Consider the following 115343-nt stretch of genomic DNA (forward strand, 5'->3'; position numbering starts at 1 on the left):
AACCCTGCATGTAGACCCCTATGTTCTTTATATCCTTGTATTTAACCGTAAACAGCAACAGATGAATTAACGAAAAACGCTAATTGACTCGGTTAAGCGATATAATTTGGCTTCATCAAAAATTTGATTATCACTATACCGGAAAAAAACATCGTTGCATGTTATTGAGATCATTGGGCTGCACTCACTACACTAAGTCGCTACGTTGATCACTAAAATACATCTTGAACACCGCCATCTCGAATGCGGATGTTTTGTATTTTTGAACACTATAAATAGCGAGAGCCGCCTGAATCTTGTCGCTAACAATATGATAGGTATGTGTAATGATATTAGACCACAAACCTTATAACATGTTCATGGCTTAATCTGAATTTTGTCGTTTTATTTGACGATTATAACCTTTCGCCAATAACCCTATCTCATCATCTTGATGATATTGAGAAACCTCTAGGTGATCGACCTGTTGATTTGCTTGCAATTCGCCCGCAATTTTGCGTAGTGGGCGTACAATCATGCGGCTCACACACCATGTCATCGCAATAGCAATGATCAGCGCTAACAGTAAATAAGTTGTTATTAACAGTGCAAATGTGTTGAGAGCAAAACGGTATACCCGATTAGAATCCACTTGTAGCGTCAAATAACCTTGAGGTTTCGCTTGTGGGGCCATGGTGCCATAGGCATACAAAGGTACCGTCATTTCCACAGGGATACCGATAAGAGGCAAAGACCATTCAGGGATCGGCTTTGGCGTGGCGAAGCTGAGATTCATCACCGTCGCATTATCTACCGTCACAATCGCCTTCCCCATAATTCCTGAGGTTTTCAGGCTGACAAGAAGCCTTTTGACTTCATTTAAATCAGAACTGAGTAGCGAGTCCGTTAATGGTTTTTGGACTTGAACTACAGCATTACTTAATTGATTTAAATAGTCTTGTTTGCGCTGTTCTAACAGGTAAGTAAATTGAATGGACAAAAAAAGTGCAAGAAAAAGCAACGTAATCACAAAGAATACGATCATGCTCTTAAACGTGAGTGAACGTTGGACACGAGTGTTCATTTCCCACAACCTTCCTAATCAAGCTGCTTTTTAAAGAAAAAAATCGGACGAACAGTATACTTGATTTTCCGTATAAAAGAGCATCTTTAAAAAAGAAAGATCACATATTTAGGATAAGCTCCAAATTAACCGCTAAAGTGAGTATAAACAGGATGAGGAAACGGCAGAAAGTCTGTTTTCTGCCGTCTAAAGTCGTTAATTCACGACCACTGCTTGTTTTTCGTCGTCTTCGACAGCAAAACACGCCACTAATTGCTCTCGATAATTTTTCAACGCAGGCTGAGATTGGGTACATGGACCGAACGCTCGTCGACAACGCGCTGCAAATGCACACCCTGGAGGTGGATTAAGCGGGCTGGGTAGTTCCCCCGTTAATTTGATTCGCTCACGGCGTTGGTCTGGATTCAAACGTGGTGTCGCAGATAACAGCGCTTGAGTATAAGGATGTTGAGGATTATTAAAAATCTGCTCTTTCGTCCCTTTTTCTACACAACGCCCCAAATACATCACCATCACTTCGTCCGCAATGTGTTCTACGACTGACAGATCATGGGAGATGAAAACGTAGGAAAGCCCCAATTCTTGCTGCAAATCCATCATGAGGTTCAAAACTTGAGCACGCACAGAAACGTCCAATGCCGAAACGGGTTCATCCGCCACAACCACATCAGGATCTAACATCAAGCCACGAGCAATTGCGATACGCTGACGTTGCCCGCCCGAAAACATATGTGGATAGCGACTATAATGTTCGGTTTTTAGACCAACTTTAGCCATCATCGATAACACTTTTTCTTTACGCTGTTCTTTAGACAAGGAAGTGTTAATCAATAAGGGCTCTTCCAAAATTTGCCCCACTTTTTTACGTGGATTCAATGAGCCATAGGGGTTTTGAAAGACGATTTGAATTTTTTGACGACGTAACTTCTCCGCCGATTTATCTTTGATCAGCAAGTTTTGGTCGCGATAATACAGCTCACCCTCGGAAGGCTGCTCAATCATCGTGAGTAAGCGACCAAGTGTGGATTTACCACAGCCTGACTCCCCAACCACCGCCAATGTTTTTCCCTTTTCTAACTCAAAAGAGACACCATCAAGTGCTTTCAGGGTTTTCTCCTTTGAGAAAACGCCCCCTTTCACTGAATAGTATTTTTTCAAATCTACCGCTTTTAATAACGGCATTCCTTTGGAATGTTGTTCACTCATAGCGTTGGTCTCCCCATATCATCCAGTGGCATATGACATTTCACCTGACGGTCGCCAATGGTCTGCAATGCAGGCTCTTCTTGGCGGCAACGATCCGTCGCGTACGGGCAACGAGGATTGAGCAGACACCCTTCAGGGCGATCATATTTACCAGGTACGACACCCGGCAATGACGCCAAGCGAGATTTATTACTGGCAAACTCAGGCAACGCACGCAATAGCGCTTGTGTGTAGGGGTGTCTTGGATGTTTAAAAATATCCTTCGCTTTTGCCGACTCCACCACTTGCCCTGCATACATCACGATAATGTGATGTGCTGCTTCTGAGACTAAAGCTAAGTCATGGGTGATCAACACTAACGCCATATTTTCTTGTTGTTGTAATTCCAATAATAGCTCGATGATCTGAGCTTGAATCGTCACGTCTAGGGCCGTGGTTGGTTCATCTGCAATCAACAACTTAGGACGACAAGCAATTGCCATCGCAATCATAATTCGTTGGCTCATCCCTCCAGATAATTGATGAGGATAAACGTCAAGACGAGAATGCGGATCGGGAATTCCCACCATATTTAAGAGGTCAACGGCGCGCTGTTTACGCGTGCTTCTACTGCCACCTTGATGGACTTTCAGCGCTTCCATAATCTGGTAGCCAACGGTAAAGCAAGGGTTCAGACTGGTCATCGGATCTTGGAAAATCATGGCCACATCTGCACCGACAATTTGACGACGTTCTTTTTCTGGTATGGACAGGAGATCACGCCCATCAAACTGCAGTGATTGCGCCATCACTTTTCCGGGGTAATCAATTAACCCCATAATCGCAAGAGAACTAACCGATTTACCGGAACCAGACTCACCCACAATTCCTACCACTTGTCCTTTCTCAACTTGATAGCTGATGCGGTCAACGGCGCGAAATGGGGTCTCTTCGTCACCAAAGTGAACAGAGAGTTGTTCTACATTTAACAATGCCATTAGATTACCTCATCACTGCTTGAGTTTTGGATCAAAGGCGTCACGCAAACCATCACCCATCAGGTTAAACGCTAATACCGTTAATAAAATTGCTAATCCAGGGAACGTAACAACCCACCATGCGCTTTGTGCAAACTGCAACACGTCAGACAACATCGTTCCCCATTCTGGTGTTGGCGGCTGAGCCCCCATTCCCAGAAAACCCAGTGCAGCCATATCTAGAATGGCATTTGAAAATCCTAACGACGCCTGCACAATCAGCGGTGCTAAACAGTTAGGTAAAATATTGACGAACATTTGACGGAATGCACCTGCTCCAGCAACTCTAGAAGCAGTCACATAGTCTCGGTTAACCTCTACTAACACCGCGGCTCGCGTCAAACGAATGTAGTGCGGTAATGCGACAAAGGTTAACGCTATCGAGGCATTGACAATGGAAGGACCAAAAATTGCGACTAGAACTAATGCTAATAATAAACTTGGCAGCGCTAACATGATGTCGACCACACGCATAATCAGCGCATCAACCACACCACCAAAATAACCCGCAATCACCCCAATCGTTACGCCCATTATCAGGGATAACACAACGACTAAACAGCCGACTAACAAAGAAAGTCTTGCGCCATACATCAGTCGGGATAAGAGATCACGCCCCACATCATCCGTCCCAAGGATAAACTCCCATGAACCTCCGTCTTCCCATACTGGCGGAGTCAACAACGCCTGACGGAACTGCTCATCTGGAGCATGAGGTGCTAATACGCCAGCAAAAATAGCGATTAATACCATCAAAATAATGTAGAACATGCCTACGACAGCGCCTTTATTGCGCTTAAAGTAATGCCAAAATTCTTGTAAGGGTGTCATCGGCTTCGGGGCGCTGACAGCTTTAGACTCAGTTGTTTGAGACATTCTTGCGCTCCTTATTTTTTATGACGAATACGAGGGTTAACAATGCCATACAGCACATCAACCACTAAGTTAACGAAGATAATCAAGGTGGCGACGAGTAATACCCCCCCTTGAACGACAGGGTAATCTCGACGTTGTAATCCTTCAATTAACCAACGACCTAATCCTGGCCATGAGAATATCGTTTCGGTCAAAATAGCCCCTGCAAGCATTACCCCCACCTGCAAACCGATCACCGTCACTACCGGCAGCAACGCATTACGCAGCGCGTGAATTAAAATCACACGTGCACGGCTGACACCTTTTGCGCGCGCAGTACGAATATAATCTTCCCCTAATACTTCCAACATGGCAGAACGCGTCATGCGCACAATCACGGCTAGCGGGATAGTTCCAAGGACAATAGAAGGTAAAATCAAATGTTCAACCGCATCTTTGAAGTCACCAGCTTCCCCCCAAATGAGGGTATCAATTAACATGAATCCAGTGAGTGGATTAGAGTCATCAAGGAAGACCGTGTCGCTAACCCTTCCGGCGACAGGCGTCAGATCCCACTGGACCGAAACCAGCATGATCAACATGATCCCCCACCAGAAAATTGGCATTGAGTAGCCTGTTAATGAAACACCGATCGCTGTGTGATCGAAAATAGAACCACGCTTAACCGCAGCTAACACCCCAACAGGGATCCCCACAGAAACCGCGAAAATCATTGCACACGTCGCCAATTCGACCGTGGCTAGGAAGCGAGGTAAAAATTCCTCCCAAACGCCAATGCGGCTTTTTAAGGAGATCCCTAAATCACCGTGCAGTACACCGTTCAGATAATGGAGATATTGTTTCCAAAGTGGCTGATCGAGTCCTAATTCAGCCATTAAATAGGCGTGTCTTTCTGGGGATAATCCTCGTTCGCCCGCCATAATCATGACTGGGTCACCTGGGATCATATGAACGAAAGCAAATGTAAGTAGCGTGATACCGATAAAGGTGGGGATCACGAGCCCGAATCGTCGGAGGATAAATTGCAGCATATCCTGAGTCTCTTTAATAATGCCGTCGACGGCTCTTAGTCCGCTTGGCTGGTCAGAAAAAACAACGTTTTCATCTGCTCACAAATAACTAAATTTATCTGTTTCTTCTGAATGTCAGAGGAGAAAACGCCCTCCGCTGCAAAGAGGCAACGAAGGGCATTTACAGATTAAAAACAATTACTTATCAATGTCTACGTTTTCGAAGTGGTGTTTACCTAATGGATCAACCACGTAACCTTTCACTTCTTTACGCACAGGCTCAAATACCGTGGAGTGAGCGATGATCAGCGCTGGTGCTTGCTCGTTCATCACCACTTGAGCTTGTTTGTATAGCTCAACACGTTTGTTGTGATCGGATGTCATACGTGCAGGTTGAATCACGTCTTCAAAGCTTTGATCACACCATTTAGAGTAGTTTGAACCCTGTTTTTTCGCTGCGCAGCTGAACAATGTCGCGAAGAAGTTATCAGGGTCACCATTGTCCCCAGTCCAACCCATCATTACAGTTTGTGGCTCGCCGCTCTTAGCTCGTTTCAGGTATTCACCCCACTCGTAGCTAACAACTTTCGATTTAACGCCAATTTTCGCCCAGTCAGCTTGGATCATTTCTGCCATTCTGCGCGCATTTGGGTTATATGGACGTTGTACTGGCATCGCCCACAGATCGATTTCAAACCCTTCAGGGAAGCCCGCTTCCGCCAGCAGTTTTTTCGCTTTTTCTGGGTTGTATTCGGTATCTTTAATCGCGTCGTTATAACCCCACATTGTTGGTGGAATTAAGTTTTTCGCTTTTTGACCCGCGCCCTGATAAACCGCTTGGATGATGGCGTCTTTATTTACGGCCATCGATAGCGCTTGGCGAACTTTTTGGTTATCCAGTGGTTTTTTCTCAACGTTATAAGAAAGGTAACCTACGTTCAGACCTGGCTGCTCCATTAACGTAATTTCTTTATCTGCTTTCATGCGTTCTAAGTCTGCCGGATTTGGATACGGCATAACTTGGCACTCATTTTTTTGCAGTTTTGCATAACGCACTGATGCATCAGGAGTGATAGAGAATACTAAGCGATCAATCTTCGGTACATTGCCCCAGTAGTCTTTGTTCGCTTTGTACAGAATACGAGAATCTTTCTGGTACTGTTGCAGCTCAAAAGGACCTGTTCCGATTGGGTTTAAATCAACTTTCTCAGGCGTTTTCGCTTTCAACATTTGATCAGCATATTCCGCAGATAAAATGGAAGCGAAGTCCATTGCCATATCAGCTAAGAATGGTGCTTCAGGACGAGTTAGTGTGATGCGAACGGTGTTGTCATCGACTTTCTCAACTTTGTCGATGATCTTATCCATGTCCATCCCCATGAAGTACTCATAGCTACCGCCAGAAACTTTGTGATATGGGTGATTTGGATCTTTCTGGCGCATGAATGTGTAAATAACATCATCCGCATTCAAGTCACGGCTTGGCTTGAAATCTTTATTTGAATGCCACTTCACGCCTTTGCGCAGATGGAAGGTGTACACTTTGCCATCGTCACTCACTTCCCAACTCTCTGCTAAACCAGGCTCAATTTCAGTGGTGCCCAATTTAAATTCAACTAAGCGGTTATACAGAGGAATAGAACTCGCATCATAAGTTGTCCCAGAGGTAAACAACTGCGGGTTAAACCCTTCAGGTGAACCTTCAGAACAATAAACCAGTGTTTTAGCCTGTACTGAGGCAGACACAGCCAAAGCAGCTAATGTTAAGCCTACAGTTAATAAACCTGTCTTTTTCATCGAGAGCGTCATTGGTAATGCTCCTGTGGTGTATGTTGTTTTATCGAATACTGAAATCCGCCTTGAACAAGACAGATGTCGTATCTGTATTTTTTTGTTATTCACTGTGCAATTAATCAACTGGAATACATTTCGTCAATAGCATTATTCTCTGTAACAATTTGGCTTAAATGACACATTTCGGATTATTTTGGTGTAAATATAGCCTGATATGTTACGAAAATGTTTATTAACCAGCGGTTATAACCACAGAAACATTACTGAATAGATTTTTATAGGGACGTTAATTATTTGTATATTTGTGATTAAGTGCTGAATTACTGAGCGGAAATGGTGGGCAATACAAAAAACTGCAACATAAAACGCTAAATAGAATTTGTATAAAACTATTTGATAGCTGATTGTTTTGCATGTTTTTTATACTAAAAATAATTATTAGCGAATTTATATATCATATTCCTATTTTCACGGGATCGCGGGTGAAAATACCAATCGCATAATGAAAGTGTGCTTTGAAGTGAATTTGAATTGAAGATATGGACTGAAAAAACATCGTCTTATTTGTGTGCAAAGAACAACAGAAGAAAGAAAAGAAAAATGAAGGGAACTATAAACGAAAAAACCCACCTCTATGAGGTGGGTTTTGGAATTTGGTCGGCGAGAGAGGATTCGAACCTCCGACCCACTGGTCCCAAACCAGTTGCGCTACCAAGCTGCGCTACTCGCCGAAAACGGTGTGAATAATACTGCCAAGAATGGGGATCGTCAACCCTATTTTTAGTGAAAACCGTTCGTATGCTGATAAAACCATCAAAATGGTATGGTTTCTTAATTTTAAGCCTATTTTAGGACAAAAAATAAGCGCTAAAAATATTTAGCGCTTATTTATCCCAATCACTGGGAAGGCAATATTTATTCAATCATTTTTTTAATCAAAAATAACTGACTAAAAATCAACCTATTGCAACAGAGAGATATCTGCTACTTTTAAGAATAACTCGCGAAGCTGGCTTAACAGGGTTAAACGGTTAATACGTACCGCAGGATCTTCATCCATTACCATGACGTTCGCAAAGAATTCATCAACCACTTCACGTAAAGAGGCTAACTCAACCAATGCTTCTTGGTAGTTACGTTCAGCAAACATTGGCGCTAACTTGTCTTGCAGTACCACAACGTGAGTTGCTAACTTCACTTCTTCTGGGGTTTTCAGTACAGAAGCTAACACGCTATCGGCGAGTTTTTCTTCTGACTTGCTCAGAATATTAGAAACACGTTTATTGGCGGCTGCCAGCGTTTGTGCTTCTTCTAAAGAGCGGAAGTGAGTCACTGCTTTAACACGAGCATCAAAGTCAGCAGGCTGAGTTGGGCGACGAGCTAATACCGCTTGGATGGTATCGATGCTGTAGCCTAGTTCTTGGTACCAAGAACGGAAGCGACCCAGCATGAACTCAACCACATCTTCCACGACATTTTTGTTAGTTAGTTTATCGCCATACAGACGCACAGCTTCTTGGGTCATTTCCACAAGATCAAGCTGATAGCCTTTTTCAACGATAATACGTAACACACCTAATGCCGCACGGCGCAGAGCGAATGGGTCTTTATCCCCTTTCGGATGCTGGCCGATACCGAAAATACCTGCGAGGGTATCCATTTTTTCTGCTAATGCTAATGCCGCAGAAACATCGGTAGATGGCAGTTCATCCCCCGCAAAACGCGGTTGATATTGTTCTTTCAGTGCAAGAGCAACATCTTCTGACTCACCGTCATGGCGAGCATAGTGCATTCCCATGACACCTTGAGTGTCTGTGAATTCAAAGACCATGTTGGTCATTAAGTCACATTTTGCCAGTAAACCAGCACGAGTTGCATGATTAACATCTGCACCGATTTTACTTGCAATCCAACCCGCTAACGCTTCTAAACGGTCAGTTTTATCACGCAGGGTTCCCAGCTGTTGCTGGAACAGTACAGTTTCTAAACGTGGTAAATTATCTTCTAGACGCTGTTTACGGTCGGTTTTGAAGAAAAACTCCGCATCCGCTAAACGCGGGCGAACAACTTTTTCGTTACCGGAAATAATTTGCTGAGGATCTGATGACTCAATATTTGCCACAAAGATAAAGTTTGGCATTAACTTGCCAGCATCATCATAGACAGGGAAATATTTTTGGTCGCCCTTCATGGTGTACACCAATGCTTCAGCAGGAACTTCTAAGAATTTATCTTCGAATTTTGCTGTTAGTACCACTGGCCATTCAACCAAAGAGGTGACTTCTTCAACTAAGCTGTCTGTGAGATCTGCTTTACCGCCTAACGCTTTAGCTGCTTTTTCTGCGTTCGCAATAATTATCGCTTTACGCTCAGCGTAATCCGCAATCACTTTACCACGTGTGCGTAAAATTTCTGGGTATTGCTCCGCGTTATCAATGGTGAATTCAGCTTCACCCATAAAGCGGTGACCACGAATAATACGGTCGCTCTTAATACCAAGAATCTCACCGTTAACGATATCACTACCCAACAGTAACGTGACCGTATGAACAGGACGCACAAACTGAGTGTCTTTATCTGCCCAACGCATTAATTTAGGGATAGGTAATTTCGCCAGAGATCGGCTTACCATATCAATCAGTAATTCACTGACAGGCTGCCCTTTCATTTGAGCACGATAAAGTAACCATTCACCCTTATCGGTTGTTAAGCGTTCCGCTTGGTCGACTGTAATACCGCAACCACGTGCCCAACCTTCAGCTGCTTTTGTTGGTTTACCTTCCGCATCAAACGCTTGCGAAATCGCTGGACCACGTTTTTCAACTTCACGATCTGGCTGAGCTGCGGCTAAGCTTTCTACTTTCAACGCTAAACGGCGAGGTGCAGCGAACCAATTCACCGCACCGTGAGTAATATCTGCACTATCTAATTCAGCCGTAAAGTTGGCTGCGAATGATTCTGCAAGAGAACGAAGAGCCTTCGGCGGTAACTCTTCTGTACCGATTTCCACAAGGAAAGTCTGTTGAGTCATGACAGCCTCTTAGTTCTTATGACACATAGGGAAACCCAGCGCTTCACGAGAAGCATAATAAGCTTCTGCGACCCCTTTAGTCAGGGTGCGAATGCGTAAAATATAACGCTGGCGTTCGGTTACTGAAATTGCTTTACGGGCATCCAGTAAGTTAAAGGTGTGAGCCGCTTTCAAAATACGCTCGTAGGCCGGCAGTGGCAGTGGCGTTTCTAAAGCGAGCAGGTATTGGGCTTCTTTCTCATACTCTTCAAAGCATTTGAATAAAAACTCAACATTTGCATGCTCAAAGTTATAAGTAGACTGTTCAACTTCGTTTTGATGATAAATATCACCATAAGTGGTCTTGCCTAGAGGGCCATCACACCAAACCAAATCGTACACGCTATCAACGCCTTGAATATACATCGCAAGACGCTCAAGACCGTAAGTGATCTCACCGGTAACCGGTTTACACTCCAAGCCACCTACTTGTTGGAAATAAGTGAACTGAGTCACCTCCATTCCATTTAACCACACTTCCCAGCCCAAGCCCCAAGCACCTAATGTTGGGTTTTCCCAGTTATCTTCAACGAAGCGGATATCATGGACTGTAGGGTCAATACCCAGCTCTTTTAATGAGCCTAGGTACAACTCTTGGATATTGTCAGGTGAAGGTTTGATAATCACCTGAAACTGGTAATAGTGTTGTAAACGGTTTGGGTTCTCACCGTAGCGACCATCGGTTGGTCGACGAGATGGCTGAACATAAGCTGCTGCGATAGGTTCTGGACCTAAAGCGCGCAAACACGTCATTGGGTGTGAAGTACCAGCGCCGACTTCCATGTCCAGTGGTTGAACAATGGTACAGCCTTGGCGCGCCCAGTAGTCCTGTAATGTCAGGATAAGACCTTGGAAGGTTTTGGTATCAAACTTTTGCATGTTAGATCCGCACGCGATACGTGAAATTTAAGAAAGTGACCAGTATACCCTTTGACCGCCAGATATACAGCAATGAATACATATGTAATCATTCTAAAAAGAAAAAAATTAATTTCACCCCTTTAAAACTGTATTTTTATACAGTATAAAGATTCTATTCTTGCTCACAAGCTGAACATAATTAGAAAAAGGATGAAAAATGGAAACATTGCCCACTCGCTGCCATTGGGTTAACCAAGACCCTGAATATATTGCCTACCACGATAATGAATGGGGGAAACCTACCAAAGATAATCACCAACTATTTGAAATGATCTGCCTTGAAGGGCAACAAGCGGGGCTGTCTTGGTATACCATTTTGAAAAAACGCCAAGGTTATCGAGAACTATTCCATCAATTTGATCCCGAAAAAATTGCCTTAATGAATGAAACCGATGTAGAACGATTGATGCAAGACGCTCGCATTATCCGTAACCGATTAAAAATCAATGCGATTATTTCCAATGCTAAAGCTTATCTATCCATGAAAAACCACGGTGAGGATTTTTCGACGTTTATTTGGGCGTTTGTTAATCATCAACCTAAAGTCAATAACTGGACTGAATCATCCCAAGTTCCTGCGGAAACAGAACTGTCTAAAACACTCTCTAAAGCCCTAAAAAAACAAGGTTTTAAATTTGTTGGTTCAGTGACTTGCTACGCCTTTATGCAAGCTACTGGTATGGTTAATGATCATTTAGTAAGTTGTTGCCAATATAAATAAATCAGAGTTTATCCATAATAACCGAATAAATTGCAATTCAAATAAACTACATTTAACACACAAGTTAATTCAAAAAACCAATTTATTATTAATATTTGATATTTTATATGAAAAATAACTGTAACTATGCTATTGAACTCCAGATGGTAGCGCGGTATGTTTGAAATTCCATTAACAAACTCATCAATAGACGTGAAAAAACACAATGAATTTCTCTAAATTTGGTAATAAATTTGCTAAGAATTCAGGTATTTCAGAATTAATGAAAGACTTGAATGAAGGCATTCGAACCCCCGGCGCTATTATGCTGGGTGGTGGGAATCCTGCTCATATCCCCGAAATGGACAAATACTTTCAGGATCTCCTTGCAGAGATGTGTGCAAATGGTCAATTAACCGACACATTATGCAATTATGATGGTCCTCAAGGCAAAGATGCCATGTTGAAAGCGCTAGCAGCAACTCTAAAAGCGAAACTAGGCTGGGATATCAGTGCACGAAATATTGCGCTAACAAACGGTAGCCAAAGTGCGTTTTTCTATCTATTTAACTTACTTGCTGGTCGCTTTGAAGATGGTATCTCCCGTAAAGTTCTATTCCCTATCGCACCAGAGTATGTCGGGTATGCAGATTCAGGACTGGATGAAGATCTTTTTGTTGCTAACAAGCCACAAATTGAGTTCTTACCGGATGGACAATTTAAGTATCATGTTGATTTCAATACACTAGAGATCACGAAAGACATTGGGGTTATTTGTGTATCACGTCCAACCAACCCAACAGGAAACGTGATTACAGATGAAGAAGTTCTGCACCTCGATCAATTGGCGAAGCAGCACAACATTCCATTACTGATTGATAATGCCTATGGCGTTCCTTTCCCCGGTATTATTTTTAGTGAAGCCACTCCATTTTGGAATGAAAACATTATTCTGTGCATGAGCCTGTCAAAACTGGGTCTACCGGGCACACGTTGCGGCATCATCATTGGTAGTGAGGATTTAATTGATGCTATCAGCAATATGAATGGCATCATTAGCCTTGCCCCTGGAGGTATTGGTCCAAGCATCGCACTTGAAATGCTACAGCGTGATGATTTATTTAAACTATCTCAAAATATTGTTGGTCCATTTTATAAACAGCGTGTTGAAGAAGTTATTAAAATCATTCGCCGCTACATTCCTGAAGATAGATGCCTCATCCATAAGCCTGAAGGCGCTATTTTCTTATGGCTCTGGTTTAAAGATATGCCAATTAGCGGTTTGGAACTTTACCGTCGTTTAAAAAAACGTGGTGTGTTGATGGTTCCTGGGCACTATTTCTTCCCAGGGCTTGAAGAGGATTGGCAACATGCACATGAATGTATGCGAATGAATTATGTACCTGAGCCAGAAAAAATTGAGCAAGGCATTCAAATCCTCGCTCAAGAGTTAGAAAAAGCCTATCAAGAATCTGAACGCTAGGTCTAATTAATAGATTAAAAAAAGCCCTTTCCATCAAGGAAAGGGCCAAAATTAGCGAGAACTCCATAATTGAAATCGAATATATTTGTTTATGACAAATGTTATTCGCGGTTATTAAACCACTTTTCTGATATCAGTTATGGCGAGAACAAGCCCCAATTACACCCTTATATAGACGGATACTTTTTCTCCACATCTCATTTTCCCATTCAAGCATCGTCATAACGCCCAAAATAAAATGGCTAATAACTGCGGTGAAATAATGCGTAAAAACATTGCTAATGGGTAAACCGTTGCATAGGAAAGTGCCGCAGCTCCACTCGTTGGGTGAATATTATTGGCAAAGGCTAATGCAGGAGGATCCGTCATTGAACCTGCGAGTACTCCACATAAACTTAAATAATTCATTTTACCGAAGATACGAGCAACTAGACCCGTGATGAACAACGGGATAAATGTAATTAATATCCCATAACCAATCCACCTGAGCCCATCACCTTGAATAAGAGTTTCGATAAAACTGCCACCTGAATTTAATCCTACCACGGCAAGGAACATCACGATCCCCAGTTCTCGTAATGCTAAGTTTGCACTTGGTGGCATAAACCAATACAACCGCCCAATAGTACCTATTCGACCAAGAATCAAAGCCACAACCAATGGTCCTCCTGCCAAACCTAATTTCAATGCAGCAGGAAAGCCCGGAACAAAAATTGGTAACGAGCCTAAAACAACACCTAAGCCAATCCCAATAAACACAGGTAACATTTGAACTTGTTGTAATTTTTGTTTCGCATTACCCAGTAAAGCCGTTACCGCTTCAATCGACTCTGGGCGCCCAACAATATTCAGAATATCACCGAATTGCAGCACTGAATTATTGTTCGCCATCAGGTCAATACCCGTTCGATTCAAACGCGTCACGACCACATCGTACTTTTGCTTCAGATTCAACTCTTTTAGTCGCTTACTTAGCACTGCATCATTAGTGACCACGACTCGGACTGAGTGTAATACGGAGCTAGATGTTGATAATGATGCGTCTACCTCTTCCCCTAAAATTAAACGAACTTTATTTAAGTCCTCTTTCTGCCCAACCACATGCAGTAAGTCACCAAGATGGATTTCCGTTGTTGGTTGAGGCACAACAAGCATTTCACCACGCTTGAGCCGCGAGCAAACAATTTCTTCATTACCTAGCATAGGAATATCTTGAATCATCAAACCATCAAGATTGCTATTACGTACCGCAATGTTCATGGTTTGCAATAAGTCTCTATGCTGAACATTTGTGCTATTAAACTCTGATGCTTCTTTTTCTACTGAAATGCGGAAAATAATTCGCACTAGCCACATCACTAAAAGAATACCGCAAATACCCATAGGGTAAGCCATGGCATATCCCATTCCCATCTGACCGATCAAACTAGGATCAGAACCTAAATCAGAAAGGATTTGCTGCCCCGCACCTAGGGAAGGTGTATTCGTTACAGCACCAGAAAAGATACCTAAAATAATCGGTAAAGGAATATCGGCAATTTTATAGATAATAGCGGTAACGACCGCACCTAAAATAACCACCATCAACGCAAAGCCGTTAAGTTTTAAGCCTGAAACGCGCAAAGAGGAGAAGAAGCCGGGTCCCACTTGTATCCCGATGGTATAAACAAACAGGATAAGACCAAACTCTTGAATAAAATGCAGCATATCATTATTGAGAGACAAGCCATAACTGCGTGCAAAATGCCCAACGATGATCCCACCGAAGAGAACGCCACCTATCCCTAAACCGACATTGCGAATTTTCCAATTACCTATCCATAAGCCTAATGCGGCAGCTAAGGCTAATAAACTGACTGTAAGCGCTAATTCACTCATAGACCGCTATCCTTTTGACGACAGTAACCAAAATATGGGACATACGGAGTATTACATTTATAACTGAATCGATTGTGCCAAATAAATACAAGGGAAGTTGTGTGATAGAGCACAGTTCACAGCAATTCAATCGCGCAGCTTAATTCCACAAATAAAACAATTCCATTGCTAATTATTAACATGACCGACATAAAATAATACAAAAAAGAACTATTATTCAGAGTGTATCTTAAATAATAATAGGTTCCCGAGATTGTGAATTTTTTGTTTTTAGTTATCATGATCTCAAGTTAGACAAAGCCCCTCTCAATGTAGGTCAACATTATATGCCAAGCTTGATTTTTTTTAGGTCGTTAGCATTTTCCACATCATTGATTTTTACATTGAGCGGTTGCTCAAGTATTATGACTCATGCAGGTCCTACCGATAGTTATTATCCTGGCACTAAAAATAGTATTGATATGTTGCAACATGAAGATACTGGCTGGGTTGTTAAACCGTTACTTATTATTGATTTACCGTTCACAGCTGTTGTAGATACATTATTAATCCCTATTGATTATATGCATTCCAGCGATTCTCAAACCGCTGAATCACCAAAAAAGCGCGTAGAACAACTTGATAAGCAACAAGAATCAAAAAAACATAATGAAAAGCCCATTATTGAATAGTATTTATTCGACACTCCAATTAGGAATATAATATTTCTGTTTCATTAATAATGTTGTTTTAATTTGGCTTAATATTTTATTCTTTCATTGAACGATTTATCATCTCCTTTAATCTATTCTATTTAATACCGCGATGATTAGTTTTAACCAATACTTTTCATTTCATATCGCACATTTCATTTAATGAAAGTTTTTGCCTTTTATTTTGCTGAAGAATAAAAAGATGAATCATTATCTCTTTATTCTTCATGAGTGTTAATTCAGAGTAAAATTAATTCGCCAACCCAGTCTCAACAATATAAATCTGTCTAAACCCATCAACATCACGCATAAATGCTACAAATTTATCATTTGGAGAAAACACAACCGCATCTGCAACTGGTGCGGCGTCTGTTCTTTGCGTCAACCTTTCGATGCTGCCCGTCGCCACATGGCAACGCACAATGCTGTTATCATGAACAAAACAGAGATACTCACCTGTATTATTCCAACTAAACGCAGACTGAATTGGGGAGTTTTCAAAGGTCACTTGAGTCAATACTCCGGTTGCGGTTCCCACGGTCCATAATTGTACAATGCCTTGATTATCATGCATTAAGCAGGCAATTAACTCTCCATTTGGTGATGAGCGTAGCCAATGTCTTGGCTGTTTCGCTAAACCCGGAAATTTTCTCTGATGTGTATAGGTTAAGCGCTTTTGTTGGACACCTTTAGGTGGTGCAGGCATGGAATTTCTAGTGCCTTGCAGGGGCTCATGACTTGGGATTTTGAATTTCTCTGGGTCTTCAGGTAAATCAACCAGATAGATTTCTGGAACAACCTCACCATTATGATGATGCGTATCCCCAATAAATGCTAAGGCTCGCCGTTGCCATTGACCTTCTTGATTCCTATACCCACATTGACCAATCCACCCTTCCTCATAGGCCCGACCAATTTCGTCACTATTTGGAGTGGGAGTCAGAGTCGTTTTTGTTACAACACAGCAAAAGAAATCACCACCGTACTCTCTCGTGTGCCCAATAGGCTCGACAGTCACTGCACCAATTGGTATAGCCACCGCCACATTACGTTGATCTAATTTAGGATCGAGTTCATGCATAACATGGTCGTTGTAGGTAAAACTGAGCCACTTTCCGTCTGGACTAAAAACATGTACATGAGTCCCTCCCCTTAACGCTCCTGCAATATAGGGTGGAGTAATACACATCGCATCGATGGGATGTGCATTTCCAAGCTGATTATCGTAGACATAGACACCTCGGCGGTGATGAAAATCATACTGCCAAGACTCATCTGGATGTTCAGGTCCTTGAATAAACGCATAACGAGGAGGATTTTCAGCACTCACTGTCACCACTCCGACGTGGGATCCGTGCTGGCTACGATAGATTTCGACTTTTTGCTGCGTCGTGACATGAATTTTTTCTATAGTTTGCCCAGTAAATGAACTGCCGCTTGGTCGGACATCATAAGCAAGCCATTCGCTATCTGGTGTCCAAACATTAATATTTGTAAGCTGATGACTACGCGCTTCATCGGTAATACGCTTTTCTTTATAAGGCATTTTACTGTTCAATCTGTTATCCTTTGACATCATTTAATACAGGCTATCGGATTACTTTAACTAATCAATTCTTAATGAGAGCAAAAAATCTCAGTCGAGAAGTTACACAAGTAATATTACCCTTAAACAATCACTATAGTATTGAATAAAACCATCATGTTATTAAGTGTTCTTTATATTATTGGTATTACTGCCGAAGCCATGACTGGCGCTTTAGCTGCTGGACGTCGTAAAATGGACGTCTTTGGCGTGATCATTATCGCATCTGCGACCGCTATCGGTGGCGGATCTGTTCGTGATATTTTGCTCGGACATTACCCTCTCGGTTGGGTTGCTCATCCGGAGTACATTATGACCGTGGCTGGTGCCGCCGTTGTTACGATCTGGATAGCCCCAATGATGAAACACCTTCGTCGACTCTTTTTAATACTCGATGCAATTGGCTTAATTGTTTTCTCAATTTTAGGTGCCCAAATTGCTCTCGATATGAATTATAGCCCTATCATTGCCGCTATTGCTGCGGTGGTAACTGGCGTATTCGGCGGCGTTCTTCGCGATATGCTATGCAATACCATCCCCCTAGTTTTCCAAAAAGAAGTTTATGCGGGTGTTTCTTTTGCCGCTGCATGGCTATACATTGGTTTGCTGTATACCCCGCTACCTAAAGATATCGTGGTGATTATCACCTTAGTCGCTGGTTTAAGCGCTCGGTTACTTGCCATTCGCTATCGCTTGGGGTTACCAATTTTCAATTACGAAAGCCAAGATTAATGCCCTCATTTTCTATCAGCCATTAGCGTTAACAACTAATGGCTGATGCCTAAATTCTGCAAAGTTTGTAATGCCTGTTTAATTTCGGGCGCTGCCAGCCACTGTTGAAGTGCTTGCTTCCTCGTCTCAGATACCGCCATCTTTTCTATCTGTTCTGGTTCACTCAATGTCGTAATTGCCGCTATTTTTTCTAATTGTTCAGACTTTAGCGGAATACCCAATCCTTTCAACCAATTTGCCGTTAGTTGATGTTGTGCTTGTTGAAGTTGTTCAAGAGCATTAGCGGTTTGTTGAGTTTTAGGTAATCTATTTTGCCAATCAGGAGATAACCATCCGAGTAACTCCGACAGCCCATATTTTTCTACCCACACCATCCATGTTTTTTCACCGACACCACGAATATTAAGTTGCTTACCCAACCAAGTGAGCCGAGCAACAAACTGAGAGGCACAATCTGTCGAATAAGATAAACAACTCAATGCATGAAAGTTTTCCAATGGTAATGTATTAAGGTATTGTCGCGGTTTCTGTCTCCATATGACTTTTTCCATTAATGGAGCACCGTGCCCAGATAGCGTCAGCTGAATTTTATCTCCCACTAACACATCTTTTTGTTTCCACGAATTGAGTGAACCTAAGCGTATTTTACTGACTTTTTTATCATCTATCCTGACTGGTTCAATGTTTGCAATGACATTCACTACTCCCGACCTTCCTACCCGAAAAGTTAAATCAACAACATCTGAAACAATGCTTTTTAGTGGGTATTTCCAGGCAATACTCCAACTGTTTTGGTTTGCTCGCCAAGCTGATGATGACGGTGTCGGAAAACTTTTTAGAACAACACCGTCCGTCGCGAATGGCATTGAGATTGAATAGTAGTGATCACGCCACTGCGCGATAGATTGGCTCTCTACTATGGGGTGGCTATACCGTTGCGCCAAATCGAATCCTAGCATTGCCAGCTCACTAAGTTGCTGACTCATAGGCGTCGAGTTATCAGGCCAAGACCAAATAAACACACCAATATCATCCGTTACTTGTGCAGGCATATCTTTACGCATCAACCAACCCGCAACTTTACTCCTCGCATTTTGTCCCCCATCTATTTTTTGCACATGTTCATTAAGCTTCCAGAATAACTCTCCTTGTAAAACAATAGATTGCTTTATTGAAATTGTTTTTGGGATCCCCTGAATAAAATCCGCTTTTTCTCGCCAATTAAGTCCTTTGCTACCGTCACCTCGACTGATCATTGACACTAAATGCCCATTCTCATAGTGCAAAGTCACCGCCACACCATCTACTTTGGGTTGCAACCATACTTCATGACGTGACTCTAGCCAGGGTGCTATTTCCTTAAATTCCAATTTTTTCAACCCAGTATGAGGAATGGGGTGCTTCACTAATCGTTCCGTATTAGGCTGTACTGGTTGTGGCAATCTATCAGGCAAATTTAGACAGCGCTGTCCACGTCGCCACTGAGCCAGAATCTGGTCATAAACTTCATCACTAACCTCACTTACTCCCTCTATTTGATATTGCCGATCCCACTCTTGTAGCTGCTCCCCTAGCCGTAATTGTTCCGCTCCCATTAATTTATCATCTAATGTGTGACATATTTTCTGGGAATCAACGAACTCTGTACCATAAGCTATTGATACTGCGTATTGAAGTAATAGGCAAAACCAACCAAATTTCCAGAACTTCCTGACTGAAAAATAGTACATAATATCCCTATCATATTTGTGTTAAATAAATTGCACTAAACTGCATAGCGCTGCGTTGCTATCGTATTCTGAGTGATTAAATCAAGGGACACAGTAAGTCATGCCGTTAAATGCATAACGTTTCGCAAAACAAATGGTATTTTCATTAAGTTAAATTTATTTTCTGGAAGGCGTTCACAGTTTTTCAATTACCAAAATTTTTTTATTCATAATTCATGGTTAATTGATATCGCTGCATGTTGTCTTAAGTACGTGTATACTATGTAGGGTTTATCGCTATCTTTTATGTCTAACCCTCAAATATTCAAGAAATCATCATGATACAAGGCACGTTATATATTCTCTCTGCGCCTAGCGGTGCAGGTAAGTCCAGTCTTATCCAAGCATTATTGAAGACACAACCGTTGTATGACACGCAAGTTTCTGTTTCTCATACAACTCGAGCTGCACGTCCAGGTGAAGTTCATGGGGAGCATTACTTCTTTGTTTCTGAAACCGAGTTTCTCCAGATGGTTGATAATAATGACTTTTTAGAGCATGCCTGTGTTTTCGGTAACTATTATGGCACCTCAAAACCTATTATTGAGGAAGTCCTAAATAGCGGAGTGGATGTATTTCTTGATATCGACTGGCAAGGTGCTCAGCAAATTCGTACGAAAATGCCTGAAGCACGGAGTATTTTTATACTACCTCCTTCAAAAGATGAGCTCTATCGTCGTCTTCGTGGTCGTGGGCAAGATAGTGATGAAGTCATTGAAAAGCGCATGTCGCAAGCTGTTGGTGAAATCGAGCACTACAATGAATACGATTACGTTATCGTAAACGACGATTTCAACACTGCACTGAGCGATTTACAGTCAATCATGCGTGCGGAGCGTTTGAAATTAAGCCGCCAAGTCCAGCGACATGGTGCTTTAATCAGCAAATTACTAGCAGACTGAGAATAGTTTCAGTATCATATCAGGTCATTTTTTTATTTCTTTGGAGTAGCACACTTATGGCACGCGTAACTGTTCAAGACGCAGTAGAAAAAATTGGTAACCGTTTTGACCTCGTACTGGTCGCAGCACGTAGAGCTCGTCAGTTACAAACTGGTGGTAAAGATCCTTTAGTTCCAGAAGAAAACGATAAGCATACTGTTATCGCGCTACGTGAAGTAGAAGAAGGTTTAATTAACGGTCACATTTTGGATGTGCGTGAACGCCAGGAACAGCAAGAGCAAGAAGCCGCTGAAATGCAGGCAGTTTCTGCGATCGCTGAAGGTCGTCGCTAATTACTAAGGTGGGTCTGCCTTGTATCTGTTTGAAAGCCTAAATCTCATAATTCAGCAATATCTCCCTAAGGAGCAAGTTGAGTTACTGAAAAAAGCCTATGTTGTCGCACGGGATGCCCATGAAGGACAAACCCGTTCCAGTGGTGAGCCTTATATTACTCACCCTGTTGCCGTTGCTTGCATTCTGGCTGAAATGCGTTTGGATCATGAAACACTGATGGCTGCGCTACTTCATGATGTGATTGAAGACACTCCAGCGACATTTCAAGACATCGAGCAATTGTTTGGAACCACCGTTGCAGGGCTTGTTGAAGGCGTTTCCAAACTGGATAAGCTGAATTTCCGCGACAAGAAAGAAGCTCAAGCAGAAAACTTCCGCAAAATGATCATGGCAATGGTTAAAGATATCCGTGTCATTTTGATCAAACTGGCAGACCGCACTCACAATATGCGCACGCTTGGGTCACTTAGACCCGATAAGCGTCGCCGCATAGCGCGTGAAACACTGGAAATATACAGTCCCCTCGCGCACCGTTTAGGTATCCACCATATTAAAACTGAGCTTGAAGAGCTAGGTTTTGAAGCGCTTTATCCAAACCGTTATCGAGTTATCAAGGAAGTGGTGAAATCCGCCCGAGGTAACCGCAAAGAAATGATCCAAAAAATCCTTTCGGAAATTGACGGTCGATTAACTGAAGCAGGTATACCTTGTACCGTCAGCGGTCGAGAAAAACATCTGTATTCTATTTATCGAAAAATGCATCAAAAAGAGCAGCGATTCCATTCGATTATGGATATCTATGCCTTTCGCGTCATCGTTGAAGACGTTGATACCTGTTACCGTGTTTTAGGTCAAATGCACAGTCTCTATAAACCTCGTCCGGGGCGTATTAAAGACTATATTGCCATTCCTAAAGCTAACGGTTACCAATCCCTACATACATCCTTAATCGGGCCTCACGGGGTTCCTGTTGAAGTACAAATTCGTACTGAAGACATGGATCAAATGGCAGAAATGGGTGTTGCTGCTCATTGGGCATACAAAGCACAAGGGGAGCAGGGAACCACAGCACAGGTAAAAGCACAGCGCTGGATGCAAAGCTTACTCGAACTCCAACAGAGTGCGGGGAGCTCATTTGAATTTATTGAAAGTGTAAAATCAGACCTGTTTCCTGACGAAATTTACGTTTTCACTCCTGAAGGTCGTATTGTCGAATTACCGACAGGCGCAACCCCTGTGGACTTTGCTTACGCTGTTCACACTGACATCGGTCATGCCTGCGTCGGTGCACGTGTTGATCGCCAACCTTACCCGCTTTCCCAACCACTCTCGAGTGGTCAAACAGTTGAAATTATTACTGCTCCGGGAGCTCGACCAAACGCTGCATGGTTAAACTTTGTCGTGAGCTCCAAAGCTCGTGCGAAAATCCGCCAACTGCTGAAAAATTTAAAACGCGAAGACTCTGTCAATTTAGGTCGTCGTCTACTCAATCATGCGTTAGGTGCAGGAACAAAAATTACCGATATTCCACGTGAAAGCATCGATGCTGAATTAGCACGCATGAAGCTGCACTCTGTTGATGACTTGCTCGCTGAGATTGGTTTAGGTAATGCCATGAGTGTTGTGGTTGCACGCAACTTACAAAATAACCCTCAAAGTACTCAACCAAATGCAGTTGAAGAGCCTGTTATTACAGAAAACCGTCATAAACTGTCTATCAAAGGTGCTGATGGTGTCTTGATCACCTTCGCAAAATGCTGTCGCCCGATCCCTGGGGACCCTATTATTGCGCATATTAGCCCAGGTAAAGGTTTGGTTATTCACCATGAGTCTTGCCGTAATATTCGCGGTTACCAAAAAGAACCCGATAAATTTATGGCTGTCGAGTGGGATACCGAGACAGATACTGATTTTATCGCTGAAATTAAAGTCGATATGATAAACCATCAAGGTGCATTGGCTAACTTGACCGCAGCTATCAATGACGCGAATTCAAGTATTCAAAGCATGAATACCGAAGAAAAAGATGGTCGTGTTTACTGTGCCTTTATTCGCTTATCAATTAAAAACCGAATTCAATTGGCAAACGTCATGCGTAAAATTCGTATTATGCCTGATGTACTTCGTGTCAGTCGAAATCGTAATTAATTGATATAATTAAAAAAATACTAAAACATACTATGAATGAACGCCGCTATCGCCGCATTTGCCAAATGATGGCGATGCGGCAGCCCGACCTAACTCTCTGCCTCGAAGAGATCCATAAACCCCATAATGTTTCTGCCATTGTGCGCAGTGCTGATGCCGTGGGGATCCACAATATTCATGCTGTTTGGCCAGACCAACACGTTAAACTTTCCGTGTCTTCCGCTGCGGGAAGCAATAGCTGGGTAAAGGTCATCCCCCATCAATCCACTGAAAACGCAATTTCTCAAATAAAATCCCAAGGAATGCAGATTCTAGTCACTAACCTATCGGATAGTGCCGTTGATTTTCGCGAAATTGATTATACCCAACCAACCTGTATTATGGTGGGACAGGAAAAAACGGGGATCTCCGACAAAGCATTAGCCCTTGCAGATCAGCATATTATCATTCCTATGGTTGGAATGGTTCAGTCACTCAATGTCTCCGTCGCCTCTGCACTTATTTTGTATGAAGCCCAGCGCCAGCGCCAATTGGCAGGCATGTATGATCGCGAAAATAGTCTATTATCTGAGCAGGAACAACAAGAGTGGCTGTTTGAGGGGGGATATCCCGTACTCGCCGAAGTCGCAAAACGCAAAGGTCTTCCTCGCCCATATATTAACCAACAGGGTCAAATAGAAGCCGATGATATTTGGTGGGCACACATGCAGCTTTCTGAAAAAATGAAGAGAAAACAACTCAGCTAAGGAATCGACATGAACCGTGGTCTACTTAATACCATTTCACTGACTTCACTGCATGGCATTGGTGCCAGCCAGTCAGAAAAAATGCGTAAAATAGGTTTGAACACCGTTCAGGACCTGCTTCTACATTTTCCACTTCGTTATGAAGATCATACGCGTTTATACCACATTAAAGACCTCATGCCCGGCACCACCGCCACTATCACTGGCGAAGTTCTGCAAACCAAAGTGGTATTTGGTCGCAAACGTATGATGACCTGCCTGATAAGCGACGGTACAGGCAATTTAACTCTGCGTTTTTTCAACTTTTCTGCTGCGATGAAAAATAGCTTAGCAGAAGGTCGCCAAGTTACCGCTTATGGCGAAGTACGGCGCGGTAATACTGGACCTGAAATTATTCACCCTGAATATAAAGTGTCCCAAGAAGCGGAGAATGTCCCCCTTCAAGAAAACTTAACACCGGTTTACCCGACAACTGAAGGCGTTCGCCAAGCCACACTGCGCAAAGTGATGGATCAAGCGATCGCCATGTTAGACAGCAGTAACATTCAGGAACTACTTCCTGAAGAATTTAGCCGTAGCTTAATTAGTTTACCTGACGCAATTCGGCTACTGCACAACCCGCCGCCCGATGTCTCATTAGACGAGTTGGAAAAAGGTCATCATCCCGCTCAAAAGCGCTTGATCCTAGAAGAACTACTTGCTCACCATTTAAGCATGCTTGCGATTCGAGCAGGTAATGAACGACTCTATGCCGAGCCATTGATTTCCACTGGAAAATTGAAAGCACCGCTACTGGCAAATTTACCCTTTTCTCCAACCAATGCTCAAAAACGCGTTGTCGCGGAAATCGAAGCTGATTTACACAAAAATGCGCCGATGATGCGTTTGATCCAAGGCGATGTCGGTTCAGGAAAAACCTTGGTCGCTGCCTTAGCCGCAATTTGCGCCATTGAAAATGGCAAACAAGTGGCATTAATGGCACCGACTGAAATCCTCGCAGAGCAGCATGCGAGCACATTTAAACAATGGTTCGAGCCTTTAGGGATTAAAGTTGGCTGGTTGGCTGGAAAACAGAAAGGTAAAGCCCGCCAGCAGCAGCAAGATGCTATTGCTAATGGCGAAGTTTCTATGGTGATTGGTACCCATGCAATCTTTCAAGAACACGTTAGCTTTCATTCATTAGGGTTAGTCATCATCGATGAGCAACATCGCTTTGGCGTTCACCAGCGGCTCGCGTTGCGTGAGAAAGGTGAACAACAAGGTTTCCATCCTCATCAATTAATTATGACCGCCACGCCAATCCCACGCACGCTAGCGATGACCGCCTATGCTGACCTAGATACATCAGTGATTGACGAACTTCCTCCGGGAAGAACACCAGTCACCACCGTCGCAATTGCTGATTCGCGACGTAGCGACATTGTCGAACGTGTTCGCCAAGCTTGTTTAGAGGAAGGACGACAAGCTTACTGGGTATGTACATTAATTGATGATTCTGAGGTACTTGAAGCCCAAGCAGCTCAAGCCACAAGTGAAGAACTCGCACTTGCATTACCTGAACTCAAAGTAGGTCTGGTACACGGTAGAATGAAGCCTACCGAAAAGCAGAGCATCATGGCGGCTTTTAAAAATAACGAAATTCAGTTGTTAGTTGCTACCACCGTAATCGAAGTCGGTGTCGATGTTCCTAATGCGAGTTTAATGATTATTGATAACCCAGAACGACTTGGGCTAGCGCAGTTGCACCAGTTACGAGGGCGAGTTGGTCGTGGTTCCGTTGCATCGCACTGTGTACTGCTTTATAAAACGCCACTCACCCATACTGCTAAGCAGCGCTTGCAGGTTTTACGTGACAGCAACGATGGCTTTGTGATTGCTCAAAAAGATTTGGAGATCCGCGGACCAGGAGAGCTATTAGGCACAAGACAGACGGGAAATGCTGACTTTAAAGTCGCTGATTTATTGCGCGATCAGTATATGTTGCCGGAAGTGCAACGTCTCGCACGCCACATACAACAAAACTACCCTGAACATGCTCAGAAGATTATTGAGCGCTGGCTTCCCGAACGCGAGCAATACAGTCACGCTTAAGCTCTTTTTATCTCACCGATTTTTTCGTCCACCTAAAATGAAAATTGCCGTGAACACATCCATGTCCACGGCAATACCTGCTTTATTTATACATTTAGTTATATATGTTTGTATTTACTTAAACACTTATTGCGTGTTAACCGCCAATTGTTGGAAAAACGGGTAACCACAAGTAGAACTTGATGACTAACGCATTCACAATATCGATAAAGAATGCACCAACCATTGGTACGACTAAGAATGCTAAGTGAGATGGACCAAATTTATCCGTCACGGCTTGCATGTTAGCGATAGCCGTTGGTGTTGCTCCTAAACCGAAGCCACAATGACCTGCTGCCAAAATCGCAGCATCATAGTTTTTGCCCATGACTCGGAAGGTAACAAAAATCGCATAACACGCCATTACACAAGCTTGAACGCCGAGAATAACTAACATTGGGATCGCCAAAGATGCCAGTTCCCACAGTTTTAAACTCATGAGAGCCATCGCTAAGAATAAGGATAGGCTAACGTTACCCATGACAGACACTGCGCGGTCAAATACTCGATAAAAACCAAGTAAAGACAAGCTGTTACTTAAAATAACCCCGACAAACAAGACACATACAAATTTCGGCAGTGCAAATGCCGTACCTGCTAGTAACCCTGCAATCCAGCTTCCGGCTAATAAACAGATAGCAATCAACGCAATAGTTTCAATCAGCACCATTGAGTTAATCATACGGTTGGATTGTGGTTTTTCAAATGCGGTAGGAACATCTTTGTCCTCATCCGCAGTACCCGGTGTTGGGATATTACGAATTAAGAAACGTGCAACAGGACCACCAATGAGTCCACCAAGTACTAAACCAAAAGTTGCACAGGCCATCGCAACTTCAGTTGCACTCTTGAAGCCGTAATCTTCCGTAAAGATTTTACCCCATGCAGCACCAGTACCATGACCACCCGATAAAGTGATTGAACCGGCTAATAGTCCCATCAGAGGGTCTAGACCTAATAATTTCGCGAGTGCGATACCGACTGTATTTTGAACCAGTAATAAACCGACGACGACAAAAATAAAGATTAACAATGCCTTACCACCAGCTTTTAAGCTAGCTAAGTTGGCATTCAAACCAATGGTTGCAAAGAATGCAAGCATCATCGGTTCTTGCAGTGATAAGTCGAAAGAAAGGCTCCAGTCAAAAACTTGCTTAACCACTAACAGGCTAAAAGCAACTAATAATCCCCCAGCTACGGGTTCAGGGATGGTGTACTTTTCAAGAAATGAAACCGATTTTACCAGTTTACGTCCGAGTAATAGCACTAGCGTGGCTGCGACCAGTGTGCCGTAGACATCGAGATGATACATTTACGTACCTCGTCTGTTGTTAATATTATTTAAAACTAATTAGACGTTATTTTTTTCCTTAAAACGCCAAAAGCAGGTGCAGGGATTAGAAAAAAAAATCGCGATAAATACAAGTTAAAACATATAAAAATGTGACGCTCTTAATTTAAAACCCAACTTAATTTTTTTGCGCAAACGATTGCTTTTTGTATTATTCTCTTTAAAATGCGCTTTTTGCTAGTGGAACTGGAACAATGAACGCAACGGCATCTGAAGAACAAAATGTTGAAAAAACAGTACAAAATCAAAGTGAACTGATCTACCGCCTTGAAGATAGACCTCCGCTTCCTCAGGCTCTATTTGCTGCAGGGCAACATCTATTAGCGATGTTTGTCGCCGTTATCACCCCTGCAATGTTGATTTGCCAAGCACTTGGGCTACCCGCTCACGATACCCAGCGCATTATTAGCATGTCATTGTTTGCTTCAGGAATTGCTTCATTAATTCAAATCCGTGCTTGGGGTCCTATCGGCTCTGGGTTACTGTCAATTCAAGGCACCAGTTTCAACTTTGTTGCACCATTGATTATGGGTGGTGTTGCACTTAAGCAAGGCGGAGCCGATATTCCGTCAATGATGGCAGCATTATTCGGCACTTTAATGGTCGCAGCGCTGACTGAAGTCATCTTATCTCGCTTTTTACATTTGGCTCGCCGAGTTATCACGCCGCTGGTTTCCGGTGTTGTCGTGATGATCATTGGTTTATCGTTAATTCAAGTCGGTTTAACCTCTATCGGTGGTGGTTACAGCGCACTGAGTAATAATACTTTCGGCTCCCCTGATAACCTGATTCTAGCCGGTATTGTTTTAGCCGTGATTATTTTGCTAACTCGTCAGAAAAATCCGTACCTACGTGTTGCTTCTTTAGTGATTGCGATGGCGGTAGGCTATCTTGCTGCATGGTGGATGGATATGCTGCCAACAGCACAAGCCAGTGATGCCAAGCAATCCCTGATAACGATTCCTGAACCTTTCTATTATGGTCTCTCTTTTGATTGGAACTTGCTGATCCCATTGATCTTGATTTTTATGGTGACTTCTTTAGAAACCATTGGTGATATCACGGCGACCTCTGATGTCTCAGAACAACCAGTGCGTGGTCCGCTGTATATGAAACGCATTAAAGGTGGAGTTTTGGCAAATGGTCTAAACTCCATGGTTTCTGCGGTGTTCAATACCTTTCCTAACTCCTGCTTTGGGCAAAATAATGGTGTGATCCAATTAACTGGGGTGGCTAGCCGTTATGTTGGTTACTTAGTCGCGCTAATGTTAGTGCTGCTGGGTCTATTTCCAGCAGTGGCAGGTTTTGTGCAACAAATTCCTGAGCCTGTTCTAGGTGGGGCTACAATTGTTATGTTCGGTACCATTGCGGCATCGGGTGTACGCATTGTTTCACGTGAGCCGCTTAATCGTCGCGCCATTATGATCATTGCGTTGTCGCTTGCCGTCGGCATGGGTGTTTCCCAGCAACCTTTAATTCTACAATTCGCACCTGATTGGCTGAAAACCCTGTTCTCATCCGGTATTGCTGCCGGTGGCTTAACTGCGATTGTACTGAACCTGATTTTCCCTCACGAAAAATAATCTCCCATACTGCCGCAAATGTTGAACACGTCGGCGGTTCTTCTGTATGCTATCCTTCAGTTGCCGATATATTAAACATATCGGCGATTTCTATTTCTATCTGATTGATAAGGGAGCAGACAAACGTGAAAGGGTTATTGAAGTTTATCGGTTATATTTTTCTGCTTCTTTTCATTGTGTTGCTCGCTGGCTATATTGCCTTACAAACCCGCTGGGGTGCCAGTTATGCAAGCCAGTTCCTGAGTAAATTTACACCTTATAATATTAAGGTCGGCATCATGGGGCACCAGTTCTCTGAGCCGGGTAAATTTATTTTCCAAGACATTACCATTGCATCTAACAATAAAGACCTTGATCTTGATGCTCGGCAGATTGTTGTAGATATTAATTGGCGTCATCTTTTTAGTGGTGAAGCCATCCAACGTTTAACGATTACTCAAGGCAACTTATCTGTAAATTTTACCGATAAAACAACGCCACTACCGCTTTCAGCAAAAGTCCTGCAATTTGAAAATAGCCAAATCCAATTAACCCAAGGGACCAATACATTACAAGTCGCGGGTTTTACAGGTGGAATCACGCCATGGAAACCAACCGTTAAAAACCCGTTTGGTTACGGTGATTTTCGTTTTACTACCAACCAAATGATGGTTAATTCACTCCCCTTTAGAAATGTGGCAATAACTGGGAAATTACAGGAAAAAGTGACAGACTTTAGCCAAGTCAGTGGCTATCTCAATAATGGCTCGATAGCGGGCAAAGGCAAATGGTTTTCCGACGGTTCAATCACGATAGATAACCTTTCGATGAATAAAGTTGGCTGGCAAAATGACCTCACATTTGATGCTTTATTTGATGCCATAAATAGCCATCGAACAGTACAAATTAACCAGCTACAGCTCACCAATGTGGATATTCAGGGACGTGACTGGGCGCTTTCTGGATTGAGCAGCGAAATTGATCAAATTAGCCTTGTCAGAGGCAGTTGGAGCAGCCCCAAAAGCCATATTAATTTCAATGTCGAGCAATTGGTTATTCAGGACCAACAGGTTGATACGCTCATCGGTGAGCTGAGCATTGACGGTGATAACCTCAATATTGATAAGCTCTCAGGCTACTACAATAAAGGCATTTTTAATCTAAGTGCGATTTGGCAACGTAATGATAAATCACTGACCATCACTGAGGGAACACTCGCTGGGGTTCTGTATACTTTGCCAGATAATTGGCTCTCGTTCTTTGCTCAACCCGCGCCAGCGTGGTTATCCACATTCGCCATTGATAACTTCACCATCACGCAATCTTTGCTAATGAATATTCAACCCGAGTTTCCTTTTGAGTTTACGGCGCTCAGTGGCAATATTCGTTATGTTGACCTCATCAAGCAAAAACAGTGGGGAATTTGGCGGGGGCAAGCGACATTCAATGCTGATGCAGGTACCATCAATCAAGTGATGATCCGCCGTCCACTACTCGAAATTGCGAGCAGCAAGAACAGCGCAGCTGCCAGCCTCAGTGGAAGCATTGACCGTGGTATCGCAAAAATCGGTTTACTGGCACAGCAAGAGCCGAATAAAGTACCTTTTGAATTACGTGCATCAGGCACCAACATTGATTTAGGTAATTTGAATCAATGGGGCTGGTCAGGCTTTTCACCGCAGATGTGGGGGGATTTTGAGGCCTCATTACAAGGGGATTTACTCGCATCGCCCCTTGCATCGAGCTTAAATGGAAAATTAACCGCGGTCCCCCTTCAGGGAAGCCGTATTGTCCGTACTGTCGTTGATGGGTATGTCACCTCTAGCATGGCTTCCCAAGAGCCATCCACAGAGTCTCAAGCTACCCCAGCGGCTAACACCTATCCTGTTGATGGACACGTGCCGACTATTGTGACTCAGTAATCTCAATGAATAGATAATAAAAAAGCAGGTATATCCTATCAGATATCCTGCTTTTTATTTTTACATGGTTAAGTTAGGCGTTTTTATCTGTCTTCGATTCAGGTAATACCATGTATACACCACTAAACACTGCACCCACTTGGTTTTCTGCATTAGTAACATGCACTTCCAATTTGACTCGAGCTTTGCTACCTCGAGCTAAACGGTCAAGGTCGCCACTGAGATGAGAAAGATCCGCGACTGCCGTTGGGCGTCCGCTAACCGGTTTTGCATAGCGAATATTGGCATCCACCAGCACGATTTCTCCGCCTAGCTTATTTTCTTGTAATAATAACCAAATCATTCCCCAACCAGTTAATGTGGCAAGAGAAAACTGGCTACCTGCAAAAATGGTGTTATGAGGGTTTTGATTTCCGGCTTCCGGCATGGTCGTTACAAATCGCTTACCTGTATATTGCTCAATGCGCACGCCCATCTTTTCACTCAAGGGAATGTATTTGTGCCAAGCTTGCTGAAGTTCACCGCACCAATCAGGGCGATGAAGAATTTGATCTAAGGTCTCAATTGGCTTAATCATTAAATAATGGCGAACTGGCGTTTTGAGCTCACCTATCGCTTCTCCGCGACTTTCAAAACCCATTTTTGCAAAGAACGGTACCGCCTCTTCTCGCACACTGGAAACAATGCGTTTGACGCCTTCACGCCTTGCAATGGTTTCAAGTGCCATGATAATGAGCTTGCCAAGACCTTTACCTTGCATAACGGGATTCACAGCAAGAAATCGGATAGCACCTTCGTTATCTGCATTAATATACAAGCGACCAATCGCTAAGATACGATTCTTTTCATCGACCACCATTTGGTGGTGAGCGGTTAGGTCATAACCGTCTTTTTCCGAGCCAAGGGGTTGTTTGAACGGCTCTCGCAGCATTGACCAACGAAATTGATAATATGCAGCGAATTCAAGTTCATCTTTCGGTGTCCGTAAATGGTACATCTCTCCCCCTCCCTTAAACGATTTTTCTACACTTGTAACCAGAAGGTGACTGGACCATCATTGGTCAAGTTCACTTGCATATCCGCAGCAAATTCACCGGTTTCAGTCGTGATACCTTGCGTACGACTTTGCTCAACAAAGTATTGATATAATTGGTCAGCTTTTGTGGGTTCCGCTCCACCAGAGAAACTCGGGCGCATTCCTTTCTTCGTATCTGCTGCTAATGTAAATTGTGAAACTACGAGTAGACTTCCACCAGCTTGCTGAACATTGAGATTCATTTTGCCTTGTTCGTCGCTAAAAATACGATATCCAAGAACTTTCTCGCAAAGGCGTTTTGCTTTCTGCTCGTCATCGTCTTTTTCAACACCCAGCAGAACTAAAAGACCGGGGCCAATTTGTCCCACTGTTTTTTCATCAACAACCACACTCGCGTGAGTGACTCTTTGAATTAATGCAATCATGGGTACTCGATAAAAAAGAAGGAGTAACGTTATCGCTACTCCTTATTAAGAACGGGATTATTCGACTTCTGCACTAAAATCGTAAGTACGGAAATATTCAGGCACCGTATCTTTATTCAGAACATGGACACCTTTGATACCAAGCGCTTCTGCGGCTTTGACGTTTTCTTCAACATCATCAAAGAAAACGGCATCGGCGGCGTCAAATTCCTCAGATTCCAGAACATATTTGAAAATTTCTGGGTCTGGTTTACGCATCCCTAAATCTTGGGATAAATACAGAAAGTCAGAGGAAGCTGCAATTTCTGGGTAGTGTTCTGGCCAATAATCCAAGTGTAGGCGGTTGGTGTTAGATAACACAACAACACGGTGACCTTGCTCACGCAGACGTTCCATAATATCAATGACTTCTGGTCTTAGTGAGATGAAAATTGAGTGCCAGCCTTCTGCAAAATCTTCAAAGCTTAGAGTGATACCCATCTCTTCACAAAGCAGTTCAGCAAATTCGATATCTGAAATTTTGCCACACTCATGGAGCTGGAAGATATTGCCAAAAGTGAATCGCTTTTTGATTTCTGAACTTGGGGTTCCGCTCAGTTCAGACCATTTATCAAATACACGATTGAAGTCGATATCAATAATCACATTACCCATATCGAAGATATACAGCATACATTGCCCTCTTAGTTATTCATTAAATTTACTTTAATCATTATTGGGGCAACTGAACAGCCCTAAATGGTGATTATTAGGGTTATTTTTCAATTTATCGATTAAGCAAATTGGATTACGTTGCTGCTTATCAACGAATTTTATTCCGCAATATTACTGAGGCGCTCTTCTGCACGATTTTTATGCATAAAAAAAGCGCTGTATTTCTACAGCGCCTTTCTATTTAACTCAAAGACTAATGATTAGTCATCTTTAGAACGGCTTGCACGACGGCGATCGTTCTCAGTCAAGTGACGCTTACGCAGACGAATTGACAGTGGAGTTACTTCAACTAATTCATCATCATCGATAAACTCAAGAGCTTGTTCCAGAGTCATTTTGATCGGTGGTGACAGTGTTGTTGCTTCATCAGTACCTGACGCACGCATGTTAGTCAGTTTTTTACCGGTTAAGCAGTTAACAGTCAGGTCGTTAGAACGTGAGTGAATACCAATGATTTGGCCTTCATACACTTCAGCACCGTGACCTAAGAATAACTTACCACGATCTTGCAAGCTGTACAGTGCGTACGCAACTGCTTTACCTTGACCGTTAGAGATCAGAACACCGTTTTGACGACCACCGATTTCGCCTGGGCGAACATCGTCATAATGGCTGAATGTAGAGTACAGTAAGCCAGTACCTGAAGTCATTGTCATAAATTCAGTACGGAAGCCAATCAGACCACGGCTAGGAATGATGTAGTCTAAACGTACACGACCTTTACCGTCTGGCATCATGTCACGCAGGTCACCTTTACGCTCACCTAACGCTTTCATCACGTCGCCTTGGTTTTGTTCTTCAACATCCAAAGTCACTTGTTCGAATGGCTCTTGTTTACGACCATCAATTTCACGAATGATAACTTTTGGACGAGAAACGGCTAATTCGAAGCCTTCACGACGCATGTTTTCAATCAGAACAGATAAGTGCAGCTCACCACGACCAGAAACGCGGAATGCGTCTGGATCTTGAGTTTCTTCAACACGCAGAGCAACGTTATGAACCAGTTCTTTATTCAGACGGTCAAGAATTTGTCGTGAAGTCACGAACTTACCTTCTTTACCACAGAATGGAGAGGTGTTAACACAATAGAACATGCTAACAGTCGGCTCATCAACCGCCAGCGCAGGCAGTGCTTCAACGTTGCCCACTTGGCAGATAGTGTCAGAGATGTTCAGTTCACCTAAACCAGTCAGAGCAACAATGTCACCCGCTTCTGCTTGTTGTGAATCAATACGCTCTAAACCTAAGTGAGTCAGAACTTTACCGATTTTACCGTTGCGAGTTTTACCTTCGCTATCGATAACAGTCACTTGTTGGTTAGGTTTAACAGTACCACGCTTGATGCGACCGATACCGATAACACCTAAGTAGCTGTTGTAATCTAACTGAGAAACTTGCATCTGGAATGGACCTTCCAGATCAACTTTTGGTGGCTCAACGTGTTCCACGATAGCTTCGTACAGTGGAGTCATGTCTTCAGCCATATCAGTATGGTCAAGACCTGCGATACCGTTTAATGCAGATGCATAAACGATAGGGAAATCTAATTGCTCATCCGTAGCACCTAAGTTCACGAATAAGTCGAATACTTGGTCAACAACCCAATCAGGACGCGCGCCTGGGCGGTCAACTTTGTTGATAACAACAATTGGACGTAAACCGTGGTCGAACGCTTTTTGCGTTACGAAGCGAGTTTGCGGCATCGGACCGTCCATCGCATCAACAACCAGCAGAACGCAGTCAACCATGGACATAACACGTTCAACTTCACCACCGAAGTCGGCGTGACCCGGGGTGTCTACGATATTGATGTGATAACCATTCCATTGGATAGCGGTGTTTTTAGCAAGGATTGTAATACCACGCTCTTTCTCCAAGTCATTGGAGTCCATAACACGCTCATCAACAGTTTCACGTTCACCGAAAGTGCCGGACTGTTGCAGTAATTTACCAACCAGTGTTGTCTTGCCATGGTCAACGTGAGCGATGATGGCGATGTTTCTTAAGTTTTGAATTGACAAGGATTTTTACCGTTTCATTGACAGGAAAGGAATATGCTTATTGAGTCGTTATATAGCTCAAAGCATACTTTCTACTTTAATTTGCTGTTATTTTACACGTTTTTCCACACAAGTGGAATAAATGTGAAAGCCATCACTATTAAAAAAGTTTTTAGCTAAAAAACATTCAGTTGCGTCGTCGTGCAAAAATGCTTAAAAAAATAGCAATTATCAGCACTAGGAAATCACAAAGTGGCAGGATAATACGCTAAAAAGGAAATATTAGCAGCCGAAAAAAAGAATAAAAAATAAACTTTCTTCGCCTATCACTATTTTAAATGCATTTTTTATTATTTAGATATATCTAATTTGACAGTTTAGATATATCGGAATAAAGTGAACCTATCAAATAATTTAGATATATCGAAATAATAACAGAGGTTCCTATGAGAATACATCAATGCCGTCATGTTTATTCCTCACATCATGATGAACATCAACGAGGACACGGTGGCTGCTGCCACAATGAAGAGCGTCAAGAACATCATCATGGTCATGACCATAGTGAATGTTGCCATGGTGAAGGTCGTCGCGGTCATGAACGCGGTGAAGGCTGCCATGGTGAAGGTCGTCATGGTCGTGGACGCGGTGAAGGCTGCCACGGCGAAGGTCGTCACAGTCATGGACGCGGTGAAGGCTGTCATGGTGAAGGTCGTCACAGTCATGGACGCGGTGAAGGCTGCCACGGCGAAGGTCGTCACGGTCGTGGACGCGGTAAAGGCTTACGTCGCCTGTTTGACCACGGGGATCTGCATATTATGGTGCTCTCTTTAGTGGCAAAAAAACCTAGCTATGGCTATGAAATCATTAAAGACATCCAAGAAGCATCCAATGGCTTATATGTACCAAGCCCGGGCGTCATTTATCCAACATTAACGCTATTAGAAGAACAAGGCTTTTTGGAATCACAGATTGTGGAACGTAATCGCAAAAGTTTCTCTATTACACCTGAAGGGGCTGAACATCTCGCTCAGAATAAGGAAACTGAAACGGTTATCGCCCGTAAATTAGCCAAAGCACGTGAACTACAGCAAGGCAGTAATTTATCGGAAGATATCGAAATGGCAGTTAGCCGCTTTAAAGCCCTATTGCGCCACAAAATGGTACTCAAGCAACTAAATGAAGAACAAACTCACCAAATTGCCACTATCATTAATGATGCCGTCAAACAGATTGAAGAAGTTAATGCGATCTTAACTGACAGTCATGACGAGTAGCTCTGAACTTTATATTGTTACCACAATCCGCCGCGTTGTGCCTATTAATGGCGCTGCGCGGTGCGTGTTTTAACACCCACTGCCAAAATGCACCTCATTGGTGCAAAAAATCTTTTACTTGCACCAATACAGCGCAATGATAGACTATTTTTTAGCCTCAACGTTGCCATCCTTTCGTCATAATCCACTTTTACTATGATTTCAAAAGTTGGCACGCTTTTCGCTTATACCATCCATAGAGAGCTTGCGATGTTGTTAATGAAATAATCATTCATCTTGCGAAGCCAGATAAACCAACCCATGTACATCTTAAACGCTGCGTGGGTTGATTAGACCCGACCAGGAGAGCCGAGAATGTCCGCTAAACATGTTTTATCGTTAATCGAAGAGCACAATGTTAGATTTATTGATCTGCGTTTTACCGATACCAAAGGTAAAGAGCAACACGTCACTATCCCTGCTCATCAAGTTGACGAAGACTTCTTTGAAGAAGGTCAAATGTTTGATGGTTCATCCATCGGTGGCTGGAAAGGCATCAACGAATCTGACATGGTATTAATGCCAGACGCATCTACCGCAGTGTTAGACCCATTCTACGCAGATAACACCTTAATCATCCGTTGCGATATTTTAGAGCCGGGCACTATGCAAGGCTACGATCGCGACCCTCGCTCAATCTCTAAACGCGCTGAAGACTTCCTACGTTCTAGCGGGATTGCAGATGTAGTGTTATTTGGACCAGAACCTGAATTTTTCGTGTTCGATGACATTCGTTTCGGCAATAGCATGCACAGCAGCTACTATCATATCGATGATATCGAAGCGGCATGGAATACAGGTACTAAATACGAAGGCGGTAACAAAGGTCACCGTCCTGGCGTAAAAGGCGGCTACTTCCCAGTACCACCGGTTGATTCATCACAAGATTTACGTTCCGCTATGTGTACAACAATGGAAGATATGGGCTTAGTCGTTGAAGCTCACCACCATGAAGTAGCAACCGCAGGTCAAAACGAAGTTGCAACTCGCTTTAATACGATGACGAAAAAAGCGGATGAGACTCAAATTTACAAATACGTTGTACACAACGTTGCCCATGCATACGGCAAAACCGCTACCTTTATGCCAAAACCATTAGTCGGTGATAACGGCTCCGGTATGCACTGCCACATGTCTTTATCTAAAGATGGTGTGAACCTGTTTGCAGGCGATAAATACGGCGGATTATCTGAGATGGCGCTGTACTACATCGGCGGTATCATCAAACACGCTCGCGCACTGAACGCCTTTACCAACCCGACGACTAACTCCTACAAACGTTTAGTCCCAGGCTTTGAAGCGCCAGTTATGTTAGCTTACTCAGCACGTAACCGCTCCGCATCTATTCGTATTCCAGTCGTTGCTAGCACGAAAGCGCGTCGTATTGAAGTGCGTTTCCCAGACCCAGCGGCTAACCCATACTTAGCGTTTGCTGCACAGTTAATGGCTGGCCTTGATGGCATCATCAACAAGATCCACCCTGGCGATGCAATGGACAAAAACCTGTACGATTTACCGCCAGAAGAAGCGAAAGAAATCCCAACGGTTGCGGGCTCTTTAGAAGAAGCGCTGGCTGAACTGGATAAAAACCGTGAGTTCTTAACTCGTGGTGGTGTATTTACTGACGATGCTATCGACGCTTACATCGAATTACTGCGTGCCGATATCCAACGTGTTCGTATGGCACCACACCCACTCGAATTTGAAATGTACTACAGTGCGTAACACGCCGTTCCACTGATAGTCTTTGTTGCCGTGAAGCACTTGCCCCATCTTTTGATGGGGCCTTTTCTCTGCACTGAGTGATAAACTGCAAATATTGGCTTCGACGTATCGGTTAATCAGTAAATAACGTATAATGCACCAAAATAGTGCAGGAGCAATATTACATGAAAGCCGAGCATTTACCTGTCCCCGAACATCTCCTCGATTCCTTAATCAACAGCGTATTGGTGCTGGATTATGATTTAGTCATTCATTATGCCAATCACGCCGCTTTACAGATTTTGGCGCAAAGCCCACGTAAGTTGTATGGCACCCCACTCCCTTTACTCTTTAATTATTGTTCATTAAATGATGAACAGATGCTTAGCAGCTTAAAAACCGGTCACAGCTTTACAGAAAACGAAGTCACGTTAGTACTAAATAACCATTCTCATATGATGTCTCTGAGTGCCCAGCCGCTATCAGAACAATTTATCCTCGTTGAGCTTTCCCAATTAGATAGCCAGCGACGCCTTAGCCAAGAGTTAGCGCAAAATGCCCAACAACTTGCCGCTCGTGAGTTGATTCGAGGACTTGCCCATGAGATCAAAAACCCACTAGGGGGATTACGTGGTGCAGCACAATTATTGTCTAAGGCGCTGCCCGACCCGCAGCTAAACGAATATACCCAAGTGATCATTGAACAAGCTGACCGCTTACGCGCGTTGGTAGATAGGCTGCTAGGTCCACAATATCCCGGACCTAAAACTGAGCAGAGTATCCATCATAGTGTCGAAAATGTGGTGCGCCTAGTTGCGTTAGAAAAACCCAATAATGTCACCTTAATCCGTGATTATGATCCCAGCCTGCCTGATCTTGAATATTACCCTGACCAAATAGAACAAGTGCTACTCAATATCACCCGCAATGCTTTACAAGCCCTTGGTGAAACAGGTGGTAATATTACCCTGCGCACGCGTACGGCATTTCAGGTCATGCTACAAGGCGAGCGCTATAGACTCGCGGCTCGGATTGATATTGAAGATAATGGACAGGGCATTCCGCTTGCCATCCAAGATACCCTATTTTATCCAATGGTTAGCGGTCGCCCAGATGGCACCGGATTGGGGTTATCTATCGCCCGCAGTTTAGTGGACCAACATGCGGGGAAAATTGAGTTCACCAGTTGGCCGGGTCACACCGAGTTTTCTATTTATCTACCCATCAAAAAATAGGAGATAGCCATGCAAAAGGGAAAAATCTGGGTTGTTGATGATGACAGTTCAATCCGCTGGGTGCTTGAGCGAGCACTGAATAGCGCTGAGCTGGATTGCACCTGTTTTGATAGCGCAAATGCCGTGCTTGATGCCCTCAATAATGATCGCCCTGACGTGTTGCTCTCCGATATTCGTATGCCTGATATGGATGGGCTTGCCTTACTCACTCAGTTGAAGCAGTCACACCCTTTACTGCCCATTATCATTATGACGGCACATTCGGATTTAGATGCCGCGGTTAATGCTTACCAGTCTGGAGCATTCGACTATCTGCCTAAACCCTTTGATATCGATGAAACTGTCGCACTCGTCGAACGCGCACTTAACCATAGCCGTGAACAAAACAATACCGCTGGAGACAAACCACAAGCGGCTATCGTTTCGTCAACAATGATCGGCGAAGCTCCCGCTATGCAGGAAGTCTATCGAATTATTGGTCGTCTTTCGCGCTCGTCCATTAGCGTACTAATTAATGGTGAATCTGGTACAGGTAAAGAACTGGTTGCCCATGCACTTCATCAACATAGCCCACGTGCCAATGAGCCATTTATCGCATTAAATATGGCTGCGATTCCAAAAGATTTAATCGAATCTGAGCTATTTGGACATGAAAAAGGGGCCTTTACTGGGGCATCCCAAGTACGCCAAGGACGCTTTGAACAAGCAAATCGAGGTTCATTATTTCTTGATGAAATCGGGGATATGCCACTTGATGTACAAACGCGCTTATTGCGGGTACTGGCTGAAGGGCAATTTTACCGGATTGGTGGCTATACCCCCGTTAAAGTCGATGTCCGTATTATTGCAGCCACCCACCAAAACTTGGAAAAACGCGTAGAGGAAGGGCTATTTCGTGAAGACTTATTCCACCGATTGAATGTCATCCGCGTGCAATTACCGCCATTGCGCGAACGTGTTGAAGATATTCCTCGTCTCGCCCATTATTTTTTACAAAATACCGCCAAAGAATTGGGCGTTGAAAGCAAAGTTCTCCACCCTGACAGCATTAAGCTTTTACAGCGCTATCCTTGGTCAGGTAACGTACGTCAATTGGAGAATGTCTGTCGGTGGTTAACCGTCATGGCTGCGAGCCAAGAAGTGCTGCCACAAGATTTACCAAGCGATCTGTTTGGTAAACAAGAATCCACCAAAGTGGCTAAAGATCCACATTCATTATCCACTAACGCAGTCGATCCTAATATCACATGGTGTGATCTCTTAGAGAAATGGACCGATCTCGCGTTACACGCTGGTCAGCAAGATCTGTTTAATGATGCCATGCCATTACTAGAAAAAACGATGCTCAATTGCGCCCTTAAATATACCGATGGACATAAACAAGAAGCAGCGCGTTTATTAGGCTGGGGGAGAAATACCTTAACGAGAAAATTAAAAGAATTAGGTATAGAGAAATAACTTTACTTAATGAAAAAATAGCAATGATCTAATAATGAACATCGGGTAATAAACAAATTACCCGATATCATAAATAAACTTCAGCATTAGATTGTCTAAATATAATTATCAATAATTCCAAAAGAAAAGAAAAACCAATTAATAAAGAATAATAAAAACAAAAGCAATCATATAAAGAAAAGAAATAGAGATAAATACACATTTATCTTTAAGAACAAAACAATCATAAAGTAAATATCTTAAAAATAATCTAAAATTATAATAGAGCATGAAAAGCTCATCGATTATTTTGGAGATCCCCTATGAATAGAAACACATTCAAATCACTATTTTCCATAATATTATTGTTTTCAAGCCAGTCCGCTGTATCTGTAGATGGTAATATTGAATTCATTGGTGAAATTATAGATCAAGCATGTGAAGTAAAAACCGACTCAAAGAATATACAAGTTCCTTTAGGAAGTATTCCAAAGGCAAATTTACCCAATGTGGGTAGCAAATCAACACCCGTATTGTTCACCATTACACTCATTAATTGTCCTGTTACGGTAACACGAGCATCCGTACTCTTTGATGCAATACCCTATCCTGGTGATAATACAGTTTTAGCGCTAAAAGCAGATACTGGCGTTGCAACTGGAGTAGGCATTCAATTAACAGATAAGTCCAATGCTATTATTACATTATTAACGCCTTCGAACAGCTATGCATTATTGCCAAATGTTGATAATCCATTGAATTTCACAGCAAATTACATTGCAAAAGCAAGCCCTGTCACACCCGGTCCAGCAAATGGTGCGGCGACCTTTTTAATTGTTTATAACTAATTTACCTAATCAAAAAATAGCGATTATTATTACGAAAGGATAATAAAATGAGAACAATACTTTCCTGCTTTATATTGTTATTTTTCATCATCAATATAAGTCATGCAGGGGTCATTATCGGAGGTACTCGCGTTATTTACAATGAAGGAATAAAAGATGCCACCATTAACTTGAATAACCCTGATGACATTCCTTATTTAGTACAGTCTTGGGTAGATACTAGTGAAAGTAAGCCACAAGAAATTTTCTCAATAACACCACCTTTATTTAAACTTAATGGTGAGAGCAATAATACATTAAGAATATTTTTAACCGATAATACATTATCGAATAATAAAGAGTCTTTATTCTGGTTAAATATAAAAACAATTCCTGCTGTAAAGCATAAAGAAAACTCTTTACAACTTGCCTTCAGAACGAAAATGAAACTCATCTATCGTCCTACTAAGTTAAAAGAAGCTAATTTTAACGAGTTACAAAAAAAAATTATCTGGTCAAAATCAGGTAGCCAATTGACCGTTAAAAATCCAACTCCTTATTATATTAATTTTCAACAGGTCATATTTAATGACGAACAAGTGAATGATGTCAGCTATGTAGCACCTTTTTCATCCAACTCATTTACCGTCAATTCATCTCCAAACCACGGGATTGTTCAATGGGAATTAATTAATGACTTTGGAGCAACGACAGAACGTACTCAGAAAAAGATATAGCCTTTTATAATGCTGGAGATGCTTATGAAAAGTTATTGGTTTCCACTGGTATGTCTATTCAATTTGACAAACGCCTATGCCAAAGGAAATGACCAAAGTGAAAAGCCAATGTACCCTTCTGATGAAATGTACTTCGAAACCAGCTTTTTAAATTTGCCCGAGGGTCAATCGATTGACCTTTCACAATTTGACAGCAATGAACAATTAGCAGGGACTTATTTTGTTTATATTTATCTAAATCAACAATTTATAACCGCAAAAAAAGTACAATTTATCCCTAATGCTCAAAATAAGCTAATCCCTTGCCTAACAACGCATGAACTGACAGAGTTCGGCGTTAACACTGCACAATTTCCAGATTTACAACAGAGTAAAGAAACATGTTCCTATTTATCGGCGATACCCGATGCCCATAGTGAATTTGATTTTAATCATCAGCGCTTATATTTAAGTATTCCTCAAATTGCCTTGGTCGATCATCCTCGAGGCTCAATTGACCTTACAGACATCGATAACGGAATCAATTCTGCACTGCTTAATTATAGCTATAGCAGTTCAAAAAATAACAGCAGAACACACCGCAGTGGGAATACATCAACAAGCTATGCCAATTTACGTCCTGGTATCAATTTAGGTGCGTGGCGGCTACGCAATTATTCAACCTGGATAAATAATGATGATACTCATCAATGGGATACGGTCTACACCTATGCATCTCGAAATATTAACAGTCTCAAAAGTCAACTTATTCTTGGAGACGGTGTTTCTCCTTCCATGGTTTTTGACAGTGTGCCATTCCGTGGTATTCAGCTTTCCACCGATGATGATATGTATCCAGAAAGCTTACGAGGCTATGCGCCGACAGTTCGAGGTATAGCTCGTAGTCATGCGCAGATAACCATTCGCCAAAATGGCTATATTATTTATCAAACCAATGTGGCCGCAGGTCCATTTGAAATCAATGATCTCTACCCAACAGGCAGTAGCGGTGACCTTTATATTACGATTAAAGAATCTGATGGAAGTGAGCAGCATCAAATCGTTCCCTTCGCTTCACTCCCTATTTTACAACGAGAAGGCTACCTATTTTACAGTGTAACTGGCGGGCAATACCGTGCCTATGACTCTCATATTGATAAAACTAAATTTAACCAAATTTCAGCTAGTTATGGGCTGCCTTATGACATGACGCTCTATGGTGGCTTACAACATAGCGCTGACTATCAATCTCAAGCCCTTGGATTGGGTAAAAATTTAGGTGATTTGGGTGCGATTTCTGCAGATATTACGATAGCCAATTCAACACTCAGTGATCATTCTCATCATCAAGGTCAATCTTATCGATTTCGTTATAACAAAAACTTGAATATGACAGGTACCAATATTGCACTGGCAGGATATCGGTACTCAACCAGTCACTATTTCAGTTTATCTGAAGTTTTCGACAACTATCGTAATACCGATTTTATCCCTCAAATTGAACGTCGGCGTAACCGTGCAGAAACAACCATTAGCCAAAACTTATGGCAACACTATGGATCAATTTCAGTTGGTTACGTAAATGAAGATTATTGGAACAGCCAGCGTCGAACACAATCAGCCAATATAAGCTATAACAATAATTGGAATGCGATCAATTACAGCATGAATTACACATTCGATAAAAATACGTTTAAATATCATTCATCTAATGATAGCCAATCAGGTCAAACTAATCATTTATTTGCCTTGTCAGTCAGTATTCCATTTACGTTTTTCGACGATACGGCTTATATCAATATGAACACCACTTCAAATAATCACAATACAAGTTCAAGCACGATTGGTATCTCAGCTTCACAGCTTAATAATCGTTTAAGCTGGAGTGCCCAACAAGAGTTCATCAAACATGGGCGCCAAAATGCTGGAAACATCAATGCAACCTATAAAGGTCAATCCGGTGTCATCACAGGAGGGAGCGGATACAGTCGAGATAATTACACGGTTTATTATGGCATAAATGGCAGTGTCGTCGGGCATGCTGATGGGCTAGTCTTTGGACAACCATTAGGAGAAACGGCAGTGTTAGTCGAGATCCCTCAGGCTTCTAACATCGATATATTAAATAATTCAGGTATTAGCACTAACGCTCAAGGATATGCATTAGTGCCTTATGTTTCCCCCTATCGTAAAAATACGGTAGCCGTTGATGTATCTACGCTACCTGAAAATACAGAGGTCGATCTCACGAGCAAAACAGTCACGCCAAGCCGAGGAGCCTTAGTTAAAGCTGAGTTTCGTGCCAATCTAGGGTATCGCGCTTTCATAACGTTGACTCGACCCAATGGTGAACCCGTACCTTATGGCGCTCAAGTTATTTTTCAAAATGAAAAAATGGTGAACAGCATTGTTGATAACAATGGAAAGGTGTATGTCTCCGGGTTGAGTGAACAAGGCAGTTTTGATATTCAATGGAACAATCAACCACTCTGCCATGTGACCTACAATTTAGCTGGGTTACCAAACTATCTTGGTCTATATAAAACGACCGCTATATGCCAGTAGAGAGGAGCCATATGATCACTTGTACATTACAACAAAGTTTAAGCCGTATTTTACTCTTGTTCTGCTTCATTCCGACAATGCAAGCTGCCTGTCTACAAAATCCACGTTTCGTGAATTTAATATCCTATGTGCCATCGCGGACTTATAACGTGTCATATGATGATCTATCTACACGAGATCTTGAAACTATCACAATACCCTATGGCGGTGGAGGCGCATATTTAGATACGCCTGCCACAGGAGCAAATGATTGTGGAGCGACTTATATGTATGGCCGCTTTTTGAGCCCTTGGGCGCCAAATTCAAATCGCATAGCACCATCTAACCTACCGGGGATCAGCATCTCGGTCCGCACTGCGGCGCCAGTATCAGGCTCAGGTTGGTTTAATGAGACATACTTGCCGCCAGCGGGAGGCATTCCAGGATTTAGAATTTCTCATACCAATTGGGATATTATTATAAAGAAAACAGGTCAAGTGACACAATCCGGTTCGCTCACTGCCGGTAATGTCGCATACCTCTACCAAACGAACACCCGCCCTACCAATTCAACGTGGTATCTAACCACATTAAATATGCCTAGTAACTCCATAAAAATCAATGTACTAAGTTGTTCCTTAAAAAGCTCATCGTATAATATTGATATGGGCGATTGGGACACAACTCAGTTCGGTGGTGTAGGCAGCACTAGCCCTTCGGTGAGCATTCCTATCGTATTGACCTGTAAACCTGGCACTAATATAAAAGCAACAATAACGAGCAATGCAGGTTATCAGGATGAATCAACAGGAAAATTGAAACTGGAAGGCACTGGGCAAGCAACTGGCATTGCGATTCAACTATTAGATAAAAATAATAGCCCTATTCGACTCAATTTCCGCAATAGCCTGCAAAATAATGTCCCTGCTGGAGATTATATTTTTAATTGGAAAGCTCGCTATATTCAAACCGCGACCACCATCACTCCGGGTACAGCTAACTCCAGCGCGATGGTCAATATTCAGTATGAATAGGCAATATGATGAATAGTCTTCAAAAATTATTGATTGGTAGTGCATATGTAGTATGCCACTACGCATATAGCGCCAATAATATTGCGCTCTATTTTAATGGCTCAATTAAAGCGTCACCCTGCCAGATTGAACAAACTGACTATATTATCGATCTAAAAACCATCAATATTGCCAATATAAGAGATAACTTACGATCGCCATGGGTTAACTTTAATGTCAGTTTGAAAAATTGCCCAACCAGCTCCCGTCAATCAATCATGACGCTAACCGGTACGCCAGACCCGACAAATCCAACCTATTTTATTAACCGTGGTACAGCCACTCATGTGGCACTAGATCTCACCACTGGAAATAGCCACACTCAAGTGAAAAATGGAACCCAAATCACTACGCCAATCAACCAACAAACTCACAGCGTACAGATTCCTTTTTCAGCCCGTGTTGCTGGTTTAAACAATGGTATGACAGCCGGTACTTTTCGTAGTCATGTGGAGTTTACCTTCACTTATAACTAGTCCATTTTTTTACATACAGTGTATCCCATAAAAAACGATCACTGTCATTTACATTAATTGAGAGGTGCAAAATGCATGATAAATACCCAATATCCGAAATCATTGGACATAAAATAAAGTTTCTTAGAGAGCGAAAAATATTATCTTTGCAGGAAGTTGCAAATGCAATTGGTATTGATGAAATACAACAAGCTCATTATGAAAAGGGGCAATCTCGAATCCCGATTGATAAATTAAAGCAGTATGCCAACTATTTCGAGATTAACATGGTAACCTTTTTCATTTTTACTGAGAAAGAAAAGAAAACAATCAGGGCGTATGTACAAAAAAAATCAGGCTCATAATCTGATTATTTTTTAAAACAATAAATTCAGAGTTGCCCCGCATTAATAAAGCATCTTATTCAGATTATTGAAATGAGATAAACAAACACATCAAGATTTTATTTAAATCATATCGAATAACAATCAAGTATAATTTAGATTATTATTTTACGACACTCCCAGCCACCATTAGAAAAACAAATGAAACATTAATTCACCCATCCCCCTCATACGGTGTATCTCCTTAATTAACCATTAGCAATATGTAAATAATGAAATTAAATATTTATTTTAAATATTCATTTTAAGTATCATTTAAAAACACCCACATTTATAAATACAAACTATTATAAAATCCAACTCCTACCGTGATTTAAAAGATAAAAATAGAACAAAACAAAGCAAACAATTAATTAAATCTAAAAAACCAAAAACTTGTTTAATGTTAAAATAAAAGTCAAAATACCCGTCAATTGGGTAATTCATTATTTTAATGAACCTCAATTCTTCAAATAAAATATCTCTCGGAGAAAATAAATGAAAAAGAATTTACTGGCATCATTAATTGCTGCGTCTTCTATTTTTGCTGTAAATAGTGCATTAGCCGCAGATGGAACAATTGATTTCACGGGTGAAATCACTGATCAAGCTTGTGAATTAGCCGCTGGCTCTGACGCATTAAAAGTGAACTTAGGTAAAGTATCTAAGAAAGCATTACCAAGTGCTGGAAGCACAGCTGCTGCAACAAAATTTACTATTAAATTAATTAATTGCCCAACAACTGTGACATCAGCATCCGTAAAATTTGATGCAACCTCTTACCCAGGAGATGACTCTGTTATTGAACTTAAAGATGCGGGTCAATCTGGTGTTGCTAAAGGTGTTGGTATTCAAATTACCGATGATGTAAATACCGTTATTCCTCTATTTACTGCATCTAAAGCTTATCCTTTAAAAGATGGTGTTGAAAACAATTTAGATTTTAGAGCTCGTTATATTGCTCAAACCGACAGCGTTGATGTGGGTTTAGCGAATGCAAATGCAACATTTACAATTAACTATAATTAATTAGTGATTAAGGTTTAAATGGAATTAAGCCTTAATATTCTATTCAATGGTGGTAATATGAAATTTATTGTTTACGCTCTTATTTCTTTATTCACGCTTATTAATACCGCTTATGCTGGTGTAATTATTGGTGGGACTCGCGTTATCTATTCCGAAGGAAATAAAGATGTGAGTATTTCGGTTGAAAACCCAGATAAAATCCCCTATTTAATCCAATCTTGGATAGATGGTATTGATGAAAAAAAACAGTCTGATTTCACTATCACACCACCATTATTTAGATTGAATCCAGAAAAGACTAATGCATTACGCATTTTTTTAACTGAAAACAAACTCCCTCAGGATAAAGAATCTTTATTCTGGCTAAATATAAAAACTATTCCCGCAACTGAACGTACAGAAAACTCATTACAAATTGCGTTTAAAACTCAGATGAAGCTAATTTATCGACCTTCAATTTTTAAAAACGTTAACTTTGAAGAAGAGCAAAAAAAATTAACATGGTCTAAATCAGGAAAAATGCTTTCTGTTAATAATCCAACGCCTTATTACATGAATTTTCAGAGCATTACTTTTAATGGGAAAAAAGTTAATGATGTTTCCTATGCCGCACCGCTGACAACAACAACCTTTGAAATTAATGATATGGCAACTAGTGGAACAATTAAGTGGGAAGTTATTAATGACTATGGTGCTGCCGAAAAACCCGCTGAAATAAAAATATAGAAAATATAATAGTAGGTCACAACCCAATGAAAATAAATAAAATATGCTTTGGCCTATTTTTATATCTAGGCTATATGGTTTCACTGTATGCGGAAAATAATACAGATAATAATGTGTATTTCGACCCTGATTTTTTAGAGCTACCCAATAAAGATGCCGTTGATTTAAGTCAGTTTGAAAATAATGAACAATTAGCCGGAAGTTACTATGTCGATATTTACGTTAACACTAACTTAATCGGTGCAAAAAAACTTAATTTTGATAAAAACAGGGATAACCAATTAATCCCCTGTTTATCTCTCGCTGATTTAACAGATTTCGGTGTCAAAACGGCTGAATACCCTGAATTACAAAGTACAGGCACTGACTGTGTGAATTTAGCCGCAATACCTGACGCGAAAAGCCACTTTGAGTTTGACTCACAGCGGCTATATTTGAGTATTCCGCAGGTTGCCTTAGACAAAAATCCTCGTGGCTATGTCAATTTAGAGAATATTGATAATGGGATTAATGCGTTAATACTGAATTACAGTTATAGCGGCTCCAAAAATTATGACCGTAAAAAAGGTGGCTCTGATACGACTTCAAACTATGTGAATTTAAGACCTGGCTTAAATATCGGGGCTTGGCGTCTGCGTAACTATACCACATGGTCAAGTAGTGATGGTCAATCCAATAAATGGGACACCGTTTACACTTATGCTTCTCGCGGTATTAATCGCATTAAAAGCCAGCTAACACTTGGAGACAGCGTATCGCCATCAATGGTGTTTGATAGCGTACCATTTCGTGGTGCGCAGCTAGCCACCGATGATGATATGTACCCTGAGAGTTTACGCGGCTATGCACCCGTTGTTCGAGGAATCGCGCGTAGTAACGCCCAAATTACTATCCGCCAGAATGGCTACACCATTTACCAAACTGAAGTGGCTGCCGGCCCCTTTGAAATCAATGATCTGTACCCTACTGGTGGCAGTGGCGACCTCCACGTCACTATCAAAGAATCGAATGGTAGCGAGCAATATCAAATTGTGCCATTTGCATCCTTACCTGTATTACAGCGTGAGGGCTATTTCTCTTATAGTGCAACTGGTGGACAATATCGCTCCTATGATAGCCATGTGGATAAAACCCATTTTGGTCAATTTACTGCCATTTATGGTCTCCCTTATGGGATTACCGCCTATGGTGGGAGTCAATTCAGTGAAAAATATCAATCTTATTCCATTGGTGCGGGGCAAAACCTAGGGCAATTAGGCGCAGTGTCTATCGATGTCACCCATGCAAATGCCAAGTTTAGTGATGATAGCAAAGAGCAAGGGCAATCTTACCGCTTCCGTTATAATAAGAATATCAATGATATAGGAACAAACATTGCCTTGGCAGGCTATCGATATTCCACAAAAGGTTACTATAGCTTATCGGAAGTATTTGATACTTTTAGAGACACTCGCTATACGCCAGAAATTGAACGACGCCGTAACCGCGGCGAAATTACTCTCAGCCAAAACCTAGGGGAAAATTACGGATCATTATCGATTGGTTACGTAAATGAAGATTATTGGAATAGTGATAAGAAAACCCAATCAGCCACACTAGGATACAGCAATAGCTGGCAAGGCATCAGTTACGGCATTAATTACACCTATAACCGGGATACCAGCACATATGCTTATCAAGGGAAGAGCCAAGGTCAAAGTGAAAACGATCACCAGCTCGCCTTAAACGTCAGTATTCCCATTAATCTATTTGATAGTACTTTTTACTACAACCTCAATACAAACAGTAGTAGCGGCGGTCCAAACTCAGGAAATATGGGACTTTCGGCTAGCCAATTGGATAACCGCCTCAACTGGAGTATTCAACAAGGTTATACCACCCAAGGGCAAGGTGCATCTGGGAATATGAATGCTTCATACAAGGGTCAATACGGTGAAGTCTCTGGGGGAAGTAGTTACAGCAAGGATAATTACAACCTCTATTACGGTGCGAATGGTAGCTTCGTCGCACACTCTACAGGTTTCGTACTTGGACAACAACTCGGTGAAACCGCAGCGATAGTGGATATCCCAGAAGCTGGCGATGTACCAATCCTGAACCAAGCAGGCGTCGTCACGAATAACCAAGGCTATGCATTAGTGCCGTATATCACGGCATACCGTAAAAACGTGATTGATATTGATACCTCTGCATTACCGGATAATACCGAAATGGAATTAACCAGCCAAACGGTCGCACCAAGTCGCGGAGCACTCGTTAAAGCCAGTTTTGCCGCAAATGTGGGTTATCGCGCCATGATGGAACTTAAATTTGCAGATGGAAAACCCGTACCATTTGGCGCCCAAGCCATCTTTAAAGATAACAATCAATTAAATGGCATGGTGGGTAATGATGGTGAAATTTATTTATCCGGCTTAACCGAAAGCGGCAGTTTTATTATTCAATATAACGATAAACAGCAGTGTCAGGTTAATTATAATTTGACTGATGTCTCGAATTATTTGGGTTTATATAAAACAACTGCAACTTGCCAGTAAGGTGAAATAAAAATGAAAAAATCCATATATTATCTTTTACCGTTCTTAGGATTCTCATTATTTTATACGGAATATTCAAATGCAGCATGCGCACAAAATCCATTAAATAATCAAATAAGGTATATCCCAAATGATACCATATATTTACAATATGATAATTTAACTAGTAATAACACGGTATTAAAAACTCATTCTATTACTGGATTTACGTCTGGATATGGCTTTGGCGTTAAAGGAAAAGAAGACTGTGGTGGATATATTGATAACTATTTTTTGAATGGCTGGTCAGTCAGCTCAAATAATACAGCGCCAACAAACATATCTGGAATAGGGATTAGAGTACGTTTTAATGGAGGCTATCTTCCTTATCGCTCAACAACCGCAAGCACGAGCTGGGGTTATACTGGCACAGTTAACTGGACCGTCGACATTGTTAAAACAGGAATGGTTTCACTTTCTGGTACAATTCGTAGCGGAGATGTTGCTATCATCTCTCAATACAATACGATTCCAAAAACTCGATTCATAGCTACTAGACTTAGATTTCAAAGTAATTACCGAATTAATGTACTCAGTTGCTCGTTAAAAAACAGCCAGTCTGTTTATAATATTGAACTTGGTGATTGGTATGATACCCAATTTGCAAATATGGGTGACACCAGTACCGCCGTAGATATTCCAATTACTTTAACCTGCATGTCTGGTGCCAATATTAAAGCAACGATTACGAGTTCCGCTGGCTATGTGGATGTCAATACTGGGAAATTAGCCTTATCTGGTGCTGATAAAGCCACTGGAGTAGCGATTCAATTACTCGATAAAAATAGTGTCCCCATAAAGCTCAATACTAAAAATAGTTTACAAAATAGCGTACCTGCCGGTGATTATATGTTTAATTGGAAAGCTCGTTATATTAAAACAGCAGATAAAATAACACCCGGAAGTGCGAATTCAACAGCCACTGTGAATATCCGTTATGAATAGGAAAAAATAATGAAAAAGTTAATACTCCCTTTATTCTTAGCGAATAGCCTATTCATCAGCGTAGGTGCTTTTTCTGCAAGTACAGTGACGCTTAATTTTAAAGGCAATATTAAAGCGGCAACTTGCAATATTTCTGGTGGAAATAACATCGATATTGACTTGAAACGAATGCCCGTCGATTTATTTAATCAGCCACAAAGTGGGTCTGATTGGAAAATGTTTAACATCGATATGAATAACTGCTCTTCTTATGTGAATCAAATAGTCCTCACATTTAGTGGAACCGCAGATACAAATAATATCAATGACCTATATAAAAATACGGGTACAGCAAAAAATATTGCAGTGCAACTTGAAAGTGGGGATGGCACAACCCCGCTAGGCAATCAAAAAGTGTTACGGGTACCGCTAGGTGGAAAAAACAGCCTCAGCATCCCGTTAAGAACCCGCGCATTTAGTGCGCTTGGTAATGCGAGTGCAGGTTCTGTTTCTGCCAATATTACAGCCACTATCACTTATCTATGAGGAAGAGAACAATGAAAAAAATCATACTTTCATTATTACTCCTAACATCTCCCTTAACGGTCATGGCGCAGGCTGCCAATATTCATGTCCATGGCTATGTCACCGCATTACCATGTGAGTTAGAAAAAGCTAACTATCTTATTGACCTAAAAAAGGTCAATGTTTGGAATATTCGTGATACTCAAACATCTCCTTGGGTAGATTTTACGATTAAATTAAAAAATTGCCCTGTAGATACCCAAGAAGCGATGATGGTAATTAACGGAACACCCGATAATGTCGTAACCAATTACTTTATTAATAGTGGCAGTGCCAAAAATGTCGCATTAAATTTAGCTTATGGCGAAAATAAAATAACGGTAAAAAATGGCGAAAAAATTACGGCACCAGTCAATACCCAAACTCGTACCGTTGAAATACCACTATCCGCAAGAATGGCAGGATATGGTACAGGAATGACGGGGGGCTCTTTTAAAAGTCATCTTGACTTCACACTAATTTATAATTAATAAATCTTTAAACGATACTCTTATTTTAATAAGCCAATTAAGATGATGAGTATTCACTAGATAAAAACAATGTTCACTAATTGAAATTCTAATTATGAATCTCCATATAAAATAAATAACTTTAATTGAGGTGATGTAAGTCAAGATATCAATATAAATAGCTGATAGATATATATTTAAGGTAATGGTATTCATTTGCCTTCTGTTAATTCATTTAACATATCGCAAATAATAAAAAGAGGTTAAATAATGAAAAATAGCTACCCGGTCTCTGCTGTTATTGGATATAAAATAAGAGAACTACGTAAGGAAAAAGGGTTATCCCTACTTGCTGTAGCTAAAACTATTGGAATTAGTGAGCAACAGCAATTACGTTATGAACGTGGACATAATCGAATATCGATAGATCGGCTCAAACAATATGCTATTTACTTTAATATTAATATTAATGACTTCTTTTTATTTAATGAGCACGAAAAGGAAAAAATAAAAAGAGAACTGAGAAGAAAGTTAGAAATACAGTAATTATACTTAATCCTACTGGTCATTATGATGAAAAAAAATACATCCAAAATTGTCGGTGCCCGAATTAGGACACTGAGGAAAGATCGCAATATGAGTATCCAACAACTGAGTAAGTTGTTGGGTATTAGTCAACAACATCAATCTCGCCATGAATTAGGCGAAATGCGGATCCATGTTGATACACTTTATTCTATTTCAGAAATACTGGAGCTGGATATCCAAGAGTTAATGAGTGATTTTATCGATTCATATAGCTGTACATGCACCTCTGATAAAAAGGAAAAAGACAATTTATTAGTCGCCGAATTGCTCTTATCGCCAGAACAAAATTTCTCTTTATATAAATAATCAAATCAATATTGGCAGGAAATGACCTGCCAATACCACTGTCTACATATTCTATTTGCTGTATTTGATACTCTTAATCAGGAGCAAACATGCACTTTAATTTTAAAAAAATATCTTTTTCTTTTTGTCTCTGTGTCTATTCTGGGTTTTCCTTTGCTGCATGTATTCAAAATCCTAGATTAAACAACATTACTGTTAATGTCCCGACCAGGACATATACCATTCAATATGATGATGCTTCATCTAAAGAACTTGGTCGATTTATTGTCACGTTTGCCAATGGCGATATTAATACCTATTCAGGTAAAAATGGACAATGCGGACAAGCTCGGCTCTATGCCAGCTATGTTAATGGCTGGGTGCCTAACGCGAATAAGGTTGCGGCGACCAATGTTGCCGGTATTAGTGTCGAAATTGTAGCCACTGCAATAGGCAGCATTAATGTCTACAGTCGCTATCCTGTTCAAGGACGACTACCTTGGACCATTGTTGCACCTCAATGGACCATGATCATTCGTAAAACCGGCGCGGTACCTCAATCTGGTAGCTTAAAGGCGGGCAGTGTGGCTCGGTTAATCCAAGATAATCCTAATCACGTTAACTGGAATTTATCTACTCTCAATATTCCCGCCAATGCCATTAAAATTAATGTTGCTAAATGTTCTACGAAATCGAGCAACTACACCATTAACCTTGGCGATCGATACGATACTCAATTTAAAAATATTGGGGATGTCAGCACAAACGTCAATATCCCTATCACCCTTAGCTGTGCGGCAGGCACGAATATTAAAACAACCGTCACGAGCAGCGCAGGCTACGTGGATGCGGCAACTGGAAAGATTAAACTCTCTGGAACAGGCTCTGCCACTGGCATTGGTATACAATTGCTTGATAGAAATAACTCACCGATACCGCTTAATACTAAAAATAGCTTACAAAATAATGTTGCTAACGGAGATTATATTTTCAACTGGAAAGCCCGCTATGTAAAAACAGCCGCAAAAGTGACACCCGGTACGGCAAACTCCACTGCCACCGTGAATATTCGCTATGAATAATCAAATTAATTCTATCTGCTATTAATTTTACTTTAACAGTAGATAGAATTAACACATCAATACGCGACCACTTATAAAAATAGAAAAAGCTTAATAAAAAAACGTTCTCATACTTATTTAGACTATTCATTTAAGAGCATTAACCCCCCTTTCATTCTTTTTTAGATAATACATATTTGTACATTAGAAAAATCAAACCATCCTCTTCCAAACTTTAAATTTAAATAATCACCATATGAGAGATGCGTTATAGTTTAAAATTACAAAATAATTATTTTTAGTTTTATATCGTTATTTCACTTTATCCCCCAATCTGATAAACCAGTAAAAAACAATAATTAAAAACGTTTAATCTTAAAAATAACGCATGTTGAGTTTATTCATTAATTAATTACTTAATATTTATAAACTGATTATATTTACCTAAAAACCCACCATCTTGTTTATTTATAAAAATAGTCACAAAATACTCGTGCTTTGTGTAAATAAGCAAATAAATATATTCCCTCAATAAAATTGAATATCGAATTAAGTTTCGGAGAGTTAAAATGAAAAAACACGTTATTGCATCTTTAATTGCAACAAGTACCTTATTAATTTCTGCCAACGGTTTCGCAAAAGATGGCGATATTAATTTCACTGGTGAAATTATCGATAATGCCTGCCAACTCGCAACTGGTTCTGATGCTATCCAAGTGAATTTAGGTAAAGTATCTAAAACAGCATTACCAAGCACAGGCAGTACAGCAGCTGCAACCAAATTTACTATCCAATTGGAAAAGTGCCCTGCTGCAGTCACTAGCGCAACCGTAAAATTCGATGGTGTTGCTTATGATGGTAACAACAACGTTCTACAAGTCACCAATCCAAATACATCAGGTGTTGCAACGGGTGTTGGGATCCAAATTCAAGACGTAAAAGGCGTAACTGTTCCACTGTATAGCATTTCTAATCCATACACATTGCAAGAAACCGTTGTGAATAACTTAGATTTTACTGCGCGTTATATCGCGATGTCTGACACGGTCACTGCGGGTCAAGCGAACTCAACTGCAACCTTCACGATTAACTATAACTAATTATTAATTAAGGTTTATACGGATATAAGCCTTAATTATTCTTACTCAGTGGTGGCAATATGAAAACAATAATTTCTGTCTGTATCATGCTAATTGCGCTCAGCCAGTCGGTCTATGCCGGTGTGATTATCGGGGGAACTCGCGTCATTTATCCAGAAGGAAATAAAGACGTCAGTATTAGCGTCGAAAATCCGGATAAAGTGCCTTATTTAATTCAATCATGGATTGAAAATGCCAATGAAGGCAAGCAAACGGATTTTACTATTACGCCGCCACTTTTTCGTTTAAACCAAGAAAAAACTAATGCACTGCGCATATTTTTAACCCAAAACACCCTGCCTAATGATAAGGAATCTTTATTTTGGCTGAATATTAAAACTATTCCTGCGACTGAAAAGAAAACGGAAAATTCATTAAAAATTGCGTTTAAAACTCAAATGAAGCTCATTTATCGACCGAGTGCAATAAGCAACGTGGATTTTGCGGAAGAACAAAAAAAATTAACGTGGTCGAAAGTGGGTACATCCATCACCGTTAAAAATCCGACGCCTTATTACATGAATTTTCAAAGTATCAGCTTTAATGGCAAAAAAGCGGAAAACATTTCGTACGTCGCCCCATTTTCAACCAAGTCCTTCACTATTCATAGTCCTGAACTGCACGGCACAATTAAATGGGAAGTAATTAATGATTATGGGTCCGCCAATCATCCAGCAGAAATAAAAATATAGCCTTAATGGCAATTAGGTTTATCTATGAAAATAAATAAAATATGCCTTAGCCTATTTATCGCCTTAGGCTATATTGCGACATCTTCAGCAGAACCAGAAACTTATTTTGACCCTGAGTTTCTTGAGCTGCCCAATAAAGAATCGGTAGATTTAGGTCAATTTGAGCGTAATGAGCAGCTGCCAGGTCAATATTATGTCGACATTTACATTAATAAGAGTCTCATTGGTTCAAAAAGTGTCACGTTTTCGACTAATGCTAAAAAAGAGCTAGAACCGTGCCTGACGCTCAGTGACTTAAAAGATGTCGGCGTTAAAGTTGCAGATTATCCGAATTTACACACAGAGGAAAATACCTGTATCAATCTTACTGCAATTCCCGATGCTAACAGTGAATTTGAATTTGGTTCTCAGCGGCTGTATTTAAGTATTCCGCAAATTGCGTTGAATATGAACCCACGAGGCTACGTCGATCTTGCCGCGATTGATGATGGGGTCAATGCGTTATTACTCAATTATAGTTATAACGGCTCACGTAATACGGATCGTAAAAATAATAAAAATAGCTCTAACTCTAACTATGTAAACCTACGTCCGGGACTCAATGTCGGCCCGTGGCGTCTGCGTAATTACACCACATGGCAAAGTAGTGACGGACAACGGAATAAATGGGACACGGTATACACCTATTTGAGCCGTAATATCAATGCGATAAAAAGCCAGTTAATTCTCGGGGATAGTACATCGCCTTCGGCTATTTTTGATAGTGTGCCCTTTCGTGGCGCCCAGCTTGCCACCGACGATGATATGAATCCAGAAAGCTTGCGAGGCTATGCGCCAGTAGTACGTGGTATTGCGCGCAGTAATGCGCAGATAACCATTCGTCAAAACGGCTACACCATTTACCAAACAGACGTTGCGGCAGGTCCTTTTGAAATTAACGATCTCTACCCAACAGGGGGAAGTGGAGACTTACACGTTACGATCAAAGAAGCCAACGGCAGCGAGCAGTATCAAATTATTCCGTATGCTTCTTTACCGGTTTTACAACGTGAAGGCTATGTCTCTTACAGTGTGACGGGCGGGCAATACCGCAGCTATGATAGCAGTGTGGATAAAAAACCCTTCGCTCAATTCACATTGATCTACGGTTTACCGTGGGGGCTGACTGCCTTTGGCGGGAGTCAAGTGAGTGATAAGTATCAAGCTTATTCCGTTGGCGCAGGACAAAACTTAGGGCGATTTGGTGCGTTATCGATTGACGTCACCCACGCGAATTCCACCTTAAATAATGGCACCAGCGAAAGCGGGCAATCTTACCGCTTTCGTTATAACAAAAACCTGAATGACATCGGCACCAACATCGCGCTTGCGGGCTACCGTTATTCAACTCAAGGCTTTTACAGCCTGGCAGAAGTGTTTGACGGTTATCGAAAAAATGGTTTTAGCCCACTGTACGAACGCCGCCGCAACCGCGGGGAAATCACACTAAGCCAGAGCTTAGGAGATCGTTGGGGGTCGTTATCTGTCGGGTTCGTGAGTGAAGATTACTGGAACAGCGATCGCAAAACTCAGTCTACGACTATTGGCTATAACAATAGTTGGAACAATATCAGTTACGGGCTGAACTACAGTTACAACAAAAATACCAACCCGAACCAGAACAGTGGTGGACGTAATAATAAAGAGGATGATCATCAATTTGCCTTTACGGTCAGTGTGCCGTTTAGCGTGTTCGAAGACACCTTCTATTACAACTTTAACAGTACCAGCAGCAGCGCCAATGGCTCATCGGGCAGTATGGGGATTTCAGCCACTCAGCTAAATAACCGTTTGAATTGGAGCGCGCAGCAAAATTTCCCAACCCGAGATTCTGGCGCGTCCGGTAACTTGAATGGTAGTTATCGAGGGCAATACGGGGAAATTTCAGGCGGAACGGGCTACAGCACCAATAATTACACTCTGTATTACGGTGCGAGTGGCAGCGTGGTGGCGCATTCCGGAGGAGTCGTATTAGGTCAACAATTAGGTGAAACCGCTGCCTTAGTGGAGATTCCCGATGCCGCTAACGTTCCAATATTGAACCAAACTGGCGTACAGACTAACGGGCAAGGCTACGCATTAGTCCCCTATATCACGGCTTATCGCAGTAATGGGATCCAGATTGATACCAGTAAATTACCAAGTGATACCGAAGTGGAGTTAACGACCCAGAATGTCGCGCCAAGCCGTGGAGCCATTGCCAAAGCCAGCTTTAATGCCAATGTAGGGTATCGCGCTATCATGACCTTACATTTTAAAGATGGTAAACCCGTGCCTTTCGGCGCACAGGCGGTTTTTCCGAACAATAATCAGCTCAATGCTATGGTCGGTAATGACGGGGAAATTTATCTGTCGGGAATGCCAGAGAGTGGTTCATTTACCATTCAATATAACGATAAACAGCAGTGCCAAGTGACGTATAACTTAGCAGGCTTACCGAATTATATTGGCTTATATAAAACGACCGCAGTTTGCCAATAAGGAAAAATAAAATGAAAAAATTCATTATTCAATTCACATGTACTATAGGATGCTTATTTTTATATTCTGGCTACGGTTATTCTGCAGCCTGTGCTAAAAACGCTAATTTGAATAACCGAACTGAATATATTCCTGCTAGAACATATACTATTCAATATGATGATAGTAGCACCAAAGTTTTAGATACCATCAAATTAACTTATGGAACTGCACCTTTGCCTGTAACTGCGAATCCGAGTGGTTGCTACAATATTGGGCTACAATTACTCAACAGCCCACCAATAACAAATACAACGATATCTACTTCAATTTCAGGCATCACTTTCACTGCTGAAACTGCGGCATTAAAAGTAAGTCAACCAATTAGTGTTTGGCAAAATAGTGGTACATCACTCAATATTAATAGCCCTTCATGGGAAATTAAAGTACAAAAAACAGGCTATGTCCGGACTGGTGGAACTGTGAATGCTAGAACTATAGGAACACTACAAGGGCTTGGTAATGAAAATGGTGTCAATACACGCTGGAATTGGAATTTAACTACAGCAATACTTCCAGCAAATACAATGAAAATTATTGTGCTAAGTTGTTCACTAAAAAATAATCAAAACACTTATAATATTAATATGGGTGATTGGTATGATACTCAATTTAAAAATATTAATGATACACAAGGAACGGTTGACATTCCTATTTCATTAAGTTGCTTATCAGGTACCAATATTAAGGTTACCGTCACATCTGATAATATCGATAATGCAGCAAATGGACGATTAGGCTTAGTTGGTGCTAATAGTGCCAAGGGTATTGCAGTACAATTATTGAATAATGCAGGAAGCCCCATTACATTAAATCAGCAGTTTACCCAACAAGATGGCGTAACCCAAGCTGATTATATTTTCGGGTGGAAAGCTCGATATATTAAAACGGCCGCAACGGTCACACCAGGGACTGCAAATGCCAATGCCACTGTTAATATTCTTTATGAATAGGAATAGTTTATGAGAAATTTAATTATATTTATAATTAACCTCTGTATCCCATTAATAGCGAATGCAGGTGATACTGTCTATTTAAAGTTTACGGGAAATATAAAAGCAGCTACGTGTAATTTAACTGCTGGAAATAGTGTAGATATTGATCTAAATACATGGCCTGCAGACAGTTTTTACTCTGCTCAAAGTGGTACAGATTGGAAACCATTTACGCTCGAGTTAAAAGATTGCTCCTCGTTTATTAATAGCGTGAGATTAACATTTACAGGGACTGCGGACAGCACCGATATTACAAGCCTATACAAAAATAATGGGACAGCGACCAATATTGCCATCCAATTACAGAGTGGTGACGGCGCGACACCATTGGGGAATAGCAAAGTATTAACCATTCCAACCAACGGGCAACCTTTGGTGAGTGTCCCTCTACGCACACGGGCATTTTCCTCGCTCGGTAATGGTACCTCTGGCACCTTATCCGCCAATATTACTGCCACCATTACCTATTTATAAAGGGCTGACCATGAAAAGAATATTATTCAGTTTACTTGGCTTGTTCGCCCTGCCAGCAATGGCGGAAAGCGTCAATATTTATGTACACGGTAACGTAGTTACCATGCCCTGCAAAGTAGAAAATACCAGTTATAACGTGGAGCTTGGTAAGATAAATCGTTGGAATTATCGTAGCCCCGCTCAAAGCCCGTGGGTAGATTTTTCTATCAAATTAGTTGATTGCCCAGTATCAACCAAAAATGCCAAATTCAGTGTCAATGGCACTGCCGACGCTATCGACAATAACTATTTTGTGAATACTGGTAGCTCGACTGGCGGTTTACTCCATTTAGCGCAAAAGAGTAATAAAGCCACTATCAAGAATGGCAGTATGCTAAATATCGTTATCAACAGCACCACAAAATCTGCTGAAATTCCATTATCTGCAAGGATGATTAGCCTTCAACCGATGTTCATGCCGGGAGACTTTAAAAGTCATTTAGAGTTTTCACTAAGTTATCCATAAAAGGTGATTGTAAATATATCATTCTAATAGCCTAGTGGTATTTATATTTTATATCGGTTTTAAGTAAGGAATATCTAATGGCTAATTATATTTCTTGTTGAAAATTAAAATATATTAAAACGGTAGCAATGGTAACGTCGGGAATGGAAAATATGAATGCCACTGTAAATATTCGTTATAAATAGATAGGAAATAGATTATTTATTACATATTTTATGAAATAGAAATTCTATTAGACAGTGAAGAAAGGAGTAAATGATGCCAGAATACTATCCTATTTCCCGAATTATTGGTAAGAAGATTACGTATTATAGAAAAATGAATGGAATGTCTCTTTGTGACATTTCTAAAATGATTCATGTCAGTGAACAACAGCAATCCCGCTATGAACGCGGTGTTAATCGTATTAATTTAGATAGGCTTCACCAGTATGCTAGGATATTTAGTATTGACTTAATTGATTTTTTTGTTCTCAATGAACATGATGCCGATAATATAAAGCGGAACATTGAAAAACAATCTAATAAAGATAATACTAAATAGTAATTTAAGCATAATCGCCATTTATTGAGGAAAATTTTAATTTATTGATCTAACACTATAGTTTCTTAGAGTAATTAATGTTAAGTTGATAATCATATTGAGCTCATTATACTTCATTAGATCATCGAACTAAGATTGATTTGTTTTGAATTATTGCTTTATTCACAGGGATACTCAATATGTCTAAAAATTATCTCATATCTAAAATGATTGGTAGTAAGATCATTTATTATCGAAAAATGAATGGAGTCACATTACAGAAGCTTGCTGATACAATCGGCGTGAGTAAACAACAGCAGTCACGTTATGAAAGAGGAGTTAATAGAATTAATTTAGATAGATTAGCTCAATATGCAAACTATTTTGATATTGATCTTAACCGTCTTTTAGACATCAATGATAAATAAGTATTTTAATATCTTTTATTTATTTAATAATCATCGCTAAATAGCTCTCATAATAAATATACCTAGGAGTTAAAGATATGGAGAAAATAGTATCAAAAGCTGTCGGTTTAAAAATAAGAGCCCTTAGAGAGAGCCGCGGTATTAGTGGAAAAAAACTCAGTGAGCTAATGGGAATCAGCCAACAACACTTATCACGCTACGAAAATGGCGATGTGAATATTCATGTGGATACGCTCTACCATTTTTCACTTATTTTCTCAGTCGATCCTGCCTATTTCTTTGCGGAGTTTAATGAAAGAACGGGCAACCGCGAGGAGCAAGACAGTAAAAAAAGTTATTACGCCGCTGAGTCAGTGGTTGTTTAATGACTACTTTTCACAGCTCATTTTATTTTGCAATCGGTGCTTCAGAATTTAAGCACCGATTTATCATCTATAACCCATTCCCGTTATTGGATTCTTCCAGTAACCATTGCTGAAAAATCGCCATTGCTGGTGTCATTGGTTTGGATTTTAATCGACTCAGCCAATAACCGCCTAGAGTCACGGAAATATCAAACGGCTGCACCAAACTCCCTGCACTTAGCTCCTGTTCAAACATACAACTTGGCGCAATCGCGATACCCTCCATAAGTAATGCCGCTTCCACCATTAAACGGGAAGAATCGAAAACAGGACCTTTCACTCGCCACGGCTCTACATTGGCAGCTAAAAACCATTTATCCCATTCATCTTTTCGGTAGGAGCGCATTAATGGAAAGTTTTGCAAATCAATGGGATTCTTAAGTTTACGGGCAATTTTTTCAGCGCAAAGTACCGTATGTGGTGCTGAAAATAATGGGGTATTTTCGACTAATGGCCATAACCCTTCACCAAAGCGAATAGCAAAATCGGCTCCTTCCCCTGCGAGATTCACCACATTATTGTGCGTCATAATACGCAAATCGATATAGGGATAGCGTTCAGAAAAACGCGATAATCGTGGTAGCAGCCAACCGATCGCAAAGGTACCCACCACAGAAACATTCAGAACTTCATGATAATGGCCATCTTCGAATTGCTGCAATAATGATTCGATTTGGTCGAAAGATCGGCTAACCACAGGCAATAATGCCAAACCTTCATCTGTTAGCGCCAGCCCTCTTGGTAAACGAATAAATAGCTCCAAACCCAATTGCTCTTCCAGCGCACGAACTTGCTGGCTTACTGCGGCTTGAGTCACATTTAGCTCCATGCCCGCCCGCGTAAAGCTTAAGTGACGTGCTGATGCCTCAAAAGCTCTGAGTGCATTGAGGGGTAAACGGTAACGAACGTTCTCAGCCATAAGATTTTCTTTTGCCTCATCGAAATTTATATCGTTTTAATTCATGCGAGAAAAGCCGCATACTCCGACCCCAGAATCACTTCACGTTTGGAGTGGTAATATTTTGCTTGCCACTCATCATAACTAAAACTTTTATTTTAATGGATATCTGTATGAAAAATCTTTTTCGTCACGGACGGCTGCTTGTCGCCGTCAGTTTGGCATTAACGTCATTATCTAGCGCGGCATTAACACAGTCTGACGTGGACAGTATTATTAAGCCGTTAATGAAACAGCAGCAAATTCCAGGCATGTCAGTGGCAATTTCCGTTGATGGAAAACACTTTATTTACCATTATGGAATCCAATCCAAGCAGACCAAAGTCCCTGTCACCGATAATACGCTGTATGAAATTGGCTCTTTATCAAAAACATTCACTGCAACACTAGCTTCCTATGCCCAAGGGCAAGGTAAGCTCGATTTTTCTCAGCCCGTGAGCCACTATTTGCCAGAATTAAAAAATACGGTATTTGATAAAGTGACAGTGATGAATTTAGCCACACATACTTCTGGCTTATCTCTCTTTGTTCCCAACACCGTGACGAATAGTGCCGAGTTAATCCAGTATTACCAACAATGGTCTCCAGAAAAACCGATTGGTGAATATCGTTCTTATTCCAATCTCGGAGTGGGTTTATTGGGTATAGTCACAGCAAAACAGCTGGGAACGACATTTTCGCAAGCGACAGATAACATGATGTTACCTGCTTTGGGGATGAAACATACCTATTTACAGGTTCCTCAACATCAGCAACAGAATTATGCTCAAGGTTATAATAAGCAACATCAACCTGTCCGCGTAACCCCAGAGATCTTAGATAATGAAGCCTACGGTTTGAAATCGACAGCTAAGGATTTGATTCGTTTTCTCGATATCAATATGCAAGTTGTCGACGTGAAGAAATCTTGGCAGGAAGCGGTTGAAGATACCCATACGGGTGTGTATATGACGGATTCTTTTGTGCAAGACTTAATGTGGGAAAGTTATCCATGGCCAGTCTCATTGGCTCAATTACAACAAGGCAACCGTGATGATATGGCGCTTAAACCACAAAAAGTTGAAGCTATTCAACCACCACTGCCACCAGAGTCTGCTGCGTTCTATAACAAAACAGGCTCCACCAATGGGTTTGCAGCTTATGCAGCCTTTATTCCCGACGAAAAAATTGGCATCGTGCTGCTCTCTAACCAATGGTACCCAATCCCTGAGCGCATCAACGCAGCCTACCAGCTAATCGAAAAAGTGAAACACTAGCCCAGCGGAATATGCAGAATCTGGAATCTGGAATGTTTTAAATAACTATCTAATAAACATCCAATGTTCTAAATAATTCACGTTGTGGCTAGGCGTCAAACGAGGTTATCTCGGGGAGCATACAAAAGTATGTGACCCGAGTGACCGAGAGCAGACAACAAAGCCACGGCGTGAAGTATGACGAACATTTAGATGACGCGAGAAAATTGGTGTAATCTCATTTGACTTCGTAGATAAACATCAAAACACATACACACATTACGAATCAGCAGTCGCCCGCGTGGCGTGACTTTTATCCCCGTTTCACTGACTTCCACCAGCCCATCTTCTGCCATTGGTTTGAGTAGTTCTAGGTCTTCTTTGAAATAGGTTTTGAAGTCAATTGGGTAGAGCGCTTCAATTTGCGCAAAGTTCAATTGGAAGTTGCAGATCAATGTTTTGATCACATCGCGGCGCAGGCAGTCGTCATCTGTTAGCACTAATCCACGCCATAAGGCATGTCCTTTTTCTTCCACTTGCGCGTAGTAGGTTTTTAAATCTTTCTGATTTTGGGCGTAGTTATCGCCGAGCATACTGATCGCAGATACCCCTAATCCTAATAAATCGCAATCCCCTTGGGTGGTATAACCTTGGAAATTACGATGTAAAATTCCTTCTCGCTGTGCCACGGCAAGTTCATCTTCTGGGCGAGCAAAGTGATCCATCCCGATAAATTGATAACCGCCGGATGTCAGCGTTGCGATAGTATCTTGCAGAATATCCAGTTTTTGCTCCGCCGTTGGCAGGTCTTCATCTTTGATTTTACGCTGCGCCGCAAATAAATTCGGCAAATGCGCGTAGTTGAAAACGCTTAAACGATCAGGCGCAAGCTCCGCCACTTTTTTCAATGTAAACGCAAAGCTTTCTGGGGTCTGTTTTGGTAAACCGTAAATCAGGTCGATACTGGTTGACGTGAAGCCAGTCTCTTTCGCACGTTTAATTAGCGCAAAAATAAACTCTTCATCTTGCTCGCGGTTAACCAGAACTTGCACTTCTTTATTAAAGTCTTGGACACCCATGCTTAGACGGTTAAAGCCTTCGCTGCGCAGATGATCAATCATGTCGAGTTCAATTTCGCGTGGGTCCACTTCAATGGACATCTCTGCATCCGGCGCAAAATGAAAATATTTTTTCAGCAAGCCAACTAAATGACTCACTTGTGCCTTGTCTAGATACGTTGGTGTACCGCCGCCCCAGTGCATTTGAGTCACTGTACGATTTTTAAGTAACGCAGCACGCTGGATAATTTCTTTTTCAATGACTTCTAAATACTCATCCGCTTTGTGTTTTTGGCGAGTAACTAGCTTATTACAGCCGCAGAAATAGCACAGTTTGTGGCAAAACGGGATATGCACATACAGAGACAAAGGACGGTCAGGATAACGTTGGGTTGCCTCAATAAAAGCCTGTTCGTTGTAGTCTTGATTAAACTCTAAGGCTGTTGGATAAGAGGTATAACGCGGACCTGAATAGTTATATTTTTGGATGAGAGAGAGATCCCAAACAATATTTTGCTCTGACATTGATATTCCTTAATTGACCACACGCTCGAAAGCATCACTATTAATTATATCTCTTTAGATTATTTTTTAGCTATTTATGTAAAGAGTGTATACCGCAAAGATTATAGCGATGTTAGAAAAAACAGATCTGATGCAACATCAAAGAAAAGGAAGATAGGTGAGAAATTGGACAATATTCCTCCCGTAAAGACAGGAGGAATAAACAGAGAGGCGATTATTTACTTTTTAAGATGCGCATAATGTCATCAAATTTCTCTTCTTCCTCTTCATCACCGTCTTCGTCCGCATATTCGATACCGAGGATATTCATCAGTTCATCGATGCGATCTAAGCAGGTATCAACATATTGCTGCTCTTGCGCAGTGATGGTTTCGCCATCTTCCAGGCGTGCCAGAATCGCATCTAAGCGATCGTTGCTTTCTAGCATTTCCAGTTCTTTTTCTGGCGTCAGTTTTTCTTTTGCCACTGGCTTCTCTTTCACCACTGGACGTGCGGTTGGTTTGTTATCTTCCACGATTAATGGGATCGGTTTTTTGCTGCCGATACGTGGATCAACCTGAGCATTTTGCCCATTTTTTTGACCTGTTGATGATCCGTCTTGGTTACGGCTACCAGACTTATGCCCGCGATGTTTTTTCTCGCGTTTACGCTCACGGCCTTCTGCGTTGAGCTCTTCTTTCGTCTTACGGTATTTTTTCTTCAGTTTTGCGGTCGGTTTTTTCGGTGAATTCATGGTTTGCTACCTTGATAAAATCAGTTTCTGCTGCGGAATCTAGCAGGATCCCTTAAGCAGCGAAAGCACTACTTTGCAATTTAGGTGAATTTTATCTCACTTTGCATTCGCAACAGTACTTTAATGATTATACCTTAAATAATTTGAGTTGCATGCAAGCAACAAAAAGGGAAGCCCGTTGAAGGGTCTTGCACTCAGAATAGAGATTTATGTTTTGAGCGATATTCTAGGTAATTCAAGTTGCCTAAGCATTCCAATGCTCTCAATAGCTGTATCACCAGGGGGCAAAAATAGAGAGTCACCTTGAGTAATGCTCTAAATAGTTTGTGCTGTAGCAAGGCGGCAAGAGTTGCTAATCCCTAGGAGCATACACAAGTATGTGACTAGGGTTAGCAATTGAAGCCAACGCCGCTACAGCGCAAAATATGACGAGCATTAATATTAGGCGTCGATCCAGATCATTTTGAGTAGGAACATTGCCGCTACTAAAATCACACACAGACCTAGGTCACGCCAGCGCCCCGTACCAATCTTCATCGCACAGTACGCAATAAAACCTAGCGCAATACCTTCTGTAATCGAGAAGCTAAATGGCATCATGACCGCAGTAATAAACGCCGGAACGGATTCCGTTAAGTCATCCCATTTCACGCGCGTTAAGCTTGAAGTCATCAGAACGCCAACATAAATCAGCGCCCCTGCCGTTGCATAGGCTGGAACCATACCCGCCAGCGGAGAGATAAACATGGTCAACAGGAATAACACACCGACGACAATCGCGGTTAAACCTGTACGACCGCCCACCGATACCCCTGAAGAGCTTTCGATGTAGGCTGTTACAGACGAAGTCCCCATTGCAGAACCTGCCACCGAACTTAAGCTATCCACATACAGTGCTTGTTTCATGCGAGGGAAAGTCCCACGCTCGTTGGTAATACCGGCTTTGTCTGTTACCCCAATCATGGTGCCCGAGGAGTCAAACAGGTTTACCAACATAAAGGCAAAGATAACCCCAGAAAGTGCCAGATCCAGTGAGCCAGCAAAGTCCACTTGGCCAACAACACTGGTAATACTTGGTGGCATTGAGAAAATGCCCGTATATTTCACATCGCCCAGCGCCAAACCAATCAGCGTCGTGACGGCAATAGAAACTAACACCGCAGCATGAATATTACGCGCCGCTAAGATAGCGATAATAAAGAAACCAAGAGCCCCCAGCCACACATTGTGATGGGTTAAATTACCAATTGAAACTAAGGTATCTGGGTTTGCAACGATAATACCGGAGTTTTTCAGCCCCATCATGGCGATAAATAGACCGATACCGCTGGTGATCCCCACACGTAAACTCAGGGGAATATTGGCGATGATCCAGTAACGAATACGGAATAACGTCAGAATGAATAAGCCAACCGCACCCCAGAATACTGCCCCCATAGCCACTTGCCATGAATAGCCCATCGCGCCAACAACCACAAAGGCAAAGAAGGCGTTCAGCCCCATCGCAGGTGCAACTGCAATTGGTAAGTTAGCCAGTAAGCCCATCAAAATACTGCCAATCGCTGCAATCAAGCAGGTTGTCACGAATACTGCTTTGATATCCATGCCTGCAACAGATAAAATTTGTGGGTTAACGAAAACGATATACACCATCGTCAGGAAGGTAGTGAATCCTGCAACGACCTCTGTTCTTGCGGTGGTACCGTGTTCTTGTAATTTAAACACACGCTGGAACAGACCCTGCTGTTGCGAAGAGCCAGAAGATTGATTAGTCATTAAAATGCGCCTTGTCGAAATGTCATGCCCTAGAGTGCCAATGGCGGCATGGTGGACACGAAAAAAAGTTTTTTTCGACTTATGGTACAACTAAACATCACAAAAGAAAACGATTGCGTTATTTAAAATAAATAGGGTTTCTTAACTGACTGATACTATATATGAATATCAAGAAAACGATGGCGGCTATCACGCCGCCATTACAACATTGAGCTACGAGGGTGAGTTAGGAGAGCGCGATCAATTTTTGGCGTCGCCAAAACAACCAACCGCGTTTTGCGGCTCTACTGCGCGGCGCACGTTTATCACTGAGTTTTTTCGCCACTTGGTTGGCAAGAATTTCCACTGACAGGCACATCACAAAGTAGATAAATGCCACAAACAGGAAGACTTCCAGCGGGTATATCATTTCACGGTTATTCACCTGTGTGGCTAAGAATGACAACTCTGCCACCCCTACAATATACGCCAGAGAGGTATCTTTAATTAACGCAACCCATTGGTTAATAAAAGAAGGTACCATCATACGTAAGGCTTGAGGTAACACCACATTCCACAGTACTTGCCATCGGTTAAACCCGAGAGAAAGCCCTGCGTTCCATTGCCCTTGACCGATAGCTAAAATTCCCGCTTTCACGCCGTGCGCTAAATAGGCGGAGGTGATCAGCGCTAATGCGCACACTACCGCCGTCACGCCCGGAATTTCGGTTCCGAAAACGATCGGCAATAAGAAGTAGGTCCAAAAAATCAACATAATGACGGGAATGGCACGGAAAAAGCCTAAAACGGCGGCAAATAAATTCATCCAGAAACCACGTAGCATCGCCAGCGCAATACCGCCCAATGTGCCGAGGACAATAGACGCGGCGCCAGCTAATACGCTCATAATTAGCGTTAGGGCGGCCCCTTCTAGGGGACCATCAGGGTAAGCCCCAAATAGCAAATATTGCCAGTTATCTGTAATGACTGAAAAATCCATCTTATACCCCCTGAGCCAACTGACGCTGTTGTCGCCACTGACCCCAGCCTTCCATAAACGCAATAATCACAATATAGAGCACAGTCGCTAAACCAAATGCTGCAAATGTTTGAAGTGACTGACTATCCACTTGGCGTGATACGTAAGAAAGCTCCGCGACCCCAATCGCCATTGTCAGCGAAGAGTTTTTTACAACATTCATGTATTGCCCAAGTAATGGCGGTAACGCAATTTTCACCGCTTGCGGTAAAATGACTAAGCGCATGGACTGCCATGACGTTAAACCCAATGCAAGCGCCGCCTGTTTTTGCCCTTGGCGCACGCCTCGGATCCCAGAACGTACTTCTTCCGCAATAAACGGTACCGTGTATAAGGTTAAGCCCACAAAGCCCGCTAAAAACTCAAAAGATGGCCAGCCCAATGTCAGTCCAAAAATGTCGACTTCATGGGGGGTATTAAGCCATTCCATTGCAGCTGCAGGTAAAATTTCTCCTGATGCGAAATACCAAAAAAATAGCTGCACCAGTAGCGGCGTATTACGAAAAATCGAGATATAGACACTCACGAACCAGCGTAAAGGCGCTATTTGGCTATCTCTTGCTGAAGCGACAATGAAACCTAATAGCGTAGCTGCGATGATCGTACAAATTGATATCCAGACCGTCAGCAAAAAGCCATAGCCAAACCACTCAAGATATTGTGGGGCTAAGAGATGCGTAGACCAGAAGTCACCGCTGAAAAATTTGTCGAACATGTTCTGCCTCGCTATAACTGACAACCCCTGCAACATGGCAGGGGCGTTTACTCTCACTAAACGACATAACTAACTTAAGATTTAGGCTGCTCGCTCAGTGGGGCAAATTTGAATTCACCACGTGGTTGTGCCGCTTTGGTGTCTGGACCAAACCAACGGTTATAGATCTCGTTAGCTTTGCCTTCTTTTTCCAGTTTCAGTAATGTGGCATTCACATTTTCGATTAAACGCGTTTCCCCTTTACTAGCCCCTAACGCTTGATACTCTTTCGTTAAGCTAAACGGTGAAATTTCGAAATCAGCTTTTACTTTTTCTGGCAGATTACCTAATAAACCAACCAGTTTTGCATCATCTTGCGTGATTGCTTGTACGTTACCATTACGCAATGCAGCAAAGGCTTGCGGGGTATCATCGTAAGAAATCACTTTAGTACTCGGGAAGCGTTCACGCAGAGTCACTTCCTGCACAGTACCTTTGTCTGCTCCAATGCGCAGTGGGGCAATATCTTCAGGCGTTTTCAGCACGCCTTTACGAGCGATAAATTTTTGCCCTGTTGCAAAGTCAGGAATGGAGAAATCCACCTGTTTTGCGCGTTCGTCTGTAATTGTGAAGTTGGCACCAATCAGGTCAACTTTGCCGGATGTTAGCAGTGGAATGCGGTTAGCCGGGTTGGTTGGACGCAGTTCCAATTTCACCCCAAGATCATCCGCAATCGCTTGAGCAATATCGATATCATAGCCCGCGAGTTTTTTGGTTTGAGGGTCAATAAAACCGAATGGGGGGTTGCTGTCAAAAACTGAAATGCGGATCACTCCCGCTTGTTTAATATCATCTAATTTATCAGCGCTAGCGACATTCGCTGTCAGCGCCAGACCTGCAACTAAAAGTGCGGAAGTAAGAAAACGAGCTTTCATTGAATACCCCTAACGGTAAATTTGTGTAAATCGACCATCACAAGCTATCAACTATTTCTTAGCACTTGAAATAATATTAAATAATATATTTATATCAATTTGGAATATATTGAGACATAAAAAAAGGGGTAAAAATCCATCGGAGCGACCCCTAAAATGTTGCAGATTAAGACTCTTATCGAGCAAGAAGAAAATGAAGAAGATGAACACTGAGGTGCGAACACCTCAGTGGTTTAACAATTACTCTTTGTTGCTGTCTTTCGAGCTAGTCAGCATTTTTTCAAGGCTATCCCCACCCACATGGCGGAAATCTTGCCCTTTCACATAGTAGAAAATAAATTCACAGATGTTCTGGCAACGGTCGCCGATACGTTCAATCGAACGAGCACAGAATAGAGCCGTTAAGACACTTGGAATGGTACGCGGGTCTTCCATCATATAAGTCATTAACTGACGGACAATCCCTTCGTACTCTTGGTCTACTTTTTCATCTTCACGATAGATACGGATAGCTTCTTCCAAGTCCATGCGAGCAAAAGCGTCCAACACATCATGCAGCATTTGTACTGTATGGCGACCTAATGATTCTAGGCTCACTAACAGCGGTTGATGCTGTTGAGAGAATTTTTCCAGTGCGGTTTGGCAGATTTTATCCGCAACATCACCGATTCTTTCCAGTTCAGCAATCGTTTTTGAGATTGCCATAATCAAACGCAAGTCACTTGCCGTCGGCTGGCGCTTGGCAATGATCTTGACGCACTCTTCGTCGATTGCCACTTCCATCATGTTAACCTTATGGTCGTTGGCAATCACTTCTCGCGCTAGGGCTTCATCCTGATTATGCATTGCAGTGATGGCCTTGGTGAGCTGTTCTTCCACCAGCCCTCCCATTGTCATCAATTCAGTATGGATATGTTCCAGTTCAGCATTGAACTGCCCTGATATATGTTTGTTGTGGTTCAGCGTATCCATCGTCGGCTCCATATCAACCGTAGCGGCCAGTAATATAATCTTCAGTTTGTTTCATTTCAGGGGTGGTGAACATCTTGTCAGTGTTATTAAATTCCACCAACTCACCTAAGTACATAAATGCAGTGTAATCAGAACAACGTGCAGCTTGTTGCATGTTATGGGTGACGATCACCACGGTATATTCTGATTTCAATTCGCTAATCAGTTCTTCAATGCGCCCCGTTGAAATTGGGTCCAACGCAGAACATGGCTCATCAAGTAACAGAACCTCTGGGCGAATAGCAATACCACGTGCAATACACAGACGCTGTTGCTGACCACCAGAGAGGCTATAGCCGCTTTGATGGAGTTTATCTTTAGTTTCATTCCATAACGCCGCTTTCGTCAATGCCCACTGCACACGCTCATCCATTTCTACGCGAGACAGTTTTTCGAACAGACGCACACCAAACGCGATATTGTCATAGATAGACATTGGGAATGGTGTTGGCTTTTGGAACACCATTCCGACTTTGGCACGTAATAACGCGATATCTTGTTTATCAGTTAGAATATTTTGACCATCCAGTAAAATTTCGCCTTCTGCGCGTTGCTCACCATATAACTCGTACATTTTGTTGAAAGTGCGTAGCAGTGTGGATTTACCGCAACCAGATGGACCGATAAACGCAGTGACTTTGTTCTTTTCAATATCTAAAGAGATATTTTTCAGCGCATGAAACTTTCCATAGTAGAAGTTAAGGTCACGAACTTTAATTTTACTGTTTGTAATGTCGTTTGCATTAATCATGGTTACTTCTCTCTATCAATTCTTTTATTCGTCTGGGATTAGTGTTTTTTCTGTGCAAACACAACACGGGCAATGATATTAAGTAACAGGACACATAAGGTGATCAGAAGAACCCCTGCCCATGCTAATTCCTGCCATTCAGAGAACGGACTCATTGCAAATTTGAAGATAGTCACTGGTAAGTTAGCTATTGGCTCATTCATGTCAGTGCTCCAGAATTGATTGGACAATGAAGTGAACAGCAGTGGTGCGGTTTCCCCCGCAATACGTGCGATAGCCAGCAAAATACCGGTAATAATCCCAGATACAGATGCTTTTAATGTAATGGATAAAATCATTTTCCATTTTGGCGTGCCCAGTGCGTATGCTGCTTCGCGCAGGCTATCTGGCACTAATTTCAACATATTCTCGGTCGTGCGGATAACAATTGGAATTTGCAGTAATGCTAATGCAATGACCCCTGCCCAACCCGAGAAATGCTGCATTTGAGCAACCACGATGGTGTAAACGAACAGCCCGACCACAATAGAAGGAGCTGATAACAGAATGTCGTTAATAAAACGGGTCACCGAGGCTAACCATGATTTACGACCATATTCCGCTAAGTAGATACCCGCTAAAATCCCTAATGGTGTACCGATGACTGTCGCCCATAGGATTAATAATCCACTTCCCACAATGGCGTTAGCCAAACCACCACCTTCCGTATTGGGTGGCGGTGTCATTTCAGTAAACAGATTGAGGGACATGCCATCAATCCCTTTGGTGACTGTGGAGAATAAGATCCATACTAACCAGAACAAACCAAATGCCATGGTTAGCATGGAGACAAATAATGCCATTCTGTTGACTTGACGGCGCCATGCTTGGCGGCGTGCTCGTTCTTTTTGATTAACTACAACAGGTTGAGATATCGACATATTAACGTCCCTCATTCTTAGCAAGACGCATAACCATCAGTTTGGAAATTGCCAGAACGATGAAGGTAATCACAAACAGAATTAAACCAAGTTCCATCAATGCTGCCGTATGTAAACCGCTTTCTGCTTCTGCAAATTCGTTCGCCAGCGCAGAGGTAATACTGTTACCCGGCATAAACAGTGACAAGCTATCAAGTTGGTACGTGTTACCGATGACAAACGTCACCGCCATGGTCTCACCCAGTGCACGACCGAGCCCTAGCATCACCCCACCAATCACCCCATTTCGGGTATAAGGCAAAACGATGTTCCAAATCACCTCCCATGTCGTACAGCCGATTCCGTAGGCTGACTCTTTCATCATCACGGGAGTTTGTTCGAACACATCGCGCATCACGGAAGCGATGTAAGGAATAATCATAATGGCGAGGATAATCCCTGCCGCAAGAATACCAATACCAAAGGCTGGGCCTGAAAACAGTTCGCCGACAATTGGAATGCTCGACATCACGTTGCCCACAGGCTCTTGGAAGTATTCTGCAAATAATGGTGCGAAGACAAATAGCCCCCACATACCATAAACAATACTTGGGATTGCAGCGAGAAGCTCAATCGCAATACCTAACGGGCGTTTTAACCAATTAGGTGCTAGCTCTGTTAAAAATAAGGCAATACCGAAGCTAACAGGTACTGCGATAATCAGAGCGATTAATGATGTCACAATGGTGCCGTAAATTGGCACTAATGCACCAAATTGTTCCGCTGGCGCATCCCATTCTTTGTTCCACAAAAACGAAAACCCGAATTTCTGCATACTTGGCCAAGATGCGAAAATCAGGGAAATAATAATACCACCCAGCATGAGGAGAGTGATTAGCGCAGCTATTTTGACTAATGCACTAAAAATCACGTCGCCCGACTTACTAGGGGCTTTAAATGCCGTTATTTTTTCGGCCATGCGCTTTGTTCTCATTCCATGCCTACTTTACAGTAGGACTTACGTTACTACGGTGAATAAGCAGGTGCTATTCCTCAGCACCCGCTTACCATTTTCCAACCCGAGGAAACACTTAGAACAGTGCTTTACCTTGGCTATCTTTCACTTCAGTTTTCCATGCTGCACGTACTGCGGTCACAACTTCTTGAGGTAACACAGCATAGTCCAATGCTTCCGCTTGCTGACCGCCTTTCTCGTAAGCCCAGTTGAAGAAATCAAGAACCGCTTTACCTTTTTCAGCATTCGCTTGTTGCTTGTGAACTAAGATGAATGTGGTTGAGGTAATAGGCCATGCATTAGCACCTTCACGGTTAGTCAGGTCTTGTGCAAATGTTTTAGACCAATCCACTTTTTTCGCTGCTGCGCTGAAGCTGTCACCTGTTGGTGAAACTGGCTGACCATCCGCAGAAATGAGCTTAGTATACGCAAGATTATTTTGTTTTGCGTAAGCATATTCTACATAACCGATAGAGCCTGGCAGACGTTGAACAAAGGCTGCCACGCCATCGTTACCTTTACCACCTACGCTGTTTTTCGGCCAGTTAACCGTTGATCCCGCACCCACTTCATCTTTCCAATTTGCGCTAACTTTTGCTAAGTAGCTAGTGAAGACGAAAGTCGTACCAGAACCATCAGAGCGACGAACTACCGCGATGTTTTGGTCTGGTAATTTTACGTTTGGATTCAGTTTTACGATGGCTGGGTCATTCCATTTTGTAATTTTACCTAAGTAGATATCGCCCAGAGTTTTACCATCAAGAACCAGCTGATTAGATTCGATGCCTTTAACGTTTACCGCTAAAACAACACCACCAATCACGGTTGGGAATTGGAATAAACCGTCTTCTTTGAGTTTGTCATCAGTCAATGGCGCATCTGATGCACCGAAATCAACTGTTTTTGCATTAATTTGTTTCACACCACCAGAAGAACCAATCCCCTGATAGTTAATTTTATTACCTGTTTCTTTCTGATAAGTATCTGCCCACTTCGCATAAACAGGAGCAGGGAATGTCGCGCCAGCTCCGGTCAGGCTGGTAGCAGCAAAAGAAGACATTGCAGTCAGAGATAAAGTTGCTGCCATTACGCTTGCTAGTGTGGTACGCATCATTTTCATAATCCCTCCGGGGATGTAAGAAATAATCAAGTATTAAATTATTGGGTGTATGTCACGGTAGGGAAAATAGGACAATTGAGTTACGGCAATATGTCAAGTTTATGACAGTTTTATGACATTTGCGGATTTTATCGACAGGAAAAGAATAATAATGAGGGAGTAAAAACAATTAATTTATTATTTTTCAATGAATTAAATAGGATTAGCGAATATGACAGCCTAACGTTTGGAATATGACATTTTGTCATAAATGAAAAAATTTCTTTCTCTTTCTATCTTTCTATCTTTCTATCTTTCTATCTACACAGTATATCTCTAAGTATTTCAGCTTGTAGGTAGGCGACAAGCAAAGATATCTCAGGGAGCATACATGAGTATGTGACCTGAGTAGCTGAGCGTAGTCAACACCCCTACAAGTTGAAATACGACGAGATATCAGTCTTCGCGTTCTTTTAGGGGGAGAAGGGCCCTAATAGCAAACCCACCACGCTCACTTTTATGAATCTCAATATTTCCTTCGTGAGCATCAATAATTCGACGAATTATTGCGAGACCCAGCCCCGTGCCTTTGTTGCTGCGGGCTTTTTCGCCTTGAACAAATGGTTGGAATAGGCGTTGAATATCTTCTTCTTTGATGCCTGCGCCATCATCTTCCACTTGGAACCAAACGTAATCTTCATTCTTACCACTGCTGACTTTTATCCAGCCATTTCCGTAACGGTAAGCGTTCACTATCATGTTGGTAATCGCGCGCTTGATTGCTAGGTGGTTACCATTAAACATCACAGGACCTGGTACGAAATTGGTTTCAATTTCACCGATCACGTTAGTTTCAGCGACTACCGCCTCATTCAGAATGGCGTTAAGATCGCAGAATTCCATATCCATCTCTTGCCCTGTTTTCAGGTAAGACATGAACTGCCCGATAATGGCGTCACACTCTTCAATATCTTTATTAATAGATTCAGCGAGGTAACTGTCTTCCGGTCCCATCATTTCAGTGGCGAGACGAATTCGTGTAAGCGGTGTGCGAAGATCGTGGCTAACCCCCGCCATTAATACCGTTCGGTCATTTTCGAGTGATTTTATTCCCGCCGCCATATGGTTGAATGAGCGGATCGCCGCACGAACCTCTGTCGCACCTTTTTCTTGCATTGGCGGCATCACATGCCCCTTTCCTACCTCACCGGCATGATATTCCAGCTCCAATAATGGCTTATTTTGGTAGCGAATATAGAGCCAAACCCCTGCAAAGATGGTAAGGAAAACGGTCAGTGTATAACGGAAAACTTGAGAAAACTGATTTTGACCAATTTCGGTCAGTGGAACACGCACCCAGATATCTGGGGCTAGATAGGATGTTAGCCATAATATCGGATACTCACGGCCTAGCTCTAAATGTACACTCGCCTTGCCACCTAAGTATTCCGACATATTTTCACTTAGAAAATCATACTCTTTCGCCCAATTTAATCCTTCTTCCATCGCCGCTGAATGGGCGTAAAAGGTAATTCCAAGCTCATTGTAGATTTTCTTACGTAATGCGGGTGAAACTCGCACTGAGGTTCCATCTTGTAGAACCATTTTCTCTGTCATTAATGTCCGCACTTCATAAGCAAGCACTTTATTGAATTGCTGTAGACTTGGCATCACAACAAAATTCAATACCACCATATAGCTGGTCACAAGGCTTGCGAACAAGAGCGCAACAAATAAAAATAACGAGCGAGAAAATGTACTACGTCGAGAGAACCTCAGTCGCTTCATGCTTTACTTCCATCTGGAACGAATACGTACCCCAAGCCCCAAACAGTTTGAATGTAACGAGGGTGCGCAGGATCTTCTTCAATCATACGACGTAAACGTGAAATTTGAACGTCGATAGAACGCTCCATCGCACTGTACTCACGACCCCGAGCTAAACTCATCAGTTTGTCACGAGATAACGGTTCGCGAGGGTAAGACACTAATACTTTCAGTACCGCGAATTCACCACTGGTTAATGGCATGTTTTCTTCGCCTTGGAACATTTCACGCGTTCCGAGGTTCAGTTTGAATTTACCAAAAGTAATGACGGCATCATCTTGAGATGGCGCACCCGGTAATTCGTTCGCTTGGCGACGCAATACCGCGCGAATACGCGCTAGTAGTTCACGAGGATTAAATGGTTTAGGGATATAGTCATCCGCACCAATTTCTAAGCCCACAATACGGTCAACTTCTTCACCTTTCGCCGTCACCATAATGATTGGGATTGGGTTGTTTTGACTACGTAAACGACGACAAATTGATAAGCCATCTTCCCCAGGAAGCATTAAGTCCAATACGATTAAATGAATCGATTCCCGAGTGAGGAGCCTGTCCATTTGTTCAGCATTTGCTGCACTTCTTACCTGAAAACCCTGCTCGGTGAGGTAACGTTCAAGCAGAGCACGTAAACGCATATCATCATCGACGACGAGAACTTTATAACTTTCCTGCATTTATAGCCCCCAAAGTGTGGAATTTTAGAATTATTCTGCTGATGAACGTAACAAAAATAATATTCATACTACTAATTTACCATTAACATTCAGTTTAATGAATCATTTTACTCTTTAACTGATTATTGGTTTATAGCTAATTTCTAGAATAAAATAGGTAATTTTTCCGCCTGGAGTCGTGACCACCACTTCATCCTCAACCTGCTTGCCAATTAACGCACGGGCAACGGGAGAATCGATGGAAATCCACTGCTTAGCAGGGTCAAATTCATCAGCACCCACAATACGGAAAATTCTGATATTTTCGTTATCATCTTCAAGCTTAACCCAAGCGCCAAAAAAAACACGCCCCTCTTGGCGAGGGTCAGGTTCAACAATTCTAAGCTGATCCAATCTTTTGGATAAAAAACGAATACGCCGGTCTATTTCCCGTAGACGTTTTTTACCATAAATATATTCTGCATTTTCGGAGCGATCACCTTGCGCCGCAGCTTCAGAGACGGATTGAGTTACAAGAGGGCGCTCTTCTTTCCAAAGATATTTCAATTCTTTGTCTAAGGCATCCCACCCTTCACGGGTAATTAACAGGCTCTTATTCATCACATTAAAGGTATATAAATCGGATAATTATAATATTTTATAAAATATAATCTGCGACTTGCCTACCACTAGACAAAAATTCTGTCTGGCAATTCTGTCTACCAGCAAGTATAACTGTGCAGTCTATTTTTCACTGTTCTTTGAGTAGGTATTTAAACACGACATGAATGAAACTCTAAGCCAAATTATTGCGGCCGAACTGCAAGCCCAACCAAAACAGGTGTTTTCAGCCATTACATTATTGGATGAAGGTAATACTGTCCCATTTATCGCCCGCTACCGTAAAGAGGTCACGGGGGGATTGGATGATACTCAGCTACGTCAGCTAGAGAGCCGTTTAGGGTATTTGAGAGAGTTAAACGACCGTAAGCAAACCATTCTAAAATCTATTGATGAACAAGGTAAACTTACCCCAGAACTCGCTTCTGCCATCAATACCACGCTGAATAAAACCGAACTCGAAGATCTCTACCTTCCTTACAAGCCAAAACGCCGCACTCGTGGACAAATCGCAATCGAAGCTGGCTTAGAACCACTAGCTGATACGCTATGGCACGATCCAAGCCAGTCACCTGACGAACTTGCCCAGAACTATGTGGATGCTGAGAAAGGCGTGGCTGACACCAAAGCTGCTCTCGATGGCGCTCGTTATATTTTAATGGAGCGTTTCGCCGAAGATGCCATCCTATTAGCGAAAGTTAGGGATTATATTTGGAAGAATGCTCACATCGTTTCTGTTGTGGCTGATGGGAAACAAACCGAAGGTGTGAAGTTTAGTGACTATTTTGATCACCATGAGCCTGTTGCTCACGTCCCTTCACACCGCGCATTAGCGATGTTCCGAGGACGCAATGAAGGTGTCTTACAGCTGTCTCTTAACTGTGATCCCCAGTTTGAAGAGCCGCCAAAAGAGAGCTACTGCGAAGAAATTATTACTCGTCATCTTGATGTGCGTTTAAACAATGCACCCGCTGACCAATGGCGTAAAGCCGTCATCAGCTGGACTTGGCGAGTCAAAGTGCTTCTGCACTTAGAAACCGAAATCATGAGTACTCTGCGTGAGAAAGCAGAAGAAGAAGCAATTAACGTATTTGCCCGTAACCTCAGTGACTTACTGATGGCAGCTCCTGCCGGTATGCGCGCCACTATGGGTCTCGATCCAGGTTTACGTACTGGCGTCAAAGTTGCCGTGGTTGATGCAACAGGTAAAGTCATGGCAACTGACACCATTTACCCGCATACAGGTCAAGCCGCCAAAGCCGCCACTATCGTTGCAGCATTGTGCCAGAAATACCAAGTCGAACTCGTGGCAATTGGTAATGGCACCGCCTCACGAGAAACTGAGCGTTTCTTCGCTGAGGTGCAAAAACAATACCCAGAAGTCACTGCGCAAAAAGTTATTGTCAGTGAAGCTGGCGCATCCGTTTATTCTGCTTCTGAGCTAGCAGCATTAGAATTTCCTGACTTAGACGTATCCTTACGAGGCGCGGTTTCTATCGCTCGTCGCTTGCAAGACCCATTGGCTGAACTCGTGAAAATCGATCCGAAATCTATCGGTGTGGGTCAGTATCAACATGACGTGAGCCAAACACAGTTAGCACGCAAATTAGATGCCGTGGTTGAAGATTGTGTAAACTCTGTCGGCGTAGACCTTAATACGGCATCCGTCGCGCTCCTCACTCGCGTGGCTGGCTTGAGTAAAATGATTGCCCAAAATGTCGTCGATTGGCGTGATGCGAATGGTCAATTCAATGACAGAAAACAGTTACTCAAAGTCGCTCGTTTAGGTCCTAAAGCCTTTGAACAGTGTGCAGGGTTCTTGCGTATCACCAATGGTGATAACCCTCTGGATGCATCAACTGTTCACCCTGAAGCCTACCCAATTGTCGAAAAAATCCTTGAAGTCGTTCGCCAACCATTGAAAGAGATCATGGGCAATTCCCAAGTATTAAATAGCCTAAGCCCTCGAGAATTTACGACTGAGCAATTTGGGGTTCCTACCGTTACTGACATTATTAAAGAACTCGAAAAACCAGGTCGCGATCCGCGCCCTGAGTTTAAAACAGCGACCTTTGCTGAAGGCGTTGAAACCATGACTGACCTAACACCGGGTATGATCCTAGAAGGCGCAGTGACTAATGTCACTAACTTCGGTGCATTCGTCGATATTGGTGTTCATCAGGATGGGCTAGTCCATATTTCATCCCTATCCAACAGCTATGTTGAAGATCCTCACAAGGTGGTTAAAACAGGGGATATAGTGAAAGTGAAAGTGCTGGATGTGGATATTGCACGTAAGCGCATTGCGCTCACTATGCGCTTAGATGAGCAAGCTGGTGACGGTAATAGCGCGCCTCGTAGCGCTGCACCTGCACAGGATAGAAATACCCGTAAAGCGCCAGCACCAAGAGGCAATGCTCGCGGCAACAGCTCAAACGCGGGCAACAGTGCGATGGGTGATGCACTGGCTGCGGCTTTTGGTAAAAAGCGTTAACCCCTTCATGCCCTTACTATTGAGGTAAGGGCATTTATCACAACCTATTCAGTCAATAACGGAATACTTCTTCCAAATCTATTCTATTTATTAACTAAAAATAAATTAATTAATTAATTCAATTTATTATCTGTATTCCGTCTTATTTAATGATATTAATTAACAACATTAACACCTTTTTTTATTTTAAAAAAACTGCCAACTAAATCCCTTTTTGATCCATATCATTTAATCTTGCGGGAAAAAGAGGCTAAATATAACAAATGGTAGATGATTATGATTCTCATTGTTAATTAGATTTAATTTTATCTTCCACACTATTTCTTTTAAAGACGCACAAATTTATAATAATAATTATCAATATTATTCTTAATAACACCATCTATGATTTAACAGTTAAATCATAGAATAAACAGTAATTGGAAGGTACCATGTCCATACTTCCCCAATGCAGTTATAAAATACTTGGCTTTTCACCAGAGATAAGTCCAGCCTATCGCCAAAAATTACTCTCCCTTGGTCTACTTCCAGGCTCAGTATTTAAAGTGGTACGTTTAGCGCCGTTTGGTGACCCCGTACAAATAGAAACTCACCGCGTCAGCTTGGTATTACGCAAAAAAGATTTGGCATTGATTAACTTAGATGAAGTGCATACAAATTAATTATTCTTTGCATTTATTCCAATAAAGATTTTCATTTTTCACGACTGGCATACAACACTATGAAACCATTAACTATCGGCCTTATTGGTAACCCTAACGCAGGTAAAACAACCTTGTTTAACCAGTTAACAGGATCACGCCAGCGTGTCGGTAACTGGGCTGGCGTTACCGTTGAGCGTAAAGTTGGACGTTTCCAAACGCCTGAACACAAGATTGAACTTGTTGATTTACCGGGTACTTACTCACTCACAACCATTTCAGAGCAAACTTCACTTGATGAACAAATCGCCTGCTACTTTATTTTAAGTGGTGAAGCCGACATGTTGATCAACGTTGTCGATGCCTCAAACCTCGAGCGTAACTTATACCTAACATTACAGCTGGTCGAGCTCGGCGTTCCCTGCATCGTTGCGCTGAATATGCTGGATATCGCCGAAAGCCAACATATTGATATTGATGTTAAACAACTGGAAAAACAGCTGGGCTGCCCTGTTATCCCAATGGTTTCCACACGGGCTACGGGTCTCGAAAAACTCAAACAAGCTATTGATAACCATCCACAAAATAGCCAACAAGCTCTAGTTCAATACCCGCCACAACTTTTACAAACCGTCGATACACTTTCTGAGCAAATCTCTGCTCAGCAATTTAGCCAACAACAGCGCCGTTGGTTAGCATTACAGATCTTGGAAGGCGATATTTATAGTCGTCAACGCGCTAACATCTCTGAGCAAGTACTCGCTGAAACCCGCACCAAACTCAAAGAGACGTTACAAGAAGAACCAGAGTTATTAATTGCTGATGCGCGTTATCAATCTATCGCCACGATCTGTCATGCTGCGATTAATAACAGTGAAGCTGAACCGAATAAACTCACGCAGACCCTAGATAAATTTATCTTGAACCGCTGGCTGGGCGTACCTATCTTTTTATTTGTGATGTATCTGATGTTCGTCCTTGCTATCAATATTGGTGGTGCTTTGCAGCCGTTCTTTGAAGGGGCGTCAGAAGCTATTTTTATTCATGGTATCCAATGGATTGGTGCAACAGCAAACTTCCCAGAATGGTTGACTGTTTTCTTAGCTCAAGGCGTCGGTGGCGGTATCAACACCGTCCTGCCTCTCGTACCACAAATCGGTATGATGTACCTGTTTTTATCTATCTTAGAAGACTCCGGCTATATGGCTCGTGCAGCTTTTGTCATGGATAGATTAATGCAAGCCCTTGGTTTACCTGGCAAGTCTTTCGTTCCGCTGATTGTCGGATTCGGTTGTAACGTTCCTTCTATCATGGGTGCTAGAACGTTAGATGCACCTCGTGAACGCCTTATTACCGTCCTGATGGCGCCATTTATGTCCTGTGGTGCTCGCTTAGCCATCTTTGCTGTATTCGCAGCGGCTTTCTTTGGCAAAAATGGCGCGAGTGTCGTGTTCTCTCTGTACCTTCTTGGTATTGTCGTCGCAATCCTGACAGGCTTATTGCTCAAACACACCCTAATGCGTGGAGAAGCCTCACCCTTTGTGATGGAACTACCGGTCTACCACGTCCCTCATACCAAAACGTTACTCATTCAAACTTGGCAGCGTTTAAAGGGCTTTGTGGTTCGTGCAGGTAAGGTGATTGTCGTAGCAAGTATTTTTATCGGGGCACTTAACAGTTTCTCCTTATCTGGTAAGCCTGTTGATAATATTAATGACTCTGCGCTTGCTTCTGTCAGTAAAGTCATCACGCCAGTATTACAGCCAATCGGTGTACACAGTGACAACTGGCAGGCTACCGTTGGATTGATTACAGGTGCAATGGCAAAAGAAGTGGTCGTCGGTACATTAAATACGCTGTACACCGCGGAAGCGATCACCAGTGAGCCTTTTGATGCAGCATCTTTTGATCTACTCGATGAGTTAGAATCTGCTGTTGCAGATACTTGGGATAGCTTGAAAGAGACTTTCTCCATTAGTGCGCTCTCCAACCCTATCGAAGCAAGTATGGGGGATGCAGAAATGGCGACGGGCTCAATGGGCACCATGGCAGCGAAATTCGGTTCTGATATCGCGGCATACAGTTACCTGATTTTCGTGCTGCTATACGTACCTTGCGTGTCAGTGATGGGAGCTATCGCTCGAGAAACCAACAAAAGCTGGATGACTTTCTCGATTCTTTGGGGACTGAACGTTGCTTATAGCTTAGCTGCCTTGTTCTACCAAACCGCGACATTTAACGAGCATCCGCAAAGTAGTTTGATAACGATAAGTGCCGTTATCATATTTAATATTGTGTTGATTACGGTTCTACGTCGTGTGCGAAGTCGCGTTACCTTCAATATTAAATCAAAAACAGCACAGCAGTGTTCTGGTTGCTCTAACAATAGTTGTCACTAAGGAAAATACGATGGTCAGCTTGTTGCAAGTCCGAGATTTAATCGCTCTCTATGGGCAAGCTGACATCGCACTGCTCAGTTCTCAATTGAATGCACCTACAGCACTGGTCAATGCCATGGCGGAAAAACTGGTCAGTATGGGAAAAATTGAAAAAGTCGATATCAGTGCCTGTTTAACCGGGACCAGCTGTAAAGGATGCCCTGAGAGTAATGATTGCTCTCATTTTGTGTATAAAATTAAATAATACGTTTATTTTATGTCATATTTAAAAAGCTCTGACGAATTTTGATATCTTCCATAAAATTCCTAATCCTTTTTTATTCCATCCTTTTTTAAAAGTATTTTTACTTTCACTATTTAGAATGACGATTGCTCTTCATTAATCATTCTATTTAGAAAAGGATATATATGAGAAACCAATCTCTATCAGTTTTTAGCAACCCATTTGTTAACCCTTTTAAATCAAAGCAAGCTACACATTCTGTTTCACCTCAAGCGTCAACTCAGAAACATATTGAAGAACATTGTCTCTCGCGTAGTTTAGCCAACGTCTTTTTAATTAATGAAGCCAAAAATTTACCCATCAATTTTGTTGCTGAAAACCAAAGCTTATCGAGTTTACCCTCATATGATGAGGCCTGCTCTAGCCCATTACCGGGGTTGCCAACGTATAATGATTCGACCTATTTACCCACTTACCTAGAGCTAGAGTCCAATCCAATAGGCTCCGCTTACGACAAAACAAATAATTTATTACCTTCATACGATGAAACGCTTAATCAATTCTCTTCGTTAAAAAAAGAATCTCCTGCGTTCTTACAGACGATCACTAAAATCAAGGATCACTACTTATCGATTAAACATAACCAATATTTCTTTAAGATTAGCAAACCTGTAAAAGCTTATGGAAAAGAAGATGCAATAAAGTTGATCAATAAGCATCGTCTTTCAGAAGAAAAAAATAAACACATTCCTAACGACCAAAATGTTTCTTTTAAAAAATATAATAAACAGGTTCATGACCTTGCTATTAAATATTTTAAATATTTGAGTGATATAAACTATAAACATATATTTAAAGATCAAGAAATTAATCTGCATCCCGCTTTGCAGAATTTATCTGCTGAATTTGCGGGTAAATTGCAAGCAACCCATAAAATTAGTCAAAAAACCACGAACCACCTACTGCAAGCGGCCCATGAAACTATCATCAATCAGGGGTATAAAGACCTTGCACAACAAATGAAGCATCACGGTTTAGTGACTGAAACACAGCAAAAAGAGATTTACCTACCTCAAATTGAGACGTTAAATAACCTGAAATCGACTCTTCAGCAACGTATTGCCAATGATAACTCTGCTATTTTCATGCAGTTTATCCTGGGGCAAGAGTCCCGTGCGGCTAGCATTCAATCTGCTGCCAGCATGAATCAAAAGATATACAGGCTCGTCAATGGTGATCATAGCATTTCACAATTTAATACATTTGAACAATTTTTCAGCGCCCTAGAAAACATTATCTACACCAACAACTTAAATAATGGTTTTTCGCCAGATCGCGTTGTATTCCAGCAATATTACCAGCAAGGTGGAGCTGTCAATATTCTTGATTCTTGATTCTTGATTCTTGATTCTGTCTCGATAATAGGTTGTGTTGTTTAAGCAACCTATTCATCTCTATCCTTATCCAAAAATTCAAAGTTTCTCCTATTTATCATTCCCACAATATTTTTAAGACTCACTTTGCTCAACAATTCATCATAATGCCCCCTTACTTCACCTGAATATTCACGCTAATCGTAAGGAGCGTCTCTATGTTAATTTCCTCAACACCATTCCAACAAAATACATTAATACATGATACGAATAGTCAAAAAGTTATAAAAAATTATTATTCTAATAATCAGAAGCTTATTGAGTCTGCAACCCATTCACTCTCTAGAGGATTAACCAGCGTTTTTTTAATCAATGAAGTGAATAACAAAGGAATTAGTTTTATTAATTTACTAACGAAGAGCCGAATTCAATCTCATGCCACCCAACAAACAAATGGCCCACTGTCACAGAATGAAAATATTGATAATAAAAATTTCAGTAAAAAAGTTTTTCGTGAATGCCTTACTGAAGTGCTTCAATTCCAAGATTTTTATACTCCGCTAAAGTTTTATAAACAGTATGCTGAATTGAGTAGTGACATTGACTTACAAGGAAGTAAAAATGTGCTCAAAAAAATCTCAGAACACCAGCAACAAGAAGAGAAAAATCCTCGTATAAGTACACATAACACTTATCATTTTAAGCATTACAATCAACAAGTTCATGAACTAGCAAAACATTACTACCAAGGGATTAGTGATGGCATATATAAATACACAAATGAAGGTGATAAATTCCGCAACGATAATGAATTTAAAGCCTTAGAAAATGATTTTACTGATCATGCCAAACTTAAAGCACTCGTCGAGCAGCCAACTAACGAGCTAGTAAACCGCTTTCTTACCGCTGCGCACGCTGAAAAGTGTAACCAAGAATTGGGTAATTTTGATCATTTATTAGGGATGCAAGGTTTAATTCCGAATCCTACTGAAAATAGCACCCATTTACCTCAGCAAAAAACACTCCCTCAGCTAAAAGCTGATTTGCAGCAATATAGTACTCCCGCAGAAGCATCCTCTACTTATTTACAGTTGTTATTTTCCGATGACACATTAGCCGTCAGCATTCAGCCGAATTCTTCAGGTTCACGCATGAGTTATAAAATTTTCGATCCCAATAAAAACCTTCAGCAATTCGATGACTTCGCTGGATTCATGCAAGAATTAGCCACTAAAATTGCACAATATAACCATAAAAATAACCAGCCCAGTGGCTTGGTCTATGTGAAAGAATTTCACCCGCAAGTCAATGATGACACCTTAGTGGGGTCTTATCTATCTGTGTAAATTACACTGTCTTTTTCATCCAGAAAACAATTACATAAGTGATTTATTACTTATCTAATTGTGTGAAAAACTCGATTAAGTATTCTGAAAATTCATCAGGATGAGAAACAAATGGTGCATGAGCACAATGGCGCATCACAATGGATGATGAATGGGGATAAAGCGCATCTAATTTAGAGACAATTTTACGCGGAACTAAACCGTCTAAATAACCGTAAATACGTAGGAAAGGAACGGTTAAATGAGTCAGCTCTTCACGTAAATCCTCGGTACGCAAAGATTCTAATCCCATATTTAATACTTCAACCGTTGGCATCGGTAACGCTAGCACAACCGATTTAAGCGTACGAGCATCTTCGCGGGCGCTTTCTGTCCCTAATGTCTGTAGTGCTAAAAAACGCTCAACGGTACGTTGAAAATTCTCAGAAAGCATCTTCTCAAAATTAAGTAATACCTCAGGCTTAATACCCTGCCATTCCTCATGAGCCCTAAAACAAGGCGATGACGCCACGGTAATTAGCGCTTTTACTTCATCAGAGTGATCAAGCGCAATACGACTTGCCACTAATCCGCCCAAAGACCACCCTAGCCAAATCGCATTTTTAGGCGCTTGCTCCCATAAAATATCTGCCATTGACTGAACTGACATTGGCGAAAAATCTCGACTACGACCATAACCAGGCAAATCAACTAAATGGATGCGAAATTGCGAAGCGACTCGCGGAATAATGGTTTGCCAAACCTCTGCGTTCAATCCCCATCCGTGCAGTAACACAATATCTTGTTTTCCTTCACCAACCGTCTGCCAATATAGCGTCGCCATGATTACACTCTCTTTCCTGTCAATTTCATTATCATTTTTCATCTAGGATCTGCCTATGCTAGCAATGGAAGGGGTCTGTTGGCTATGCCAGCAGGAATTAAAAGTTCCTCGGCAAGGAATATGCAGTTTTTGTACGAAAAACTTACCGCCAATGCCACGAGTTTGCCCACAATGTGCTCTAACCAGTGAATATATTGACGCTTCTTGTGGACGCTGTTTGCTTCAACCGCCACCTTGGCAAAAGCTGATCACCGTCTCACCGTATCGCGCCCCATTACGCCAGCTTATCCATCAATACAAATTCCACCGTCAGCCTCAACTCGCTGTAGCACTGACCCGCCTATTCCTCATCCACTGGTTAAATGGGTATCGCCAACAAAAATGGAAAAAACCAGATAGGTTGATAACCATTCCGCCCCATCCAAGGCGCTGCTGGCGTAGAGGGTTTGACCACATGGCACTAATGGGTAGTAATTTAGCCACATGGTTAAATATTGCCTATTCGCAAAATTCATTGCGCCGCTCTCGTGATACACTGGCGCAAGTTTCATTAACACGTAAACAGCGCCGCAATAATCTTAAAAAAGCGTTTGCCCTTGAAACTTCGGTTTCAGGTCTACACATAGCTATTATTGATGATGTGATTACAACTGGCGCCACCATGCATGCTGCTGCTCAATTGTTGATTTGTGCGGGAGCGCATACTGTTGACGCGTGGTCACTCTGTCGCACCTTGTAGGAAGGGTGTAAATGGGCGTATTATAACCAACTAAAGCAGTCAACTATTATTGAGCAAGAGATTATGATTAATATTACTGAAGCAGCACAGACTCACTTCGCCAAGTTATTGGAAAGCCAAGAGTCAGGAACCCAAATTCGAGTATTTGTCATTAACCCAGGTACACCAACCGCAGAGTGTGGTGTTTCTTATTGCCCTCCAGGTGCCGTAGAAGCAACTGATAAAGAGCTGAAGTTTGAAAAGCTCTCTGCTTATGTTGATGAAATTAGTGCACCGTTCCTAGAAGATGCAGAGATTGATTTCGTTACTGATCAACTAGGTTCGCAATTAACCTTAAAAGCACCTAACGCAAAAATGCGTAAAGTGTCTGATGATGCACCACTCATTGAACGTGTTGAATACGTTTTACAGTCACAGATTAACCCACAGTTAGCCAGCCATGGTGGTCGTGTATCATTAATGGAAATCACCGAAGAAGGTTTTGCTATCCTACAATTCGGTGGCGGCTGTAACGGTTGTTCTATGGTTGACGTAACACTGAAAGAAGGTATTGAAAAAGAGCTGCTGAAAATGTTCGAAGGTGAATTAAAAGGTGTTAAAGACCTGACTGAGCACCAACGCGGCGAGCACTCTTTCTACTAAGATTTTCGACTTATTTTCAGGGCATCCACGGTATATCCGTGGGTGCTTTTTCATGATATTCCCCCTAATTTTCCGGTATTTTATGGACCATTTTGAGACACTAACACCTGAACAAGCTTACCAACACTGGTTAGATGGCACCGCCATTCTTGTCGATGTTCGCGATCCCCAAAGTTTTCGTGCTGGTCATGCAACAGGTGCTTACCACTTAACCAACGAATCGCTTCACCCATTCTTAGAAAAAACAGATTACGAACAGACCATTATGGTAATGTGCTACCACGGTCACAGCAGCCAAGGCGCTGCACAATATTTAATTAATCTCGGTTTTGAATCTGTATACAGTATTAATGGCGGATTTGAAGCATGGTCACGGGAATACCCCCAAGCCATTACGGCGCTCTAAACGAGACAACGTATTTATGATCCACATTATCTCTTTTGAAAATCCACGGATGGCTCAAGCGTTTGTTGACTATATGGCAGGACAAAATATCCAACTACAAGTCCATCCTTCCAACGACCAACAACATTATGAATTATGGCTCAACGACGAGCAGCATACTGAACAGGTACGCCAAGAACTCGAAGCCTTTTTACGCAATCCAAATGATCCTCGTTATCTTGAAGCAAGCTGGCAAACGGGACGTACTGATGCTCAATTTCAGTATCGAAACTACCTGACATTTGGCTATTTAAAACAGCAATCGGGTCCTTTAACCATTGCCGTTATTTTGCTCTCCATAGCCGTTTATTTGTGGGTCACCCTGACAGATCCCCGTGAAGTTCTATACTATTTAGGTTGGCCTATTGGCGATCAGCAAAGTGAACTATGGCGCTGGATCAGCCCCGCTTTTGTTCATTTTTCTATTTCGCATATTGGTTTCAACCTTGCGCTCTGGTGGTTTCTTGCTGGGCAAGTTGAGAAAAAAATGGGAACAGGAAAACTGTTCACTATTTTATTAGTCTCCGCATTATTCAGTAACTGGGGTCAATCCCTCTTCAGTGAGAATAACTTTGGTGGTTTATCGGGTGTCGTTTATGCGCTGGTTAGCTATGTTTGGGTGACTGGCGAACGCCGCCCAGAAATCGGTATCGGCATCCCTCGTGGGCTCATGATATTCTCGATTATCTGGCTATTCTTCGGTTACTTTGACCTCTTAGGTATGGACATTGCTAATGCCGCACATACTTCAGGGTTAATTATCGGATTATTGATGGGAATATGGGATAATAGGCTTAGTTTTAAACACCAAGGTTCCAAATAGAACATTTTATAATTAGAGGCTAATGCTGTGAAACAAACCCAGAGACATGATGCAATTGTTGAGCTTGTGCGTCTTCAGGGATATGTCAGTACTGAAGAACTTGTCGAGCAGTTTGAGGTTAGCCCTCAAACTATCCGCCGAGACCTCAATGAGCTTGCTGAACAGAATAAGATCCTACGACACCATGGTGGCGCAGCCTTGCCTTCAAGTTCCGTCAATACCGCCTATAATGACCGCAAAACGATGTGGTCTGAAGAAAAAGCGCGTATTGCCCAGCGCGTGGCAAGCCAAATTCCTGACGGCGCCACCTTGTTTATTGATATCGGTACCACCCCTGAAGCCGTCGCCCACGCATTGGTTAACCATAAAAACCTACGCGTCGTCACGAATAACCTAAACGTGGCAACCTTACTGATGGCAAAAGAGGACTTTCGTTTGATCTTAGCAGGGGGAGAAGTGCGCTCCCGTGATGGCGGTATTGTCGGCGAAGCAACCCTCGATTTTATCTCTCAGTTCAGACTGGACTACGGTATTCTAGGGATCAGCGGGATTGATATGGACGGCTCACTGCTGGAGTTTGATTATCATGAAGTGCGCACCAAACGCGCAATTATTGAAAACTCCCGTCATGTTATGTTGGTCACCGATCATTCTAAGTTTGGTCGTAATGCGATGGTAAATTTAGGTAACATGAACTTAATCAATACGTTATTTACCACTCAATCTCCTCCAGCTAGCATTCTGAAAGTTATCGAACAACATAACGTTCAATTAGAACTCTGCTAAAGCACGATTTGTGACTTCCAATGATGGTAGCCAGCCTGCCATCATCTCTTCTTTTTTCCTTTCTTTTCATCCTCTTGTCATCACCTTGTCATATTACCAACTTATTAAACAGATTAAATTTATACACAAAATGTTATTAGCATCACGCGGTTGTTATTTTTATGGATTACAGGTTGGCATACGTACAAAATTTGATTACAATCAAATGAGCGAAAACGAACATTATAGAAAATGGTTCGAACATCTCAGGGGGATGCATGGAAACGAAAGACTTGATTGTAATTGGCGGCGGAATCAACGGCGCTGGTATTGCGGCAGATGCCGCGGGGCGTGGATTATCTGTACTGCTGCTTGAATCTCAAGACTTAGCGAGTGCAACTTCATCTGCAAGTTCGAAACTGATCCACGGTGGATTACGTTACCTCGAACATTATGAGTTTAGACTCGTTAGTGAAGCGCTTGCTGAGCGTGAAGTCTTGTTACGACTGGCGCCACACATCGCATTCCCAATGCGCTTTCGTCTACCTCACCAACCACATTTACGCCCAGCTTGGATGATCCGTATTGGTCTGTTCCTATATGATCATTTAGGCAAACGCGTTAGCTTACCAAGTAGCAAAAGTTTAAAGTTCAACCAAAATTCTGTGCTTAAACCAGAATTAACCAAAGGTTTCGAATACTCAGATTGCTGGGTTGATGATGCGCGTTTGGTGGTATTGAACGCTCAAGAAGTGGTACGTAAAAACGGTGAAGTTCGCACTCGCACCAAAGTGACCCGCGCATATCGCGAAAATGGTCTATGGATTGTTGAAGCGCAAGACTTACGTACTGGCGAAACGCTTACTTGGAAAGCCAAAGGACTGGTCAACGCAACGGGTCCTTGGGTAAAAGAGTTCTTCGATGACGGCTTAAAACTGAAATCCCCTTATGGTATTCGTCTGATCAAAGGCAGCCATATTGTGGTTCCACGCGCCCACGATGAACCGCAAGCGTACATTTTACAAAACGAAGATAACCGAATTGTCTTCGTGATCCCTTGGATGGATGAGTTCTCCATTATCGGTACCACCGATGTTGAGTACAAAGGGGATCCAAAAGATGTGAAAATTGACGAAAAAGAAGTCAATTATCTGCTGAAAGTGTATAACGACCACTTCAAAAAACAGCTGACCAAACAAGATATTGTGTGGGATTACTCCGGTGTTCGCCCTCTGTGTGATGACGAATCAGATTCTCCACAAGCAATCACTCGTGACTACACTTTAGATATTCACGATGAAGATGGTAAAGCCCCATTACTGTCAGTATTTGGTGGTAAATTAACCACTTATCGTAAACTGGCTGAAGCCGCTGTGGGTAAATTAGCGACATATTATCCACATGCGACAGGTCCTTGGACCAAAAATGGTCAATTACCCGGTGGTGACATCGAAGGTTGCGACCGTGATGGTTATGCACGAGTATTAACTCAACATTACCCTTGGCTTCCGGAAGGTCTAGCACTGCGTTACGCAAGAACATACGGCAGCAACAGTAAGCTGATTTTAGCAGGCGCAAACTCACTGTCAGATTTAGGCGAAGCTTTCGGTGCAAACGTCTATGAAGCTGAATTACGTTACTTAGTCGAAAATGAGTGGGTTGTAGAATTAGACGATGCGATTTGGCGTCGTACCAAATTGGGCATGTGGCTGAACGACGCTGAAAAACAGCGCATTGCACAATGGCTGGCAGAGCACACTAAAGTGGCTGTGACCGCATAATCTCGCAAGAGATACGCAGTAAGATAGAATCGTAAAAAACTCGTTGTTGTACCAAAAGCGCCTATCTGTGCCCACAGACTGGCGCTTTTACCTTCTGCTCTCCTGCAACTTATTCGCCTTGCTTCCGTCTCATAATTCTGTTTATAATTCATTCGCAATTTTGCCCCTTTCTAAAGTGAGTCTTTCCGACGATGAACTAAGTCCTGCCAGAAAATATCTACGATGCCTTATTGAAGGTCATTATTTTCTGTTCTTGGCAGACACAAGTTCTCATTTTTTCCTTTGCGAAAGATAGCATTCCGTTGTCTGCCCTCTCTATTTGGAGGTCTCTATGACAATACCCAACGCAACACTCGCTTGTCACTTTTCGCAATTAACCATTGAATTTCACCAGTCGGCTCTCTTTCCACCGCTAACCGGTAGCTTGTTTCGTCAAAAAAATGCGCTAATCGGTCCCAATGGTCGGGGAAAATCTGTGTTGATGCGGTTACTTGTCTCACAGTTAACACCAACTCATGGAAAAATTGATTGGCATATGCCAATTATCCATGTGGATCAACTCAACCGCTTAACAGGCGATACCATTGCTCAATCGCTCGGAATTGATGCACTTTGGCAAGCCTTTTCGCGCATTGAACAGGGAAATGGCACAGCCATGGATTTTGATCTGACGGAAGATAACTGGCACCTTCCTACCACATGGAAAATGTTATTAGAATCTGCGCAGTTAATGACATCCATGGATACCCCTATCGAGCAACTAAGCGGCGGGGAAAGGACACGGTTGGCTCTGTGCCGTGCCTTTTTACATCCTGACCACTTCCTTCTATTGGATGAACCTGATAACCATCTAGACCAAGAAGGACGTCGATGGCTAAGCGATAAACTTGACCAACATAAAGCGGGCTGCTTAGTCATCAGTCATAACCGTCAGTTGCTCGAAGAGATGGACGCTATGTTTGAACTGACCGATAAAGGTTTAGTGGGATACGGTGGAAATTACACACTCTATGACGCACAAAAAACTTTTGCTATCAATGCCATCGAGGCAGAAGGTGAACAACTGGATAAACAAATCCGCCAAGAGAAAAAGCAACAACAAGCGACTTTACAAAAAGCGGCGCAGCGGCGAAAACAGGGCGAAAATATCCGCTATGGTGGCTCACAATCACTATTATTACTCGATATGCAAAAAAATCGCGCAGAGAAAAGACAATCCAACGTCGCAGAGCGCCATCAGCGGGTATTAGGAGAATTGCAACATCAGCGGCAGCAAAATCAAGATAAAGTGACTCATATTCAGCCTCAGAAAATGGTGCTAAATTACCAAAGTGAAAGTGGAAAAATACGTATTTTTGTTTCTCAACTAAAGCTCCCTTATGGGCATACTTCGCCTCTCTCTTTTACCGCATACAGCGGCGAGCATTGGCATATCCAAGGGCGTAACGGCTCAGGAAAATCAACGTTATTGAAAGTGTTAGCCGCTAAACAGCAGGCTCTATCGGGGGAGTATCGTATTAGTGGTGCCACCTGCTATTTAGACCAGCATTTGAATCTTTTGAATAAATTCTTACCCGTTGCCGAAGCCCTTTATCAGTATCAACCCGCAATTTCCATCGAACAGTGGCGCACACAGTTAGGTATGTTACGTATTCGTGGGGATAAATCTTTGCAGCCATTGAATCAATTAAGTGGCGGAGAGCAACTCAAAGCAACGATTCTTGCCCTCACTCATAGCCCTCATCCGCCCGCGGTTTTACTACTAGATGAGCCAGACAATCACTTAGATTTAGATTCAAAACAACTATTAGAAGCGTTATTGCGGGATTATCAAGGGACATTATTACTGGTTTCCCATGATGACGCTTTCGTCGCACAGTGCAATATTACCCATTGCCTACAACTCGATCATTAACGGTACGGGCTGTTTTCCACAGCCCAACGCTTAGCGTATGAAGGTATTTTTAACGCGGGCTGACACCAAGAAATAGGGGATCCAAATCAAGCAATAGAAACTACCATTAAAGAGGCTCGTAATGTAGCTAAAGTCAATTTCAAGACCGAACGCAACCGGAAAAACAATCCGCGTGATGCCTAGAACGACCACATACAATATCATCGTAATGATAAATAACCACTTCGCCATCAATTTCCGTTTAAAGGCGGCGAACAATGAACCCATCATAAGCGCGATAATCACCACAAAACTGAGCTGTACTGTATAAAATGTTGAAGCAAACCCAGCCATATAAAAATCGGATGTTGGAGTGGTTGCCAATGACCAAGCGCCCTGAACTTGAATAACATCATTCACCATTATCTTGATCAGATTTCCCAGCATATACAACTGACCCAGCAGAGGTAAAATCAGCCAACCACCTATTCCTTGGAGGTCTTTTTTATGTTCATTTTGCGCCTGTGCTGGCACTTGAGGCACCAATACTGGCTGGGTCGATGATGCATTCACATCCATAGTGACAACCTTTCTATTCTTTAAGTTCTTTGAGTTTTTCTTCAATAAATTCTTTCAGTACCACGGCCTGATTATGTTGCGTATCTTTGGCGCTATACAACAGTGTGATATTGCCTTGTTGCGCTTTCTCTAGCAGATTATGCCATTCATCATTTTGCCGAAGCTCTTGCTGATATTGCGTTACAAACTGTGCAAACTGGTCAGTATGTTGATGAAACCATTTGCGCAATTCATTGGAAGGCGCGACGGTTTTATCCCATTCATCACACTGTAAATCGACTTTTTTAATACCGCGAGGCCACAGCCTATCCACTAAGATGCGATAACCGTCTTGGGGGCTACAAGGATCATAAACTCGTTTACAGTAAATCATCAGCATGCTCCATTTATTTGCAGTTCACTCACTAATTAACAAACGTATTGCGAACGCGCACAGAAACAAAGAAGTAAGGTACCCAGACTAAACAACCAAATACGCCTCTTAGGACTTCCCGTATATCAGAACTGTCCATTTCGAGATCTAAAAATTGATTGGCGAGCACTAAATCAGCAATAATCACTGCCAATGAAAAAATTTGGAAAAAGGCATACACCTTAATAATCAATTTTTTCTTCGTAAAAAAGAGATAACAAAGATACAGCACTGTGCCATAAATAATGGCATTACCAACGACTTCAAAGTACATCAATTCTTTAAATAACGGCACAAAGTTAGCTGACTCAGGTAACGTTAATTCACTCCAGTATTCAATCACATCTAGATTATGATTCCAGAGGATAAAGGGCATAAACAGTGCCGAAAAAATCACCCCAATAAACGGGAGGATCAGCCACCCACCTATCCCTTTTAGTTCAGGTTCAGATTTAGGCTTTGGCGTCGATACCTCATTATGATCATCTGCTTGCATCTTCACATCCTTGATTTAATTTTTGCAGTTAATCTGCCTGAGCAATAATTTGCTGAATTTTTATGGGCAGGCTAAATTAGCTCATGATTATCTGAATCGCTATTTTGCTAAGCTAACATACTATAACGGTTAAAAATGTAGCGACTGACGTTTTTTGTCAAAATTTAACCAAAAATGGGCATAAATCAGAAGAAGACGACTATGGTTCCAGCGCAACCCGTGACTATTTCACTGCCACCTTATTACCGTATTGATGATTTTTTTGCCTTTCATTTACGGGATCCGCAAAATATCGCCGAGATTGTTGAAAAAAGCACCTTGCGCAAAGGGATCATCTGGCAAGAACACGCTGCGCAAATTCGCCTATCCATTAACGGCCAAGCCACTGACAATAAACAAGCAATATTGCAGCTTGATGTTGATAATGCAGAAACATCGCCTTCCTTAAATGAGCTACACACGCTTGCGATTCATTTACTCGGATTGAATCAACCCGTTGAGCAATTTGAAGAAAAATACCTTACCCACCCAATACTGGGTAAACTGATTGCGCCACAGCGAGGTGTGCGAGTGTATCAATCCGCCACCACGTTTGAAGCGCTCGTATGGGCCATTATCGGCCAGCAAATTAGTGTTCTTGCTGCCATCGCCATCCGCCGACGTTTTATTCAAGCTGTCGGGCAGCAGCATTCATCAGGCATTTGGTGCTTTCCCACCGTCGCCTCAGTCATCAATGTGGACGATGAAATTTTACGGCAAGCGGGTTTTTCTCTTGGAAAAATCATCGCCTTACGCGGGCTGTGTGCCGCTATTCAGGCGGGTGAATTAGACCTAGACAACGCCGTTACCCCTGAAAACGTCCATGAGGTCACCGAAAAATTGCTGGCTATCAAAGGTATTGGACCTTGGACAGTAAGTTATGGATTGCTGCGCGGATTTAATTACCTAGATGGTTCCCTGCATGGGGATGTTGCCGTGCGCCGCAATTTACAAATATTGTTAACTCAAGATACACAACCTTCAGCAAAAGAGACCCAAGAATGGTTAACTCAATTTACCCCATGGCGAGCACTCGTTGCCGCACATCTTTGGCGTAGCCAATCTGCTGCGGGTTATTAAACAAAAACCCCAATCCGGCACTCCGGATTGGGGTTCTGAGATAAAGCGATTCAATTAGCTCACAACAATGATTAACGTAACCAGTTAGTTTTCACTAATTGCACAACTTCATCACCACGCCCACTCATGATCGCCTTCAGCATATACAGACTAAAGCCTTTAGCTTCTTGCGCTTCAATCTCTGGAGGCATTGAAAGCTCTTGCTTCGCCGTCAATACATCCACAACAACTGGGCCATCATGAGCAAAAGCTTCTTTCAGCGCACCGTCCAAATCTTCACTTTTCTCAACACGAATACCTTTAATACCTGCTGCATTAGCAATCGCGGCAAAGTTTGGATTCTGTAAATCGGTGCCTGCCGTCATAAAGCCAGCCACTTTCATCTCCATCGCAACAAAGCCCAAGACTCCGTTGTTATGAATAATAATTTTCACTGGCAATTTCATTTGTGATAGTGAAATAAAATCCCCCATCAGCATACTGAAACCACCATCACCACACATCGCAACAACTTGGCGATTTTTATCAACCGCTTGCGCACCTATTGCTTGTGGCATCGCGTTTGCCATCGAGCCGTGGTTAAACGAACCAATCAAGCGACGTTTGCCGTTCATCTTCAGGTAACGAGCAGCCCACACGGTTGGCGTTCCTACATCACACGTAAAGATAGCATCATCGTTTGCCAGCTCACTTAGCTTCGTTGCTAAGTATTGCGGGTGGATTAGCCCTTCATGACCAGGTTTTGCTAAATCATCTAACCCTTTACGTGCTTCCGCATAATGTTTCAACGCGCCATCTAAATGCTTACGATTCTGTTTTGCCGTCAAATGTGGCTGTAATGCGGTTAATGTTGCTTTAATGTCTCCGATTAACCCCATATCAATATGGCAATGGGAGCCCAAACTTCCCGCATTCAGGTCAATTTGAATGATTTTTGCATCAGTTGGGTAAAATGGACGGTATGGAAATTGGGTACCCAGTAGCACAACAGTATCTGCATTCATCATCGCGTGATAACCCGATGAGAATCCAATTAAACCAGTCATTCCCACGCTGTTTGGGTTGTCCCACTCAATATGCTCTTTTCCACGTAAGGCGTGCACCACAGGTGCATTTAATGTTTCAGCCAATTTCACGACTTCATCATGAGCGCCCGCACAGCCATTACCGCAGAATAAGGTAATATTTTCAGATTGATTCAGTGCTTCTGCGAGTTTCTCAATTTCAGAGCGCTGAGGCATGATCAAAGGAGCTTGTGGTTGATACCACTCTTCTTTTGCCGATTCTGGTGCATCTTTCAGGGCGATATCCCCTGGAATAACAACAACGGAAACGCCTTTATTCAGGATCGCTTTACGCATTGCAATACCCAGAACTTGTTGAATTTGTTCAGGGTTAGTCACCATTTCACAATAATGGCTGCATTCACGGAACAGCTCAGTTGGGTGAGTTTCTTGGAAATAATTACTGCCAATTTCACTAGAAGGAATATGAGCCGCAATCGCTAAAACTGGTACACGGTTACGATGACAATCATACAATCCATTGATTAAATGCATATTTCCTGGTCCACAAGAACCTGCGCATACCGCTAAGTTACCCGTTAGCTGCGCTTCTGCACCCGCTGCGAATGCCGCCACTTCTTCATGACGGGTCCCTAACCACTCAATTGCCCCTTGTTTACGCAAGCTATCCGTTAAACCGTTTAATGAGTCCCCTGTCACTCCCCAGATGCGCTTAACACCTGCGTTATCCAGTACTTTCGCAATATATGATGCAATACTCTGTTTTTTCATAATGGCACTCTTTTTAAGTCGGATTAAATTCAGTTTATTCTTGTTAACCACGACATATTTAACAAGCGATGCTGCTCTTAAAATACTTCCCGTAATATTCTTTCGATTCTAACTAAATCAATTCACCATTCCTACCGATGCGATGCATTCAAAAACAGAACAAGATATTCCTCCACGAATATCGAAAGAAGAATGAGATAACAGGACAAATTTAAGGTCGTAAAAAGAGGGTTAGTTTCAGTTATGAACACCCCACCAAAATCCCATTTATTTTGCGCGCATCGAAAACCATAAATCCCTTTATATTTTCCAAAGAACGATTCCGAATTGATAACCTGCACCTAACGTCCAAAATAAGACAATATCTTCATCACGGAGTAAATTCTTTTTCTGGTGGCAAGAATAAGCAATGAATGGACTGGTTACCCCCGTATAACCATATTCATCCGCAATATACTCTATTTTTTTATTAGGAATATTTAATGTTTCTGCCAATTTTTCAATATTGCTTTTCATTACCTGAGAAAAGAAAAAACAACTTATATCATCAATAGTTAATCCATTATTTTTTAATAATTTGTCAATATGATGAATAACATGAGGTAAACACTCTTTTGTTGTAAATTTACCCCAGTAAATTTTCTCATCTTGCATATTTTGGCTTTGTGAAAAACCATTCTTAGGAAAGCGGGTCTCCCGGCAAAAATTCGAATCCGTATAATAAAAGCTATCCATCAAACCAGAGTTTGTCTCGTTTTGTACTTTTTCTAATGTCATCGCAACTGCTGCATCTCCAAAGAGAATCGATGGAAATAGCTCATTTTGATTACACAGATTTGAAAGATGATCCGAGGCAACAATAAGGGCTTTTTTAGCTGTTTTTTTCATCTTTAGCATGATTGCCGCCTGCTCTAACGCCATTAGCATTCCGAGGCAATTACCGTTAATATCAATACATACACACTCATTTTTTAAGGCTAAATGATGATGTAAATAGAGGGCATTAAGTGGTGACAAATATTCCATCGTCGTTGAGGCAAATATCAAAATATCGATATCTTTATCACTCATAGGGGCTAATGCATTAATTGACATCGTCAGCACATTTTCATCAGGCTGGCTCGTGATATATCGCTGCCTCTGCCCAAAATCATTCAATAATTCCGGTAAATTTTTGACATTTGGATACTTATCAAAATAATATTGGTTATTCCTAATATTTTCAGGATGGTAGATATGAATAGATGAAATTTTTATTGCCTCATTCATTGCATTTCCCTTATTTGTATTAGTTTACCCCCATGGTATAACCCACCAATTAATAAAAAACAATCAACACAAACCACCACATTTTACATTTTGTCGATATTATTGTATTATTGAATCATATTTGACTATCTAAAGGTGATATTTTTGCTTTATTTTAAAAACACAATAACTCAATATTTCCCTATCAATACACTTCGTTATAAAAATTTGATATAGCTTACTCAACAAGCTTATTAATCAATAAATTTCCATTCAATTAGTTTAGATACTGCATTTAATTATCCATACTAATTTTTATTATTTGCAGACTGTCCGAGCAAATCGGATCGGGAAACCCACATCTTACAATTCAAATAAGAGGATGGTTCCATGAAGATCAGAAAGAAAAAAGAAAAACCATTAAATATCAACGATATTACGATCATTGATGACGGGAAATTGAAAAAAGCAATCACAGCGGCTTCGCTGGGTAATGCGATGGAATGGTTCGACTTCGGTGTTTACGGCTTCTTAGCCTATGTACTGGGTCAAGTCTTCTTTCCGGACGCATCACCGAGCGTTCAGATGATTGCGGCATTAGCCACCTTTTCCGTACCTTTCTTAGTTAGACCCCTTGGTGGCGTTGTCTTCGGTATTCTCGGGGATAAATACGGTCGACAAAAAGTGCTGTCCATGACCATTATTATTATGGCAATCAGTACCTTCTGTATCGGTCTGATCCCCTCATACGAGAAAATTGGTATCTGGGCGCCTATCTTATTACTGCTCGCTAAACTGGCTCAAGGTTTCTCTGTTGGGGGCGAATATTCGGGTGCAGCCATCTTTGTTGCTGAATACTCCCCTGACCGCAAACGTGGCTTTATGGGCAGTTGGTTAGACTTCGGTTCTATCGCAGGTTTTGTGATGGGTGCGGGTGTCGTGGTGCTAATTTCAAGCCTTGTTGGTGAAGCTAACTTCCACGATTGGGGATGGAGAATTCCATTCTTCTTAGCGTTACCGCTGGGTATTATCGGTCTCTATTTACGTCATTCATTGGAAGAAACCCCTGCGTTCCAACAGCACATTGAAAGTTTAGAACAGCAAGACAAGGCCAATATCCAAAATCCACCGAAAGTTTCTTTCCGTGAAGTTGCATCTAAATATTGGAAAAGCTTGATGATTTGTGTCGGCTTAGTTATCGCCACTAACGTGACGTACTATATGCTGCTCACCTATATGCCAAGCTATTTGTCCCATAACCTGAATTACTCAACCGATCACGGCGTGTTAATTATTATCGCGATTATGATTGGTATGTTATTTGTTCAGCCAATCATTGGGTTAACCAGCGATAAAATTGGTCGTCGACCTTTTGTTATCATCGGTAGCGTAGGGCTGATTGTATTCGCTTATCCTGCATTTATGCTGATTAACAGCGGCTCCGTTGGATTAATCTTTGTGGGTTTATTAGTGCTTGCTGTATTACTCAACTGTTTTACTGGGGTGATGGCTTCGATTTTACCGGCAATTTTCCCTACTCATATTCGTTATAGTGCATTGGCCATCGCCTTTAATATTTCGGTCTTAATCGCAGGTGCAACACCGACTGCTGCCGCATGGCTAGTTGAAGCGACTAATGACTTGTATATGCCTGCATATTATCTGATAGTGATCGCATTAATTGGTCTATATACCGGTATTAGAATGCCAGAAACCGCGAATAAACCATTACGTGGTGCCACGCCTGCCGCTTCAGACAGAGCGGAAGCCAAAGAAATTTTAAGCGAGCATTTTGACAATATCGAACAGAAAGTTGAAGATATCGAACAACAAATTGCCGAGTTGGAAAAACAGCGTCAATCGTTAATCAACCAGCACCCAAAATTAGATTAATCCTTAAAAAACAGCGAGGAAAGCGATGTCGGTTTGTCACTTAGTTTGGTTTCGCAACGATCTACGAGTCACCGATAATAAAGCGCTTACCTTTGCTTGTGAGGATCCTACTGCCACTGTGATTGGCGTCTATATTGCGACGCCAGAACAGTGGGCAACTCACAACGTATCACCAAGGCAAATTGCCTTTTTGCATCAAAACCTGGTGGAGCTACAACACGCTTTAGCGAAACGGGGCATTCCCCTGATTTGCCATACCGCGGCAACCTTTGCGGATTCCGTAAAATGGTTGCTGGATTTTGCCCAACAGCAAAATGCCACAGGGTTATATTTCAATCACCAGTACGAGTTAAATGAGCGTTTGCGGGATGAACAGTTACGCCAGCAGTCGCAACATCTGAATATTCTCACCTATGATGATGCCCTATTACTTCCGCCAGGTTCAGTGACGACCCAAAAAGGGGATATGTATCAAGTCTATACCCCATTTCGCCGCGCCTTTTTGAGCCAATTGATGATGAGTGATTTTCGCTCGTTTCCCGCCCCTAAACCACGGGGAGCGGCATTAGCCGTTGAAAATACACATCCACTTTTTGTTCACCAATCTGTTGAAACTTCACCGCAATTTATTGCCGGAGAACACGCTGCATTAGCGAAATTACGACAATTTTGCAGCGAGCGCGTACAAGATTACCAACGCGACCGAGATATTCCCGCCATTAATGGTACTAGCCAATTATCCCCCTATTTAGCGCTTGGGGTGCTTTCGCCTCGCCAATGTGTGAATCGCTTATTAGCAGAGAACCCGCAGGTTTTTGACTCACAAGAAAGTGGCGGTTTTAGCTGGCTAAATGAATTAATTTGGCGAGAATTTTATAGTCATCTACTGGTCGCTTTTCCACGCCTTTGTCGCCACCAGCCATTTATTAAATGGACGCAACATATTCAATGGAATCCTGATGACGCTATATTTTCGGCATGGAAAAGTGGACAAACAGGCTACCCAATTGTGGATGCTGCCATGCGCCAGCTCAACCAAACAGGCTGGATGCATAACCGGCTACGGATGATTGTGGCGAGTTTTTTAGTCAAGGATTTGCTAGTCGATTGGCGCAAAGGCGAGCACTACTTTATGAGCCAGTTAATCGATGGCACTTTGGCGGCGAATAATGGCGGCTGGCAATGGTCAGCGTCAACGGGGGTTGATGCCTCGCCGTGGTTCCGTATTTTTAATCCAACCACCCAAGGGAAAAAATTCGACCCACAAGGGACGTTTATCCGCGAGTGGCTGCCCGAACTTCGCGATGTCCCCGAGAAATTTATTCACGAACCCCATACATGGGCAGAATCTCACCAAGTCTCTCTGAATTATCCAACCCCGATTGTTGACCATAAACAGGCACGATTGATGACGTTGGAAGCGTTTGAGGCAGGGAAGCGAAAGAGCATAAAGAAATGAGTTCATCATTTACTAAAATGCCATTCACTCCTACATCTTAATGTGGTTAATTAAAAACCTTAATACGCGTTCGAACGAAGTTTAAATGACTGTAAAACCCGATCCCAAATTTCAACCATTTGATCATCCGTATAATGAACAACCTTACTGGTCGAATGCATCAATATACTCACAGAAGGGTGTAAATAACCGATGTTTTTTTCATTCGCATAATATTGAAAATAATAAAATTTATCGGATTGATTATCATAACGAGGGTCTCGACCTAAAGTTAACCACTCTTCACCCGCCACGTTATTAAACTGTACGTTTCCTTTTCGTAACGTTTTACCCCCATATTGAGAGAGAACAGATTTAATTTCATCAGCCCTATCCAACATGCTTTCTTTTTCACTTTCTATCGTATTATCCATATCGACAGCCCAATAGAATTGCGGATTTTCAAACACCATGGAAATTTCTTCTTGGTGCGATTTTCCATCATCCTGAATAAAACCATAAGGAATGCAGACCCCTTTTTCGGTTGGGATTTCATTCTTTGGTCGGCCTTGTAAGCGAGAAATCAAGGATTGCATCGCTGCCAGCTTTTGGGGTTTATCTGTTAGTTCCCAATTATGACTTTTAAACCGATCCTGTCTTTCTAAATATTTATTATCTGTAATATCTGTTATATCAATTCTAATAATGAATACGACATTATCAATATAGACATGCGCCTCTAATTCTCTCGCTGAGTCTGGTTTAACATTATTGATATTGTGGTCAAAAATAACCCCATTATCTAATCGAATCGTTTCTTTCAAAAATGGCGCATTAGACTCATTTCTTACAGATGATTTTTTTAATTCATCTTCCCGTAATTCAACACGCTGTTTAAACGAAGGGGGATAAATAAACTGACTTTCAATCGTCATATCATCAATTTTAATAATGGAAGAAAGATTTTGTGTTAAAGATTTAGGATAATTAAAGGTATAACGCCCTAAACAATAGGTCGGTGCATCATCAAATAGGGTATTAATCACAGCAGAGTCCTTTTCATTAAGTGAAGTTGAATACGTTTTATTCGGCACAGAGCAAGCCGCTAAACTCGCCAATAAGACCAAACCAGAAATACTCACCAATCCTTTTTTCATTAGGGTTTCACCTCATCCGTTTGCAAGATACGACACAGGGAACGCAAGGTAAATTTAATGGCGGGTGAGACATCCCCTGTTTTTTCATACGAATCAAACTCCGCATCCCCTTTTAGAGGCGCAAACTGATAAGCGTTTTGATGGTCAACGTTCATTTCTAAAATTTCTTTAAACAGGTCTTTTCTATCTAAATTGATAGAATATTTAGGCACTGTACCGTCACCGCGTCCCCCTTCATAATCCATTGAGGGCGTATTCTTCCACTTATCACTGGACTTGAGTAAAGTATACTCGCGCTTTTCTCCATAGTCGTCTGTCGCTCGGCTATCGTCAGACTCCCATAACCACGAGGTTTTATCCCGTAATTTCCACGTCACGGTCTCATCGGAACGGCGAGAATCTTTAGAGTCATTTTCATCAAAATACGCTCCATAAAATTGGTAAGTATTTTTATGATAGGCTCCGTCCATTTTTGTGATAAATGGTTCAACATCATCAATCATAATCTTTTCATATTTTTTAAAATTACCATCAATAACACTCTGTTCCTTGTCTAAAATATCAGGCTCATACATCTGCCACCATGCTTTTTCCTTGAGGTAAATTTCGTTAAACGGGTCACCCTTTTTAGGTAGCAATAAATCAGTCACGCCATCAGAACTACCTTTTTCAATTCGCAGCCACGGCTGACCATGATTATATTTCGGAGAAGGTAAGAGTTGCAGAGGTGCTGGAGATTGCGCTAATACCGACATGAGACGCGTTGCACTCATTCCCAGCACTAACCCCATCGGCATGGAGTGCTCCCCAATTTTCATCATTTTGTAAGCAGTTGGCGAACCTAAGTCCGGCATCACACCATGCACAATCCCCAGTATTTTATCTTTGTAGGGCGTTTCTAATAATTCGGAAGCGTAACGAGATACCAAGCCCCCCATCGAATGGGTCACTAGAATGACTTTTTCATGCCCTTCTTCAAAGGCGAGTCCATGCCCAATTCCTCCATTCTGTTTAGGGCGGTATAAATTTAAGACCTCATCAATGTATTTGCCGAGCTCTTGTGCAGACTGAGCGTTGTCTTGTAGCCAGTTATAACCAAAAGCATGAAGTGGAAGCAGCAAATTACGGTATTTTCCCGCTTCACGAAATGAAAGGGGGTTGGTATCCACTGGCGTGAGGGGTCGATCTAAAATGAACTTGAACGTTGATTCTTGAGAAAAATAGGCCTCGGCTTCATCTGCCGTCGCGCATCCCTGACCTTTCGCTTTATTGTAATACTGTTCCCAAACCAGTAATTCTTTCTGTAACTTGTCGAGTGGGTCTGCATACGAAAACTGCAATACACTTCCCCATCCTCTTTTCTGTCTTGAATTGGCAAAGTAAGTAGACTCGTTGTCATTTTTATCAACATCCTGAGTAGGGTCAGTTTCAGTTGTTTCAGGATCGAGTAATTTTTTCCTTTTATTTCCAGAGGTAAAAAGCCAACCGAGCGCATCCCAAGCCATACCACCTGTACTTTTTCGAATACGCCAGATTGATTTTTTATCTTTTTTACTTCGTAAGTTAGATCCCATAATGCCAGGTAAAAAAATAACCGGAACCACTTTAGTTGAAGGGAGATAACAATGCGCTTTGGCATTTTCAGATTGGTGTTTTAGCTGTAAGTCTTTCCAAACAGCACATTTGTTGTCATCAAATTCAGCGAAACAATGCTGAATATTTTCGCTTTGTTCATCCTGACTCATAAGACATCCTTAAAATTTAGGTTATGTAACGGAGCATAACTCAAATAATAAGGAACAACATTAGGAAAATGGGATAAATGCCTCGATTAACGTCATGAAACAAAGTTCATTCCCCCAATCCCCAATTTGATCAATCCTAAATAAAAATTACTGGGTATGATAACCAGACAACAACAATAGGAGGCAATGATGCAGGTGATTTTACAGGTTGATTTCCCATACCAAGGTCCATGGGGTGACGAGATGGCGGCGGCAATGGAAGGATTAGCGCAATCCATTAACCAAGAACCGGGATTTATTTGGAAGATTTGGACTGAAAACCAACAGACCCAACGGGCGGGGGGCATTTACTTATTTGCTAACCAAGCCGATGCACAAGCGTATCTCGAAATGCACAGCGCACGACTCAAATCCTTTGGTGTACCTGAAGTCAGCGGGCAAATTTTTAGTGTGAATACCGCACTCAGCCAGCTGAACCAAGCGCAATTTATTCAAAAATAGTTTCAATAGAGAGGGCATTTTTGCCCTCTCTTATCCCGTTAAAATTTACTCAGCAAAATCGAATCCATCGACATCCACAGATTGATGAATAACGCGGGCAATAAAAATAAATGGGGTTTGGGGCATGTAATAAATGGAATGTTTTTTAAACTCAAATCGCCTCATCCCTTCACATACCCAATGGCACTCTTTGCCTATCCATGGTGAGTTTGCCAGTAACTCAAACGTTTTTTTTAATTCATTGTGGTATTTTTTCGCCTGATTAACACCAAACTGCCGTATTGTGTAACGAGCAATTTGATAAATATCCTCTTCCGCAACTTGGGAAAGTTTATACATTTAAATCCTTTTCTGCTCTGGCAAAAATGTCATCCATACTGCTTTCACTCTCAGGTGAATTCAGTCCATCCAATACCATTTTTCTTACATATTCAAGCCGTTGCTCTCTCTCTTCCATCATACGTAATGCGTCCCTTATCACTTCTGATGTATTGCCATAGCGACCAGACTGGATCATATCACCAATAAAACGGTTGAAGTGCTCCCCCAATGTTACACTTGTCACTCTCGCCATAAATTCACCTACCATCGAATGGTATTACTCAGTCATACAACTATAGCAATGAATTTCTGTTGCTTCCAGCCAGTGAAAACTGAGAGGGCATTTTTGCCCTCTCTTATGACTCAGCCCTCTCCCACAGCATCAAAAATCCCCGTGGCGGCGCTCCACCAGCGTTAAAATACTGTATAGCGCCACGATATCATTATGCTGATTAAACACTTGGACATCCCACTCGATAACCCCATTAGGCTTATCTTCGACTTTTTTCTGGGCTTTTTTGATCTTTTTCTTGCATGTTAAGCGCACTTGGATGGTATCGCCAATTTTTACTGGCTCGATAAAACGCAAGTTTTCCATCCCGTAGTTAGCGATAACAGGACCTACTCCTGCATCCACAAACAGCCCCGCCGCCGCTGATACCACAAAATAGCCGTGAGCAATGCGCTCGCCAAACATCGACTGCTCAGCGCCGAGTTTATCCACATGCACATAGAAATTATCCCCACTGAGACAGGCAAAATTCACAATATCCGCCTCAGTCACCGTGCGTCTCGCGGTCAGTAGCGTATCGCCAATCACTAACTCTTCGAAATATTTACGGAACGGATGCACCACATCGGCAATAGCTTCAGCGCCGCGCATCCACTGCTTGCTAATCGCGGTCAACATAGATGGGCTGCCTTGAATCGCAGTGCGTTGCATATAATGTTTTACTGCTCGTAAACCGCCCAGCTCTTCACCTCCCCCAGCCCGACCGGGTCCACCGTGAACCAACATAGGCAAAGGCGAGCCATGCCCCGTAGACTCCGTTGATGCCGCCTCATTCAAAATCAGCATACGACCATGTACACGCGCTGCTGCACGGATCACCGTCTGTGCCACTTGGCTATCTGCCGTAATCAATGAGCCCACTAAGCTCCCACCACCGAGCGCTGCCAATTGCACCGCTTGCTCTAACTCGTCATAGCTCATTAATGTCGCCACGGGACCAAACGCCTCGGTTTCGTGTACTGCTTGATGCACAAATGGCTCAGCACAATACAGCAATGTCGGTGGGAAAAACGCCCCTTTCTCGCTATCGCCCCCCACCACCTGCATATTAGCAAAGCTACCACCGCACAGTCGTTCACAGCCATTGGCGAGCAGATAATTGACTTTGTCCTGCACATCTTGGCGCTGTTCAAGGTTAATCAATGCCCCCATTCGTACACCATCCACTGCCGGATCACCGACGGTCACACCCGATAGGCGTTTAAGTAGCGCTTGCTTCACATGCTCTAACTGAGACTTAGGTACGATGATTCGCCGAATAGCAGTACATTTTTGCCCTGCCTTAGCCGTCATTTCGCGTGTCACTTCTTTGATGAATAACGCGAACTCAGGACTTTCTAACTGCACATCAGAACCTAAAATGGCACAGTTTAGTGAGTCCGCTTCCATCGTAAAAGGCACAGATTTTTGATTGATGCGCGGGTGAGATTTGAGTTTCTGCCCAGTACTCGCCGACCCCGTAAAAGTCACCACATCTTCGAAATCTAAGTGGTTAAACATATCCCCAACGCCGCCACAAATTAATTGAATCGCCCCTTCAGGAACCAATCCACTCTCAAGTATCAATGCCACCATTACTTGAGTCACTTGTGCAGAAGCTGTGGCAGGTTTGATGATGGCAGGCATCCCCGCTAACCACGTTGGCGCCAATTTTTCTAACATACCCCAGCACGGAAAGTTGAACGCATTGATGTGCAAAGCCACGCCACGGCGCGACGTTAAAATATGGCGTGCGACAAACTGCCCTTGCTTGGACAGCGGGATCATCTCATCTTCCGACCACACCGTATCATCTGGCAGTTCGCGGCTCGCCAGCCCTGCATAGGAAAATAGCGTGCCAATCCCCCCTTCAATATCCACCCAACTGTCTGATTTTGTTGCGCCTGTCTGAGCAGAGATAGCATATAACTCATCTTTATGAGCAAGTAAGTATCTGGCAACGGCTTTCAGCATCTCTCCACGCTGTTGGAATGTCAGATTCGCAAGCGCCTTACCCCCCACGTCACGCCCATATTGTAGGCTTTGCGCTAAAGGTAATTCCTCAGTTGTCACTGCATAGAGGGCTTCATTGGTTAACGCATGAAAAATCTTACGCCCTTCCCCAGCGCCAGTTGCCCACTTCCCCATGATGTAACTTGTTAAATGTTGCATATTCCATCTCCAGAAAACGACAATAAACCATATCAATATGTTAAATATGTATCATATAAACAATCATAGATGCCAATTTAAATTTAACAAATAAAACACAAATAGACTTAATCCTAGGTATTATCAGCGGAATCAAGGAAAAACAGACCATTACATCAATTTGATTTAATTGAATATAATTTAATTACTTGTGAGGTCACTCGCAAAAACCCTACAAACATCATTGATCTTATTGTTAACTATTCCTAGCATTAATGTTAAATAAATGTGTTCCATATTTTTTAATTAAAAATATTTTTGTGAATCACTTTAATGGTGGATAACAATGAGCAAGCAAAATCAAATCCTCTTCGATGCCAAAATCGAAGCCGATATCGCCATCGAGCCCAAAGATTGGATGCCCGATGCATACAGACAAAACCTCATTCGCCAGATTGGACAGCACGCCCACTCGGAAGTCATTGGCATGCTACCGGAAGCCAACTGGCTCACTCGCGCGCCAACCTTGCGTCGTAAGACCGTTCTACTGGCAAAAATTCAAGATGAAGCGGGACATGGTTTATACCTCTACAGTGCCGCAGAAACCTTAGGATGCTCCCGCCAAGACATCTACCAAAAGATGCTGGATGAAAAAATGAAATACTCCTCCATTTTCAACTATCCCACCCTTAGCTGGGCTGATATCGGTGTGATTGGTTGGTTAGTTGATGGTGCAGCAATCGTCAACCAAGTGGCACTCTGCCGAGCCTCTTATGGACCTTATGCCCGTGCGATGGTGAAGATTTGCAAAGAAGAGAGTTTTCACCAACGCCAAGGTTATGAAGCTGTCATGGCACTAGCAGAAGGTACTCACGAGCAAAAAGTCATGCTGCAAGACTCTATCAACCGATTTTGGTGGCCCGTGTTAATGATGTTTGGTCCCAACGATTCAGATTCCACTCATAGTGCGCAAAGCATGGCATGGAAAATCAAACGCTTTAGTAACGATGAGCTCCGCCAAAAATTTGTGGATAACACCGTGCCACAGGTGGAAGCCCTCGGCATGACCATCCCTGACCCTGATTTGCATTGGGATGACGCACTCGGTCACTACCGGTTTGGTGAGATTGACTGGGAAGAGTTCTACCAAGTGCTGAAAGGCCAAGGGATCTGTAACCAAGAACGCCTTGATGCTAAGCGCAAAGGTTGGAAAGACGGAGCATGGGTAAGAGAAGGTGCGATGGCACACAACCAAAAGCAGACAGCTATCAAATCCGCCGCCTAGCCGCTAAAAGGAAAACACCATGAATAATCAAGATTGGCCACTGTATGAAGTATTTGTACGTAGCAAACAAGGTCTCGCTCATCGTCATGTCGGTAGCCTACACGCTACAGACGATCAAATGGCGCTAGAGAATGCCCGTGATGTTTACACCCGCCGCAGTGAAGGTTGCTCCATTTGGGTCGTCAAAGCTGCCCATTTGGTCGCATCTCAACCTGATGAAAAAGATCAATTTTTTGACCCTGCGGATAGCAAGGTTTACCGCCACCCGACCTTTTACACCATCCCTGATGGCATCAAAAACATGTAAGGAGCTTGAAATGACCGAAAAACAGCAGCTCCACCATTATGTTTTACGCCTCGGAGACACTCCACTGATTCTGGCACAGCGCCTGTGCGAATGGTGTGGTCATGCACCTGAAATCGAAATTGACCTTGCGCTGTCCAACATCGGCTTAGATTTACTGGGGCAAGCGCGCAATTTCCTCAGCTATGCCGCGGAACTCAAAGGTGCTGGTAATAACGAAGATACGCTTGCCTATCTACGCGATGAACGTGAATTCAGTAACTTGCTGTTAGTTGAACAACCTAACGACGGTTTCAATGATACCCTCGTGCGCCAATTTTTTATCGATGCTTATCATGTGCCTCTGTATCGCGCACTCACCCAAAGTAGCGATCCACAGCTGGCCGCTATTGCTGAAAAATCACTCAAAGAAGCGTTGTACCACTTGCGCTTTAGCCGCGGCTGGATGATTCGTTTAGGGGATGGCACCCCATTGAGCCAACAAAAAATCCAGCAATCCGTCGATCGCTTATGGCGCTTTACGGGCGAGTTGTTTCATGCCGATGACATTGAAATCACCTTAAGTGATGCAGGTATCGCCGTCGACCCCCGTGCACTGCAAGACATTTGGCTAAATACCGTGAATGAAACCTTTGAAGCCGCCACTCTCAGCCTACCTGAGCAAGCTGCTTATCGATTAGGTGGCAAACAAGGCAGCCACACTGAGCACCTCGGTTTAATTCTCACGCAGCTGCAATTTGTCCAACGTGCCTACCCTCATAGCCAGTGGTGACAATCATGGAACAGAGAATGCAACTTCAATCTCCCGATATTCATCAGATCTGGCAGCAGCTTCAGCAGATCCCTGATCCTGAATTGCCTGCTCTGTCTATTACTGATCTTGGCATGGTTCGCCATGTGATACCCACCGAGCAAGGCTGGCAAGTCGGGTTTACCCCAACCTACTCTGGCTGCCCTGCTACCGAATTTTTAATCAATGAAATCAAAGAGGTTCTTGATAACGCAGGTTTCCAGCATGTGAATGTTGACGTGATTTTAACACCAGCATGGACCACGGACTGGATGAGTCAAGATGCGAAAAGGCGCTTACGTGAATTTGGGATTGCTCCTCCGCAAGGTGTTGCTTGTGAACACCCTGAGCATACCGACACGATTTGCTGCCCTCGTTGCAACAGCGAACAGACAGAAAAGATTAGCGAGTTCGGCTCCACCGCTTGCAAAGCACTGTATCGCTGCAATGAATGCTTAGAACCGTTTGATTACTTTAAATGTATTTAAGGGCACACTCATGACTGTCTTTCACCGTTTAAGTATTGCCGCTATTGACCGTGACACGCCAGATACCGTGGCGGTCACTTTTCATATTCCTGAACTATTGCGGGAGCAATACCGTTATCGCCCTGGTCAGCATTTAACGTTAAAAGCCGCGATTAATGGTGAGAACCTCCGCCGCTGTTATTCTATTTGCAGTGCACCTGATGAAAATGAACTCAAAATTGGTGTTAAAGCTATCTATGAAGGCCGGTTTTCTAACTTTATCAACCAACAACTGAATGTTGGCGATAGCTTAGAGGTGATGGTTCCTCAAGGGCAATTTGGGTATCAACCAGATAGCCAGCAAAATGGGGACTATTTAGCGGTTGCCGCTGGCTCTGGCATTACTCCGCTGTTATCGATTATCAAAGCCACTTTACAAACCGAGACAGACAGCCACTTTGTGCTGATTTACGGTAATCGCACTAGCCGCTCGGTCATGTTTAAAGAAGCCATAGCGGATTTAAAAAACCGCTTTGCCACCCGCTTTCAAGTGCTGTACCTATTCAGCCAAGAGCCACAAGAAAGTGCATTGCTCAGTGGGCGTATTGATGCTCAGCAGCTCACTGCATTGGGAAAATCCCTACTCAACTTTAACCAATTCAACCGCGCTTTTATTTGTGGTCCTGAATCCATGATGGATGAAGTACAAACCACGCTCGTTCACCACGGTATGGCGCAAGAACGTGTACATACCGAACGTTTTAACACCACAGGGGCAAAATTTAAGCCCAGCGTCGTCACCAGCGAAAGCCGCCAAGTTACCCTCCAGTTAGATGGACGTATCTTAAACATCGATATGGATGGGCAAGATGACAGCATCCTTGATGCCGCATTACGCCAAGGTGCCGACCTACCTTATGCCTGCAAAGGCGGTGTTTGCGCAACCTGTAAATGCAAACTGCGCTCAGGTGAGGTGGAAATGGGTGTGAATTACAGCCTCGAACCCGACCAAATTGCCGCAGGTTATATCCTCAGTTGCCAGTCATGGCCTAAGGGGGATGGTGTGGTTTTGGACTTTGATGTGTAAGGGCGCACCATGGAAAATAATTGGATTTTATCGCAACAACATCACCGCGTTTTGACACTGACGATTAATCGCCCCGATGTGCGCAATGCATTGAGTACACCGTGCCTTGAGTTACTGGTTAAACATCTTGAACATGCGCAAATCGATGACAATATCGGCGCTATCGTCATCACGGGCAACCCGCGTTTCTTTGCAGCAGGGGCTGATCTTAAAGAACTTCAGCAGCAAACCGTTGCCAGCGCTATCACGGATAAACGCCCACAAGTTTGGCGTCGCTTTGCGCAAATCAGCAAACCGATTATTTGTGCCGCCAACGGCTACGCGTTAGGCGCGGGATTCGAATTGCTGCTTGCCAGCGACATCATTATTGCGGGGGAATCCGCACG

At 42.3% G+C, this 115343-nt stretch carries 106 protein-coding genes and 1 tRNA gene (2 of these 107 cut by a window edge); 63 read left to right on the plus strand and 44 right to left on the minus strand.

Going from position 1 to position 115343, the window contains the following annotated elements; all coding sequences use genetic code 11:
- The 10 genes from PROVALCAL_RS12185 to glyQ form a co-directional block, all read right to left on the minus strand.
- Positions 1-10 carry the 5' portion of an insulinase family protein gene (locus PROVALCAL_RS12185; protein ID WP_039861957.1) on the minus strand. The gene continues 1523 nt to the left of window position 1, outside the view, so the window shows 10 of its 1533 coding nt (coding positions 1-10); it begins with the start codon at positions 8-10; its stop codon lies beyond the left edge, outside the window.
- Between the two features lie 354 nt (positions 11-364).
- Positions 365-1063 carry a HAMP domain-containing protein gene (locus PROVALCAL_RS12190; protein WP_006663054.1) on the minus strand — a complete coding sequence of 233 codons (699 nt, stop codon included), beginning with the start codon at positions 1061-1063 and terminating at the stop codon, positions 365-367.
- A 195-nt stretch (positions 1064-1258) separates the two neighbouring features.
- Positions 1259-2269 carry a dipeptide ABC transporter ATP-binding subunit DppF gene (dppF, locus tag PROVALCAL_RS12195; protein ID WP_006659582.1) on the minus strand — a complete coding sequence of 337 codons (1011 nt, stop codon included), beginning with the start codon at positions 2267-2269 and terminating at the stop codon, positions 1259-1261.
- A complete protein-coding gene (dppD, locus tag PROVALCAL_RS12200) occupies positions 2266-3246 on the minus strand; it encodes a dipeptide ABC transporter ATP-binding protein (RefSeq protein WP_006659583.1) in 981 nt (326 codons plus the stop codon). The genes dppF and dppD overlap by 4 nt, the downstream gene beginning before the upstream one ends.
- Before the next feature lie 12 nt (positions 3247-3258).
- Positions 3259-4161 (minus strand): dipeptide ABC transporter permease DppC, encoded by a 903-nt coding sequence (gene dppC, locus PROVALCAL_RS12205; RefSeq protein WP_006659584.1) that lies wholly within the window; start codon positions 4159-4161, stop codon positions 3259-3261.
- Between the two features lie 11 nt (positions 4162-4172).
- On the minus strand, positions 4173-5192 hold the full coding sequence (gene dppB, locus PROVALCAL_RS12210; protein WP_006659585.1) for a dipeptide ABC transporter permease DppB: 1020 nt from the start codon (positions 5190-5192) through the stop codon (positions 4173-4175).
- Between the two features lie 177 nt (positions 5193-5369).
- Positions 5370-6980: a dipeptide ABC transporter periplasmic-binding protein DppA gene (gene dppA / locus PROVALCAL_RS12215; protein WP_036959677.1), complete on the minus strand. Its 1611-nt coding sequence runs from the start codon at positions 6978-6980 to the stop codon at positions 5370-5372.
- Positions 6981-7619: 639 nt separating this feature from the next.
- Positions 7620-7696 (minus strand) — tRNA-Pro (locus PROVALCAL_RS12220).
- Between the two features lie 230 nt (positions 7697-7926).
- Positions 7927-9996 carry a glycine--tRNA ligase subunit beta gene (gene glyS / locus PROVALCAL_RS12225; RefSeq protein WP_006659588.1) on the minus strand — a complete coding sequence of 690 codons (2070 nt, stop codon included), beginning with the start codon at positions 9994-9996 and terminating at the stop codon, positions 7927-7929.
- Positions 9997-10005: 9 nt separating this feature from the next.
- On the minus strand, positions 10006-10914 hold the full coding sequence (glyQ, locus tag PROVALCAL_RS12230; RefSeq protein ID WP_006659589.1) for a glycine--tRNA ligase subunit alpha: 909 nt from the start codon (positions 10912-10914) through the stop codon (positions 10006-10008).
- 199 nt (positions 10915-11113) lie between these two features.
- Between glyQ and PROVALCAL_RS12235 the strand changes: the two genes are divergently transcribed.
- Positions 11114-11677 (plus strand): DNA-3-methyladenine glycosylase I, encoded by a 564-nt coding sequence (locus tag PROVALCAL_RS12235; RefSeq protein ID WP_006659590.1) that lies wholly within the window; start codon positions 11114-11116, stop codon positions 11675-11677.
- Positions 11678-11882: 205 nt separating this feature from the next.
- On the plus strand, positions 11883-13139 hold the full coding sequence (locus tag PROVALCAL_RS12240; protein WP_006659591.1) for a valine--pyruvate transaminase: 1257 nt from the start codon (positions 11883-11885) through the stop codon (positions 13137-13139).
- A gap of 219 nt (positions 13140-13358) precedes the next feature.
- Here the strand turns inward: PROVALCAL_RS12240 and PROVALCAL_RS12245 are convergent, their stop codons facing one another.
- A complete protein-coding gene (locus PROVALCAL_RS12245; protein ID WP_006659592.1) occupies positions 13359-15017 on the minus strand; it encodes a putative transporter in 1659 nt (552 codons plus the stop codon).
- A gap of 326 nt (positions 15018-15343) precedes the next feature.
- Here PROVALCAL_RS12245 and PROVALCAL_RS12250 point away from each other — a divergent pair, with 326 nt between their 5' ends.
- On the plus strand, positions 15344-15688 hold the full coding sequence (locus PROVALCAL_RS12250; protein WP_036959671.1) for a YceK/YidQ family lipoprotein: 345 nt from the start codon (positions 15344-15346) through the stop codon (positions 15686-15688).
- 271 nt (positions 15689-15959) lie between these two features.
- On the opposite strand, the gene PROVALCAL_RS12255 is transcribed toward PROVALCAL_RS12250, so the two are convergent.
- Positions 15960-17288: a YidR family protein gene (locus PROVALCAL_RS12255; protein WP_006659594.1), complete on the minus strand. Its 1329-nt coding sequence runs from the start codon at positions 17286-17288 to the stop codon at positions 15960-15962.
- A 123-nt stretch (positions 17289-17411) separates the two neighbouring features.
- Here PROVALCAL_RS12255 and PROVALCAL_RS12260 point away from each other — a divergent pair, with 123 nt between their 5' ends.
- On the plus strand, positions 17412-18026 hold the full coding sequence (locus tag PROVALCAL_RS12260; RefSeq protein ID WP_006659595.1) for a trimeric intracellular cation channel family protein: 615 nt from the start codon (positions 17412-17414) through the stop codon (positions 18024-18026).
- A gap of 35 nt (positions 18027-18061) precedes the next feature.
- On the opposite strand, the gene ligB is transcribed toward PROVALCAL_RS12260, so the two are convergent.
- Complete coding sequence (ligB, locus tag PROVALCAL_RS12265; protein ID WP_006659596.1) at positions 18062-19756, minus strand: NAD-dependent DNA ligase LigB; 1695 nt, start codon at positions 19754-19756, stop codon at positions 18062-18064.
- Positions 19757-20073: 317 nt separating this feature from the next.
- Here ligB and gmk point away from each other — a divergent pair, with 317 nt between their 5' ends.
- The 5 genes from gmk to recG are packed head-to-tail and all read left to right on the plus strand — an operon-like array spanning position 20074 to position 26015.
- A complete protein-coding gene (gene gmk / locus PROVALCAL_RS12270) occupies positions 20074-20697 on the plus strand; it encodes a guanylate kinase (RefSeq protein ID WP_006659597.1) in 624 nt (207 codons plus the stop codon).
- Positions 20698-20753: 56 nt separating this feature from the next.
- Positions 20754-21029 (plus strand): DNA-directed RNA polymerase subunit omega, encoded by a 276-nt coding sequence (gene rpoZ / locus PROVALCAL_RS12275; RefSeq protein ID WP_006659598.1) that lies wholly within the window; start codon positions 20754-20756, stop codon positions 21027-21029.
- Between the two features lie 19 nt (positions 21030-21048).
- Positions 21049-23178 (plus strand): bifunctional GTP diphosphokinase/guanosine-3',5'-bis pyrophosphate 3'-pyrophosphohydrolase, encoded by a 2130-nt coding sequence (spoT, locus tag PROVALCAL_RS12280; protein ID WP_006659599.1) that lies wholly within the window; start codon positions 21049-21051, stop codon positions 23176-23178.
- Positions 23179-23210: 32 nt separating this feature from the next.
- Complete coding sequence (gene trmH, locus PROVALCAL_RS12285; RefSeq protein WP_006663062.1) at positions 23211-23924, plus strand: tRNA (guanosine(18)-2'-O)-methyltransferase TrmH; 714 nt, start codon at positions 23211-23213, stop codon at positions 23922-23924.
- A gap of 9 nt (positions 23925-23933) precedes the next feature.
- The gene (gene recG, locus PROVALCAL_RS12290) at positions 23934-26015 is read left to right on the plus strand and encodes an ATP-dependent DNA helicase RecG (protein ID WP_006659601.1); all 2082 of its coding nucleotides are present in this window, start codon (positions 23934-23936) and stop codon (positions 26013-26015) included.
- Positions 26016-26151: 136 nt separating this feature from the next.
- On the opposite strand, the gene gltS is transcribed toward recG, so the two are convergent.
- Entirely contained in the window at positions 26152-27366 is a 1215-nt protein-coding gene (gene gltS / locus PROVALCAL_RS12295; protein WP_006659602.1) for a sodium/glutamate symporter, read from the minus strand.
- A 233-nt stretch (positions 27367-27599) separates the two neighbouring features.
- Here gltS and PROVALCAL_RS12300 point away from each other — a divergent pair, with 233 nt between their 5' ends.
- Positions 27600-28988, plus strand: a complete 1389-nt coding sequence (locus PROVALCAL_RS12300) for a uracil-xanthine permease family protein (protein WP_006659603.1) — start codon at positions 27600-27602, stop codon at positions 28986-28988.
- Between the two features lie 125 nt (positions 28989-29113).
- Positions 29114-30889, plus strand: coding sequence for an AsmA family protein (locus tag PROVALCAL_RS12305; protein ID WP_006659604.1), 1776 nt, complete (start codon positions 29114-29116; stop codon positions 30887-30889).
- A 73-nt stretch (positions 30890-30962) separates the two neighbouring features.
- On the opposite strand, the gene fabY is transcribed toward PROVALCAL_RS12305, so the two are convergent.
- The 4 genes from fabY to typA all read right to left on the minus strand — a co-directional run bounded on the left by fabY (position 30963) and on the right by typA (position 35088).
- Positions 30963-31886, minus strand: coding sequence for a fatty acid biosynthesis protein FabY (fabY, locus tag PROVALCAL_RS12310; protein ID WP_006659605.1), 924 nt, complete (start codon positions 31884-31886; stop codon positions 30963-30965).
- A gap of 26 nt (positions 31887-31912) precedes the next feature.
- Positions 31913-32350, minus strand: coding sequence for a D-aminoacyl-tRNA deacylase (gene dtd, locus PROVALCAL_RS12315; RefSeq protein WP_006659606.1), 438 nt, complete (start codon positions 32348-32350; stop codon positions 31913-31915).
- 57 nt (positions 32351-32407) lie between these two features.
- Positions 32408-33022, minus strand: coding sequence for a glucose-1-phosphatase (gene yihX / locus PROVALCAL_RS12320; protein WP_006659607.1), 615 nt, complete (start codon positions 33020-33022; stop codon positions 32408-32410).
- A gap of 242 nt (positions 33023-33264) precedes the next feature.
- Positions 33265-35088, minus strand: coding sequence for a ribosome-dependent GTPase TypA (gene typA, locus PROVALCAL_RS12325; protein WP_006659608.1), 1824 nt, complete (start codon positions 35086-35088; stop codon positions 33265-33267).
- Between the two features lie 425 nt (positions 35089-35513).
- Between typA and PROVALCAL_RS20070 the strand changes: the two genes are divergently transcribed.
- The 28 genes from PROVALCAL_RS20070 (at position 35514) to PROVALCAL_RS12465 (ending at position 62659) form a co-directional block, all read left to right on the plus strand.
- Positions 35514-36344, plus strand: a complete 831-nt coding sequence (locus PROVALCAL_RS20070; protein WP_226890337.1) for a PadR family transcriptional regulator — start codon at positions 35514-35516, stop codon at positions 36342-36344.
- A gap of 354 nt (positions 36345-36698) precedes the next feature.
- Positions 36699-38108 (plus strand): glutamate--ammonia ligase, encoded by a 1410-nt coding sequence (gene glnA / locus PROVALCAL_RS12335; protein ID WP_006659612.1) that lies wholly within the window; start codon positions 36699-36701, stop codon positions 38106-38108.
- A 164-nt stretch (positions 38109-38272) separates the two neighbouring features.
- Complete coding sequence (glnL, locus tag PROVALCAL_RS12340) at positions 38273-39322, plus strand: nitrogen regulation protein NR(II) (protein WP_006659613.1); 1050 nt, start codon at positions 38273-38275, stop codon at positions 39320-39322.
- A 9-nt stretch (positions 39323-39331) separates the two neighbouring features.
- On the plus strand, positions 39332-40780 hold the full coding sequence (glnG, locus tag PROVALCAL_RS12345) for a nitrogen regulation protein NR(I) (RefSeq protein WP_006659614.1): 1449 nt from the start codon (positions 39332-39334) through the stop codon (positions 40778-40780).
- A gap of 302 nt (positions 40781-41082) precedes the next feature.
- Positions 41083-41607: a fimbrial protein gene (locus PROVALCAL_RS12350; RefSeq protein ID WP_006659616.1), complete on the plus strand. Its 525-nt coding sequence runs from the start codon at positions 41083-41085 to the stop codon at positions 41605-41607.
- A 47-nt stretch (positions 41608-41654) separates the two neighbouring features.
- Positions 41655-42323, plus strand: coding sequence for a fimbrial biogenesis chaperone (locus PROVALCAL_RS12355; RefSeq protein ID WP_006659617.1), 669 nt, complete (start codon positions 41655-41657; stop codon positions 42321-42323).
- Between the two features lie 18 nt (positions 42324-42341).
- The gene (locus PROVALCAL_RS12360; RefSeq protein WP_050788081.1) at positions 42342-44867 is read left to right on the plus strand and encodes a fimbria/pilus outer membrane usher protein; all 2526 of its coding nucleotides are present in this window, start codon (positions 42342-42344) and stop codon (positions 44865-44867) included.
- 11 nt (positions 44868-44878) lie between these two features.
- Entirely contained in the window at positions 44879-45880 is a 1002-nt protein-coding gene (locus PROVALCAL_RS12365; protein ID WP_036959653.1) for a fimbrial protein, read from the plus strand.
- 5 nt (positions 45881-45885) lie between these two features.
- Entirely contained in the window at positions 45886-46395 is a 510-nt protein-coding gene (locus PROVALCAL_RS12370) for a fimbrial protein (protein WP_006659620.1), read from the plus strand.
- A gap of 71 nt (positions 46396-46466) precedes the next feature.
- Positions 46467-46739, plus strand: a complete 273-nt coding sequence (locus PROVALCAL_RS12375; protein WP_006659621.1) for a helix-turn-helix domain-containing protein — start codon at positions 46467-46469, stop codon at positions 46737-46739.
- 516 nt (positions 46740-47255) lie between these two features.
- Complete coding sequence (locus PROVALCAL_RS12380; RefSeq protein WP_006659623.1) at positions 47256-47786, plus strand: fimbrial protein; 531 nt, start codon at positions 47256-47258, stop codon at positions 47784-47786.
- Positions 47787-47843: 57 nt separating this feature from the next.
- On the plus strand, positions 47844-48512 hold the full coding sequence (locus PROVALCAL_RS12385; protein ID WP_036959740.1) for a fimbrial biogenesis chaperone: 669 nt from the start codon (positions 47844-47846) through the stop codon (positions 48510-48512).
- 26 nt (positions 48513-48538) lie between these two features.
- Entirely contained in the window at positions 48539-51049 is a 2511-nt protein-coding gene (locus PROVALCAL_RS12390) for a fimbria/pilus outer membrane usher protein (protein WP_006659625.1), read from the plus strand.
- Positions 51050-51061: 12 nt separating this feature from the next.
- Complete coding sequence (locus PROVALCAL_RS12395; protein WP_006659626.1) at positions 51062-52033, plus strand: fimbrial protein; 972 nt, start codon at positions 51062-51064, stop codon at positions 52031-52033.
- 9 nt (positions 52034-52042) lie between these two features.
- Entirely contained in the window at positions 52043-52558 is a 516-nt protein-coding gene (locus tag PROVALCAL_RS12400) for a fimbrial protein (RefSeq protein WP_006659627.1), read from the plus strand.
- 11 nt (positions 52559-52569) lie between these two features.
- Complete coding sequence (locus PROVALCAL_RS12405; RefSeq protein WP_006663077.1) at positions 52570-53067, plus strand: fimbrial protein; 498 nt, start codon at positions 52570-52572, stop codon at positions 53065-53067.
- A gap of 249 nt (positions 53068-53316) precedes the next feature.
- Positions 53317-53592 (plus strand): helix-turn-helix domain-containing protein, encoded by a 276-nt coding sequence (locus tag PROVALCAL_RS12410; RefSeq protein WP_006659629.1) that lies wholly within the window; start codon positions 53317-53319, stop codon positions 53590-53592.
- Positions 53593-53619: 27 nt separating this feature from the next.
- Positions 53620-53940 (plus strand): helix-turn-helix domain-containing protein, encoded by a 321-nt coding sequence (locus tag PROVALCAL_RS12415; protein WP_039862017.1) that lies wholly within the window; start codon positions 53620-53622, stop codon positions 53938-53940.
- Between the two features lie 89 nt (positions 53941-54029).
- A complete protein-coding gene (locus PROVALCAL_RS12420) occupies positions 54030-55001 on the plus strand; it encodes a fimbrial protein (RefSeq protein ID WP_006659631.1) in 972 nt (323 codons plus the stop codon).
- 548 nt (positions 55002-55549) lie between these two features.
- Positions 55550-56080: a fimbrial protein gene (locus PROVALCAL_RS12425; protein ID WP_006659632.1), complete on the plus strand. Its 531-nt coding sequence runs from the start codon at positions 55550-55552 to the stop codon at positions 56078-56080.
- A 59-nt stretch (positions 56081-56139) separates the two neighbouring features.
- On the plus strand, positions 56140-56811 hold the full coding sequence (locus tag PROVALCAL_RS12430) for a fimbrial biogenesis chaperone (RefSeq protein ID WP_036959641.1): 672 nt from the start codon (positions 56140-56142) through the stop codon (positions 56809-56811).
- Between the two features lie 24 nt (positions 56812-56835).
- Positions 56836-59331 (plus strand): fimbria/pilus outer membrane usher protein, encoded by a 2496-nt coding sequence (locus PROVALCAL_RS12435; protein WP_006659634.1) that lies wholly within the window; start codon positions 56836-56838, stop codon positions 59329-59331.
- A gap of 11 nt (positions 59332-59342) precedes the next feature.
- Positions 59343-60323, plus strand: a complete 981-nt coding sequence (locus PROVALCAL_RS12440; RefSeq protein ID WP_006659635.1) for a fimbrial protein — start codon at positions 59343-59345, stop codon at positions 60321-60323.
- A 9-nt stretch (positions 60324-60332) separates the two neighbouring features.
- Entirely contained in the window at positions 60333-60839 is a 507-nt protein-coding gene (locus PROVALCAL_RS12445) for a fimbrial protein (protein WP_006659636.1), read from the plus strand.
- 10 nt (positions 60840-60849) lie between these two features.
- Positions 60850-61344 (plus strand): fimbrial protein, encoded by a 495-nt coding sequence (locus PROVALCAL_RS12450; protein ID WP_006659637.1) that lies wholly within the window; start codon positions 60850-60852, stop codon positions 61342-61344.
- A gap of 258 nt (positions 61345-61602) precedes the next feature.
- On the plus strand, positions 61603-61887 hold the full coding sequence (locus PROVALCAL_RS12455) for a helix-turn-helix domain-containing protein (protein ID WP_039861970.1): 285 nt from the start codon (positions 61603-61605) through the stop codon (positions 61885-61887).
- A 179-nt stretch (positions 61888-62066) separates the two neighbouring features.
- A complete protein-coding gene (locus tag PROVALCAL_RS12460) occupies positions 62067-62294 on the plus strand; it encodes a helix-turn-helix domain-containing protein (RefSeq protein WP_006659639.1) in 228 nt (75 codons plus the stop codon).
- A gap of 77 nt (positions 62295-62371) precedes the next feature.
- Positions 62372-62659: a helix-turn-helix domain-containing protein gene (locus PROVALCAL_RS12465; RefSeq protein WP_006659640.1), complete on the plus strand. Its 288-nt coding sequence runs from the start codon at positions 62372-62374 to the stop codon at positions 62657-62659.
- A 67-nt stretch (positions 62660-62726) separates the two neighbouring features.
- Here PROVALCAL_RS12465 and PROVALCAL_RS12470 read toward each other — a convergent pair whose 3' ends face one another.
- Positions 62727-63617, minus strand: a complete 891-nt coding sequence (locus PROVALCAL_RS12470; protein ID WP_006659641.1) for a LysR family transcriptional regulator — start codon at positions 63615-63617, stop codon at positions 62727-62729.
- A 152-nt stretch (positions 63618-63769) separates the two neighbouring features.
- Between PROVALCAL_RS12470 and ampC the strand changes: the two genes are divergently transcribed.
- Positions 63770-64912 (plus strand): class C beta-lactamase, encoded by a 1143-nt coding sequence (ampC, locus tag PROVALCAL_RS12475; RefSeq protein ID WP_039861971.1) that lies wholly within the window; start codon positions 63770-63772, stop codon positions 64910-64912.
- A 188-nt stretch (positions 64913-65100) separates the two neighbouring features.
- Here ampC and hemN read toward each other — a convergent pair whose 3' ends face one another.
- From hemN to greB, 14 genes are all read right to left on the minus strand, one after another.
- Complete coding sequence (gene hemN / locus PROVALCAL_RS12480; RefSeq protein WP_006659643.1) at positions 65101-66474, minus strand: oxygen-independent coproporphyrinogen III oxidase; 1374 nt, start codon at positions 66472-66474, stop codon at positions 65101-65103.
- A 214-nt stretch (positions 66475-66688) separates the two neighbouring features.
- Positions 66689-67207 carry a Der GTPase-activating protein YihI gene (yihI, locus tag PROVALCAL_RS12485; RefSeq protein ID WP_006659644.1) on the minus strand — a complete coding sequence of 173 codons (519 nt, stop codon included), beginning with the start codon at positions 67205-67207 and terminating at the stop codon, positions 66689-66691.
- 441 nt (positions 67208-67648) lie between these two features.
- Positions 67649-68983 (minus strand): NCS2 family permease, encoded by a 1335-nt coding sequence (locus tag PROVALCAL_RS12490; protein WP_006659645.1) that lies wholly within the window; start codon positions 68981-68983, stop codon positions 67649-67651.
- A gap of 226 nt (positions 68984-69209) precedes the next feature.
- On the minus strand, positions 69210-69962 hold the full coding sequence (locus tag PROVALCAL_RS12495) for an amino acid ABC transporter permease (protein ID WP_006659646.1): 753 nt from the start codon (positions 69960-69962) through the stop codon (positions 69210-69212).
- 1 nt (position 69963) lies between these two features.
- Positions 69964-70716 carry an amino acid ABC transporter permease gene (locus PROVALCAL_RS12500; RefSeq protein ID WP_006663091.1) on the minus strand — a complete coding sequence of 251 codons (753 nt, stop codon included), beginning with the start codon at positions 70714-70716 and terminating at the stop codon, positions 69964-69966.
- A gap of 74 nt (positions 70717-70790) precedes the next feature.
- A complete protein-coding gene (locus PROVALCAL_RS12505; RefSeq protein WP_006659648.1) occupies positions 70791-71630 on the minus strand; it encodes an ABC transporter substrate-binding protein in 840 nt (279 codons plus the stop codon).
- A 240-nt stretch (positions 71631-71870) separates the two neighbouring features.
- Positions 71871-72602, minus strand: coding sequence for a phosphate signaling complex protein PhoU (gene phoU / locus PROVALCAL_RS12510; protein WP_006663093.1), 732 nt, complete (start codon positions 72600-72602; stop codon positions 71871-71873).
- Between the two features lie 13 nt (positions 72603-72615).
- Positions 72616-73392 carry a phosphate ABC transporter ATP-binding protein PstB gene (gene pstB / locus PROVALCAL_RS12515; RefSeq protein WP_006659650.1) on the minus strand — a complete coding sequence of 259 codons (777 nt, stop codon included), beginning with the start codon at positions 73390-73392 and terminating at the stop codon, positions 72616-72618.
- A gap of 38 nt (positions 73393-73430) precedes the next feature.
- The gene (gene pstA, locus PROVALCAL_RS12520) at positions 73431-74312 is read right to left on the minus strand and encodes a phosphate ABC transporter permease PstA (protein ID WP_006663094.1); all 882 of its coding nucleotides are present in this window, start codon (positions 74310-74312) and stop codon (positions 73431-73433) included.
- Between the two features lies 1 nt (position 74313).
- On the minus strand, positions 74314-75270 hold the full coding sequence (pstC, locus tag PROVALCAL_RS12525) for a phosphate ABC transporter permease PstC (RefSeq protein ID WP_006663095.1): 957 nt from the start codon (positions 75268-75270) through the stop codon (positions 74314-74316).
- 112 nt (positions 75271-75382) lie between these two features.
- Positions 75383-76426, minus strand: coding sequence for a phosphate ABC transporter substrate-binding protein PstS (gene pstS, locus PROVALCAL_RS12530; protein WP_006659653.1), 1044 nt, complete (start codon positions 76424-76426; stop codon positions 75383-75385).
- Between the two features lie 435 nt (positions 76427-76861).
- A complete protein-coding gene (gene envZ, locus PROVALCAL_RS12535) occupies positions 76862-78193 on the minus strand; it encodes a two-component system sensor histidine kinase EnvZ (protein WP_006663097.1) in 1332 nt (443 codons plus the stop codon).
- On the minus strand, positions 78190-78909 hold the full coding sequence (gene ompR, locus PROVALCAL_RS12540; RefSeq protein WP_006659655.1) for an osmolarity response regulator transcription factor OmpR: 720 nt from the start codon (positions 78907-78909) through the stop codon (positions 78190-78192). The genes envZ and ompR overlap by 4 nt, the downstream gene beginning before the upstream one ends.
- Positions 78910-79023: 114 nt before the next feature.
- Positions 79024-79509 (minus strand): transcription elongation factor GreB, encoded by a 486-nt coding sequence (gene greB, locus PROVALCAL_RS12545; RefSeq protein ID WP_006659656.1) that lies wholly within the window; start codon positions 79507-79509, stop codon positions 79024-79026.
- 163 nt (positions 79510-79672) lie between these two features.
- Here greB and PROVALCAL_RS12550 point away from each other — a divergent pair, with 163 nt between their 5' ends.
- The 6 genes from PROVALCAL_RS12550 to PROVALCAL_RS12575 all read left to right on the plus strand — a co-directional run bounded on the left by PROVALCAL_RS12550 (position 79673) and on the right by PROVALCAL_RS12575 (position 87985).
- Entirely contained in the window at positions 79673-82003 is a 2331-nt protein-coding gene (locus PROVALCAL_RS12550; protein ID WP_006659657.1) for a Tex family protein, read from the plus strand.
- A 431-nt stretch (positions 82004-82434) separates the two neighbouring features.
- On the plus strand, positions 82435-82665 hold the full coding sequence (gene feoA, locus PROVALCAL_RS12555; protein WP_006663100.1) for a ferrous iron transporter A: 231 nt from the start codon (positions 82435-82437) through the stop codon (positions 82663-82665).
- Between the two features lie 59 nt (positions 82666-82724).
- The gene (gene feoB, locus PROVALCAL_RS12560; protein ID WP_006659658.1) at positions 82725-85043 is read left to right on the plus strand and encodes a Fe(2+) transporter permease subunit FeoB; all 2319 of its coding nucleotides are present in this window, start codon (positions 82725-82727) and stop codon (positions 85041-85043) included.
- 10 nt (positions 85044-85053) lie between these two features.
- Positions 85054-85287, plus strand: coding sequence for a FeoC-like transcriptional regulator (locus PROVALCAL_RS12565; protein ID WP_006659659.1), 234 nt, complete (start codon positions 85054-85056; stop codon positions 85285-85287).
- 164 nt (positions 85288-85451) lie between these two features.
- On the plus strand, positions 85452-86660 hold the full coding sequence (locus PROVALCAL_RS12570) for a hypothetical protein (RefSeq protein WP_006659660.1): 1209 nt from the start codon (positions 85452-85454) through the stop codon (positions 86658-86660).
- Positions 86661-86857: 197 nt separating this feature from the next.
- Positions 86858-87985, plus strand: coding sequence for a hypothetical protein (locus PROVALCAL_RS12575; protein ID WP_006659661.1), 1128 nt, complete (start codon positions 86858-86860; stop codon positions 87983-87985).
- Between the two features lie 46 nt (positions 87986-88031).
- Here PROVALCAL_RS12575 and bioH read toward each other — a convergent pair whose 3' ends face one another.
- Positions 88032-88808: a pimeloyl-ACP methyl ester esterase BioH gene (bioH, locus tag PROVALCAL_RS12580; RefSeq protein ID WP_039862019.1), complete on the minus strand. Its 777-nt coding sequence runs from the start codon at positions 88806-88808 to the stop codon at positions 88032-88034.
- 55 nt (positions 88809-88863) lie between these two features.
- Here bioH and PROVALCAL_RS12585 point away from each other — a divergent pair, with 55 nt between their 5' ends.
- From PROVALCAL_RS12585 to PROVALCAL_RS12615, 7 genes are all read left to right on the plus strand, one after another.
- A complete protein-coding gene (locus tag PROVALCAL_RS12585; RefSeq protein WP_006659663.1) occupies positions 88864-89547 on the plus strand; it encodes a phosphoribosyltransferase family protein in 684 nt (227 codons plus the stop codon).
- 63 nt (positions 89548-89610) lie between these two features.
- On the plus strand, positions 89611-90189 hold the full coding sequence (gene nfuA, locus PROVALCAL_RS12590) for a Fe-S biogenesis protein NfuA (protein WP_006659664.1): 579 nt from the start codon (positions 89611-89613) through the stop codon (positions 90187-90189).
- Between the two features lie 82 nt (positions 90190-90271).
- Positions 90272-90595: a thiosulfate sulfurtransferase GlpE gene (glpE, locus tag PROVALCAL_RS12595; protein WP_006663106.1), complete on the plus strand. Its 324-nt coding sequence runs from the start codon at positions 90272-90274 to the stop codon at positions 90593-90595.
- A gap of 16 nt (positions 90596-90611) precedes the next feature.
- A complete protein-coding gene (gene glpG, locus PROVALCAL_RS12600; RefSeq protein ID WP_006659666.1) occupies positions 90612-91457 on the plus strand; it encodes a rhomboid family intramembrane serine protease GlpG in 846 nt (281 codons plus the stop codon).
- Between the two features lie 27 nt (positions 91458-91484).
- Positions 91485-92243 (plus strand): DeoR/GlpR family transcriptional regulator, encoded by a 759-nt coding sequence (locus PROVALCAL_RS12605; protein ID WP_006659667.1) that lies wholly within the window; start codon positions 91485-91487, stop codon positions 92241-92243.
- A gap of 257 nt (positions 92244-92500) precedes the next feature.
- Positions 92501-94003, plus strand: coding sequence for a glycerol-3-phosphate dehydrogenase (gene glpD, locus PROVALCAL_RS12610; RefSeq protein WP_006659668.1), 1503 nt, complete (start codon positions 92501-92503; stop codon positions 94001-94003).
- A gap of 331 nt (positions 94004-94334) precedes the next feature.
- A complete protein-coding gene (locus tag PROVALCAL_RS12615; protein WP_006659669.1) occupies positions 94335-95918 on the plus strand; it encodes an ATP-binding cassette domain-containing protein in 1584 nt (527 codons plus the stop codon).
- Positions 95919-95948: 30 nt separating this feature from the next.
- On the opposite strand, the gene PROVALCAL_RS12620 is transcribed toward PROVALCAL_RS12615, so the two are convergent.
- The 3 genes from PROVALCAL_RS12620 to PROVALCAL_RS12630 are packed head-to-tail and all read right to left on the minus strand — an operon-like array spanning position 95949 to position 97384.
- Positions 95949-96476 carry a DUF2569 family protein gene (locus tag PROVALCAL_RS12620; RefSeq protein ID WP_006659670.1) on the minus strand — a complete coding sequence of 176 codons (528 nt, stop codon included), beginning with the start codon at positions 96474-96476 and terminating at the stop codon, positions 95949-95951.
- A gap of 13 nt (positions 96477-96489) precedes the next feature.
- A complete protein-coding gene (locus PROVALCAL_RS12625) occupies positions 96490-96849 on the minus strand; it encodes a DUF488 domain-containing protein (RefSeq protein WP_036966442.1) in 360 nt (119 codons plus the stop codon).
- 31 nt (positions 96850-96880) lie between these two features.
- On the minus strand, positions 96881-97384 hold the full coding sequence (locus tag PROVALCAL_RS12630; RefSeq protein ID WP_006659672.1) for a DUF2569 domain-containing protein: 504 nt from the start codon (positions 97382-97384) through the stop codon (positions 96881-96883).
- Positions 97385-97585: 201 nt separating this feature from the next.
- Between PROVALCAL_RS12630 and PROVALCAL_RS12635 the strand changes: the two genes are divergently transcribed.
- Positions 97586-98503 carry a DNA-3-methyladenine glycosylase family protein gene (locus PROVALCAL_RS12635; RefSeq protein ID WP_039861978.1) on the plus strand — a complete coding sequence of 306 codons (918 nt, stop codon included), beginning with the start codon at positions 97586-97588 and terminating at the stop codon, positions 98501-98503.
- Positions 98504-98574: 71 nt separating this feature from the next.
- Here the strand turns inward: PROVALCAL_RS12635 and poxB are convergent, their stop codons facing one another.
- Together poxB and PROVALCAL_RS12645 are read right to left on the minus strand one after the other, a co-directional pair.
- Positions 98575-100299, minus strand: coding sequence for a ubiquinone-dependent pyruvate dehydrogenase (gene poxB / locus PROVALCAL_RS12640; RefSeq protein ID WP_039861981.1), 1725 nt, complete (start codon positions 100297-100299; stop codon positions 98575-98577).
- Between the two features lie 300 nt (positions 100300-100599).
- A complete protein-coding gene (locus PROVALCAL_RS12645) occupies positions 100600-101568 on the minus strand; it encodes a 3-oxoacyl-ACP synthase III family protein (RefSeq protein WP_006659675.1) in 969 nt (322 codons plus the stop codon).
- 369 nt (positions 101569-101937) lie between these two features.
- Here PROVALCAL_RS12645 and proP point away from each other — a divergent pair, with 369 nt between their 5' ends.
- Together proP and phrB are read left to right on the plus strand one after the other, a co-directional pair.
- Positions 101938-103440, plus strand: a complete 1503-nt coding sequence (gene proP / locus PROVALCAL_RS12650) for a glycine betaine/L-proline transporter ProP (RefSeq protein ID WP_006659676.1) — start codon at positions 101938-101940, stop codon at positions 103438-103440.
- Between the two features lie 25 nt (positions 103441-103465).
- Positions 103466-104899, plus strand: a complete 1434-nt coding sequence (gene phrB, locus PROVALCAL_RS12655) for a deoxyribodipyrimidine photo-lyase (RefSeq protein ID WP_006659677.1) — start codon at positions 103466-103468, stop codon at positions 104897-104899.
- 59 nt (positions 104900-104958) lie between these two features.
- Here the strand turns inward: phrB and PROVALCAL_RS12660 are convergent, their stop codons facing one another.
- Together PROVALCAL_RS12660 and PROVALCAL_RS12665 are read right to left on the minus strand one after the other, a co-directional pair.
- Positions 104959-106035 carry a T6SS immunity protein Tli4 family protein gene (locus PROVALCAL_RS12660; protein WP_006659678.1) on the minus strand — a complete coding sequence of 359 codons (1077 nt, stop codon included), beginning with the start codon at positions 106033-106035 and terminating at the stop codon, positions 104959-104961.
- A complete protein-coding gene (locus tag PROVALCAL_RS12665; RefSeq protein WP_006659679.1) occupies positions 106035-107780 on the minus strand; it encodes a lipase family alpha/beta hydrolase in 1746 nt (581 codons plus the stop codon). Before PROVALCAL_RS12665 ends, PROVALCAL_RS12660 begins: the two co-directional genes overlap by 1 nt.
- 189 nt (positions 107781-107969) lie before the next feature.
- On the opposite strand from PROVALCAL_RS12665, the gene PROVALCAL_RS12670 reads away from it, so the two are divergent.
- Positions 107970-108281 carry a monooxygenase gene (locus PROVALCAL_RS12670; protein WP_036966425.1) on the plus strand — a complete coding sequence of 104 codons (312 nt, stop codon included), beginning with the start codon at positions 107970-107972 and terminating at the stop codon, positions 108279-108281.
- 45 nt (positions 108282-108326) lie between these two features.
- Here PROVALCAL_RS12670 and PROVALCAL_RS12675 read toward each other — a convergent pair whose 3' ends face one another.
- The 3 genes from PROVALCAL_RS12675 to paaZ all read right to left on the minus strand — a co-directional run bounded on the left by PROVALCAL_RS12675 (position 108327) and on the right by paaZ (position 111045).
- On the minus strand, positions 108327-108620 hold the full coding sequence (locus PROVALCAL_RS12675) for a type II toxin-antitoxin system RelE/ParE family toxin (protein WP_006659681.1): 294 nt from the start codon (positions 108618-108620) through the stop codon (positions 108327-108329).
- Positions 108613-108855, minus strand: coding sequence for a type II toxin-antitoxin system ParD family antitoxin (locus PROVALCAL_RS12680; protein WP_006663118.1), 243 nt, complete (start codon positions 108853-108855; stop codon positions 108613-108615). Before PROVALCAL_RS12680 ends, PROVALCAL_RS12675 begins: the two co-directional genes overlap by 8 nt.
- A 129-nt stretch (positions 108856-108984) precedes the next feature.
- A complete protein-coding gene (paaZ, locus tag PROVALCAL_RS12685; RefSeq protein WP_039861986.1) occupies positions 108985-111045 on the minus strand; it encodes a phenylacetic acid degradation bifunctional protein PaaZ in 2061 nt (686 codons plus the stop codon).
- Between the two features lie 325 nt (positions 111046-111370).
- On the opposite strand from paaZ, the gene paaA reads away from it, so the two are divergent.
- The 6 genes in view from paaA to paaF are tightly spaced (at most 19 nt apart) and all read left to right on the plus strand, a layout consistent with a single transcriptional unit that may run on beyond the window.
- Entirely contained in the window at positions 111371-112309 is a 939-nt protein-coding gene (paaA, locus tag PROVALCAL_RS12690; protein ID WP_006659684.1) for a 1,2-phenylacetyl-CoA epoxidase subunit PaaA, read from the plus strand.
- Between the two features lie 19 nt (positions 112310-112328).
- Entirely contained in the window at positions 112329-112616 is a 288-nt protein-coding gene (paaB, locus tag PROVALCAL_RS12695) for a 1,2-phenylacetyl-CoA epoxidase subunit PaaB (RefSeq protein ID WP_006659685.1), read from the plus strand.
- Positions 112617-112626: 10 nt separating this feature from the next.
- Positions 112627-113385, plus strand: coding sequence for a 1,2-phenylacetyl-CoA epoxidase subunit PaaC (gene paaC / locus PROVALCAL_RS12700; RefSeq protein ID WP_006663122.1), 759 nt, complete (start codon positions 112627-112629; stop codon positions 113383-113385).
- 5 nt (positions 113386-113390) lie between these two features.
- Entirely contained in the window at positions 113391-113891 is a 501-nt protein-coding gene (gene paaD, locus PROVALCAL_RS12705) for a 1,2-phenylacetyl-CoA epoxidase subunit PaaD (RefSeq protein ID WP_006659687.1), read from the plus strand.
- A 10-nt stretch (positions 113892-113901) separates the two neighbouring features.
- A complete protein-coding gene (gene paaE / locus PROVALCAL_RS12710) occupies positions 113902-114957 on the plus strand; it encodes a 1,2-phenylacetyl-CoA epoxidase subunit PaaE (protein WP_006663124.1) in 1056 nt (351 codons plus the stop codon).
- 9 nt (positions 114958-114966) lie between these two features.
- Positions 114967-115343: the 5' end (the start) of a 2,3-dehydroadipyl-CoA hydratase PaaF gene (paaF, locus tag PROVALCAL_RS12715; RefSeq protein WP_006659689.1), read on the plus strand. Its footprint extends 397 nt past the window's final position; the window shows 377 of its 774 coding nt (coding positions 1-377); its start codon is at positions 114967-114969; its stop codon lies beyond the right edge, outside the window.

The organism is Providencia alcalifaciens DSM 30120, assembly GCF_000173415.1.
Classification (GTDB): domain Bacteria; phylum Pseudomonadota; class Gammaproteobacteria; order Enterobacterales; family Enterobacteriaceae; genus Providencia; species Providencia alcalifaciens.

Coding starts and splice junctions, on each gene's coding strand:
- PROVALCAL_RS12190 (WP_006663054.1), bottom strand. CDS start 1,063: ATGAACACTCGTGTCCAACGTTCACTCACGTTTAAGAGCATGATCGTA.
- dppF (WP_006659582.1), bottom strand. CDS start 2,269: ATGAGTGAACAACATTCCAAAGGAATGCCGTTATTAAAAGCGGTAGAT.
- dppD (WP_006659583.1), bottom strand. CDS start 3,246: ATGGCATTGTTAAATGTAGAACAACTCTCTGTTCACTTTGGTGACGAA.
- dppC (WP_006659584.1), bottom strand. CDS start 4,161: ATGTCTCAAACAACTGAGTCTAAAGCTGTCAGCGCCCCGAAGCCGATG.
- dppB (WP_006659585.1), bottom strand. CDS start 5,192: ATGCTGCAATTTATCCTCCGACGATTCGGGCTCGTGATCCCCACCTTT.
- dppA (WP_036959677.1), bottom strand. CDS start 6,980: ATGACGCTCTCGATGAAAAAGACAGGTTTATTAACTGTAGGCTTAACA.
- glyS (WP_006659588.1), bottom strand. CDS start 9,996: ATGACTCAACAGACTTTCCTTGTGGAAATCGGTACAGAAGAGTTACCG.
- glyQ (WP_006659589.1), bottom strand. CDS start 10,914: ATGCAAAAGTTTGATACCAAAACCTTCCAAGGTCTTATCCTGACATTA.
- PROVALCAL_RS12235 (WP_006659590.1), top strand. CDS start 11,114: ATGGAAACATTGCCCACTCGCTGCCATTGGGTTAACCAAGACCCTGAA.
- PROVALCAL_RS12240 (WP_006659591.1), top strand. CDS start 11,883: ATGAATTTCTCTAAATTTGGTAATAAATTTGCTAAGAATTCAGGTATT.
- PROVALCAL_RS12245 (WP_006659592.1), bottom strand. CDS start 15,017: ATGAGTGAATTAGCGCTTACAGTCAGTTTATTAGCCTTAGCTGCCGCA.
- PROVALCAL_RS12250 (WP_036959671.1), top strand. CDS start 15,344: ATGCCAAGCTTGATTTTTTTTAGGTCGTTAGCATTTTCCACATCATTG.
- PROVALCAL_RS12255 (WP_006659594.1), bottom strand. CDS start 17,288: ATGATGTCAAAGGATAACAGATTGAACAGTAAAATGCCTTATAAAGAA.
- PROVALCAL_RS12260 (WP_006659595.1), top strand. CDS start 17,412: ATGTTATTAAGTGTTCTTTATATTATTGGTATTACTGCCGAAGCCATG.
- ligB (WP_006659596.1), bottom strand. CDS start 19,756: ATGTACTATTTTTCAGTCAGGAAGTTCTGGAAATTTGGTTGGTTTTGC.
- gmk (WP_006659597.1), top strand. CDS start 20,074: ATGATACAAGGCACGTTATATATTCTCTCTGCGCCTAGCGGTGCAGGT.
- rpoZ (WP_006659598.1), top strand. CDS start 20,754: ATGGCACGCGTAACTGTTCAAGACGCAGTAGAAAAAATTGGTAACCGT.
- trmH (WP_006663062.1), top strand. CDS start 23,211: ATGAATGAACGCCGCTATCGCCGCATTTGCCAAATGATGGCGATGCGG.
- recG (WP_006659601.1), top strand. CDS start 23,934: ATGAACCGTGGTCTACTTAATACCATTTCACTGACTTCACTGCATGGC.
- gltS (WP_006659602.1), bottom strand. CDS start 27,366: ATGTATCATCTCGATGTCTACGGCACACTGGTCGCAGCCACGCTAGTG.
- PROVALCAL_RS12300 (WP_006659603.1), top strand. CDS start 27,600: ATGAACGCAACGGCATCTGAAGAACAAAATGTTGAAAAAACAGTACAA.
- fabY (WP_006659605.1), bottom strand. CDS start 31,886: ATGTACCATTTACGGACACCGAAAGATGAACTTGAATTCGCTGCATAT.
- dtd (WP_006659606.1), bottom strand. CDS start 32,350: ATGATTGCATTAATTCAAAGAGTCACTCACGCGAGTGTGGTTGTTGAT.
- yihX (WP_006659607.1), bottom strand. CDS start 33,022: ATGCTGTATATCTTCGATATGGGTAATGTGATTATTGATATCGACTTC.
- PROVALCAL_RS20070 (WP_226890337.1), top strand. CDS start 35,514: ATGAGAATACATCAATGCCGTCATGTTTATTCCTCACATCATGATGAA.
- glnA (WP_006659612.1), top strand. CDS start 36,699: ATGTCCGCTAAACATGTTTTATCGTTAATCGAAGAGCACAATGTTAGA.
- glnL (WP_006659613.1), top strand. CDS start 38,273: ATGAAAGCCGAGCATTTACCTGTCCCCGAACATCTCCTCGATTCCTTA.
- glnG (WP_006659614.1), top strand. CDS start 39,332: ATGCAAAAGGGAAAAATCTGGGTTGTTGATGATGACAGTTCAATCCGC.
- PROVALCAL_RS12350 (WP_006659616.1), top strand. CDS start 41,083: ATGAATAGAAACACATTCAAATCACTATTTTCCATAATATTATTGTTT.
- PROVALCAL_RS12355 (WP_006659617.1), top strand. CDS start 41,655: ATGAGAACAATACTTTCCTGCTTTATATTGTTATTTTTCATCATCAAT.
- PROVALCAL_RS12360 (WP_050788081.1), top strand. CDS start 42,342: ATGCTTATGAAAAGTTATTGGTTTCCACTGGTATGTCTATTCAATTTG.
- PROVALCAL_RS12365 (WP_036959653.1), top strand. CDS start 44,879: ATGATCACTTGTACATTACAACAAAGTTTAAGCCGTATTTTACTCTTG.
- PROVALCAL_RS12370 (WP_006659620.1), top strand. CDS start 45,886: ATGATGAATAGTCTTCAAAAATTATTGATTGGTAGTGCATATGTAGTA.
- PROVALCAL_RS12375 (WP_006659621.1), top strand. CDS start 46,467: ATGCATGATAAATACCCAATATCCGAAATCATTGGACATAAAATAAAG.
- PROVALCAL_RS12380 (WP_006659623.1), top strand. CDS start 47,256: ATGAAAAAGAATTTACTGGCATCATTAATTGCTGCGTCTTCTATTTTT.
- PROVALCAL_RS12385 (WP_036959740.1), top strand. CDS start 47,844: ATGAAATTTATTGTTTACGCTCTTATTTCTTTATTCACGCTTATTAAT.
- PROVALCAL_RS12390 (WP_006659625.1), top strand. CDS start 48,539: ATGAAAATAAATAAAATATGCTTTGGCCTATTTTTATATCTAGGCTAT.
- PROVALCAL_RS12395 (WP_006659626.1), top strand. CDS start 51,062: ATGAAAAAATCCATATATTATCTTTTACCGTTCTTAGGATTCTCATTA.
- PROVALCAL_RS12400 (WP_006659627.1), top strand. CDS start 52,043: ATGAAAAAGTTAATACTCCCTTTATTCTTAGCGAATAGCCTATTCATC.
- PROVALCAL_RS12405 (WP_006663077.1), top strand. CDS start 52,570: ATGAAAAAAATCATACTTTCATTATTACTCCTAACATCTCCCTTAACG.
- PROVALCAL_RS12410 (WP_006659629.1), top strand. CDS start 53,317: ATGAAAAATAGCTACCCGGTCTCTGCTGTTATTGGATATAAAATAAGA.
- PROVALCAL_RS12415 (WP_039862017.1), top strand. CDS start 53,620: ATGAAAAAAAATACATCCAAAATTGTCGGTGCCCGAATTAGGACACTG.
- PROVALCAL_RS12420 (WP_006659631.1), top strand. CDS start 54,030: ATGCACTTTAATTTTAAAAAAATATCTTTTTCTTTTTGTCTCTGTGTC.
- PROVALCAL_RS12425 (WP_006659632.1), top strand. CDS start 55,550: ATGAAAAAACACGTTATTGCATCTTTAATTGCAACAAGTACCTTATTA.
- PROVALCAL_RS12430 (WP_036959641.1), top strand. CDS start 56,140: ATGAAAACAATAATTTCTGTCTGTATCATGCTAATTGCGCTCAGCCAG.
- PROVALCAL_RS12435 (WP_006659634.1), top strand. CDS start 56,836: ATGAAAATAAATAAAATATGCCTTAGCCTATTTATCGCCTTAGGCTAT.
- PROVALCAL_RS12440 (WP_006659635.1), top strand. CDS start 59,343: ATGAAAAAATTCATTATTCAATTCACATGTACTATAGGATGCTTATTT.
- PROVALCAL_RS12445 (WP_006659636.1), top strand. CDS start 60,333: ATGAGAAATTTAATTATATTTATAATTAACCTCTGTATCCCATTAATA.
- PROVALCAL_RS12450 (WP_006659637.1), top strand. CDS start 60,850: ATGAAAAGAATATTATTCAGTTTACTTGGCTTGTTCGCCCTGCCAGCA.
- PROVALCAL_RS12455 (WP_039861970.1), top strand. CDS start 61,603: ATGCCAGAATACTATCCTATTTCCCGAATTATTGGTAAGAAGATTACG.
- PROVALCAL_RS12460 (WP_006659639.1), top strand. CDS start 62,067: ATGTCTAAAAATTATCTCATATCTAAAATGATTGGTAGTAAGATCATT.
- PROVALCAL_RS12465 (WP_006659640.1), top strand. CDS start 62,372: ATGGAGAAAATAGTATCAAAAGCTGTCGGTTTAAAAATAAGAGCCCTT.
- PROVALCAL_RS12470 (WP_006659641.1), bottom strand. CDS start 63,617: ATGGCTGAGAACGTTCGTTACCGTTTACCCCTCAATGCACTCAGAGCT.
- ampC (WP_039861971.1), top strand. CDS start 63,770: ATGAAAAATCTTTTTCGTCACGGACGGCTGCTTGTCGCCGTCAGTTTG.
- hemN (WP_006659643.1), bottom strand. CDS start 66,474: ATGTCAGAGCAAAATATTGTTTGGGATCTCTCTCTCATCCAAAAATAT.
- yihI (WP_006659644.1), bottom strand. CDS start 67,207: ATGAATTCACCGAAAAAACCGACCGCAAAACTGAAGAAAAAATACCGT.
- PROVALCAL_RS12490 (WP_006659645.1), bottom strand. CDS start 68,983: ATGACTAATCAATCTTCTGGCTCTTCGCAACAGCAGGGTCTGTTCCAG.
- PROVALCAL_RS12495 (WP_006659646.1), bottom strand. CDS start 69,962: ATGGATTTTTCAGTCATTACAGATAACTGGCAATATTTGCTATTTGGG.
- PROVALCAL_RS12500 (WP_006663091.1), bottom strand. CDS start 70,716: ATGTTCGACAAATTTTTCAGCGGTGACTTCTGGTCTACGCATCTCTTA.
- PROVALCAL_RS12505 (WP_006659648.1), bottom strand. CDS start 71,630: ATGAAAGCTCGTTTTCTTACTTCCGCACTTTTAGTTGCAGGTCTGGCG.
- phoU (WP_006663093.1), bottom strand. CDS start 72,602: ATGGATACGCTGAACCACAACAAACATATATCAGGGCAGTTCAATGCT.
- pstB (WP_006659650.1), bottom strand. CDS start 73,392: ATGATTAATGCAAACGACATTACAAACAGTAAAATTAAAGTTCGTGAC.
- pstA (WP_006663094.1), bottom strand. CDS start 74,312: ATGTCGATATCTCAACCTGTTGTAGTTAATCAAAAAGAACGAGCACGC.
- pstC (WP_006663095.1), bottom strand. CDS start 75,270: ATGGCCGAAAAAATAACGGCATTTAAAGCCCCTAGTAAGTCGGGCGAC.
- pstS (WP_006659653.1), bottom strand. CDS start 76,426: ATGAAAATGATGCGTACCACACTAGCAAGCGTAATGGCAGCAACTTTA.
- envZ (WP_006663097.1), bottom strand. CDS start 78,193: ATGAAGCGACTGAGGTTCTCTCGACGTAGTACATTTTCTCGCTCGTTA.
- ompR (WP_006659655.1), bottom strand. CDS start 78,909: ATGCAGGAAAGTTATAAAGTTCTCGTCGTCGATGATGATATGCGTTTA.
- greB (WP_006659656.1), bottom strand. CDS start 79,509: ATGAATAAGAGCCTGTTAATTACCCGTGAAGGGTGGGATGCCTTAGAC.
- PROVALCAL_RS12550 (WP_006659657.1), top strand. CDS start 79,673: ATGAATGAAACTCTAAGCCAAATTATTGCGGCCGAACTGCAAGCCCAA.
- feoA (WP_006663100.1), top strand. CDS start 82,435: ATGTCCATACTTCCCCAATGCAGTTATAAAATACTTGGCTTTTCACCA.
- feoB (WP_006659658.1), top strand. CDS start 82,725: ATGAAACCATTAACTATCGGCCTTATTGGTAACCCTAACGCAGGTAAA.
- PROVALCAL_RS12565 (WP_006659659.1), top strand. CDS start 85,054: ATGGTCAGCTTGTTGCAAGTCCGAGATTTAATCGCTCTCTATGGGCAA.
- PROVALCAL_RS12570 (WP_006659660.1), top strand. CDS start 85,452: ATGAGAAACCAATCTCTATCAGTTTTTAGCAACCCATTTGTTAACCCT.
- PROVALCAL_RS12575 (WP_006659661.1), top strand. CDS start 86,858: ATGTTAATTTCCTCAACACCATTCCAACAAAATACATTAATACATGAT.
- bioH (WP_039862019.1), bottom strand. CDS start 88,808: ATGGCGACGCTATATTGGCAGACGGTTGGTGAAGGAAAACAAGATATT.
- PROVALCAL_RS12585 (WP_006659663.1), top strand. CDS start 88,864: ATGCTAGCAATGGAAGGGGTCTGTTGGCTATGCCAGCAGGAATTAAAA.
- nfuA (WP_006659664.1), top strand. CDS start 89,611: ATGATTAATATTACTGAAGCAGCACAGACTCACTTCGCCAAGTTATTG.
- glpE (WP_006663106.1), top strand. CDS start 90,272: ATGGACCATTTTGAGACACTAACACCTGAACAAGCTTACCAACACTGG.
- glpG (WP_006659666.1), top strand. CDS start 90,612: ATGATCCACATTATCTCTTTTGAAAATCCACGGATGGCTCAAGCGTTT.
- glpD (WP_006659668.1), top strand. CDS start 92,501: ATGGAAACGAAAGACTTGATTGTAATTGGCGGCGGAATCAACGGCGCT.
- PROVALCAL_RS12615 (WP_006659669.1), top strand. CDS start 94,335: ATGACAATACCCAACGCAACACTCGCTTGTCACTTTTCGCAATTAACC.
- PROVALCAL_RS12620 (WP_006659670.1), bottom strand. CDS start 96,476: ATGGATGTGAATGCATCATCGACCCAGCCAGTATTGGTGCCTCAAGTG.
- PROVALCAL_RS12625 (WP_036966442.1), bottom strand. CDS start 96,849: ATGATTTACTGTAAACGAGTTTATGATCCTTGTAGCCCCCAAGACGGT.
- PROVALCAL_RS12630 (WP_006659672.1), bottom strand. CDS start 97,384: ATGCAAGCAGATGATCATAATGAGGTATCGACGCCAAAGCCTAAATCT.
- PROVALCAL_RS12635 (WP_039861978.1), top strand. CDS start 97,586: ATGGTTCCAGCGCAACCCGTGACTATTTCACTGCCACCTTATTACCGT.
- poxB (WP_039861981.1), bottom strand. CDS start 100,299: ATGAAAAAACAGAGTATTGCATCATATATTGCGAAAGTACTGGATAAC.
- PROVALCAL_RS12645 (WP_006659675.1), bottom strand. CDS start 101,568: ATGAATGAGGCAATAAAAATTTCATCTATTCATATCTACCATCCTGAA.
- proP (WP_006659676.1), top strand. CDS start 101,938: ATGAAGATCAGAAAGAAAAAAGAAAAACCATTAAATATCAACGATATT.
- phrB (WP_006659677.1), top strand. CDS start 103,466: ATGTCGGTTTGTCACTTAGTTTGGTTTCGCAACGATCTACGAGTCACC.
- PROVALCAL_RS12660 (WP_006659678.1), bottom strand. CDS start 106,035: ATGAAAAAAGGATTGGTGAGTATTTCTGGTTTGGTCTTATTGGCGAGT.
- PROVALCAL_RS12665 (WP_006659679.1), bottom strand. CDS start 107,780: ATGAGTCAGGATGAACAAAGCGAAAATATTCAGCATTGTTTCGCTGAA.
- PROVALCAL_RS12670 (WP_036966425.1), top strand. CDS start 107,970: ATGCAGGTGATTTTACAGGTTGATTTCCCATACCAAGGTCCATGGGGT.
- PROVALCAL_RS12675 (WP_006659681.1), bottom strand. CDS start 108,620: ATGTATAAACTTTCCCAAGTTGCGGAAGAGGATATTTATCAAATTGCT.
- PROVALCAL_RS12680 (WP_006663118.1), bottom strand. CDS start 108,855: ATGGCGAGAGTGACAAGTGTAACATTGGGGGAGCACTTCAACCGTTTT.
- paaZ (WP_039861986.1), bottom strand. CDS start 111,045: ATGCAACATTTAACAAGTTACATCATGGGGAAGTGGGCAACTGGCGCT.
- paaA (WP_006659684.1), top strand. CDS start 111,371: ATGAGCAAGCAAAATCAAATCCTCTTCGATGCCAAAATCGAAGCCGAT.
- paaB (WP_006659685.1), top strand. CDS start 112,329: ATGAATAATCAAGATTGGCCACTGTATGAAGTATTTGTACGTAGCAAA.
- paaC (WP_006663122.1), top strand. CDS start 112,627: ATGACCGAAAAACAGCAGCTCCACCATTATGTTTTACGCCTCGGAGAC.
- paaD (WP_006659687.1), top strand. CDS start 113,391: ATGGAACAGAGAATGCAACTTCAATCTCCCGATATTCATCAGATCTGG.
- paaE (WP_006663124.1), top strand. CDS start 113,902: ATGACTGTCTTTCACCGTTTAAGTATTGCCGCTATTGACCGTGACACG.